Raw genomic sequence first — 93,496 nt, 5'->3', positions numbered from 1 at the left:
TTCCCTTCGGTGTTTCCGACTCTATCAGATCTTTTCTCGACCCGATTTCCTCGGTGCTTTCCAGGTTCCCGCTCTCGCGTTTCCCTTTCCGGCGGATCCGACTTTATCAGTGTTTTTCCGTCTCCATGACCACTGTTCTGCGGACATGCAGAACGGCCCTGAGATCAGGAACTGGCAAGTTGGATGCTGCCGAGCCAGGACGCTTAACCGCGTCACTCAGCCCCAGGCAGGGGTACGACTATACACGGGCCCTGGAGCACACGCAAATCACTTGGGCTGCCGCTACAGGGCCATCAACCCCTACGTCTCATGCGGAACCGGCACTTCATATGACATACGCTGCTTCACAGTGCGCCGTCCGGGACAGGTAGTGACGGCGCGTTTGAATCTCCACCCCTGGGAGGCTTCCCATGACCACCGTGACGTCCCCTATCGCAGGACGTGCGATCGGACTGGCCGCAGTGCCCGACCCCGTCTTCTCTGGAGCGATGGTCGGGCCCGGTATGGCGGTCGACCCCGTGCGTGAGCTCTCGGAGGCCGTCTCTCCCGTGGACGGGGTCATCGTCTCGCTCCATCCGCACGCCTTTGTCGTTGTGGACGCCGAAGGTCACGGTGTGCTGACCCACCTGGGCATCGACACGGTGCAGCTCAACGGTGAGGGCTTCGAAGTACTGGTCAACAAGGGCGACACCGTCACGCGTGGTCAGGCGGTCGTGCGCTGGAACCCGGCGGCCGTCGAACAGGCCGGGAAGTCTCCGGTGTGCCCGGTGGTGGCACTCGAGGCCACGGCCGACTCCCTTTCCGGTCTCCGTGAGGACGGCGATGTGAAGGCCGGCGACGAACTCTTCACCTGGCAGTGACGCCGACGCCGTGCTGAACGGCAGTACAGAGGCAACGATCGCGGTGGCGGGGCCCACCGCATGATTCGGAGACGGGTGAGATGGAAACAACGCTGCGAGGCGTCGGTGTGAGCCACGGCGTGGCGATCGGCGAAGTTCGGCACATGGGGACGGCGGTGCTCGAACCGCCGGCCAAGCAGATTCCGACGGAGGACGCGGAGCGCGAACAGGGGCGCGCACGCCAGGCCGTGGACGCTGTGGCCGCCGACCTCATTGCGCGCGGCAACCTGGCGGGCGGCGAGGCCCAGGCGGTACTGGAGGCCCAGGCCCTGATGGCCCAGGACCCCGAGCTGCTGGCGGACGTGGAGCGTCGCATCGCCGTCGGCAGCACCGCGGAGCGTGCGGTGTACGACGCCTTCGCCGCGTACCGCGAGCTGCTGGCCGCCGCCGGTGAGTACCTCGCCGGTCGCGTGGCCGACCTCGACGATGTGCGGAATCGTATCGTCGCCCGTCTGCTCGGGGTACCGATGCCGGGTGTCCCGGACAGTGACGAGCCGTACGTCCTCGTCGCCCGTGATCTCGCGCCTGCCGACACGGCCCTCCTGGACCCCACCCTGGTCCTCGGCTTCGTCACCGAGGAAGGCGGGCCGACCAGCCACAGCGCGATCCTGGCCCGGGCGCTCGGTGTTCCTGCCGTGGTGGCGCTGCCGGGTGCCGGTGAGCTCACCGAGGGCACGGTGATCGCCGTGGACGGCAGCACCGGCGAGATCTTCGTGAATCCCAGCGCCGAGAAGAAGGCACAACTGGAGGCGGCGGCCGCCGAGCGCAAGGCCGCCCTGGCTGCTTCGACGGGTCCGGGTGCCACGGCTGATGGTCACAAGGTGCCGCTGCTGGCGAACGTGGGTGGCCCCGCGGATGTGCCGGCCGCAGTCGAGGCCGGGGCCGAGGGCGTCGGCCTGTTCCGTACGGAGTTCCTCTTCCTGGACGACAACAAGAAGGCGCCGTCGCAGGAGAAGCAGGTCGAGGCGTACCGGCAGGTACTCGAGGCCTTCCCGGAGGGCCGTGTCGTCGTGCGGGTGCTGGATGCCGGCGCGGACAAGCCGCTGGACTTCCTGACTCCGGCGGACGAGCCGAACCCGGCGCTGGGCGTGCGCGGCCTGCGAACGCTGCTCGACCACCCCGAGGTGCTGCGTACGCAACTGACCGCGCTCGCGACGGCCGCGGAGGGGCTGCCGGTCTACCTCGAGGTCATGGCGCCGATGGTCGCCGACCGCACCGATGCGAAAGCTTTCGCGGACGCGTGCCGTGAGGCCGGGCTGCACGCGAAGTTCGGTGCCATGGTGGAGATCCCGTCGGCCGCGCTGCGGGCGCGCTCGATTCTTCAGGAGGTCGAGTTCCTGTCACTGGGGACCAACGATCTCGCGCAGTACACGTTCGCCGCTGACCGTCAGGTGGGTGCGCTCTCCCGCCTGCAGGATCCGTGGCAACCCGCGCTGCTCGACCTGGTCGCGGTGTCCGCGGAGGCGGCGAAGGCCGAGGGCAAGAGCTGCGGTGTCTGCGGTGAGGCCGCGTCGGACCCGCTGTTGGCCTGCGTGCTGACGGGCCTGGGTGTCACGTCCCTGTCCATGGGTGCGGCGTCGCTTCCGTATGTTCGAGCGACGCTGGCGAAGTACACGCTGGCGCAGTGCGAGCGTGCCGCGGCCGCCGCGCGGGCCGCCGACACGGCCGAGGAGGCGCGACGAGCGGCGCAGGCGGTGCTGTCCGGCGAGTAGCCGGAACGTCGCTTCCGTCATCGGGCAGCCAGGGGCGCTTCACCCGCGGGTGGAGCGCCCCTCACTTACTCGGGCGCCTGTCGGTTGCTCAGCGTGTCCGGATCATGCGTGCAGTGGTGGCTCCGGCTCGTCCGTGCCATGGGTATGGCCCATCGGTCCGCTGTCCCCGAGATCGGGTGGTGCGCAGTAGTCGACGCCGGACTCCGGGGAGACGAGGTCGCCGGATTCGATGTCGGTGCAGTAGGCGTCGAAGACCTCTCCCGCGGTGAGGGGTACCAGGCGTTCCCCGCGCAGGCGCCAGCCATAGACGCGGTCCGCCGTGTCCGGTGCGATGGTGCGCATGACGAGTCCGCCCACGCGGTGGGTGGCGAGGCCCAGGGCGAGGACGGAGGTGAATTCAAGGACCTCGGTCTCGTCGATGCTGATCGTGCCGTCGGCGTCCTCGTCGGCGTGCAGCACCGCGACGAGCGTCTCGGGCGCCGTCGAGACGCTGCACACGAGATGGTGGTGGCCGGGGCTCGCGGTTTCGAGGATGCGGGTGAGGAGCCGGGAGGCATGCGCGAAGGTGGCGTGCCCGATGTTCTCGCCGCAGGAGGCGCAGGGGCCGAGGTGGGCCAGCACGGTGGTCGCGTACTGCCAGGTGGCCTGTCGTACGGCCTCGTCGACCAGGTCCGGGACGAGTTCGTCCAGTGGCTGTCCCTCGTACGGGATGGTCGGCCCCATGGTGGCCAGTTCCGCCGTGAAGCGGGTGCGGCTGGAGGGGGCGTCGGGTTCCAGGCCGCTGTCGGCGCAGAACTCCGCGTACTCCTGCGGGTCGAAGAGGGCGACCGTGGTGTGGCTGCCCTGGTCGGCGAGACTCCTGAGCAGGGCTTCCACCTGCTGGAGGTAGGTCGTGTGGTCGTCGAAGGCGAAGGTGCGGTAGCGCCGCATCGCGGTGAAGTCGTCCTCATCGGCCAACAAGCCGATGGTGCCCACGATTTCGCGGCGCAGCGCACGTCGCATGGAGTGTTGTTCGGTGTACGGCACGCTTCCCCCTACTTACGGTCGATCAGTGCTCACTCACAGTAATGAGTGGCACTGACAACGCGTACCGACCGCGGTGGCCGCGGCAATGGCGAGGGAGTTGACCGGGTGTGCTGCGGCGAGCGTCAGCCCCGTTTGTGAGCCAGGTCGACGTAGAACTGCAGCAGGTCGAGCTTGTCGATGGAGCCCGGGTTCACGGCCTTCTCCAAGGGGGTGCCCTGAAGGAGGCGTTTGACCGGGACTTCGATGCGCTTGCCTGTGAGGGTGTGCGGGATGCCCGGGACCTCGATGACCTCGTCGGGGACGTGGCGCGGTGAGAGCTGTTCGCGGATGACCTGTTTGATGCGGTTCCGGAGGGTGTCGTCGAGTACGGCCCCGGGTGCCAGGTGGACGAAGAGAGGCATCCAGTAGCCACCGTCGGGCTGTTCGACACCGATGACGAGGGACTCTTTGATCTCGGGGAGTCGTTCGACGGCCTCGTAGATGTCGGCCGAACCCATGCGGACGCCCTGGCGGTTGAGCGTGGAGTCCGAGCGGCCATGGATGATCACGGAGTCACGGGAGGTGAGGGTGATCCAGTCTCCGTGGCGCCACACTCCTGGATACATGTCGAAGTAGCTGTCGTGGTAGCGGCTTCCGTCGGGGTCGTTCCAGAAGCGGATCGGCATGGAGGGCATCGGGTTGGTGACGACCAGCTCGCCGACCTCGTCGATCAGGGGTTTGCCGCTGGGGTCCCAGGACTGCAGGTCGGTGCCCAGGCAAGGTGCCTGGAGTTCGCCGATGTACACCGGGAGGGTCGGGACGGCACCCGCGAAGCAGGAGCACACGTCGGTGCCGCCGCTGACGGAGGCGATCCACAGGTCGTCACTGACCTCGTCGTGCAGCCAGCCGAAGCCGTCGGGCGGCAGCGGCGAGCCGGTCGTCGCCACACACCGCACGCGCGCGAGGTCGTGGTCGCGCGCCGGGTGCACCCCGGACTTGCGGCAGGCCATGACGTACGCGGCGGACGTGCCGTAGAGGGTGGCGCCGGTGCGTGCGGCGATGCGCCACTGGGCGCCCGTGTCGGGGTAGCCGGGGCTGCCGTCGTACAGGACGATCGTGGTGCCGGTCAGCAGGCCGGAGACGAGGAAGTTCCACATCATCCAGCCGGTGGACGTGTACCAGAAGAAGCGGTCCTCCGGACCGAGGTCGCAGTGCAGGCCGAGCTGCTTGAGGTGTTCGACCAGGATGCCGCCCTGGGACTGGACGATGGCCTTGGGCAGGCCGGTCGTACCCGAGGAGTACAGCACCCACAGGGGGTGGTCGAACGGGACCTGCTCGAAGACCGGCTCCACGTCCGCCGAGGTCAGGGCCGCCCATTCCAAAGCGCCTTCGGGGGCGTCGGTGCCGAGCAGCGGGATGTGGACGACGGCACGCAGGGTGGGCAGTTCGCGGCGCAGCTCGGCGACGACGTCGCGGCGGTCGTGCTCCTTGCCGCCGTAGCGGTAGCCGTCGACCGTGAACAGCACGACGGGCTCGACCTGCTGGAAGCGGTCCAGGACACTGCGGGCGCCGAAGTCGGGGGCGCAGGAGGTCCACACCCCACCGACGGCGGCCGTGGCGAGGAGGGCGACGACGGCCTGCGGGATGTTGGGGAGGTAGCCGCTGACGCGGTCTCCGGGACGGACGCCGAGGGCGCGCAGCTCGGCGGCGAGGGAGCCGACCTGGCGGCGCAGCTCGGACCAGGTGACCGGGCGGAGGTCGTGGGTCTCGTCGACGGCCAGGATGGCGGGTTCGTCGGCGCGGGTGCCGGCCGCGCGCAGGGCGTGTTCGGCGTAGTTCAGGGTCGCCTCGGGGAACCATGTGGCCCCGGGCATGGAGCGGCTGCCGAGCACGCGCGCGTAGGGGGTGGTGAACCGTACGTCGAACCACTCCGTGACGGCCTTCCAGAAGGTCTCCAGCTCGTCCACGGACCAGCGGTGCAGGGCGGCGTAGCCGCCCTCGGAGGGGGCGCCGTGGTGTTCGGCCGCCCAGGCCTGGAACCTGGTGATCTGTGCCCGAGTGATGCGGTCGGCGTCGGGCTGCCAGAGCGGCATGGGGTTCGCTGAGGTCATGGGGCGGCTCCCGGACTGTGCGCGTGGTGTGCGTGGTCCGCGCACGGGCTGAGGTGTGCGCGTCACGCGGCTGACACGGACGATGCCATGTGATCGACTTCTGCACCAGGGTGCGCCGCACATAGTTGGCATCGTGAAGATGTGCTCTTGCCCTGGGTGAACGACAGTTGAACGGCGCCTCCGTAGGGGGATGTCAATGGCAGGGTGAGCAGCATGGACGGTCGTGACCTGGTGCGTTCGGTGAAGACGGTCGGTTCGGGAGGTGTGGCGCAGGGCCTGCGCATGGTACGGGCCGCGTGGCGCAGGAGGCGTGCCGACGCAGCCGGATTGCCGCGGCGCGGAGCGGAGCGGGCACGGGTGCCCGGCACCTTGCAGGAGGTGCGGCCCGAGCCCGGCGGCGGTGTCGTCCGGTTCGCCCGCTCCGAGCTGCGGATCACGGTCGCCGTGAACGGGGCGGTGTTCTGGGGCTGGGACGGGGCCGGCGCGGAGCCGTCGTACGCGCTCGCGGGCAACAGTCCCGAGCCGGATCGGCGGGCGGTACTGGAGCCGGACAAGGACGGGGGCTGGCGCGTCGTGGCGAAACGCGTCACGGTCGTGGTGTCGCGGCACGGCGCGATCGAGGTGCGCACGCCGGGCGGGGTGACCCTGCGCCGGGATCTGCCGCCCCGCTGGTGGGAGCCGGTTGACGGGGGTGACGGGCGGTGGATGCAGCGGTCCGAAGTGGCACCGGACGCGCGGTTCTTCGGGCTCGGCGGGCGGGCCACCGGACCACGGCTGGTCGATGGAACCTACCGGCTGTGGAACACGGACCCCGGCCGGCCTTTCGGGCCCGGCGACGACCCGCTGTACCTCACCATGCCGGTGCAGATGGTGGTCGCCGACGCGGGCACGCACCTGGTGTTCCACGACACGTCGTGGGACGGCACAGTGACGCTGCGTGAGGGCGGGGAGGGTGCGGGGTCGGGTCACGACCGGGCGGGAAGCTGCGAGCTGCGGGTGGACGGTGGGCCGCTGCGGTGCTGGGTGACGGTGGGCACCCCCGCGCGCGTGCTTCGTGTCTGGGCGTCGTTGACCGGTGCACCCGCCCTGCCGCCGGCCTGGGCGCTGGGCCACCACCACGCACGGTGGGGCTTCGGCAGCGAGCGGGAGGTGCGGCGGATCGTGGCGGGCTACCAGGCACGCGGTCTTCCCCTGGACGCCGTCCATCTGGACATCGACCACTACGACGGTCACCGGGTGTTCACGGTCGACCGGGACCGCTTCCCGAAACTGCCGGTGCTCGCCGAAGAGCTGCGCCGGGACGGGATCCGCCTGGTGTCGATCGTCGACCCCGCGGTGAAGGCCGAACCGGGCAACTCCGTGTACGACAGCGGCAGTGGCGAGGACGCGTTCGTACGTGACGCGTCGGGTCGGGTGGTCGAAGGCGTCGTATGGCCCGGTGAGTCCGTCTATCCGGACTTCACGCATGCGCGCGTGAGGCAGTGGTGGGGCCGGCGCTACGAGGAGCGCCTCGCTCAGGGCTTCGCGGGTTTCTGGCACGACATGAACGAGCCGGTGTCGTTCACGGCCTTCGGGGAGAACACACTCCCCCGCTCGGCCCGGCACGCGTTGGAGGGGCGTGGCGGTGACCATCGCGAGGCCCACAACGTGTACGGGCTGTGCATGGCCCGGGCCGCGTACGAGGGCCTGCGCGCTCTCGCCCCCCGGGAAAGGCCGTTTCTCTTCTCGCGTTCCGGTTGGGTGGGAATGCAACGCTATGGGGGGACCTGGTCCGGGGATGTGGCCACGGGGTGGCCCGGGCTGCGCGCCTCGCTGTCGCTGGTGATGGGGCTCGGACTGTGCGGGGTGCCGTACTCCGGGCCGGACGTGGGCGGCTTCGACGGGAGTCCGTCTCCGGAGCTTTACCTGCGCTGGTTCCAACTCGCCTCCTACCTGCCGCTGTTCCGTACCCACGCGAGCGTGCGGGCCGGGCGCCGGGAGCCCTGGGAGTTCGGCGACGACGTTCTCAAGTACGCGCGCGTGGCGCTCACCGAACGGCGGCGCCTGCTGCCGTACTTCGTCACGCTGTCGCATCTGGCGCGCCGCACGGGTGCGCCCTATGTGCGGCCTTTGTGGTGGGGCGCGCCGGAAGACCGGGCGCTGAGGGACTGCGGGGACGCGTTTCTGCTCGGAGACGGTCTCCTGGTGGCGCCGGTGCTGGAGCCCGGGGTGGACCGGCGGACGGTGCCGCTGCCGCCGGGGCGGTGGTACGACACGGTGACCGGGAAGGCGTTCCAGGGGCCCGGCACGGTGGTGGTCGACGCCCCGTTGTCACGGATTCCGGTGCTCGTGCGCGCGGGTGCCGTCCTACCCGTGCGGGGTGAGGACGGCGGTCTGGAGCTGGAGGCCTGGGCGCCGGCCCGGGGGCTGTCCGGGGGCGGCCTGGTGGTGCGGGACGCGGGCGACGGCTGGGACGAGCCGGAGATCGAGCGGTATGTGAGCCGGTGGTCGGGCCGGCGGGTGGTCGTCCGGCGGGACGGGGACGAAGACCGGGGAGAGACCGTGCATCCGATACGGGTACGCGGCCTCGCCCAGGGGTGACGAGGTGGGGCGGCCCGCGGGTACGTCGGGCGGAGGCCGCGGGGGCCCTGGACATGACGAGGGCGGGACGAGCGCAAGCACCGTCCCGCCCGAAGGCTCACCCGTACCGGCCCTCGAACCAGCCCCGCACCGCCAGTGTGTGCAGCGGGAAGGCGAGTTCGGCCGGCCGGCGCAGCAGGTGCCAGCCCTCCGTCTCGTCCGTGCCGACGGACGGCAGCAGGTCGGCGGCCGCACGTTCGGGCAGGAGTCCGAACAGCAGCAGATAGCCGTCGGGTGAGCTCATCGCATCGACGAGCCGCACATCGCGCCCGGCCGCGTCGATGCCGGTCTCCTCCTTCAGCTCACGGACGACGGCATGCCGCCAGTCCTCCCGCTGTTCGATGAACCCTCCTGGCAGGGCGATGCCCCCGCGTGCGGGATGGATGGTGCGGGTGATGACGAGCAGGGCCGTGCCCTCGAGGTCGTGCACGGGCTGGAGGGCCACTGCTACGGGCAGCGGATTGCGGTAGGCGATCGTGCCGCAGTCAGCGCAGGTGCGTGGCCAGCCGGAGACGCCCTCTCCGTAGAGTGCCCCACAGCTCGAACAGTGGGAGTCCGGCACGGAGCCGGTGGACGGGAACCGGGATTCGGACACGTGGCGGACTGTATCCGATCGCGTCGAGGGCGTCTTCCGGGACGACTCAGTCAGAAGAGGCGAGCGACGCCCGGGACACCGGGAAGTCGAAATAGGTGTTCGGGTACGGCTCCGGCTTGTAGGTGAAGTGCCACCACTCCTCAGCGAGGTTGACGAATCCGAGGCCCTCCAGAGTGCTCTTCAGCAGTTGCCGGTTGGCACGCCGCTCGCCGGTGATCCGGGGGTCGTCGGTGTGGGCCAGGGTGTCGAAGCAGTCGAAGCCCGTCCCCATGTCGATGGAGTTGTCCGGGAAGCGCTGGTCCCGGGAGGTGTAGCACGGCACGAGCGGCTGGCCCGGAACGTACGGCCGGGTCGGCCTGGCCGGAAGCCGTACGATCGTCAGGTCCATGGTGGAGCCGCGGCTGTGCCCGGACTTCTCCGCGATGTAACCGTCCGCGAACAGGCGGGTCTTGTCGACCTGCGGGTAGAACTCGGCCTTCATCTTCTGGTCGTCGAGGTCCTTCGCCCAGCGCACGAAATGGTCGACTGCGCGCTGCGGCCGGTAGCAGTCGTACACCTTGAGCGAGTAGCCCTGGCTCAGCAGCTTCACCTGTGCCTTGTGGAGGGCCTCGGCGGCCGGGCGGGTGAGGATGCACAGGGGCTGCCGGTAGCCGTCTATGCGCTCGCCGACGAAGTTGTGCGGGGTGAAGTACCGGATCTCCTCGAGGATGGTCCGGTCCACCGATCTCAGCGCCACGAAGTCCGCGGGCGCCTTGGGCGCCATGGCGGCGTGGGCGGTGGCGGAGGCGGGCGCGACGGACAGCAGGGCGGCGAGCGCGGTGACGATTCCTCGTACCGCGGCGGAGAGTCGTGTCATGTCCCTTGCATTTATCAGGCATGGGTCGGTCGGGGGAAGCGAGTGGCGCGATCCGCGTTCGCCCGGTGGGACGACTGCGGGCGCTGCTCACGGTTCCGACGGTCGATCTCGGGCTCTACGGGCATGCCCTGCACGTCGACCGGCCGGCCGTGAAAGCCGCGGAGCCGGAGGTGCGACGTCCGCCTTCAACCGTTGCTGTCGGCATCCTTGACGCTCTGTGGGTGCCGGTGAAAACTTCCGGGTGTCAGTCGGCATCGCCGCCATTCGGGCGTCTTCAAGTGCTGCGCCCCGGGCCCACGCCAGTACGACCGGGCCGTTCCCCCCACGGGCGATTCCGCCGGACGAGCACGCTCGTCACGGACGCCGGGCGGGGACGGGGAACCTCCCCTCCCTGCCTTCGGCTGAAGTCGCCAAGGGAAACGCACCCTGCACCAAGGACGGACACGGGGCGGAACCGCCCCGGGCGAGGGCCTAGGAGCCGCCATGACCCATGGAAGCATCTTCGTCGGCGAGTTGATCGGTACGGCCATCCTGATCCTGTTCGGCGCCGGTGTCTGCGCCGCCGTCACCCTCAACCATTCCAAAGCCAAGGGCGCGGGCTGGGTCGTCATCGCCTTCGGCTGGGGCTTCGGTGTCCTGGCGGGTGCGTACACCGCCGCCCCGAAGTCCGGCGGACACCTCAACCCGGCGGTGACCCTCGGCCTCGCCATCGCCGACCTCACCAAGTGGGGGGACGTCCCGTACTATCTGCTGGGTCAGATGGCGGGCGCGATCCTCGGCGCCGTCCTGACCTGGCTTCTCTACTTCGCGCAGTTCCAGGCCAACGCCGACGAGGACACAGCCCTGCCCACGCTCGGGATCTTCTCCACAGCCCCGGAGATCCGCCGTCCGGTCGCCAACCTGATCACCGAGATCATCGCGACCGTCGGTCTGGTGCTGCCCATCCTGTTCTTCGGCAAGAACCCCGGCACGGGCATCGGTCCCGTCCCCGGCATGCAGGCGGCCTACGGTTCGGGCATCGGGCCCCTGCTCGTCGCCCTGCTCGTCGTCGGCATCGGTCTGTCCCTGGGCGGGCCCACCGGCTATGCGATCAACCCCGCCCGTGACCTCGGCCCGCGCATCACGCACTCCCTGCTCCCGATCCCCAACAAGGGCGGCTCGGACTGGGGTTACGCATGGATACCGGTGGCGGGACCGCTGATCGGCGGGGCGCTGTCGGCCCTCGTGTTCAAAGCAGCCTTCTGACCCTCGGACGAAGGGGACGTCATGACGGACAACGCCCAGAAGTACGTCGCCGCGATCGATCAGGGCACCACGTCGAGCCGCTGCATCATCTTCGACCAGGGCGGTGCGATCGTCGCTGTCGACCAGCGCGAACACCGCCAGATCTTCCCCAAGCCGGGTTGGGTGGAGCACGACGCCATGGAGATCTGGTCCAAAGTTCAGGCGGTGGTCGCGGGAGCGATCGCCAAGGCCGGGCTGCGGGCCGACCGGATCAGCGCGCTCGGCATCACCAACCAGCGCGAGACGACGGTGCTGTGGGACCGCGCCACCGGCAAGCCCGTACACAACGCGATCGTCTGGCAGGACACCCGGACGGCCGCACTGTGCAACGAACTCGGCGGCACCGACGGGCAGGACCGTTTCCGCGAGCAGACGGGACTCCCGCTCGCGAGTTACTTCTCCGGTCCCAAGGCGGCCTGGCTGCTCGACCACGTGCCCGGTCTCAGGGCCCGCGCCGAGCGCGGCGAGATCGCCTTCGGCACCATCGACTCCTGGCTGATCTGGAACCTGACCGGTGGCACGGACGGCGGGCGGCACGTCACCGACGTCACCAACGCCGGGCGCACCATGCTGATGAATCTGGAGACGCTCCAGTGGGACTCCTCCATCTTGTCCGCCATGAACGTCCCGGAGGCCGTCCTGCCGGAGATCAGGTCCTCCTCCGAGGTGTACGGAACGGCCGTGGGCCAACTCGCCGGCGTCCCCGTCGCCTCGGCGCTGGGCGACCAGCAGGCGGCCGTGTTCGGGCAGGCCTGCTACGACGTGGGCACAGCGAAGAACACCTACGGCACAGGCAGCTTCCTGCTGCTCAACACGGGGAACCGGCCGGTGCCGTCGAAGAGCGGGCTGCTGACGACCATGGGCTACAAGATCGGCGGTGAGGCACCGGTCTACTGCCTGGAGGGGTCGATCGCGATCACGGGTGCCCTGGTGCAGTGGTTCCGTGACCAGCTCGGCATCATCCGTACCGCGGACGAGATCGAGACCCTGGCGGCGGGGGTCGAGGACAACGGCGGGGCGTACATCGTGCCGGCGTTCTCGGGACTCTTCGCCCCCTACTGGCGCTCCGACGCCCGCGGCGTGATCACCGGCCTGACACGGTACGTCACCAAGGCACACCTCGCGCGGGCGGTGCTGGAGGCGACGAGCTGGCAGACGCGTGAGGTCGTGGACGCCATGTACCAGGACTCCGGGGTGCGGATCACCACCCTGAAGGTCGACGGGGGCATGACGAAGAACAACCTGCTGATGCAGCACCAGGCCGACGTGCTGGGTGTGCCCGTGATCCGTCCGAAGGTCTCCGAGACGACCTGTCTGGGCGCCGCGTACGCGGCCGGCCTCGCGACCGGAGTGTGGAGCGACCTCGACGAGCTCAAGTCCCACTGGCAGAAGGACGTCGAGTGGGCGCCCGCCATGGAGGCGACGACACGCGAGCGCGAGTACGACAACTGGCGCAAGGCAGTGGAGAAGAGCTTCGGCTGGCAGGAGGACGGGGTGGACTGAGGATCACCCTTCACGCACGCGTGCGTCTCGAGTGAACCACGCGCGCATGCACGACTGCGGTCCGTAACCCCGGTCGGCGGGGGTACGGGCCGTATGTGCTCGGCCACCGGGTCAGGTGGTGGCGCTCCGGCGGCGGTCGGCCCGGGGTGCCCCGGCGTGCCGGACGGCCTCGATCAGGACCTCCTTGGCCGACTCGCGCTCCCGGGCGTCGCAGAGGACGACCGGCACGTCGTCGTCGAGAGCGAGGGCTTGCCGTACGTTCTCGACGGGGTGACGGACGGCGCCCTCGAAGCAGTTGACGCCGACGACGAAGGGGACGGAGCGGCGCTCGAAGTAGTCGACCGCGGCGAAGCAGTCCTCCAGGCGGCGGGTGTCGGCGAGGACGACGGCGCCCAGGGCTCCAGCGGCCAGATCGTCCCACAGGAACCAGAACCGGTCCTGGCCCGGCGTGCCGAACAGGTAGAGCACCAGGTCCTCGCGGAGGGTGATGCGGCCGAAGTCCATGGCCACGGTGGTGGTGTGCTTGCCCTCCACGCCGCTGGTGTCGTCGACCGGGCGGCCGGCCTCGGTGAGCGCTTCCTCGGTGCGCAGCGGTCTGATTTCGCTGACCGTGCCGACGAGAGTGGTCTTGCCCACGCCGAGACCGCCGGCCACGAGGATCTTGAGTGTGACGGGCTCGACCGGAGGCCTGCCGCGCTCACCGCGCCCGAAGATCATCGTTTTCCTCTCCTGCTTGCCGGGAGTCGGGCGACGGCGGTCCGTACCCTCCGCCGCCGGGGGTCTCGACCACCAGCACGTCGCCGGGGCCGACGTCCGCCGTATCGCTGCCCTTGAGGCGCACCACGGTCCCGTCCGCGCGCTCCACCCGGTTGGCGCCGAGTGCGCCGGGCTCGCCTCCCGCCATGCCGTAGGGCGGGACCCTGCGGTGCTGGGAGAGCGTGGAGACGGTCATGGGCTCCTGGAAGCGGATGCGGCGCACGGCACCGTCCCCGCCGCGCCAGCGGCCGGCGCCACCGCTGCCGTGCCGTACGGCGAACTCGTCGAGCAGGACCGGCAGCCTCCATTCGAGGACTTCGGGATCGGTCAGACGCGAGTTGGTCATATGGGTCTGCACGACGGGGGCGCCCGGGAAGCCGTCGCCCGCGCCGGAACCGGAGGCCACGGTCTCGTAGTACTGGTACCGGTCATTGCCGAAGGTGACGTTGTTCATGGTGCCGGAGCCTTCGGCCTGCACACCGAGGGCGGCGTACAGGGCACCGGTGATGGCCTGGGACGTTTCGACATTGCCGGCGACGACGGCGGCCGGCGGCTCCGGCGCGAGCATCGAGCCGCGCGGCACGATGATGTCGAGGGGCCGCAGACAACCGTCGTTGAGCGGGATGTCGTCGGCGACGAGAGTGCGGAAGACGTACAGAACGGCCGCGTTGACGACGGAGAAGGGCGCGTTGAAGTTCGTCGCCGACTGAGGGGACGTGCCGGTGAAGTCGACGGTCGCGGAACGGTCGGCGCGGTCCACGCGCACACGGACACGGATGACGGCGCCGGAGTCGGTCTCGTAGGCGTACTCGCCGTCGTCCAGGGCCTCGATGACGCGGCGGACGGCTTCCTCCGCATTGTCCTGGACGTGCTTCATGTAGGCCTGGACGACGTCGAGTCCGAAGTCGTCGATCATGCGACCGACCTCGTCGACGCCTTTCTGGTTGGCCGCGATCTGGGCGCGCAGGTCGGCGAGGTTGGTCTGCGGGTTGCGTGAGGGGTGGCGCGCCCCGGTGAGCAGGCGAAGCGTCTCCTCCTCACGGAGGCTGCCCTGCTCGGCGAGCAGCCAGTTGTCGAAGAGGACGCCCTCCTCCTCGATGGTGCGGCTGCGCGCGGGCATGGACCCGGGCGCGATGCCGCCGATCTCGGCGTGGTGGCCGCGCGAGGCGACGTGGAACAGGACCCGCTCACCCTCCGTGTCGAAGACCGGGGTGATGACAGTGACATCGGGCAGATGGGTGCCGCCGTGGTACGGGTCGTTGACCGCATAGGTGTCGCCGGGGCGCATGCCACCCGCGCGCCGGCGAACGACCTCCTTGACGCTGGTGCCCATCGAGCCCAGGTGCACGGGAATGTGCGGGGCGTTGGCGACCAGGTTGCCCTCGGGGTCGAAGAGGGCGCAGGAGAAGTCCAGGCGCTCCTTGATGTTGACGGACTGGGCGGTGGACTCCAGGCGAGCACCCATCTGTTCGGCGATGGACATGAAGAGGTTGTTGAAGACCTCGAGCAGAACCGGATCGACTTTCGTATCGAGATCGGAACTCTCCGTAATCGCCACCCGTTCCATGACCAGATGGCCCTCGTCGATCGCCGTGGCCCGCCAGCCGTCGTCGACGACGGTCGTCGCACTGGCCTCGGTGATGATCGCGGGGCCGGTGACGGCTTCGCCGGGAGGCAGGTGCTCCCGGCGGTGAAGGGGTACGTCGCGCCAGGCGCCGCCGGTGTGAAGGCGGACGGTCTCGGGGGCGGCGGAGTGGCCTTCGTACGGGGCGAGGGCGGAGAGATCGGGGGGTTCGGTGAGGCCGGTGGCTTCCACGGAGAGGGCTTCGACGACGATCGGGCGGTCGAGCGTGAAGGAGTACGTGGCTCGATGACGTGCTTCGAAGGCGTGCCTCATCGTGTCGGGCTCGGTCAGCTCGACGACGAGGACGGTGTCCGTGCCGTCGTAGCGCAGTTGGGCCCGTCGGGTGACCCGGATGCGGTCCTCGGGCACGTTCTCCGCGAGGAGTTCGGCGCGGGCGGCGCCCTCCAGGTCCTCGGCGGTCCTGAGGACGGCGGGCATCGAGGTGGGCGTCAGGGGTGCCTCGACGGACTGCTCGCGCATGGCCGTGGTGTCGGCGAGCCCGATGCCGAGCGCGGAGAGCACCCCGGCCATGGGGGGTACGAGGACGGTGCGGATGCCCAGGGAGTCCGCGACCATGCACGCGTGCTGGCCGCCGGCTCCTCCGAAGGTGGTGAGCGCGTAGCGGGTGACGTCGTGGCCCTTCTGGACGGAGATCCGCTTGACGGCGCCCGCGATGTTGGCGACGGCGATCTGCAGGTAGCCCTCGGCGACCTGTTCGGGGGTGCGCCGGTCGCCGGTGCGCTCACGGATCTCGTGCGCCAGCTCTGCGAAGCGTTCACGCACGAGCTCGTCGTCGAGGGGCTGGTCGCCGTCCGGGCCGAACACCCGGGGGAAGTGGGCGGGCTGGATGCGGCCGAGCATGACGTTGGCGTCGGTGACGGTGAGCGGGCCGCCGCCCCGGTAGCAGGCGGGTCCCGGATCCGCGCCTGCCGAGTCCGGCCCCACCCGGTAGCGGGAGCCGTCGAAGTGGAGGATCGAGCCGCCGCCCGCCGCGACCGTGTGGATGTCGAGCATGGGCGCCCGCAGCCGCACGCCGGCGATCCGGGTGGTGAAGACGCGTTCGTACTCGCCGGCGAAGTGCGAGACATCGGTGGACGTGCCGCCCATGTCGAAGCCGATCACACGGTCGAAGCCGGCGAGCTGCGACATCCTGGCCATACCGACGATGCCGCCCGCGGGTCCGGACAGGACGGCGTCCTTGCCGCGGAACTGTCCGGCCTCGGCAAGGCCGCCGTTGGACTGCATGAACATCAGTCGCACGCCTTCGAGTTCGTCGGCCACGCGCTGGACGTAGCGGCGCAGTCCGGGCGAGAGATAGGCGTCGACGACCGCCGTGTCACCGCGCGGGACCAGCTTCATCAGGGGGCTGACCTCGCTGGAGAGCGAGATCTGCGGGAAGCCGGTGCGGGCGGCGAGCTCGCCTACGGCCCGCTCGTGGGCGGGGTGCAGATGGCTGTGCATGCAGACCACGGCGACGGCGCGGATCCCGTCGTCGTACGCCTCCTGAAGCGGTCCGGCGAGGGCGTCCAGGTCGGGGGCGCGCAGTACGGTGCCGTCGGCGGCGAGGCGTTCGTCGACCTCGACGACCCGCTCGTACAGCAGCTCGGGCAGGTCGATCGCGCGGGCGAAGATGCTGGGGCGGTTCTGGTAGGCGATGCGCAGGGCGTCACGGAAGCCACGGGTGACGACGAGGAGGGTGCGTTCGCCCTCGCGTTCCAGGAGGGCGTTGGTGGCGACGGTGGTGCCCATCCGGACCGCGTCGATGGGACCCTCGTCATCCAGGAGCGCCCGCACGCCCGCGACGGCGGCGTCGGAGTAGCGGCGGGGGTTGTCCGAGAGCAGCTTGTGGGTGAGGACCCGGCCGTCCGGGCGGCGCGCGACGATGTCGGTGAAGGTGCCGCCGCGGTCGACCCAGAACTGCCAGCCCGTGGTCACGTCCGTCTCTCCGATCGCACTGCTCGGAACGGTGGCCGCAGCTGGGCGGGGACGCGCTGCGGCTGGTTGACGCTCGATCGGATCATAACGGCCGAGTGGTCCCGGCGTCCGTTCGTGCCTGGCGGGTTCGTCGGGGGGTCGGTACCCGCCCACGCTCGGCAATGCGCCAGGCCGCCGCTCCGGCTCCTCGGTGTGCGCCCCAGGACGCTCGCGGGGGCCGCCTTGGCGGGCGGGGAGGCGGCCGAACTGTGGCTCACAGTGCTCGCAGGCCGTTGATGACGTCACGCAGGATGTTTTCGTCCACCATCTCGGCGGGCGGCACGGGACGCGTCACATGCACCAGTTCCCCGTCCACGAGGTCGCCGACGAGGACGCGCACCACGCCGACCGGTAGATCGAGTTCGGCGGCGAGTTCGGCGACCGACTGCGGGGTGTCACGGCACAGCTCGACGATGTCCACGTGTTCCGGGGACAGCGACGGGTCCGTCTCGGAGCCATCCAGGTGCGACTCCGAGACGACCACCGCGATCAGGTCGAGGCGGTGCTGGGCCGCGTGGCTGGTGCGGCCGCGCGTCATGGCGTACGGACGGACCACCGGTCCGGCCTCGTCGTCGAACCAGTGGCTGCTTCCCTGGCGGTCTCCGCTCATGCCATCCCACTACCCGCCGGAGGGCAGATCGGTACGCGGAGCAGACCCCAGATGTACTCCGACCCGCTTGACCAGCAAGGTCATTTCGTAGGCCACCTGCCCGACGTCGGAGTCGGCGTCCGACAGGACCGCGAGGCAGCCGCCGTCGCCGGCGGCTGTCACGAAGAGGAAGGCCTCGTCGAGTTCGACGACGGTCTGACGGACGCCGCCGGCGTCGAAGTGCCGGCCGACTCCCTTGGCGAGGCTGTGGAATCCGGAGGCGACCGCGGCGAGGTGCTCGCTGTCCTCCCGGCTCAGTTCCCCGGAGACCCCTGTGGGCAGGCCGTCGCTGGAGAGCACGAGCGCCTTGCGAATGCTGGCGACCCGCTCCACCAGGTCGTCGAGCAGCCAGTTCAGCTCTCCCGGCGGCGTGCTGGTCGCGGTGGGCCCTGCGGCCTTCGGTGCGGTCATCGACCGTCTCCCTTTGTCGTTCCTGGTGCTGAGTCGTCCCGGGTGTCGTCACCCGCGGCCTTCTCCTCGCGGCCGCGCTGCCAGCCCCGCTGGAGCGAGGCGAAACGGCTGCGGACCTCGTCGGCGTCGCGTTCGGCGGGTCCCGCACCGGGCGCGGTGCGGGACTGCTCGGGCTCGTCGCGCGCGATGGGGTCTTGCTTCAACTGCGGGGCAAGGCTGGCCTGCCGTACTCGGCGGGGCAACGCGCCCGTGCCCGCTTCTGCTGATTCTGCCTGCGGATCCTGGCGCTGGTCGGTTCGATCCGAACCGGCCGGTGGCCGGGTGCGGCGCCGCTGGGGCAGGGCGGGAATCCGCGGACGGTCACCGTGGGCGCGCGTGTCGCCGCCGGTGGCCTCCTCCGAGCCGCCAGAGTGCCGTTCGGCCTCCTGAAGCTCCGTCGTGTCCCGCTCGGGCCGCTCCGGTTCCCCGCCGTCCCCCGGTCCCGCTTCCTTCACGGGGCGGCCGTGGGAGCTGACCAGCTTGGGGGTCCGGCGGCGCGGCAGCGGGACGGGGGTGCCCGGATGGCCGAAGTCGCCGGGGCGAGCCGCCTCACCCCGCCTGTCGCGCGCCTGCTGGTGCTGCTCGCTCGGGGCCTTGGCGAGGGAGGGGCGGGGCCGGAACAAGCCGCCGCGGTCACTGTCCCCTTCATCGAGGTCGTCCGGGAAGCCGTCGAGCGCGTCCAGGTCGACCGGTGCCTCCAGCTCTACCGGCCCGTCCAGGATCGACGCCGGAATACCGGGGAGCTTGACGGGGCTCTGGGGCAGCGCCGTCGGGCGGTCCTCCTCGGCCCCGGCCTTCTTGTCGGGCCGAGCGCGGTCGAGGCGGAAGCCGTGGCCGTTGGTGTCCGGGACGTCGTCGGTGAGCAGCGCGTCGGGAATGAAGACGACGGCCGTGATGCCGCCGTACGGGGAGGGCTGGAGGGAGACGCGGATGTTCTGCCGCTGGGCGAGCCGGCTGACCACGAAAAGGCCGAGCCGGTCGGTGTCGGAGAGTTCGAACTCGGGGGTCTCGGCGAGCCGCAGGTTGGCGTCCAAAAGCGCCTCGGCCGACATACCGAGGCCGCGGTCGTGGATCTCCAGGGTGAAGCCGTTGGCGACGCGCTCGCCGACGACCTGCACGGCGGTGTGCGGCGGGGAGAACACTGTGGCGTTCTCCAGGAGTTCCGCCACCAGGTGGGTGAGGTCGGCGACCGCGGGTCCGGTGACGGCCACCCGGGGCAGTCGGCGCACCTCGATGCGCTCGTAGTCCTCGACCTCGGCTACGGCGGCGCGCACCACGTCCATGAGCTGGATGGGTTTGCGCCACTGCCGGGAGGGGGCCGCGCCGGAGAGGATGACGAGGCCCTCGGCATGGCGGCGCATGCGTGTGGTGAGGTGGTCGAGGCGGAACAGCTCGGCGAGTTCGTCGGTGTCCTCGGTCCTGCGCTCCATGGTGTCGAGCAAGGTGAGCTGCTTGTGCAACAGGACCTGGCTGCGGCGGGCGAGGTTGACGAAGACCTCGGAGACCCCGGCACGCAACTCGGCCTGTTTGACGGCGGCCTCGACGGCGGCGCGCTGGAGGGTGTTGAGGGCCTTTCCGACCTCGCCTATCTCGTTCTTGTCGTACTGCAGGCGTGGCACCTCGGTCTCGACGTCGACCTGTTCGCCCGCCGAGAGGCGGCGCATCACGCTGGGCAGCCGCACTCCGGAGGCCTCATGCGCCTCCAGGCGCAGCCTGCGCAGATCACGGATGAGGCCACGGCCGATGCGGACGGACATGATCAGTGAGATCAGCAGTGCGACGAGGCCCAGGACGCCGGCGACCGCCGCCTTGACGATGACGTGGACGGCGCGCGGACGGACCCGGTCCTGGTAACTGTCGCCCGCCTGCGCGCTCATGGTGTCGAGCCGGTCGAGGACCTGGCCCGCGGCCGCGTCCCAGCTCTTCGCCGTCACGCCCTGCGGAGTGCCGGGGGTGGCGTCGATGACGGCCCGTTCGGCCACGCGCAGTGGTGCTGTGCCGGCGTTCTTCCAGTAACGCTGGAAGCGTGCGCTCTCCGAGCCCGGCAGCATCGGCAGGCCGATGTCGTACATCACGGCGCGCTGGGCGACGAGGTCGGAGACGCCGTGGATGTCGTCACGGGTGAGCCGGCCGGAGACGAGTGCGGAGCCCAGGAGAGCATCCTCACGGGAGAGCAGTTCGCGGGCACGGGAGACGTTGACGAGCGCACGGCCCTGCTTGTCCATCTCCACGTTGTCCAGGACGCGCAGGTCGGTCAGGAGCGCGAAGCAGGGGTCGACCAGGCGGTTGTAGAGGTCGAGGGTCTGGGGCCGGTCGACGGTGCCGTCCTCGACGCCGCGGCGCAGCGAACCGATGCCGTCGAGGGCGTCCAGGAGCGAGGTGAGGCGCTCGGTGGTGCCCTGTCCCATGCCGTCGTGCAGGTCCTCGTCCTTGCTGTTGACGCGGAGCTTCGTCACGACCTCGTCGGTGGCGGCGCGGCTGCGGCGGAGCGCGGCGAGGGCGTCCGAGGCGCGCGGGTCCGCGAGGTAGACCAGGGACTGGCGGCGTTCCTGCTGAAGCACCCGGACGGTGTCCTCGGTGGGGTAGCCGACCTTTTCGACGACGTACGAGACGTTGAACAGCGACTGCGCCGCACGGCCGGTGAGCAGCGTCGCGAAGGCCCAGATGGCGGTCAGGGACAGCAGTGGCACGAGAAGCAGCGCCACGATCTTCCGGCGGATCGACTTCCCGCGAAAGCGCATGGCCTCCCCCAGCTCGCCCCCCTCCGGCCCGGGGGTACACATGTGCGACAACAAACGGCGTGAGCCTACTACCGACTCACAGGGATCTCGAAGGGCCGACCTGGCGCGTCATCCCCTGAACGCTCAACGGAACATGGGCAGTTGTCCCGTCATTACGGGAGATTGCCGCTCCGGAACCGGCAAAGTGCGCGAGAGCGATTCCGGCCGGGAGGTGGGGCGGGTTTGGCTGGAATTCTTCCTCCGGTGGGAATCTTCACGGAACGCCGATCGTCTTCCTGTACAGGAATGGGGGCAGAATCAGCCCCAGGCGCCTCATGCCGCACTCAGGCGGCGTAAAGCAGCGCAAGCCGGGCAACCACTGGGAGCCGGGGTCGGTTGACACCGGGACGGGCGGTCTGCGGGCGGTGGGGAGTGACGAGTTGATGGGCACGGCGGAGCGGCGCGAGACGCCCGCGAGGGGCAGCGCGAGGCCCGCGGCGGCGCGACGGGACGCGCAGGGACCGGATCTCGCCGTTCTGGCAGGCGAGCGGGCCACCACCACGGGTGAGGAGCGGTACGAAGCGACGTACCGCCGTCCGCTGTGGGTCGAGGAGCCCGCGCGCAGACGGCGGTTGCCGGATCCGGTGCGTACGGCGGCGGTGCGGGCGGTGCTCATCATCGCGGTGACACTGATCCAGGCGGTGATCGCCTTCCTGTGCACACTGGCCGAGTCCTGGCTGGCCTTCCCCATGGTGCTGAGCAGCGTGGTCAGCACGGTGGTGGCGACATGGGGTGTGCTCGACGTCTGGGTGACGCGCCAGGTGTGGAACCAGCGCCATGGGGTGGTGTCGGTTCCGAGCAGCACGGCCCGGGCGCTGCGCCGTGAGCGCCGCACGGCCCGTCGGCAGGCGCGGGCCGTGGAGCGGAAGCAGAAACGGATACGCGGGCAGAGCGGGGCGGGTCGGCTGTCGCACCCGTGAGGCCAGGCCATCGGGTGCGTGCGCGTACCCCGTGCCCCCGTGGATGCGGGGGCACCCGCGCCCTGGCCAAGTGACCGTGGGGCAGGGCGCGGAGCCGCGCTGGCGCGGCGACGGATCGTGGAGAACCGCGGGTGGTCCATGACTGGTCAGACCCACCCGGCGGAGCCGCATGATGCGGCAGCCCCGCGCCCCTTACGGTCGCTTGAACATCCGTGTCGCCGTGATCTCGCTGTGCACCGCCTCCTCGGCCTGGGGCTGCTGCGGCAGCCCGGGCCTCAGATGTTCCTCCACACGGATGTACTTCAGTCCGGCCCGCAGGTCCGCGTCGTTGCGCAGCCGGATGACCAGCGGGAACTCCGCGAGCGCGGTGGTGTCGAACAGGCCGGTGGTGTACAGGAGCTGGACGCCGAGCGCGTCCGAGACGGCCCGCTGGAGTTCCAGCAGATAGGTCGCGTTGGCGCGCCCGATGGGGTTGTCCAGGAACAGCGTGCCCGCGTGACGGTGCTTGTCGCGGCCCCGGTCGTTGGAGCGCAGCGCGGCCATCGTGCAGTACAACGCGATCGCCGCGGTGAGCAGTTGACCGCCCGAGAACACGTCCCCCATCTGCCCGACCGGCACGCGCTCGGCGCGCAGCACGGCGTCCGGCTTGAGGATCTCCACGGCGACGCCCTTGGGCTGGAGCGCCGCGCCAACCCCCCTCAGCAGGAGGGACATGCCGTCGCGCCTCAGGTCGGAGTTCTTCTTCACGGCCGCGCGGGTCGCCTCGTCGATGACCTCGCCGAGCCGTTCGGTGAGCGTGGCCTGGTCGGGTTCCTCGAAGCGGATGCGCAGGAACTCCTGCCCTGACCATTCGCCCAGCCCCTCGGGAAGGCGGGAGAGCCGCTGGGCCGACCGCAGGGTGGTCAGGGCCGACTCGACCAGCCCCCGCAGCCGGTCCACGATCGAGTCCCGGTTGCGCTCCAGTTGCGCCAGTTCGTCGGTGAGGACCCGGAGCCGGGGTGCGAAGGCCGCCGCCCACCGTCCCGCGTGCTCCGGCAGCGCGGACGCCGGCAGTTCGCGGATCTGCTGCCGGGCGGGCGTACGAACCTGCTCGTACCGAGTGGAGTTGGCGTGTCGTACGAGCACGTCGCTCGCCTCACGCACGGCCGCCTCGGCGGCGGACAGGTCAGCGGCGCAGCCGCGCAGCGACCGGCGGGCCTCCGCGGCGGAACGCCGGGCCTCCTCGAGCGTGCCCGGGTACGGCTCCGGCTCCTCCTGCTCATCGTCCGCGGCGTTCTCACGCAGCAGATCGCGGAGCATCGCGGCGATCTCGTCGAAGCCGCTCGCCGCGTCCTCGGCAGCCCGGTGGGCGTCGAGGAGTTCGGTGTGGGCCTCGCGGGCCTGGCCAAGTGCCTCGGTGCGGGTGGCCAGTTCACCGGTGGTCCGGCGCAGTAGGGCCTGGGCGTGCTCGGTGTCCCCCGGGACCAGTTCCTCAGGCAGCTCGGTGTGCGCCTCGCCGTTCTCGGGCGCGTGCCGCTCGGCCTCGCCGCGAAGCCGGCCGAGTTGCTCGCTCGCCGTGGACATACGGGTCTCCAGAAGCTGCACCAGCTCCTCGGCGCGCGCGGCGGCGGCCTGTCGGGAGGGGCCGTCGGAGCCGTCCGGGGACTGCAGGAGCTGCTCGGCGCGCGTGCGTACCTTGTTGCTGAGCCGGTCCAGCTCGGCGAGCGCGGCGGACTCGTCGCTCTCCGCCCGCGCCTGTTCGGCCCGCAGATCGGCACCGACGCCGACCTTCTCGTACACCTGGGAAGCGGCCCGGTAGGCCTCACGGAGGGCGGGCAGGGACGCCTTCGGCGCGTTTTCGTCGTCCTCGGGCACGTCGTCCGGGGCGCCCGCGATCTCGGCGCGTTCGGCGCGCAGGGAGCGGGCCGTGCGGCGGGCGTCGTCGGCGGCGCGCTGAGCGGCACGCCGGTCCTCGTCGGCGGCGCGGGCGCGATCCAGACAGGACTGGGCACGGGCCTCCGCCTCGACCGCCTCGTCGGCGAGCTCACGCAACGTGACCTGCCAGCCGGCGCGTTCACGCAACCGGAAGGCGAGTCCGGCGAGCGCGTCGGCGGCGCGCCGGGCCTTCTGGGCGGCCTCCTGCCGCTCGTCGCGGATCTGCGCGGTCTCGGCAGCGGCTTCCTCGGCCTCGGCTCGGACACTTCGCGCCTCGGCCAGTTCGGCCTCGGTCTCCTCGGCGAACGCACGCGCCTCCTGGGCGGCCGCGGCGAGTTCGGTGAGCCGGCCGGCCGGGCAGCCGGCGCGCCAGGACGCCAGCCGGGCCGCCAGCTCGCGGTCCTTCCCCAGCCGGGACGCGAGCGCGCGGATCTCCTCGTCCCGATCGGTGGCTCGCGCGCGCAGCGCCTGCCGTTCCTCGTCGGCGGCGTGCTCGTCGTGCATGGCCGGGTTCGGCGGTACCAGGAAGACACCGCCGGTGTCCTCGCTCGGGGCCGGGGCGAGCAACGCGGCGGCTGTGCCGACGGCGACGGCGGAGCGCGGCAGGAGCGCGGCGTCGCCGAGCGCCTCGCGGGCCCTGGTGTGCGAGTCCGGGTCCGTGATGATCACGCCGTCGACCAGTTCGGGCCGGGTGGACAGCACACGCGCGTGGTCGGCGGGGTCGACGGCCTGCGCGAGGTAGCGCCAGCCTGGCAGTGCCGGAATGCCGTGCTCACCGAGGAATTCGACGGTCGCCAGCACGTCCGGCCCGGGCGGCAGCAGTCCGCCGTCACCGAGGGCGCCGAGGATGCGTGCGTCGTCGGCGGCAGCGGTCCGCAGCTCGAAGAGCTGCCGTTCGGCGGAGGAGACGGAGGTGTCGAGCAGTTCGCGCAGCTCGTCGGCGAAGCCGTCCAGTTCCTCGGGGGCGAGCGGGCCTTCTCCCGTTGCCGGGGCCTCGGCCGCGCTCGGGTCTTCCGCACGGCGGGGTCCGGAAACGCGGGTGCGTACGCCGGTGCCGGACATGCCCAGCAGTTCCGCCAGCCGTTCCTCCGTCGCCAGCGCCTGCGCCGTCCGGCGCTCCGCCTCGTACGCCCGCTCGGCGGCCGTGGCCGCGTCCGCCGAGCGGGCCGCCGTCAGTTCCGCGCGGGACTCGGCGGACGCCGCCTCGCGCGCGTGCTCGGACGCCCGGCGGGCGGCCTCGCGTGCGGTGTCCCAGGCCGCGACTGCCGTCTTCTCGGCGTCACTCGCGGCAAGCGCGGCCCGCGCCGGGTCGGCGTCGGGCGCGCTGTCGTCCAGCCAGCCGGCCCGTACGGCTTCGGCGGTCTCCTGCTCGACCTCGCTCAGACGCTGGCGCAGATGCCCGGCCTCACTGCGCGCGCGCTGCGCCTGGGTGGCGGCGGCGGTCGAGTCCCGGTACGCGCCGTCACCGGCCTGCTGGAGCGTGGCGGAGCGCTCCTCCTCCTCGTTGGCGAGCGTCTCGGCGCTTTCGGCGGCCGCGTGCAACGCCCGTACGAGATCGACGGCGGCCTTGGCGCGGGCGGCGAGCGCCGGCGCGGCGTCCCGCTCCGCCTCGCGGATCGCGACGGCCACGCGTGCGGAGCGGTCGGCCGCGGCACGGTGGCGCAGCACGGCCTCCGCGGCCTGCCACGCGCTGTACAGCTGGCGCGCGTCGGCCAGCTCGCGCTTCTGCGCGGCGGCGGACTTCTCCGCCCCGGTCAGCGCCAAGGAGGCGTGCCGGTAAGCGAGTTCGGCGGCGATCAGGGCACTGCGCGCCCGAGCGCCCTCGGCATGCGTGACGGCGTACGCGGCCGCGGTCACCCGCTGAGCAAGGTCGGCGGCCCGCACCCGCTCCTGCACCCCGCGCGCGGACAGCCGTCGGGCCAGTGTGCGCGTCCGCCGCTCGGCACCCGTGTGGACGTCCCGGGCCCGCGACCGCGCCTCGGCCGCCTCGACGATACGCCCGAGCAAGTCCACGGAACCGGCGGTGAAGTCGCGTTCGGCGATCAGCTCGGCGCGCCGCCCCAGCTTGTTGCCGAACCCGCTGACCAGGTCGGCGAGTCCGTCGGTGTCCCGGGTATCGGTGACGGCACGCAGCAGCAGGTCGGTGAAGTCGGAGTCCTTCTTGACCGCGAAGAGGCCGGCGGCCTCACCCTCGTCGGCGTTCATCTCCCGCTGGTAGCGGAAGAGTTCGGGGTCGAGACCGAGGTCCGTCAGGTGCTCGTTCCAGCGGTCGTGGATCTCCTCCCAGTGCACCTCCAGATGCGGGTACGCCTTGCCCGACTCCGTGAGGGCGTCCCGGAAGCCCTTCATCGTGCGGCGCCGCCCCTGCGCCCCGGACGCGCCCTCGGCAGGGGGTCGTACCGCGGTGGACTCGGCGACCGGGAGGCTGTCGAGGCTGAGCCCGGGGCCCGGCCGGAAGGAGTACCAGGCCTCGGCGAACTTCCGCGGGTCATTGGAGACCTGGCGTCCGCGCCACTCGCTCACCTTGCCGACCACGACGCACTCGCCGGTCAGAGTGTGCTGCCACTCCAGCGCCACGTGCCCGCAGTCGTCGGCGAGCAGGAACTTGCGCAGCACACCTGAACTCGCGCCGCCGAGCGTGTTGCGGTGGCCCGGCAGCATCACCGAGAAGATCAGCTTGAGCAGGACGGACTTGCCGCCGCCGTTCTCCAGGAAGAGCACGCCGGCGGGCGCGGGGCGACGGGGCGGCCCCGCGGCCTCCTCCTCGAAGAACTCCGCCTGGATGGGCGCGGGGTCGGGTACCGGATCACCCACACCCCGCAGGTTCAGCACGGTGTCGGCATAGCGCGCACCGGCCGGACCGATGGAGTAGAGGCGGACCCGGGACAGCTCGTACATGGCGGCGGACTCTCGTCGTAATTCGTGCTAAGTCTTCGGAAACGTGCGGAAGTTCGGGGGCCTTGACGGCTTGCGGAACTTCAGGAGTGGAACGGCAGTCCGGCGTCGGCCACCAGTTCCAGGTCGTCGGTGTCCTCGGCGGGCAGCAGGGTCGCCGTACCGTCGGTGACCGGGACGACGCCCAGTTCGAGCAACTCGGTCATGGCGGCTCCGGCCGCCATGTCGCGTACCTGGAGCTGGTAGCGGGCCGTCGTACGGAATGTGCCGCCGTGGTCGTCGCCCGTGCGCTGCAGGAACCCGGAGTCGGTGAGGAAGGCGACGGCCTTGGCGATGATGCCCGTGGTCGAACCTGCCAGTCTGCGCGCGTCCTTGGTGGCCCCGGCCGCGCTGCGCCTGGCCCAGATCCGCCAGGCCGCCTCCAGTCCTGGCGCGTCCGTCGCGGGGTCGGTGTTCTCGCCCTGTTCTTCGGCCCGCTCTTCCAGCCGACGGCAGGCCTGGCGTACGAAGGCGTCGACTCCGTTGACCGTGACGCGCCCGATGTAGCCGTCGTCGGCGAGGTCCTCGGGGCGTGGGAAGGCCAGGGCGGCGACGGCGAGATGGGCGAGCCCGTGCAGGAAGCGGTCCCCGGAGTCGGCCGACGTGCGACGCGCGTAGTCGCCCATCCGGACGGCGAACACGGAGTCCTCGGCCGCGGTCACAGCCATGCCGGCGCGCGGGGACACCTCCAGAACGACCAGCCCGAGCCCGGTGGCGACGGCGTCGGCGAGCCGCGCGAACGGCGGGTCCTCACGGTAGCGACGCAGCAGTTCCGCGTACTCCTGGTCACGCGCGGGCTGCAGCTTGGGTTGCAGCCCGAAGGCGACGAGCCGCGCCGCGTCGGCGGCGTCGGCGGGGGTGACGGCGGCACTCACCGGCGCGGCGGCCTCCGGCTCGCTCGGGTCGACGTGCTCGGTCACGGTCGGTGCTCCTTGTTGCGCTGGTACTCGTTCTTACTCATGCCGCTTCCGTCCGGTCCGCCGCCATGCCGGCCGCGTCCAGCAGGGCCGTCCCGACGATGAGGTCTGCGCCTCCGAACTCGGGGTCGTCCAGCTCCGTACCGTCGTCCACGGCGAACAGCAGCTTCTCCTCGCCCTGCCGGTACGCCGTGCCGACCGGCGGGCTGGCCGCGTGCACGGCCAGCAGCGCCACCAGATACGGCAGATCCGGATCCTGGCGGCGGGCCTCGGCCAGCAGCCCGGACAGCCGCCTGGGCGCGTCCGCCGGAAGGTCGAGCAACTGCGTCGCGGCGGCCAACTGCTCCTCGCTGAAACGGCTGTCGTCCGGCGTGGCGATCAGATCCGGTTCCGGCATCTCGGCCCCGAGGTGCTCGCGCTCCACGGGAGGCGTCAGCAGCAGGTCGACGAGGTCCCCGACCCGCACGGAAGCGGGCGTGCGCAGACCCGTCCCGTGCGCGAAGAAGGCGTCCGTGACGCGTATCGCCTGTTCCAGCGGCAGCGGCAGCACCGGCGCGAGGAGATGTCCGTAGAGGTCCGTGCCCGAGGTCGACATCGGCGTGGCGAACGCCTGCCGGTCCTGTTCGGCACGGAACAGCGGGCCCGCTTCCAGGAGCCGCGACTGCAGCTGTGTGTGCCTGCGGATGCAGTCCTTGACGATGTCGACGAGCTCGGCGGCGCGCCGCTTCTGCTCGGGATCCTCCGACTCGTCGCGGGCTTTGCGGATGTTGGTGAGGATCGCGTTCTCGTGGCGGTAGCGGTCGGCGACGTGGTCGAGCGCCTCGGCGATCATGTCCGGTACCGCGTTCAGCCAGTCCACCGCGCGGACGTTGCGCCGGGTCGCCTCCAGTGCCCTGCGCAGCGACTCGGAGTACTGCACGGTCCGGTAGCGCGCCTGCTCGGCGGCGAGCTGGGCGTCGGCGAGGCGGCCACGGCTGATCAGCACCTCAAGCTTGACCTCGGCGGCGATCTGGGCGCTGGTGACGTCGGTGTCGAGGGCGCCGACGAGGACGTTGACCGCCTCGTCCGTCGTCCGGAGGTAGACAATGCCACCGGATCCCGGCACTTCTTCGATCAGCTTGAAGTCGTAGTCACGGCGGACGTACGTGCCGTCAGGGGCGAAGGTGCCGTACACGGCCCGGAAGCCGCGGTCGACGCTGCCGACGTTGATCAGGTTCTCCAGCACCCAGCGGGCCACCCGCTCGTGCTCGGCAGCCGGGCGCCGGGCGGCCTGGGCGGCGACGCGCGGGACGAGCCGGGCCACTATCTGCTCGTGGTCCGCGCCGGTGTCGAAGTCCATGTTCAGCGTGACGAGGTCGATGGCGGCGAGGGCGATCTCCGCCATCCCGTACACCGAGTACTCACCCGCGAGGTTCGCCTTGCGCGCGTCCAGGTCGTGGATCGGCGCGGTGCAGGCGAGCGCGCGCAACCGCCGCGCCAGCCCCTCGTCGGCGGCCGGACCCTGAGCGGGGCGCGGCCCCGCGCTGAGCTGGGGCGGAACACTGTCCGTCGGTGCAGGCGAAGTCACGGTGCACAGATTAGGTCCTCGGTCCGACAACGACCCAAACGGCGCAGACGCGCCCAGGTGTCTGCGATGTCACAACCGGTTCCGGATCGCCTGCCCCCCGGCCGGAGAACGCCCCCATGAGCGGGTGCTGCCCGGCAGAGCACGTCAGCCCGTATCCGTGCGCTCATGCGTCCCCGGCCGCCGAACGTTCATGCGGCCGGCCTGTCTGGCCCGATCCGGCTGCGTACGGCCGTCTGGACCTCGGCCTCCTCGGCCGGGTCCGCGGCGAGCCGGCGCAACTGCTCCACGACGCGCGTGTCCCCGGTCTCGGCGTGCCGCGCGGCGATCTCACGGGTGGACTCCTCGCAGTCCCAGAGGCATTCGACGGCGAATCCGGCGGCGAAGGAGGGGTCGGTGGCGGCCAGGGCGCGGGCGGCACGGCCACGGAGATGGGACGAGGCGGTCTCTCGGTAGACATGGCGCAGAACGGGAGCCGCGCAGGCGATGCCGAGCCGTCCGGCGCCGTCGACGAGGGTCCACAGGGTCGGCGCGTCGGGGCCCTCGCCGCGTACCGCCTCCCGTAGCGCCGCGAGCACCAGGTCGCTGTCCTGGGCGCCGCCCCGGCAGGCGAGCACGCGCCCGGCGGCGGCCCCCAGGACGTCCGGCCGGTGGACCCAGCCGCGTGCCCGGTCGACGGCGGCGACGCTGCGCATGCGCTCGAAGGCGTCCACGGCCGCGTCGACGACCAGCGCGGAGCCGGCGGACACGGCGGCCTCGACCAGGTCGAGGGCGTCAGGATCGTTGCTGTCGGCGAGGTAGCGCAGGGCGGTGCAACGCGCCCCGTCACCACCCGAGCGGGCGGCCTCGACGATCTCGTCCCGGTCCTCGGGGCCCGCGACGGCGGTGAGACAGCGGGCGGCCGGCACATGGAGCGCCGCTCCGCGTTCGATGCCCTGCTGGGCCCAGTCGAAGACGGCCTGGACGCTCCACCCGGGCCGGGGCCCGTTCGGCCGCAACTGCCGCTGCCACCGGTCGAAGCAGCCCGCTTCCTGGGCGGCACGCACGCGCGTGGCGATGGATGCGCGGGGGTCCTCCGCCCACAGTCGCCAGGGTCGCGGCTCGAAGGCGTCCCGGACCGCGACGGCGAGTTCCGCCTCGCCCTCGGCGTCGGCCGGGAAGCGCGCCAGGACGGGTCCGGCGAGGGCACGCAGGCCCGCGTCGTCGTCACGCAGCGCCAGTTCGTCCAGGGCCCAGGCCCAGTTGCTGCCCGAGGCCGCGTATCTGCGCAGCAGTGCCAGCGCGTCACGTCTGCCGTACGAGGCGAGATGCCCGAGGACCGCCAGGGCCAGCCCGGTGCGGCACTCGTCGGTGTCCAGGACATCCTCGGCGCCGAACAGGTGCGCCTCGATCTCGTCCAGCTCGCCGTGCAGATCGAGGTAGAGCCGGGCGTAGTACAGGGAGCGGTTCTCCACCTGCCAGTCGTGGCGGGGGTCGCGCAGCACACAGTGGTTGAGAGCAGCGAGGGCCTCGGCCCGCGGTGCGGTGAGCGCGTGCAGCGTCCCGTCGCCGCGGCCCCTCTGGAGGAGGCCGAGCAGGGTTCCGCTGGGCGCTATGACCGGTTCGAACATGGGAAACAGCCTCACATCAAGCGTCGACGCGACCGGGGACCACCACTACCTGGCCACGTGACAACACGTCGGGGCGCCCGCCGTCTCTTGCTTGCTGTAGACCATTTTCCTCTGCCTCTCGTCGGTGGCCCATGCGGACCGCATCACGGTCCACGCGGTGCGGCAACACGTGCCCAGCCATCGCGTCCGTGAATCACGACGTCATGATGACCCGGCGTCTCTTCCTGCCGCGACCTTATTTCGGGCGGCCCCGCACCGCCTCCCCCGTTGTCCTCGTTTTCGCTGGTCAGGGCATTCGGATCAGTGTGCGCCGAACAGTTCGAGCAGCTCCGTCTTGCCGAACATCCGCGCGGTGTCGACGGCCGAGGGAGTACCCGCGGCGGGGTCGGCTCCGCCGTCCAGCAAGGCCCGGACGACCGCCACCTCACCCTTGAAAACCGCACCGGCGAGCGGGGTCTGGCCTCGGTCGTTGACCCGGTCGACCTCGGCGCCGCGCTCCAGCAGGGCACGGACGGCGTCGGCGTGACCGTGGTAGGCGGCGAGCATCAGGAGGGAGTCGCCGCGGTCGTTGGTGAGGTTGGCCGGAACGCCCGCGTCGACGTATGCCACGAGTGTCCGGGTCTCACCTCGGCGCGCCAGATCGAAGATCTTGGTCGCCAGCTCCACGACCTCGGGGTCGGGGGCTTCACTCATCGCCGGACCGCCTCTCACTACGACTGCTGGGGACTGCGGGAGCGTACGGCAGCGAGCGGAGCGGCCGTACACGGGCTCGTACAGCGCCGAGCGGTGACGCCATACAGGTGAATCGCCAGCGTACTGGCTTCCGTGACACATGACCGGCCCCGTGCTCGGCAATGACCGCTGTGGCACCGAGCGGGCGCGACAGCCCTGCCCGGGACCGTCGATGGCTCCACCAGTCGGATTAATTCAGAGGGATTCCACCCAGTTGCACCTTTTGTCGTATGGATACATTCTGTGAGCCTGGAAGTACTCATGGTGACTTCACCCCATGAATCAGGAGAGCGCAATGATTCTGAACATGTCAGGCGTCGTACTGCTCGGCGTCATCGTCTTCCTCTTCTGCCGCAAGGACGGACTCAAGGGCTCGCACGCGACGGTCTGCGGGCTCTTCGGGTTCTACCTCTCGAGCACCGCCATCGCCCCGAGCATCAAGGCCGGTGGTTCGAGCCTCGCGAGCCTCATCGGCGGGATCAACTTCTGACCCCGCCCCCGTCCACCCGCACTTCCAGGAGAACGACGTGGCCCGGCGCCCACTCCCCCCCATCCTGAGGAACGGCAGCGCACAGATCGCCCGCAGCCGGGAGCTGGCCCGGACGGCGGCCGACAGCGCCACCGACGTCCTCCACCCACTGATCACCATCACGCGTGGACTGCGCCGGCTGGCCGGAGCCGGGCGCCGCAAGTGGGCGGACACTCCGAAAGACCGGCGAGGGCCGCTCCTCTTCCTGGCCGCGACGGCGATCCTGATCGTGGCCCTGGTGCCGTACGGGCCGGTGCTCGCCGCCATCACCCTGATGGCGGCGGCCGGCTGGACGGGCCGCGAACGCCGGTCGTCACAGCCGACGGGCCCGGACCTGTCACAGACCAAGCGCCTGCGGTCGCTGTACGAGGCGCTGGTGCCGTACTTCTCGACGGCCGAGGATCCTGCGCCCCTGTACGCGCACGGCGGGGACTGGACCCGGGCGTTCCCCTCATACGACTTCGAGGAGAGCGGGCGCGTCTCCCGCCTGCTCATCCGTTACCCCGCCTACTTCACGGACGGCGAGGCCGACTCCCGGGCCCGGATCGAGCACCTCCTGCACGCCAAGGCGGGACGAGGCCGCGAGTACCACTTCGCGTGGGACGAGGAGGGCAACGAGCTGACCGTGACCGTGCTGCCGCCGCTGCCCACCGACATCACGGCGCAGCGTTTCGTGACCGCTCCGGGCGAGGTGGTCCTCGGCTTCACCGACCCGACCGCAGTCCAGCGCACTCTTCCCCTCACCCACGGCGAGCAGCAGCGCGACGTACCTCCGGTGGTGTGGCGCACGGGCACGCGCTCCACCGAGCCGCACCTCCTGATCATCGGCGGACCAGGCAGCGGTACGACGACACTGGTGCGCTCCGTCGCCCTCCAGGCACTGCAGCGCGGCGACGTCCTGGTCGTCGAGGGCGGCGGCACCGGCGAGTACGCGTGCCTGACAGGCCGGGACGGTGTGCTGGCCGTGGAGTCCGGGCTCGCCGGGGCGTTGGCGAGCCTGGAGTGGGCGACCCACGAGACGGAGCGAAGGCTGATCGCAGCGAACCGTGCCCGGCAGGCCGGACATCCCCCGCCGGAGGACGTCAAGCGACCGCTGTGGATCCTCCTGGACCGGCCGAGCGTACTGGGACACCTCGCCGCGGCCGAGGGGCACCGAGATCCCCAGGCGCTGCTGGAGGTACCACTCCGCCACGGTCGCGCGGCGAACGTCACTGTCGTGGTCGCCGAGCAGTTCGACGGTCTGGACGGCCTCTCCGACGCGGTCCGGCAGCACACCCGCGCGCGCGTGGTGCTCGGACCCGCGGCCCCCGACGAGCTGGAGGCGGTCCTCGGCGCGCCGCCGCGTACCACGCCGGTCAAGGACGTTCCGCCCGGCCGCGGCTACGCCCGCCTGGGCTCGGGCCCGGTCCACCGTCTCCAGGTACCGGCCACCCCGGACCCGTACGACGACGCGACGAGCGAGAACCACCGGCAGGCGGTCATGGAGCTGCTGCCGCGACGGAGCGAACCCGCGGAGGCGGTGGCGGTGCCGGCGGTGGCCATGGAAGCCGTACCGGTGGAGGCACTGGCCGCGGAGGGGTGAGTGAACGGGTGCCCGCTGCTCAGTGGGGCAACACCGCGTTCGGCGCCGGTCGCGGACGTCCGGTCAGGCGACGAAGGTGCGCGGGGCCTCCGCCGGCCCCGACGCGCCTGTCTCCACCAGGCGCGCCGCGGCCGCCAGGCGCACCGCCGCCTCCTCGGCCACCGCCCCGCCCACCGTGAACGGCAGCCGCACATACCCCTCGAAGGCGCCGTCCACGCCGAAGCGCGGCCCCGACGGCACCCGGACGCCGACCCGCTCGCCGACCTCGGCGAGACGGGACCCCGACAGACCGCCCGTGCGTACCCACAGCGTCAGACCACCCTGCGGCACCGAGAACTCCCACGACGGCAGCTCCCTGCGCACGGCGGCGACCAGTGCGTCCCGGTTCTCCCGGGCCTGCTCGCGGCGCAGGCCCACCGCCTGCTCCCAGCCCCCGGCGCTGAGCAGCCAGTTCACGGCCAACTGCTCCAGTACCGGCGTCCCCAGGTCCGCGTACGCGCGAGCAGCGACCAGGCTGCGGATCACATCGGGAGCCGCCCGCACCCAGCCGATGCGCATGCCCGCCCAGAACGCCTTGCTCGCCGAGCCGACCGTGATGACCGTGGAGCCGGCGGGGTCGAACCCGCACACCCGGCGCGGCATCTCCAGACCGTCCTCCAGATACAGCTCGCTCATCGTCTCGTCGACGACCAGCACCGTCCCGGCCGAGCGGGCGGCGTCCACCAGCCGCCGCCGCTGGTCCTCGTCGGCCAGCGCGCCGGTCGGGTTGTGGAAGTCCGCGACCACGTAGGCGAGTCGCGGCGCGGCTTCCCGCAGCACCTGACGCCAGCGGTCCAGGTCCCAGCCGCCGAGCCCCTCGGACATGGCGACGGGGACCAGGCGGGCTCCCGCCTCCCGCATCAACTGGAGGATGTTGGCGTAGGACGGCGACTCCACCGCGATGCGTTCGCCGCGCCCGGCGAAGAGGTGGCAGATCGCGTCCATCGCGCCCATGGCGCCCGTGGTCACCATGATCTGCTCGGGCATGGTCGGGATGCCACGGGCCGTATAGCGGTCGGCGAGCATGGAGCGCAGGGCGGGCAGGCCCGCCGGGTAGTCGCCGTGCGTGTGCGCGTACGGCGTCAACTCCTCGAGGGCGCCCTGCACGGCGCGGGTGAGCCAGGGCTCCGGCGCGGGAAGCGCGGCACAGCCGAGGTCGATCATCGAGCCGAGCGCCTCCGGCGGCAGCGGCTCCAGACCGCGCGCGGGCAGTGGATTGCCGGCGGGTACCGCCGTCCAGCTGCCCGCGCCTCGGCGCGACTCCAGGAAGCCCTCGGTGCGCAGTGCCTCGTACGCGGCGGCGACCGTCGTACGGCTCACGGACAACGAGAGTGCCAGTTCCCGCTCGGCGGGCAGCCGGGCCGCGACCGGCACACGACCCTCCAGGACGAGCAGCCGGATGCCGTCGGCGAGCGCGCGGTAGGCGGGCGGACGGCGGCTGCCGGGGCCCGCGGGACGGTTCTGCTGGGATTTGAGCAGCCGGGCAAGCTGTGCTGCCCCCACCGCCGAGGTCCACTGCGCCACGATCCCCAGTCCACCTTCCCTGAATTGGCCATGGATGGCTTTGCTTTCCAAGCCACAGAGTGACATGCATCGGTCCACAACCACCACAGGGGGGTACGTCTTGTTCGCTGACTCGTCCACGAGGAGCCGCCTCGGGCGGCGATTGATCCAGCTGTACGCAGGGCTCACGCTGTACGGCGCGAGTGCCGCCCTCCTCGTGAAGGCGGGTCTCGGCCTGGAACCCTGGAATGTCCTGCACCAAGGCCTCGCGGCACTCACCGGACTCAGCATGGGCGTGGTGCTGACGATCGTGGGCGCTGCCGTCCTGCTGCTGTGGGTCCCGCTGCGTCAACGCCCCGGTCTCGGCACCGTGTCCAACGTCCTCGTGATCGGTTTCGCCATGGACGCCACCCTGTCCGCCTTCCCCGACGCGCACTCCCTCGCCGTACGGGTGCCCCTCCTTGTCGCAGGTGTCGTGCTCAACGGCGCGGCGACCGGCCTCTACATATCCGCGAACTTCGGCCCAGGCCCGCGCGACGGCCTGATGACCGGGCTGCACCAGCGCACGGGCCGCTCGGTCCGACTGATCCGCACCGCCGTGGAACTCGCCGTCGTGGCGACCGGCTTCGCCCTCGGCGGCACCGTCGGGATCGGCACCGTCCTGTACGCGCTGTCCATCGGCCCGCTCGCCCAGTTCTTCCTGCGCGTGTTCGCTCTCCCCTCGGCACCGGGTCACGACACGGTCGTTGTCACCGGGCAACCCGAGGGAGCGATACTGCCCCGGTGACCACCCTCGTACGCCACCCCTACCTCGACCACCCCGGCCCGATCGCCTTCGCCCACCGGGGCGGGGCGGCGGACGGCCTGGAGAACACCGCGGCCCAGTTCCGGCGCGCGGTGGCAGCGGGTTACCGCTACATCGAGACGGACGTGCACGCCACCGCCGACGGGAAACTGGTGGCGTTCCACGACGCGACGCTGGACCGGGTGACGGACGGGGCGGGCCGTATCGCCGACCTGCCCTGGGAGGACGTACGGCACGCGCGCGTGGCGGGCAGCGAACCGGTGCCCCTCTTCGAGGATCTGCTGGCGGAGTTCCCCGGGGTCCGCTGGAACGTGGACGTCAAGGCGGAGCCCGCGCTGCACCCCCTGCTCGACCTGATCGAGCGCACGGATTCCTGGGGCCGCATCTGCGTGGGCTCGTTCTCCGAGGCACGCGTGGCCCGGGCCCAGCGTCTGGCCGGGCCACGTCTGGCGACCTCGTACGGCACCCGCGGCGTACTGGGCCTGCGACTGCGCTCCTGGGGTATACCGGCGACGCTGCGCCGCTCGGCGGTCGCCGCCCAGGTCCCGGAGTCCCAGTCCGGCATCCCCGTCGTCGACCACCGCTTCGTGCGCACCGCGCACGCGCGCGGTTTGCAGGTCCATGTGTGGACGGTCAACGAACCCGATCGCATGCACCGGCTCCTGGATCTCGGAGTGGATGGCATCATGACCGATCACATCGACACACTGCGCAAGGTTCTCGAGGACCGGGGCACCTGGGCCTGAACGCCCGCGCACGATCACCTTCCACGGGGAAGCGAGGGCACGCGTGGGCAACGACACCGTGTTGGCGGCGGTGGCCGACGAGGCCAGTGAGCGGCGGCGGGAACAGAGTGGCTGGTACTTCTACGACTGGGCGATCGCCGTCTACTCCTCGAGCGTACTGACCGTGTTCCTCGGCCCCTATCTCACCTCGGTGGCCAAGTCGGCGGCGGACGCCAACGGTTATGTGCACCCGCTGGGCCTCGCGGTGCGCGCGGGCTCCTTCTTCGCGTACTGCGTCTCCATCTCCGTCGTTCTGGCGATCCTCGTGATGCCGATCGCGGGCGCGGCCGCCGACCGCAGCGGCCGCAAGAAGCCCTTGCTCGCCTGCTGCGCGTACGTGGGCGCCGCGGCCACCACCGGCATGTTCTTCCTGGAGGGCGACCGCTATCTGCTCGGCGGGTTCCTGCTGATCGTCGCGAACGCGGCGGTGGCCGTCTCGATGGTCGTCTACAACTCCTACCTGCCGCAGATCGCTCCGCCCGAGGAACGCGACGCGGTCTCCTCACGCGGCTGGGCCTTCGGCTACGGGGCCGGCGCGCTGGTCCTGATCGCGAACCTGATCCTCTTCACGGCACACGACTCCTTCGGCCTCTCCGAGGCCACGGCCGTCCGCATCTGCCTGGCCTCGGCGGGTATCTGGTGGGGCGCCTTCACACTCGTGCCGCTCAGACGGCTGCGCGACCGCCGTACGACGCCCACGGCACCCGCGGTGCACGGCTGGCGACAGTTGGCGGCCACGGTCCGGGACATGCGCGCCAAGCCGCTCACCCTCGCCTTCCTGCTGGCCTACCTCGTCTACAACGACGGCATCCAGACGGTGATCTCACAGGCATCGGTGTACGGCTCCGAGGAGTTGCACCTGAGCCAGTCCACGCTGATCGTCTCCGTGCTCCTGGTGCAGTTGCTGGCGGTGGGCGGCGCCCTGGGCATGGGGCGGCTGGCCCGTTCGTACGGCGCCAAGCGCACGATCCTCGGGGCACTCGTCGCATGGACGGTGACACTGGGCGCCGGCTACTTCCTGCCGGCGAACGCGCCGGTGGGGTTCTTCGCGCTGGCGGTCTGCATCGGACTGGTCCTCGGCGGCAGCCAGGCCCTGTCCCGGTCGCTGTTCTCACATCTGGTCCCACCCGGCAAGGAGGCCGAGTACTTCTCGGCGTACCAGATGACCGACCGCGGGATGAGCTGGCTGGGCCCGCTTCTGTTCGGAATCACCTACCAACTGACCGGAAGCTATCGAGACGCGATCATCTCGCTGGTGGCCTTCTTCGCCATCGGTTTCGTGCTGCTCGCACGGGTTCCTGTGCGCCAGGCCGTGCGCGACGCGGGCAATCCGGTTCCCGCGAAGATTTAGCACCTGGCCTGAAAGGCCTGTAATGTACGCGGTTGGCCTGCCAGGCGTACCGTTACTGCGCGTCAACGGCGACGAAACGCTGGGTGACATCTGTTAGCAGATGTGACAAACCGGGCGCTGGTGGGTACAACAAGGGGCGGCTACGACGGCGACGCATGACCCAGAACGGGAATCTTTACCGCCGACCGGACGTTGACCGGATGACGACGACAGCGACACCTGTCCTGTGGGCGACAAGCCCGGGAGGCACGATTCATGAGTGAGCGAGCTCTTCGCGGCACGCGCCTCGTGGTGACCAGCTACGAGACGGACCGCGGCATCGACCTGGCCCCGCGCCAGGCCGTGGAGTACGCATGTGAGAAGGGGCACCGGTTCGAGATGCCCTTCTCGGTCGAGGCGGAGATCCCGCCGGAGTGGGAGTGCAAGGTCTGCGGGGCCCAGGCACTCCTGGTGGACGGCGATGGCCCGGAAGAGAAGAAGGCCAAGCCCGCGCGTACGCATTGGGACATGCTGATGGAGCGGCGCACCCGAGAGGAGCTCGAAGAGGTCCTCGAGGAGCGCCTTGCCGTTCTCCGCTCCGGCGCGATGAACATCGCGGTCCATCCGCGAGACAGCCGCAAGTCCGCGTAGTCCCTGCGGGGGTTGAGCGGGGTACAGCACGCCATGAACAGCGGGCGCCATACGTCGGTGTGACGTATGGCGCCCGCTGTTCGGTGTGCTCGACCTTCGGTGTGCTCAGCGGCTGAGCCGGGGGTGCGGGCCCTGCGGCGCCTCGTCCTTCCCGTACTCGTCGTCCCTGATGACCTCACCCTGGACGATCTTTCCGTCGTAACGGTGAATACGAGCCTTCTGGAAGGCGTCGCCGAGGCTGCCGGTGGGCGCCTCGCCGAGCTTGCGATTGATGACGCGCTCCGCCGAGCGGCTCACCAGCTTCTGGACCGGCGGGATCAGGAGCAGCAGACCCATCGCGTCGGAGATCATGCCCGGCAGCATCAGGAGCAGGCCGCCGAGCATCATCAGCCCGTTGCCGCCCCCGCCCGTCAGAGCCGCACCGGTCTGCCGGACATGCAGCGTCTCTCCGAGGTTACGGAAGGCACGGCGCCCGGCCCTCTTGATGATCACGGTTCCCAGCACGAAACCGGCGACCAGCAGCAGGAGCACGGTGAACCCGCCGGCCGCGCCCGCCACCAGCGTGAGCAGCCAGATCTCCAGTACCAGCCACGCGGCGATACCCAGCGGCAGGAACGTGCGGAGCCGGGAACGCCGCGGCCGAGCGGTGGGGTGAGAGGAGGTCGGTGCGCCAGTCGTCATGCCCCCAGTGTGCATCGACCCGGCTCAGCACGGGATAAGGGGCTGATCAACAGCCCGGTCGAGCCCGTGTCGGCGAGCGCGGCGCCCTACCGCACCTCTCACCGGCCACTCAGGAGGACTTGTCGCGGCCCGTGACCTTGGCGACACGTTCCCCCACACCCCACGCCGTGACGCGCCACAGCGCCTCGACGAGGATGTCGCGGCTCATCTTGGAGTCACCCAGCTCCCGCTCGACGAAGGTGATGGGCACCTCGATCACGTGGTAGCCGGCCTTCACCGCGCGGCGGGCCAGGTCGACCTGGAAGCAGTACCCCTGCGACGCGACCTCGTCGAGACCGAGGCCCTCCAGGGTCTCGCGCCGGAAGGCGCGGTAGCCGCCTGTGATGTCACGCAACGGCAGGCCGAGGGCGAGACGCGAGTAGAGGCTGCCGCCACGGGAGATGAACTGCCGGGACTTGGGCCAGTTCACGGTCCGGCCACCCGGCACCCAGCGGGAGCCGAGCACAAGGTCGGCACCCGTGAGCGCGGTCAGCAGACGCGGCAGTTCCTCGGGCTGGTGCGAGCCGTCGGCGTCCATCTCGATCAGGACGCCGTAGTCGCGCTCCAGGCCCCAGCGGAAGCCGGCGATGTAGGCGGCGCCGAGCCCCTCCTTGCCCTTGCGGTGCATGACATGAACGTGATCGTCCTCGGCCGCCAGCTCGTCCGCGAGCTTGCCCGTGCCGTCGGGGCTGTGGTCGTCGGCCACGAGGACATGCGCCTCGGGCACGGCCGACCGCACCCGGCCGACGATCGCCTTGATGTTCTCCGCCTCGTTGTAGGTCGGGATGATCACCAAGGCGGTGCCGAGCGGACCGAACTGCCTCCCCTGGGCTCCCGCCCCGCGGGTCCCGTCGCCGTCGTTCACTACTGCCCCTTCATGTCCGTACGCAGGGGACCACCATAGTGGCCTCCGACATGCGCCGAAGTGGCGGCAGGTTCGTACGGGGGTGTCGATTCCACAAGAGTCGGGTAAGACCTTGATTTTGCCCGCGTACGCGTAGGGATCGGGGCCCGGCGTCCTTCGGGCCGACCTGGGACCCGCTGGCTGCGGGTCGACCGAAAGCCGTTGTCTACTGAACGTCCGGGCCCCCACCCGGGTCACACCCTGCCGACCGGCCGGAACGTTCCTCGCCGTGGCACGGGCGCTGAGCCTGGCTCCCAGTGGTGATGCGCCGGTGCGGCACACCCCTGACCCAGCGGCGCTCCGGCGACTGCGCGGAGGTTCCCCGATCGGACGTCCGGTGGTGGACCCGGCAGAACCTACCGGCCCCCCGCGCCCGGCTGTCAACAGCCATTCGACCTGCGGATCTTCCATCAAACCCCTGGTCAGTGAGGAGGATGCGCAGGTCGCGCGACGGGGCCCCGGCGGACGAATCCCGTCGCGGCGCCCCGTGAGATCACTCGCCCGGCCGTACGAACACCGTCCAACCGCCCACAACGGTGCGCAGGCAGACGGGCAGGTCGGCGCCCGGGGTCAGATCGGGCAGTCCGGGGGTGCCCGAACGGGGGTCCGTGGACCAGCGGGCCACCCGGTCGTCGGGGGCCTGGACCACCAGTGCGTCGGTGCGCCACACCGCGTAGTCCGCGGGCGCGCCCGGCATCAGAACGCCCGCGTCGTCCCGTCCGACCGCCCGCCAGCCGCCGCGCGTGTGCGCGGTGAACGCGGCCCGCACGGAGACCCGGTGCTCGGCGGTGTGGTGGAAGGCCGCGGCGCGGACCGTGCCCCACGGGTCGAGCGGGGTGACGGGGCTGTCGGAACCGAAGGCGAGCGGGACACCGGTGCGCAGCAGGGCCGCGAACGGGTTCAGGGTGCGGGCCCGCTCGACGCCCAGGCGCTGGGCGTACATGCCGTTCTCGCCGCCCCACAGCGCGTCGAAGGCGGGCTGGACGGACGCGGTCAGGCCGAGTTCGGCGAAGGCCGCGATGGTGTCGGGGGTGAGCATCTCGGCGTGCTCGACGCGGTGGCGGGCGGCGCGCACACGGGCGAGGCCGACCTTCTCGGCGGCGGCGCGCACGCCCTCGACGACCGCGCTCACGGCGGCGTCCCCGATCGCGTGGAAGCCCGCCTGGAGCCCTGCCTCGGTGCAGGCGACAACGTGGGCGGCGACGGCGGCAGAATCGAGGTAGGCGGTGCCGGTGTGGGCTTCGTCGGCGTACGGCTCGTGCAGGCAGGCGGAGTGCGAGCCGATGGAACCGTCGACGAACAGGTCTCCGGCCGCCCCGATCGCGCCCAGCTCCCGTGCCTTGTCGACATCCTGCTCGGCCCAGTAGCCGACGACCCGGGGACCCGCTTCCTCGGCGGCCAGGCGCAGCAGTCCGGTGAAGTCGTCCTCGGAGGAGATCTCCGGGCCCGCGCACTCGTGGACCGAACCGATGCCGAGGGAGGCGGCGTGTGCGAGGGCGGCGCGCTGGGCCTCGGTGCGCTGGGCGGGGGTGACCGCCGCGAACGCGGCGGCGCGCACCGCGTGGTGGGCGTCGCGGGTGAGCGGTTCCCCGTCCATGAAGCCGTCCTTGTCCCGTACGCCCGGTGTCAGCTCCAGCAGGGCGGTGGTGACGACGGCCGAGTGGACGTCGATGCGGCTCAGATAGAGCGGACGGCCACCGGTAGCCTCGTCGAGTTCGTCCCGCCGGGGCGCCCGGCGTTCGGGCCAGCGGGCCGCGTCCCAGCCGTGGCCGAGCAGCACCCGGTCGTCCGGGCGGGCCGCGACGAAGTCACGAATGCGGGCGAGGGCGTCCGCCAGGGAGGGCGCGGTGGACAGGTCGAGGCCGGTGAGCGCGAGGCCGGTGGAGGTGGTGTGCACGTGCGCGTCGGTGAACGCCGGAGTGACGAGAGCGCCGTCCAGGTCGACGACCTCGTCCACACCTTCCGCGAAGGCGTCGGCGGCGCCCTCGGAGCCGACCCAGGCGATCTGTCCACGCTCGACGACCATGGCGGTCGCGAAGGGGTCGGCGGGGCTGTGGACTTCTCCTCGGCGCAGCAGAACAGTCCGCGGCGGGATGGTGCGCTCATTCATGGGACCAGTCTCGCGCCTCACGCGAGCCGTCCGGCACGCAGGTCCCTCAGATCTGGGGCGGCCTCGCCTCGTACGGCGTCGACAGCACCACCGTCGTGCGCGTCGACACCCCCGCGAGCGTCCGCAGGCGCGCCAGCAGTTCCTCCAGCTCATGGGGCGTGGCCACCCGGACCTTGAGGATGTAGTTCTCGTCTCCCGCGACGCTGTGGCACGCCTCGATCTCCGGGACGCCGGCGAGGCGTTCGGCGATGTCGTCGGGGGCGCTGGGGTCGAACGGCTTCACCGAGATGAAGGCGGTCATCGGGAGCCCGACCGCCTCCGGGTCGACGACCGCGGCGTAACCGCGGATGACGCCGCGCTGTTCCAGCCGGCGCACCCGCTGGTGCACGGCCGACGTGGACAGGCCCGTGGCCTTGCCCAGGTCGGTGTAGCTCATCCGCCCGTCCATGACGAGCAGCCGCACGATCTGTCGGTCCAGCTCCTCCATGGCGCCAGAACCTACAGTGCACCTGATCCCCGCGGATACCGAGGGGTACAGGTCATGCCCGATTTGCGGGGCGGCCGAGAGCGGCTCCGGGGGCCGTGTCTGGGACAAAAACACCGCGCCGGACACTCACAAACAGCATGTGACGAACGACACAGCATCCGAACGGGCTTCGTGATGGTCTCGTGATTACCGCCGAGACGGGACGGGAAGTGCTTGCTGTGGTCGAGGCCGCAGCGCCTTGTCGGCCCAGCCCGAGGGGGAGAATCCCATGCAGAGTCTGAAGCGCCCTGGTCGTGGCGCGTCCAAGCGACACCAGCCGTCCGTCGAACCCGAACCGGAGGGCGTCGAAGCCGACGACGAGCTCGGCACTTACGACACCTTTGAGATGTACCGGGTGATCTGCCCGGACTGCGCACAGCCCATCGCGCTCCTGGCGGGCGAGGAGGTCCTGCCCGAGCACGCGCTGTGCGTCTCGCCGTGGAACCCGTTCGGCCTCACGGTCTGCGCCGGTACGGGCCGCGTGGCGGCCGACGCCCAGCCCGCGGACGAGTCCGCGGAGCCCCAGGAGCAGGACGCGGCCCTGCTGTTGACGCTCCCTCAGGGGCTCGACTGGCGGATGCAGCCGTTCTCGCACGTCGGCGGGCCGGGCTCGCGCCCGATCCGGATGCCGGTGATGCGGCGCCAGGCCGCCTGACGCCAGCCCCGCGCATCGGGTACACCCCGCCCCCGCGACGTCATGCCCCGTACGACCCCACGGGGAACTCACGCCCGATTAGCCGGGGCGGTGACCTGTGCGCACGCCCCGGCGTTCCCCATGCATGACCGCCACAGACACCGGACGTCGGCGACGGGTGTTCGTTCCGGCACCGGCAGCATCGCTTCCGCCACCTCAGTACCAGGACCCGCCCATCTACCGCGCGCTGATGCGGGCCTGGGCCGATCGCGGGCGCACGCTGCCAGGGCGCCACGACCCGGAGTGGGTACGGCTCGCAGCGCCCCCGGTCGGCCGGCTCACGGCGGGCCTGGGTCCGTTCAGCGCGACTCGGGACCAGCGAGGTGACGGGCGATGACCATGCGCTGGATCTGATTCGTACCCTCGACGATCTGCAGGGCCTTGGCCTCGCGCATATAGCGCTCGACCGGGAAGTCCGCGGTGTAGCCGTATCCGCCGAGCACCTGGACGGCGTCGGTGGTGACCTTCATCACCGTGTCGGTGCAGTGCAGCTTGGCCATGGCCGCCAACTTGGAGAACGGTCGGCCGGCGTCGCGCAGCCGTGCCGCCGCCAGGTACAGCGCCCGTCCCGCCTCGATCTGGGTCGCCATGTCGGCGAGCAGGAACCGCAGCCCCTCGAAGTCGGAGATCGGCCGCCCGAACTGCTGTCGCCCCGAGGCGTAGGCGACCGCCTCGTCGAGCGCCGCCTGGGCCACGCCGATGGCACACGCGGCGATGCCGAGCCGCCCGGAATCGAGTGCGGACAGGGCGATCCCGAAGCCCTGCCCCTCCTCGCCGAGACGGCGCTCGTCACCGACGCGTACGCCGTCGAAGTGGACCTGCGCGGTGGGCGAGCCCTTCATGCCCATCTTCTTCTCCGGTACCGCGCTGCTGAGCCCCTCGGCGTCGCCGGGCACCAGGAAGGCGGTGATCCCTCGCGGACCCTCCTCACCGGTACGCGCCATCACGGTGTAGAAGTCCGCGATCCCGCCATGAGTGATCCACGATTTGGTGCCGTTGATCGTCCAGCTTCCGCCGTCGTCCCGGACGGCTTTCGTCCGCAGGGACGCCGCGTCCGACCCGGACGACGCCTCCGACAGGCAGTACGCGCCCAGCAGGCCGCCGCCGAGCATCGCGGGCAGGTGCTCGGCCCGCTGCTCCTTGGTGCCGTAGTGCGCGAGGGCATGACAGGCCAGGGTGTGGACGCTGACACCGAGGCCGACGGTGAGGCGGGTGGCGGCCAACTCCTCGAGGACCTGGAGGTAGACCTCGTAGGGCTGGTCCCCGCCGCCGTACTCGGGGTCGTACGGCAGGCCGAGCAGGCCGGACTCGGAGAGCAGTCGGAAGACCTCACGCGGGAAGATTCCGGCGTCCTCCTCCTCGGCCGCCTTCGGGGCGATCTCGTGCCGCGCGATGTCGCGGACGAGCGAGATCAGTTCCCGGGCCTCGTCCGTGGGCAGTTGACGGTCCACCGGCTGCGGGGCGCGGTCGGGCATGGCGACGCTCTCCTCCCTCTCGGGCACATCGGCGGATGTGCGCCTTGGTGGGGCGGCTCCGCCGGGTCTCACTGGGCCCAGCCGATGCTCGCCGCTCCGGGTCTCGGAAGCGGCTGACCAGCGGCTGTGGCGCTTGGAGTATGCCCGATCAGGGGCACTGAGTCACCAGTTAACGACCGCTTACTTCAAGAAAAGTCCAGCCCGTCGAAATGGTCCGAACCATTAGCCCTGTTGGTCCAGTGGGCACGCCCGGGAGCGATCGGATCCGCGCGACCCGCTCGAGGGGCACCGTTCGACCTCGGTACGCACCGCGGCCCCCGGTCTCCCGGGGGCCGCGGTGCGTACCAGGTCCGAGGCGTCAGCGGATGCCGACCGCCGCCAGCGCCTTGCGCTGCGGCGCGGTGAGCTTGGCCGGGAAGTACAGGTAGCAGACGCCGCCGGTGCCGGAGACGACCTTGCCGGAGGCGTTGTGCCGCTTGGTGCGCAGCCAGATGTTCTCCCACTCGTGCCGCTTGTAGACGCGGCGCACCGCCTCGTCGCTCGGCGAGGCGGGATCGTTGGCGACCACGTCACCGTCGGCGGTGAAGCCGATCACGGTCATCAGATGGCCCGAGGTGCCGTACCCGGCCCCTGTCAGCTCCTCCTTCAGGAACGACTGGGACGTTATGGCCGGGATGCCCGCCGCGATCAGTGTCTCCAGGTCGCTGAGCGAGGACAGCCGCGTGACCACGCCCTGGAGGTCCTTGAAGGTCGCCGCGTAGGCCGCGTTGAAGGGCCAGTTGCCGCAGCCCTGGTACTGGTAGTCGTAGGTGGAGCGGGCCGCGTGGCAGACCTGCGGGTCGGCGTACGAGGAGTCGACCCAGGACAGCTGCTCCGGGGTGAGCTTCCGGCCCCAGTACTCGATGATCATCTGCGAGGAGGTGGGGCTGCACCAGGCCTCGCCGCCGTTGTCGTACTCGGGGTACTGGCCCTTGTGGATCTCCTGTGAGTAGCGCGGGACGGTCAGCTCCCGGGCGAGGCCGGGGGTGGAGGCCGGGACGGTGAAGCGGTCGGGGATGTCGGAGCCCATGGCGCCGAGTCGCCACACGGTCGGAGTGATCTTGGTGCCGGGCGTGCGGTAGAGGGTCAGGCGCAGCCGGTACGAGACCAGGCGCAGACCCGAGGCGGCGTCGGCGATGGCAAAGGTGTCGGTCCAGATGTTGCTCTTGCCGTCGCTCTGGTCGTCGACCGAGGTCCGCCTGATGTCCTGGTCGCCGGCCGCCCAGCGACCCATCACGTACCAGGGCGTGTCCGTGCCGTCGGAGTAGGTGCCCTTCAGTTCGACCTGGATCCAGGTGCCGGCCGGGGTGTGCGCGTTCCAGGAGGCGATGGCTTCGGTGGAGGGGACGGCGAGCCGGTGCACAGGGGAGGTCCAGGTGGCGTACTCCCAGGCGGCGGACTTGCCGGTGTGCGGGTCGGTGTAGTCGACACGGCCGGCGGGGGCGGCGATCACCACACCGGGGCGGGCTCCGGACACGGCGCGGACACCCTGCGCGGCGCCGGAGCGCCAGTCGGTGTACGAGGTCCAGGCGCGGTTGTCCACGAGGCTCGGGGCTGGTTTCGTCGGCTGGGCGGCCGGGGTGGCCGCGGCCGCCGGGCTCGCGGCGCCGGCCAGGGTGGCCACGGCGACCGCCGCGGCGAGGACGGTTCTGCGGGACGGCTCAGAAGCTCTGGTCATCGGTGGTGACCCCCAGGTATCCGGAATCGGCGGCTCAGACGCACAGTGTGCGCCAACTATGGCCGCCACACCGGGACTTCTGCCAGCACTTCGTCACTCGGCGCGTCCACCAATATTGGTCCCGACCACTGGTATGACCCGAGGTGTCGGGAAAGCCGGGGAGACCCCGCCGTTCCGGTGAACCGGGGCGCCGGCGCGGCGCTGCCCTCGGCTTCAGCAAGATCGGCCCTGCGGGGTCGGGCAGGCGGGAATGGCTCCCGCGTAAAATTCACCCGACATCCAAACCCGTGCACGCTCACCCCAGGACTTCACCATTCACTCCCTCGCGTCCCGCCTTCGGCAACGGCCCCCGTCCTGCGGCCCGGTCCGCCTCATCGGCGTCGACGGGCACGCGGGCTCCGGGAAGTCCACCTTCACCGGGCAGTTGGCGACGGCGCTCGGCGGTGCGCCCGTGCTGCACCTGGACGACATCGCCACCCACGAGGAGTTGTTCGCCTGGACGGAGCGGCTGCTGCATGAGGTGATCGAGCCACTCGGCCGCGACGAGGCCGCGCGATACCACCCCTATGACTGGCGTGCACGGCGCTTCGGCCCCACCCGCACGCTCGCACCTGCCCCCGTGATCCTGATCGAGGGGGTCGGCGCCGGACGCCGGGCTCTGCGTCCGTATCTGGCGCGGCTGCTGTGGATGGAAGTGCCGCAGGAGGAGGCCTGGAGGCGCGGCCGGGCCCGCGACGGCGAGGCGCAACACGCGTTTTGGGCCGGATGGGTCGAGGCGGAGCGCCGACACTTCACCGAGGACCCGTCCCGGCCCTTCGCCGATCTTCTGGTGCGACAGGGGCTCAAGGGCTACGAGGTGCTGTCAGGACCCAACGGGACGCCTGAATCGAATCAGAATTTCACCGACAGTAATGGGCCATCGCCAGTGTGCTGAACTTGTGAAGGCCCTTGCGGGACAAGTTTCTTGAGTACTTCAACTCGGCTTGACCCGGGAGCCGTACAGGACTTACGTTCTCAATATGCGGTTTTCGAAGCCGCCCATAGTCACGAAGCCCCCGGTTGTTCCCCCGTGATCGGGGGCTTCGTTCTGCGCCGGACACCTTTCGCAGGCGCCGACCGACCCGATTTGCTCACCCTTGGTCACCATGCATGGCGCACGCCGTCTGCTCTACTTCCCCGAACAGCCCGTGCGGCACCCTACGGCCCGCCGCTCTCCCGCAGGTACGATGCCTCTCGGTGCGACCTTGGGACGACTGCTCTGCGCACCGTAGCAACTCCGTTCCACAGCACGGCGGTTCGAAAAATCCGGCCGACGGGTGAGGACCTGGCGGTGAACCAACGGGGGCACGGTTTGTGGGGGACGTGATGGACTTCGGCACGCAGGGCCCCGAGGCCCCGGCCGACCTTGCCTGGCTGCGAGGGGTCGACGCCTACACGATGGGTGCCTATCCACAGGCGGAGGAGGAGTTCCGCGCGGCGGTCCGGATAGACCCGGGGATGGCCGACGGCTGGCTCGGGCTGCACGCGCTGCGCGTCGACACGACGACCGCGCTACTGCGGATGTTCCGCCACCGGGACCGCTTCGGGGAACAGCGGGCCCGCCATCGGCGCACCTTCAACTCCTGGTACTGGCTGGGCTGGTGGGTACAGCCGGTGCTGGAGAACCCGCGCGATCTGCTGCTCGCACACGCCTCGCACTGGCTGGACGGCCGCCACGTCCCCGAACTGGACCGGGCGCTCGCCGGGCTGCCGCCCGTGGACACCGACTCCCAGGTCCGTTTTCTGCACGCCTGCCGGGCCTACCTGGTCAAGGACTGGGAGCAGTTGGTCCGGCACACCGATCCGCTGATCGACGACCCCATGCTGGGCATCGAGGTCGGGCTCTTCGGGGGCATGGCCCGAGTGCGCCTGGAGATGTACGGGCAGGCCGAGCCGCTGCTCTCCGCCGCCCTGATGCGCTGTCGCAGCGAGCAGCCGCAACGCAAGGAGCTGCGGTACTGGCTGGCACGGGCCCACGAGGGCACGGGCCGCTCGGCCGCCGCCCTCCCCCTCTACCGTGCGGTGCACCGCATCGACCCGGCGTTCATGGACACCTCCGCACGGCTCGCGGCGATCGCCGAGGGCGACGGGTACGACGAGTCGGCCGACCTCACGGCGATGGCGTTCGCCGGCGGCGGGGACGTACTGGACGGGCCCGACGGTCTCGACCCGCTCTTCGGCATCGAGGGGCGGGAGGTGAAGCTCTCCGAGCCCGAGCCACCGCCGCCTCCGGGCACGCTGCCGGCACAGAGCGACGCCGTGCGTGAGAAGGCCTCGCCGCCGGCGCAACCGCTGCCGGCCGGACCGACCGATCCGGCTCTGCTGAAGGAGGCGCTGGCGGAGCTGGAGCGCATGGTCGGCCTGGAGCCGGTGAAGCGTCAGGTCAGGGCGCTGTCGGCACAGCTGAACATGGCCCGGTTGCGCGCGGACCAGGGGTTGCCCGTACAGCCGCCCAAGCGCCATTTCGTCTTCTCCGGTCCCTCGGGTACCGGCAAGACCACGGTGGCACGCATTCTGGGCCGGGTCTTCTACGCGCTCGGCCTGCTCGGCGGCGACCACCTCGTGGAGGCCCAGCGGGCCGACCTGGTCGGCGAGTACCTGGGCCAGACCGCGGTGAAGGCGAACGAACTGATCGACTCGGCGATCGGTGGCGTGCTGTTCGTGGACGAGGCCTACTCGCTGTCCAACTCCGGCTATGGCAAGGGAGACGCGTACGGCGACGAGGCACTGCAGGTGCTGCTGAAGCGTGCGGAGGACAACCGCGACCATCTGGTGGTGATCCTCGCGGGCTATCCCGAGGGAATGGACCGGCTGCTGGCTGCCAACCCCGGGCTGTCCTCACGCTTCACCACCAGGGTGGACTTCCCCTCGTACCGTCCTTTGGAACTGACCGCGATCGGCGAGGTGCTGGCCGCGGAGAACGGGGACGTCTGGGACGAGGAAGCCCTGGAGGAGCTCCGCTCGATCGCCGGTCATGTGGTGGACCAGGGCTGGATCGACGAGCTGGGCAACGGGCGATTCCTGCGGACGCTGTACGAGAAGAGCTGCGCGTACCGGGATCTGCGGCTCACCGGCTATCCCAGGACTCCGTCCCGGGACGACTTGTCGACTCTGAGGCTGCCAGATCTGATGCAGGCCTATGGCGAGGTGCTTTCCGGGCGAGGGCCACAGGATCCCTCGGGGTGGTGAGCGCGCCCACGAACTCGGGCGGATACCCGCGTCACTCGGTCGACGGTTCCTGACTGCTCGTCGCACCCACGTGCCGGGCCGCGTACAGGGGTCCGCATACGCGCTGGAGGGTCCTCCCGCCCCGCATGGGGGGCGGGAGGACCCTCGTCGGTCAGCCCAGTACCGCTTCCTTCTGTTCCGGCATGCGCGGCTGCGGCGGGGCATCCCGGTGTGCCGGATCCCTGACCTCGCCCACCAGGAGTTCCAGAACGTCCTCCAGGGCGACCAGGCCGAGCACCCGCCCGGAGGAGTCCGCGACCTGCGCCAGGTGCGTGGCCGCCCGGCGCATCACGGTCAGCGCGTCGTCCAGCGGCAACTCCGCGGCGAGCGTCGTCATCGGCCGCCAGAGCTGCTGCGGCACCGCCCGCTCGGAGTCCTCCATGTCGAGGACGTCCTTCACGTGGAGGTAGCCCATGAAGGCTCCGTTCTGGGCGACCACGGGGAAACGCGAGTACCCGGTGCGCGCGGTGAGCGCCACCACCTGGCCCGGCGTCACCGTGGGCTCCACCGTCACCAGCAGGTCCGGGTCCAGGAGGACGTCCGTCACCGGGTGCGATCCCAGCTCCAGCGCGTCCTCCAGCCGTTCCTGCTCCTCGGGGTCGAGCAGCCCCGCCTGGCCGGAGTCCTCCACCAGTTGGTTGAGCTGTTCGCTGGTGAAGACCGCCTCGACCTCGTCCCTCAGCTCCACCCGGAACAGTTTGAGAATCACCTGGGCACAGGCGCTCAGCGCGACCGTCACAGGCCGGCACAGCCGCGCGAACGCCACCAGCCCCGGGCTCAGCCACAGGGCGACCTTCTCCGGCGCCGCCATCGCCAGGTTCTTCGGCATCATCTCGCCGATCACCAGATGGAGGAACACGACCACGGCGAGCGCGATCACATACCCGAGCGGGTGAACCATCTTGTCAGGGATGTGCGCCGCCGCGAAGACCGGCTCCAGCAGATGCGCCACCGTCGGCTCGGCGACCGCACCCAGCGTCAGCGAACACAAGGTGATGCCGAACTGGGCCGCGGCCATCATCTGGGGCAGCCGCTCCAGGCCGTACAGCACCTGCCGCGCCCGTGCGGTGCCGAGCGGCTCGATCTGGCTGCGCCGTACGGACACCAGCGCGAACTCGGCGCCGACGAAGAACCCGTTGACGAGGACCAGCAGCGCGGCGAACAGAAGTTGCAGCAGGCTCATCGCGCCGCCTCCGCGGCCGGCACGGCGACATCCGCGGCCTTCACGAGCCTCACCCGTTCGGCGCGATAGTGCCCGACCTCGCGCACCGTGAGGCGCCAGCCCGGCAGTTCGGCGCGGTCCCCGAGTGCGGGGATCCGGCCGAGCAGATCGGCCACGAGTCCGGCCACGGTCTCGTACGGCCCCTCCGGCACGTCCAGGCCTATCCGTTGCAGGACGTCGACCCGGCAGCTGCCGTCGGCGTCCCACACGGGCCGCCCGTCCTCGGGCGGCCCGGCGACGAGTTCGGGCAGGTCCAGTCCGTCGTGCTCGTCGCGTACCTCGCCCACCAGTTCCTCGACGATGTCCTCCAGGGTGACGACGCCCGCCGTGCCGCCGTACTCGTCGACCACGACCGCGATGGGCTGCTCGCTGCGCAGCCGCTCCAGCAGGGGCTGCACAGGCAGCGTCTCCGGGACGAGCAGCGGCGTCTGGGCGATACGGACGACAGGCGTGCGCAGCCGTTCGTGCGAGGGCACGGCGAGGGCGTTCTTCAGGTGCACCATGCCGATGACCTCGTCGATCTTCTCCCGGTAGACGGGGAAACGGGACAGGCCGGTGGCCCTGGTGAGATTGACCACGTCCTCCGCGGTGGCGGAGGACTGCAGCGCGCTCACCTTCACCCGCGGGGTCATCACATGCTGGGCGGTGAGCTCACCCAGGGACATCGTCCGGACGAACAGGTCGGCCGTGTCCTGTTCCAATGTGCCGGCCCGCGCCGAGTGCCGGGCGAGCGAGACGAGCTCGCCGGGGGTGCGGGCGGAAGCCAGCTCCTCGGCGGGCTCCACGCCCAGGGCGCGCACCAGCCGGTTGGCGACCGCGTTGAGTGCCGCGATCACCGGCCGGAACAGCCGCGAGAACAGGCGCTGCGGACCCGCGACGAAGCGCGCGACCTGCAGTGGACGGGACACCGCCCAGTTCTTGGGTACGAGTTCGCCGATCACCATCTGCGCGGCCGACGCGAGCAGCATGCCGACGACCACGGCGACACCCGAGACGGCACCCTCGGGGATGCCTATCGCGGTGAACGGGCCGTGCAGCAACTGCTCGAGCGCCGGTTCGGCGAGCATGCCGACGACCAGCGAGGTGATGGTGATGCCGAGCTGGGTGCCGGAGAGCTGAAAGGACAGTTCCTTGAGTGACGCGACGACCGTACGGGCCCGTCGGTCGCCCTCGGCCGCGGCCTTCTCGGCGTCTGGCCGCTCGACCGTGACGAGTCCGAATTCGGCTGCGACGAAGAAGCCATTGGCCAGGATCAGCAGGAACGCTGCCCCAAGGAGCAGCAGGGGGGTAGTCATGATGCCGCCGCCTCCGCGTGGCCGCGGACCAGGTCCGCGGTATGTCGGCAGGGGGCGGCGCAGGTACTACAGGACGATCCGTCCATCGCCGGAGGGAGTCACTCCTCGGGTAGCAGGAGCCCCTGAGCACCGGGCGGAGCATCAGGGGCGGAGGCCGATGAACGTGCCTCCTTCTCCAGATTAATCAAGAAATCGTCATGTGCGGCAGGGTGGAGGGCCCTGAGTCAACCCTGATGCCGCTCGGGTTCGGCCACGGAGCGGGCCTCGGCGAGTGCCCGGAGGGTGCGTGCGTCCTCGATCGCGCGCTGTTTGGCGATGCCCGGCTGGATGCCCAGGACGGGCAGGCTGGTGCCGTCGCTGAGGTTGAGGAACACCCAGGGGTCACCCGGACGCAGGTTCACCTGGACGATTTCCGCCCAGTCCAGGCGGCGACTGCTGGCGAAGTTGACGACGGTGACCCCGGTCTCATCGGCAACGACCTTGGGCCGGGACAGCAGGAGCAGCACTCCGAAGAAAAGGGCAGCCGTGAAGACGAAGCTGAGGCGCTCCCCGGTGGTGAGGTCCTCCAACAGCATCCCGACTGTGGTTATGGCCACAAAGGTCGCCGCGCCGACGGTGAACAGCACGGCACGGGTACGTCCCGGCCGGAAGGTGACCGGGAGGCTGGGCAGATCGGACATCGGTACGGGTCCCTCAGAGGCGGCAGGCGTGGATGGCAGTGGTCAGGATGGCCCGAGCGCCGATCTCGTACAGATCGTCCATGATCCGCTGGGCCTCCTTGGCCGGGACCATCGCCCGGACGGCCACCCAGCCCTCGTTGTGCAGCGGCGAGACGGTCGGGGACTCCAGGCCCGGGGTGAGCGCGACGGCCTTCTCCAACTGCTCGACGCGGCAGTCGTAGTCCATCATCACGTACGTCCGGGCCACCAGGACGCCCTGGAGACGGCGCAGGAACTGCTGCACCTTGGGGTCCTCGGTGTCGGCGCCGGTGCGGCGGACGACGATCGCCTCGGACTTCATGATCGGCTCGCCGATGACCTCCAGGCCCGCGTTTCGCAGCGAGGTGCCGGTCTGGACAACGTCCGCGATGACCTCGGCGACGCCCAGCTCGATGGCCGTCTCCACGGCGCCGTCGAGGTGGACGACGGAGGCGTCGATGCCCTTGTCGGCGAGGTGCTTGGCGACGATGCCCTCGTAGGAGGTCGCGACCGTCTTGCCGACGAGGTCGTCGGCACTCCGCGCCGTCCCGGGCTTGGTGGCGAAGCGGAAGGTGGAGCGGGCGAAGCCGAGCGCGAGGATCTCCTCGGCGCTCGCGCCGGAGTCGATCAGCAGGTCACGGCCGGTGATACCGATGTCGAGGCGGCCGGAGGAGACGTAGATCGCGATGTCACGGGGGCGAAGGTAGAAGAACTCGACCTCGTTCTCGGGGTCGACGATCCTCAGTTCCTTGGACTCCCGGCGCTGCTGGTAGCCCGCCTCATGCAGCATCTCCGCCGCAGGGCCGGACAGTGAACCCTTGTTGGGGACGGCGATGCGCAGCATGAGGGGGGCTTCCTTCGTTCGATTCGTGCTGTCTGCGGTGTGCGTGGGGTGTCTCAGAGGTGGGCGTAGACGTCGTCGAGGGAGATACCACGGGCGACCATCATCACCTGAACGTGGTACAGCAGCTGCGAGATCTCCTCAGCGGCGGCTTCCTTGCCCTCGTGCTCGGCAGCCATCCAGACCTCGGCGGCTTCCTCGACGATCTTCTTGCCGATGGCATGGACGCCCTTGCCCACCAGCTCTGCGGTGCGGGAGGTGGCGGGGTCGCCATGGTCGGCCTTGTGCTGGAGCTCGGTGAACAGCTCCTCGAACGTCTTATTCGACATGGTGGTGCTAACCCTACGCGCTCCGGGCTCTGCCTCAGTGCCAGGGTTCGGCTACCGAGCGGAGCGTGACGGCGGTCGCCACCGCCGCGGTCACCGCCTCGTGTCCCTTGTCCTCGTTGGATCCTTCCAGGCCCGCTCGGTCGAGGGCCTGCTCCTCCGTGTCGCAGGTCAGCACCCCGAAGCCGACGGGAACGCCGGTCTCGACGGACACCTGGGTCAGGCCCTGGGTGACGCCCTGGCACACGTAATCGAAGTGGGGGGTGCCGCCGCGGATGACGACCCCGAGGGCGACGATCGCGTCGTAGCCACGACCCGCGAGGGCCTTGGCGGCGACCGGGAGCTCGAAGCTGCCGGGGACTCGCAGCAGAGTCGGCTCGTCGATCCCCAGCTCGCCCAGGGCGCGCAGCGCGCCGTTCACCAGACCGTCCATCACCTTGTCGTGCCACTGTGCCGCGATGACGGCGACCCGCAGGTCGCTCGCGTTGCGTACGGACAGCTCCGGTGCGCCCTTGCCGCTCACGTCTCTCCTCCGTGTTCTCTTACTGGTTGCCGCAGGCGGACACGGCGGTCGTGTCCAGCCAGGGCAGGTCATGCCCCATCCGGTCCCGCTTGGTACGCAGGTAGCGGAGGTTGTGTTCGCCCGCCTGCACGGGCATCGACTCCCGGCCGGTGATCTTGAGGCCGTACCGGCGCAGGGCGTCGGTCTTGTCGGGGTTGTTGGTCATCAGGCGCACGCCGCGCACGCCGAGGTCCTGAAGGATCCGGGCACCGGCGACGTAGTCGCGGGCGTCGGCGGGCAGGCCGAGTTCCAGGTTGGCGTCCAGCGTGTCGTGGCCTCGCTCCTGGAGTTCGTACGCGCGCAGCTTGGACAACAGCCCGATGCCGCGTCCCTCGTGGCCGCGCAGGTAGACGACCACACCCCGGCCCTCGACCTGGATGCGCTTCAGGGAGGTCTCCAACTGGGGGCCGCAGTCACAGCGCAGGGAGTGGAGGACGTCGCCCGTGAGGCATTCGGAGTGGACGCGGACGAGGACGTCCTCGCCGTCGCCGATCTCGCCGTGCACGAGGGCGACGTGCTCGATGCCGTCGAGGGTGGAGCGGTAGCCGTACGCCGTGAACTCGCCGAAGGCGGTGGGCAGATGGACCGCGGCCTCACGGCGGACGGTGGGCTCGGAGGTCCGGCGGTAGGCGATCAGGTCCTCGATGGAGATGATCGTCAGGCCGTGCTTGCGGGCGAACGGGATCAGGTCGGGCAGGCGCAGCATGCGGCCGTCCTCGCCGGCGATCTCCACGATCGCGCCGGCCGGGTGCAGTCCCGCAAGCCGGGCGAGGTCGACGGCGGCCTCGGTGTGGCCGTCGCGCACGAGTACGCCGCCTGGCCTGGCGCGCAGCGGGAAGACATGGCCGGGGCGGACGAAGTCGCCGGGGCCCGCCTCACCCTGCGCCAACAGCCGCAGCGTGGTGGCGCGGTCAGCGGCGGAGATACCGGTGCTCACGCCGTGTGCGGCGGTCGCGTCGACGGACACGGTGAACGCGGTACGCATCGACTCGGTGTTGTGGTCGACCATCTGCGGGAGTTGGAGGCGGTCGAGTTCGTCGCCCTCCATCGGGGCGCAGATCAGGCCGCGGCACTCGCGCATCATGAAGGCGACGATCTCGGGGGTCGCCTTCTCGGCGGCGATGACCAGGTCGCCCTCGTTCTCCCGGCCCTCGTCGTCGACGACCACGACCGGACGGCCGGCCGCGATGTCGGCGATGGCCTGCTCGACCGGGTCGAGCGTGAAGTCCTCGATGGTGTCCGTGCGGTACAGGATCGGCGCCGATGTCATGCCGGGACTCCTTCCAGGGCGGGCCGCTCCGTCTTGCGGGAGCGCAGCCACCAGTCGCGCATGCCCCACAGGACGAGTGCGCCGTAGAGGACGTAGACGAAGCCGGAGAAGGCGAAGCCGTTGGCGAAGTTGAGCGGGACGCCGACGGCGTCGACCAGTAGCCAGGCGAACCAGAACTCGACCATGCCGCGCGCCTGGGCGTACATGGCGACGATCGTGCCGACGAAGATGTACGCGTCGGGCCACGGGTCCCAGGACAGCGTGGGGAAGGCGGTGAACAGGCCTGCCACGGCGAGTGTGCCCAGGGCCGCGATGCCCGCCAGGATCCCGCGCTCGCGCCAGGTGGCGAACCGTACGGCGATGTGGCCGTCCTCGGCCTGCCCCCTGCCGCGGTTCCACTGCCACCAGCCGTAGACGGCGACGCCCATGACGACCACCTGCTTTCCGGCGCTGCCCGCGAGGTGGGCCGACGAGAAGGCGGTGAACAGGACGACTCCGGACAGGAACTGCACGGGCCAGCTCCACACGGAGCGGCGCCAACCGAACGCGAGGCCGGCCAGGCCGATCACGTTGCCGAGCATGTCCGACCACTTGATGTGCTGGCCGAAGAGCGTGAACGCCTCGGAGTTGAGCCAGGTCACTTGGTGGCTCCCTGACCGGTCAGCAGTCGCTCGACGTACTTGGCGATGATGTCGACCTCGAGGTTGACGGGGTCCCCGGGCTGCTTGATGCCGAGCGTGGTCAGCGCGAGGGTCGTGGGGATGAGGCTGATGGTGAAGCGGTCGGCTCCGGCCTCGACGACGGTGAGGCTGATGCCGTCGACGGCGATGGAGCCCTTGTCGACCACGTAGTGCGAGAGGTCCGCCGGGAGCGAGACGGTGACGACATCCCAGTTGTCGGAGGGCTTGCGCTCCAGGACCGTGCCGGTGCCGTCGACATGGCCCTGCACGATGTGCCCGCCGAGACGCGCGCCGACGGCGGTGGGACGCTCGAGGTTGACCCGGGAGCCGATAGTGAGGGCGCCGAGGCTGGAGCGTTTCAGGGTCTCCGCCATGACGTCGGCGGTGAACTCGTCGCCCTCGTGTTCCACGACCGTGAGACAGACACCGTTGACGGCGATGGAATCACCATGCCGGGCGCCTTCGGTGACGACGGGGCCACGGAGCCGGAAACGGCAGGAGTCGCCGAGGTTCTCGACGGCGGTGACCTCACCCAGCTCTTCAACGATTCCGGTGAACACTTCCCGGGTCCTCCTGCCTCTTCGGGCACGGACTCCGGGGCCTGTCGATGACGACAACAGAACGAGCGAGGGCACCGGGGCAACGCCGAACGAAACCCGTCCGACCGGACGGGTTGGTACGGCGGCGCGCACGAATGCCCGCCCGCCGCGCACTGCCTCCCATCCGGACTTTAACCGTCGGTCCAGGAATTTCACCTGGTCAACCGGCCGCTGGAGGCGACCGGGTCGCGGACTGTAACCGCCGGTTCGGAATTTCACCGACCCCGGAGTGCGCTGCTTCTGGTACAGGGTCAGTGTGCCACGCCCGTGCGACGACCATGCGAGTGAACCACTGTGTGGTACCTCACGTTTCACATAGTGGGCACCCGGCCGGCCCCGCCGGTCGCTGTCCCCGTCAACGCGCACAACACTCGCTCCTTGCGCGGTTTGTGACAGCTGATCTGCCCTGGAGTTCGTGGAGCACCGATTCGTCCGCTGCCGGGCGTGTCACGTTTCAGCGAGCCTTCTCCGTCCTAGCGGGCGATGGTCGCTCCATGAGGGGGGCGCCCGGCGTTCGAAGGGGCTGAACAGCATGACCACGATCCTGGTGACCGGCGGCACCGGCACCCTCGGCAGGCTCGTCGCCGGACGGCTGCGGGCGGACGGGCACGAGGTGCGCGTCCTGTCCCGGCACACGCAGCCGTACGCCGTCGACCTGATCCAGGGCGGCAACGGCCTGGATGCGGCCGTGGCGGGCGTGGACACGGTCGTGCACTGCGCGAGCACACCGCGCGGGGGTGACGAGAAGGCCGCGTCCCATCTGATCGCGGCCGCGCGCAGGGCGGGCGTGCCCCATCTCGTCTACATCTCGATCGTCGGCGTGGACGTGGTGCCGTTGGGCTACTACAAGACCAAGCACGCGGTCGAGAAGCTGATCGAGGAGTCGGGGCTCGGCTGGACGATCCTGCGGACGACCCAGTTCCACGATCTGCTCGCGCAGATCTTCGCGGCCATGGCGAAGCTACCGGTGCTGCCACTCCCGGCGGGAGTGGACGACCAGCCGATCGACGGCGGCGAGGTCGCGACCCGGCTGGCCGAGTTGGCCGTCGGTCGCCCCGCGGGGCGGGTCGAGGACATGGGCGGGCCCGAGGTCCGGACGCTCCCGGACCTCGCCCGGGCCTGGCTGCGGGCGACGGGTCGCAGGCAGCCGGTGGTGACCCTGCCGTTCCCCGGCAGGGTGGTGCGCGGGCTGCGGGCGGGCGGACATCTGACACCCGCCAACGCGATGGGCAAGGGCACGTTCGAGGAGTACATGGTGGCGCGGCCCGACGGCGGGGCCGCCGCGCGCTGAGACGGCTCGGGTGGGCGATGCGGACACTCATGCTGAGCGCCCTTCCGCGCGGTCACCGGCAGCGCGCCGAACGGTCCGCGCGCCGCAGGGCCCTCCGGCCTCCCCCGAGGCCACCGACCGTCCCGGCCTCCGCGTCAGGGGGCGTAGCCTCCCCGCATCACGCGTGCAGCGGGGCGGACACCAAGGGGGAGGAGCCCGAGAATGAGCGAGATGGGCACAGGGAGCTGTCGACTACGCGAGGTCAGGCGCGCCCGGTACGCCGTGGCCGCGGTGTTCGCCGTACACGGTGCCGTCACCGGCTCGTTCGCGACGCGTGTCCCGTGGATCCAGGACCATGCGCAGGTCAGCGCGGGGCAGTTGGGTATCGCCCTCGCGTTCCCCGCGCTCGGCGCGTCCGCCGCCATGCCGCTCGCCGGCCGGATCAGCCATCGCCTCGGCACCCGGACGGCGCTGCGGGGCCTGCTCTCGCTGTGGACGCTGTCACTGATCCTGCCGTCCCTCGCCCCGAACCTGCCGACGCTGTGCCTGGCCCTGTTCACGTACGGCGCCTCGGCCGGCATGGCGGACGTGGCGATGAACGCGCTGGGCGTGGAGATCGAGAACCGTCTCGGCAGGTCGATCATGTCCGGTCTGCACGGTCTGTGGAGCACGGGTGCCCTGGTGGGCTCGGCGGCCGGCACGCTCGCCGCCCATCTGGGCTCGGACGCCCGGCTGCACCATGGGCTGGCGGCCGCGATCCTGACCCTGCTGGGTCTCGTGGCCTGCGCCTGGGTCCTGGACCTGCAGCCCGCCGAAGACGAGGAACCGCCGCCTCGGTTCGCGCTGCCACCCAGGTCGGCGCTGCTCATCGGCGCCGTCGGCTTCTGTGCGGTGTTCGCGGAGGGCGCGAGCCTGGACTGGTCGGCGGTCTATCTGCGCGATCGGCTGGACAGTTCGGCCGGTCTCGCCGCCGCCTGCACCACGGGCTTCACACTCACCATGGCGATCGCGCGGATCGCGGGAGACAGGGTGGTCGACCGGTACGGCGCGGTCCGCACCGTGCGCCTGGGCGGGGTTCTCGCCGTGCTCGGTGGACTGCTCGTCGTCGTAGCAGGCGCTCCAGCGGTGGCTATGGGGGGATTCGCCCTGATGGGGCTCGGTATCGCCGTTGTCGTACCGCTGTGCTTCGCGGCGGCGGGCCGCAGCGGCCCGAATCCCAGCCAGGCCATCGCGGGCGTCGCGACGATCACTTACACCTCGGGGCTGGTCGCGCCTGGCGCGATCGGCGGGCTGGCCCAGGTGACCAGCCTGGTGGTGTCGTTCGGCCTGGTGACGGTGCTGGCGTGCGGACTGGCAGGGTTCGCAGGCGTCCTGCGTGCGGGTGACCGAGATCGCCCCACGGTGAGCCCGCGGAGTGCAGCGGTTCCTGACCAGCGGCCCTGAGTCGCTCCGATGGGCGTGAATATGGTCACAGTCACGAGCGGATGTCCGGGCATGGGCGTGCACCCATCAAGTTTTGTTCATATGTATGAACTCCGTTCATGAATGAGGCCCGGTGTGCATAGGAATGCCTGATGACCGTGACAATGGTTCGGACAGTTCTTCATGTACAGAGAAAGCGAAGCCTCACATGGACCTCGGCGTGCGCTGGAAGCTGCACGGTGACGGGCGCACGCCCGCGCCGGGGGCGGTCGTCCGCCCCGACGAACGGCTCTCCTGGCCCCGCACGGTAGGACTCGGCGCCCAGCACGTGGTGGCCATGTTCGGGGCGAGCTTCGTGGCGCCCGTACTGATGGGGCTCGACCCCAACCTCGCGATCATGATGTCCGGCGTCGCGACCGTGATCTTCCTGCTGGCGACCCGTGGCCGCGTCCCCAGCTACCTCGGCTGCTCGCTCTCCTTCGTGGGCGTCGCCGCGGTGATCCGGGCGCAGGGCGGCACCAGCGCGACCGTGACCGGCGCCGTGTTCGTCGTGGGCGTGGCGCTGTTCCTCGTCGGCGTCGCGGTCCAGCGTTTCGGGGCACGGATCATCCACGCGGCGATGCCACCGATCGTGACGGGCGCGGTCGTCATGCTGATCGGGTTCAACCTCGCCCCCGTGACCGCGTCGACCTACTGGCCGCAGGATCAGTGGACCGCGCTGCTGGTGATGCTCTTCACGGGTCTGGCCGTGGTGGGCCTGCGCGGCTTCTGGTCACGTGTCGCGATCTTCCTGGGCCTGGTCTTCGGCTACGGGATCTCCTGGGCGTTCGACCGGATCTTCGGGAAGATCCACTCGGTGGACGCGAGCGGCAAGCTCACCGACCACTGGCGTCTGGACCTGTCGGGCGTCGGCCAGGCGGACTGGATAGGCCTGCCCTCCTTCCACGGCCCGTCCTTCCAGTGGTCCGCGATCCTGGTCGCCCTGCCCGTGGTGATCGCGCTGGTCGCGGAGAACGCCGGGCACGTCAAGGCCGTCGGCGAGATGACCGGCGACCCGCTGGACGACAAGCTGGGCACGGCGATCTCCGCGGACGGTGTCGCCTCCATGCTCTCGACCGCGGTCGGCGGCCCGCCCAACACGACCTACTCCGAGAACATCGGCGTGATGGCCGCCACCCGTGTCTACTCGACCGCCGCCTACTGGGCAGCGGCCGGCTTCGCCCTCCTCTTCGGTCTCTGCCCGAAGTTCGGCGCGGTCGTGGCCGCGATCCCCGGTGGTGTGCTCGGCGGCATCACCGTCATCCTCTACGGCATGATCGGCCTGCTCGGCGCGCAGATCTGGACCAAGTCCAAGGTGGACCTGCGTAATCCGCTGAACCTCGTGCCCGCCGCCGCGGGCATCATCATCGGCGTCGGCAACGTCACGATGAAGTTCACCGACACCTTCACCCTCAGCGGCATCGCGCTGGGCACGCTGGTCGTCATCACCGGCTACCACGCGCTGCGGGCGCTGGCCCCCGCGCACCTCAAGACGCAGGAGCCGCTGCTGGACTCGGGTACGTCCTCGTACAACGACCAGGCCGAGGCCGACCGTGACGGGGACCGGCGCGCCGACTCATAGCCGCACCCCGCGGCTTCAGCGCGCCAACTCGTACGCGCGCTTCGCGGAGACCCCCCGGCGCTCCCTTGACAGGCCGTCCGACTCACCCGGCAGCTCCACCCAGAGGTAGGCGTCGATCCCCGCTCCCCCGTACGCAGGGGTTGGGGACGGCCCTATCCAGCGGCCGGGTGGGTCGCACCACCCGCCGTCGGCCGGGGCGCCGTTTCCGTTGCGGCTGGTGTCGATGACGACCCCCAGGTTCACCGGGCCGCCGAGGTCGGCCAGCACGTGACGGGCGTACACGATCTCGTCGCCGGTGCGCTCGAAGTCGGACACCTTGCTCCCCCGTCCGGCCCATCGACGGGTTCCCCCGTTCCGGGGAAGCCCGCGGGCCGCTGCTACGCCGATCGGCCCAGGGCTGCAACCCTGCCCCCATGGTGCGGTTGGAGCAGTTCACCACCGGAGTCGGCACGGTCGTCCCACGGATGCGCGCGCTCGACGAGGCCTGGCCGCCCGGCGACGGTGTCGCGGTCTTCAACCGCGTCTACCTCGCCGTCACCGAGGAGGTCGGCGCTCGGCAGGTCGCCGAGGGCTTCGCGGACCGGCGGACCACGAAGACGCTGGACGTGGGATGCGCGGAGCGCTATCTGACGGTGGCCGAGGAGGGGAACCCGCCCGCGTGCTGGCGACCGTTGTTCCAGTTCCGTTGCCATCCTGGCGTGCGGCCTCTGCAGTTCGCGCTCGCCGGCATCAATGCGCACCTCGGGCACGACCTCGCGCTCGCCGTCGTGGATGCCTGTCGTACGCAGGGCTGTGAACCGGCCGATCTGGAAGCTGAGTTCGACGACGTGGGCGACCTTCTCGTGTCGCTGGAGGAACGTATCCGCGACGATCTGACGCCCCCGCCCGATCTGCTCCTGGTCACCGACCCGCTCACCCATCTGCTCGGCTCATGGAGCCTGGAGCGGGCGCGAGAGGGCGCCTGGGCGGCGGCGCGTGCGCTGTGGGCGCTGCGGGAACATCCGGAGGTCGCCGAGGAGTTCGCGCGGCACCTGGACGCCACGGTGGGCCTCGCGAGCCGGATGCTGCTCACGCCCCTGCAAGGCTGACCCGGTTCGCCCGGGAATCGCCATGGCCACCCGGAATCACCAACACCTCCGTGTGGCGACAGTACGTTGGCCGACGGGAACTCACGATCACGAAGGAGTACCGCATGGCGACCCGTCTGGGACTCGGCCTCCCGCAGATGCGACAGTACGACCTCGGCAAGGATGTGCCCGACCTGGCACGTGCCGCGGAGCACATCGGGTACGACAGCCTGTGGGTGTTCGAGCGGGCCCTGTTCCCGGAGCCGGCCACCCAGGGGCTGTACGGCATCGAGGGCTTGCCCTGGCCGGACAGTTACCGCGGGGTGGCCGAGCCCTTGGTGACGCTCGCGCTCGCCGCCGCGGCCACGCATCGCGCCAGGCTCGGCACGAGTGTGCTGGTGGCGCCCCTGCATGTGCCCTTCCAGCTCGCCAGGTCGTTGGCCTCGCTGGATGCGGCAAGCGGTGGGCGGGTCGTGGCCGGCCTGGGCACCGGCTGGTCGCTCGACGAGTACGCGGCGGCCTCGGTCCGTCCGTTCGAGGAGCGCGGCCGGGTCCTGGACGAGGTGATCGAGGTGTGCCGGGCGGTCTGGGGTCCGGATCCGGTCAGCTACGAGGGCAGGCTGACGAAGATCGCCTCGGCCGTGGTCGCTCCCAAGCCGGCCAGGCCGATCCCGATCCTGCTGGCCGCGAGCAACAAGAAGGCCCAGCGGCGGCTGGTCGACAAGGCCGACGGCTGGATTCCGGTGAGCATGGGGGCCGACGCACTGGCCGCGCAGTGGCGCGAACTGCGGGAGCTGGCCGCCGAACGGGGGCGCACCCAGCCCCTCCAGAGTGTGCTGCGCGCCAACGCCGCGTACACGTCCAAGGCGTACGACGGCCCGGACCGCCGGCCCTTCCAGGGGAACGTCGATCAGATCGTGGAGGACCTGGCGGCACACTCCGAGGTCGGACTCGACGAGATCCTCATCGAGCTGCAGAGCTCCGCGCGGGACGTGCAGGAGCTGAAGGACATCGCCGCGGAGGTGTACGAGAAGGCGCGGGCGGCCGGTATCTGACCGGCCGCCATCGGCACCCGGCCCGGCTCAGCCCTCCGGCAGCTCCACCGGCGCGATCTCGTCGTAGACGTCGCCGGGACCGGGGTTGGCCGGGTCGGTCGCACCGCCGAGGTGGTGCATGACGCCCCACACGGCGTTGAGCGCGGTCTGCACGGCGCCCTCGGCCCAGCCGGCCGTCCAGGAGATGTCGTCACCGGCGAGGAAGATGCCCCGCTTTTCGGCGGGCAGCCGGTCCTGCATGAAGTGCGTGAACAGGCGCCGCTGGTAGCGGTAGTGGCCGGGCAGGTTCGCCTTGAACGCGCCCATGAAGTACGGCTCGTTCTCCCAGGAGACCGTCACCGGGCTGCCGATGATGTGCTTCCTGATGTCGACGTGGGGATAGATCTCGCCGAGCGACTTCAGCATGACCTCCATCCGCTCGTTCGCGGACAGCGGCAGCCACTTCAGGCTGTCGTCACACCACGTGTACGACAGACAGATGACGGCGGGCTTGTCCGGACCGTCGTCCAGGAGGTAGGTGCCGCGGGTCATGCGGTCGGTGAGTGTCATCGACATGACGTCGCGACCGGTCGGGTTTCCCCTGTCGTCGACGGCCTTGTCCAGCCAGAACGGCCGGTCGACCGGGACGAAGAGCTTGCTCGACTCCATGTAGTGCGTGCGCTCGATCGCCGTCCAGTGGTCGATCGGGAAGAGCGAGTCGTCGCAGTCGATCTTGGAGAGCAGCATCCAGGACTGGGCGGTGAAGACGGCAGTGCGGTACGTCCGGATGTCGCCGTTCGCGTCGGTGACGGTGATCCGGTTGCCCGCGGTGCGATGCAGCCTAGTCACCGCGGGACGGGGCTCGCCGTTCTCGTGCAGGGACTTCAGGGAGGTTCCGTACGCCCAGTGCACGATCTTCTCCGGCTCCCGCTCCCACAGCCGAAGGGGCAGTTGCTGGGAGCCGCCCACGATGCCACGGTGATGGTCGTCGGCCTCGGTGTAGACGACGCGCAGGATCTCCAGGATGGAGTTCGGGAAGTCGGTGTCCCAGCCGCCGGTGCCGAAGCCGACCTGGCCGAAGATCTCGCGGTGCCGGAAGGACCTGAAGGCCTCGGAATCGCAGAGGAAGCCGTAGAACGTCTGGTTGTCGAGCTTCTCCACGAGCCTCGACCAGATCTCGCGGATGCGCTTGACGTCCCGCTCGCGCAGGGCGCGGTTCATGTCGGAGAAGTCGGCGCCCTCCTCCAGGCAGGCGTTCCACGCGTTCGCCACGTCGCGGTAGACCTGCGGCAGATCGTCGAGGGTCTCGGCGTAGTGGCTCTCGCCCTTGAGATCGACGACGGTCGACGGGGTCGCCTCGGCCAGCGGGTTGGGGAACGGCCTGGTCTCAAGGCCCACCAGGTCGATGTAGTGCTGCAGCGCCGTCGAGGACGGCGGGAAGCGCATGGCGCCCATCTCGGCGGTCAGCGAGGGGTCGCAGCCCTCGAAGCCCACCGTACGCAGCCGGCCGCCGATCCGGTCGGCCTCGTAGACCACGGGTTTGAGGCCCATCTTCATCAGCTCGTAGGCGGCCACGATGCCGGACAGACCGCCGCCGATGACCGCGACCTCGGTGCCGAGCGCGGTCGCGGGGACCTGCCCGAGGCCTGCCGGGTGGGCGAGGAAGTCGTCGTACGCGTAAGGGAAGTCCGGCCCGAACATGGTGATCGGCGGCAGTTGCCCGTCGGTGTGCTGGACGGCGTTGGGCACCGTGGACGTCATGGGGTGCGGGCTCCTTGCGGGAAAAGAACTCTGGGGAAGGCTGAGGGTTCAGACGAGGGACCCGTAGAGGCCGGGTCGACGGTCCATCAGATACGGGTTCGCCGCGCGGGAGGCAGCGAGGTGGGCGGGGTCGACGTCGGCGAGGACGAGTTCCTCGACGCGGCCCGCCCGGGCCCTCGCGATCCCGTCAGGCCCCGCGAGGGTGGAGAGCCCGACGAACTCGAACTCCCCTTCTCGGCCTACGCGGTTGACGTACGCGACGTACATCTGGTTCTCGAAGGCGCGCACCGGGACGAGGGACTCGGCGACGAACTGGAAGGGGTGCATCTGGGCCGTCGGGACCACGAGGAGGTCGGTGCCGGCCAGGGCGTGGGCGCGGACGTTCTCCGGGAACTCGACGTCGTAACAGATCATCACTCCGACCCGCAGACCGTTCAACTCGGCCAGGACGACGGGCTGGTCGCCCGGGGCGAAGTGGTCGCGTTCGAAGCCGCCGAAGAGGTGGGTCTTGCGGTAGTTCGCGAGGCGGGTGCCGTCGGCGGAGATCAACTGGGCGGAGTTGAAAACGCTTTCGCCGTCCCGCTCCGGGTAGCCGTAGACGATCGCGAGCCCCTGTCGCGAGGCGATCTCGGCGACCGCGTCGGCCCGTTCGCCGTCGACCGGGTCGGCGAGCCGGCCGATGTCGTCGCCGATCGCGTACCCGGTGAGGAACATCTCCGGCGCGGCCAGCAGCCCGGCGCCGGCAGCGGCGGCACGGCCGGCGGCCTCGTCGAGCACCTTGAGGTTCTCGGCGACGGAGCCGGGGCGGCCTGAGCTCTGGAGCAGGGCGGTGCGCAGCGACGGCATGACTGTCCTCGGGAAGGTACGGGCGGGGGGCGGCGTGTGAGGGCCGGAACGACGGTACGTTTCCGCAGGACACGGCGACAAGGCGGGACTGTTGCGTCTGTGCGTGTGATCCGTTGCGCGGTGACCGACCGGAACGGCGATTCGTTGCGCCCCGCGTGACGCCCGAGTCGTACCGCGTACCCGTTTTCCTCCCCCGTGCGACGGAGGCGGGTGCCGACCGTGGCCCGACGCGCTGAAGGCCCCGTCACGGAAGTCTGGACGCGCTGCCCGGAAGGACCGGGCAGCAGGTGACGGAGGGGGATCTCCCATGGCGCGCATGCGCATCCTGGCGGCGACGGCGGCGGCGCTGGTGGTGACCGCGGCCGGCACGGCTGTCGCCACGGCCGGGGACGGCCACCGGGGACAGCGGGAGGCGGCGGCGCTGACCGGCACGGCCAAGCTGTATCGGCCGCTCGGCGACGACATCACGTTCAGTTTCGACGCCCACTTGGCGGCGAAGGACAACATGGACCCGTACAAGGCGTACGGCACCTTCGCCTTCAGTCACTACCTGAACGGCAAGGGCGGCTGGGCCAGAGGCAAGGTCGACTGTCTGATGACGGGCGGGAACACGGCCGTGATGACGGGGGTCGTGACCGACTCGGACACCCCGCACAAGGGGCGCCGGGTCGGAATCACGGTCACCGACGACGGCAAGCACGACCGGCTCGGCTACAGCTGGCTGAGCCCGGAGACGGAACGACTCGAGGTGCCCCGGTGTCTGAGCACCGGGGCCTTCGAAACGGTCAAGAAGGGCAGCGGGGACTTCAAGGTGCTGCCATGGCACCCGGTCTTCCCCACCTCGTAGGAACCGTCGTGGAAGGCGGGCTCAGGCGGGTGAGCCCGAGGAGAAGCGGCGCAGCAGCGGGGACAGGACCAGGACGGACTTCGTCCGTTCCACGAACGGCTCGCCCGCGATGCGTTCCAGGACCCGTTCAAAGTGGCGCATGTCAGAGGCGAAGACCTGGACGATCGCGTCCGCGTCCCCGGTGACGGTGGACGCGGACACGACCTCCTGGTAGCGCTCCAGGCCCCGCTGGATGGTCTCCGGCGAGGTGTTGCGTCGGCAGTAGATCTCGACGAACCCCTCGGTCTGCCAGCCGAGCGCTCCCGGGTCCACCCGGACGGTGAACCCGGTGATGGCGCCGGTGGAGCGCAGCCGGTCCACGCGCCGCTTCACTGCGGGTGCGGACAGGCCGACCAGTTGCCCGATGTCCGCGTAGGAGCGGCGGGCGTCCTCGGCAAGGGCGTGCACGATGCGTTCGTCGAGATCGTTCAGCAAGGCGGGTGGTTCACTTCTCTGCGGATGGCTGCGGGTGCCGCACGATCCGAGTCGGCGGATACGCGACGGCGGCCGACCGGGAGCGCCGGTGGCCCTACAGGAAGTAGAACACCTGCTCACCGGCCGTCCCCCTCCGCCCACCGTCCTGCGGCATGGACGGCCCCCTCTCGTCGGTGACGAGAGGGGGCCGCCGTACGAGAGGGGAGCCCGGCTCAGCTCCAGCTGGCGTGCAGCGGCTTGCCCTCCGCGTAGCCCGCGGCGCTCTGGATGCCCACGATGGCCCGCTCGGCGAACTCCTCCAGCGACTCGGCGCCCGCGTAGGTGCAGGACGAGCGGACGCCCGCGATGATCGAGTCGATCAGGTCCTCGACGCCCGGACGAGCCGCGTCCAGGAACATGCGGGAGGTCGAGATGCCCTCCTCGAACAGGGCCTTGCGGGCGCGGTCGTACGACGACTCCTCCGCCGTGCGGTTGCGGACCGCACGCGCCGACGCCATGCCGAACGACTCCTTGTAGAGGCGGCCGTCCGCGTCCTGCTGGAGGTCACCCGGGGACTCGTAGGTGCCCGCGAACCACGAGCCGACCATCACGTTGGAGGCACCGGCCGCCAGCGCCATGGCGACATCACGCGGGTGACGGATACCGCCGTCGGCCCACACGTGCTTGCCGTACTTCTTCGCCTCGGCCGCGCACTCCAGCACCGCCGAGAACTGCGGGCGGCCGACGCCCGTCATCATGCGCGTGGTGCACATGGCGCCGGGACCCACACCGACCTTGACGATGTCCGCGCCGGCCTCGATCAGGTCGCGCACACCCTCGGCGGCGACGATGTTGCCGGCCACGAGCGGCACCTGGGGGTCGAGCGCGCGCACGGTCCGGACGGCGCTGATCACCGACTCCTGGTGGCCGTGCGCGGTGTCGATGACGAGGGTGTCGACGCCCGCGTCGAGCAGCTGCTTCGCCTTGCCCGCGATGTCGCCGTTGATGCCGATGGCGGCGGCGATGCGCAGCCTGCCGTTGGCGTCGGTGGCCGGCGTGTAGAGCGTGGCGCGCAGAGCGCCCTTGCGGGTGAGGATGCCGGCGAGCTTGCCGTCCTTGTCGACGGCCGGGGCGTAGCGGCGGTTGGCAGCGTCGAGGGTGTTGAAGGCCTCGCGCGGGTCGATGTCGGCGTCGAGCAGCAGCAGGTCCTTGGACATCACCACTTCGAGCTGCGTGAAGCGGTCCACGCCCGAGAGGTCGGCCTCGGTGACCACGCCGATCGGCCGGTGCTCCGCATCGACGACCACGCCGGCGTTGTGGGCGCGCTTCGGCAGCAGCGCGAGCGCGTCGGCGACCGTCTGGTGCGGGGCGAGCACGATCGGGGTGTCGAGCACCAGGTGACGGCCCTTGACCCAGGAGATGACCTCGGTGACCACGTCGATCGGGATGTCCTGCGGGATGACGACCAGGCCGCCACGGCGGGCCACCGTCTCCGCCATGCGACGGCCGGCGATCGCGGTCATGTTGGCGACGACCAACGGAATGGTGGTACCCGTGCCGTCCGGAGAGGCGAGGTCCACGCCATGGCGAGAGCCCACCGCGGAGCGGCTCGGCACCATGAACACGTCATCGTACGTGAGGTCGTACGCGGGCTGGATGTCGTTGAGGAAACGCACGTGCTGCACATCCCAGTCGTTCAGAGGTGGCCCCCGGACTGGTCAGCCAGGGGGAAGAGCACGTACTTCATTGTCCCATGACAAGGGGTACGCGATCCCCGGACGGATCATCCAGGCAGGTCAACGGCCTCTTCGTGGGATCCTCCAAGGGCGAGCAGCACGGAGAGGCCCGGGGTCCGGTCCACCGCCTCGGAGAACACCTCCTGGGCGATCTCCCACTCCCCGGGCCGCGCCTTCGCATACGGCTGCCAGCCCCGCACGACGAGCAGCAGGCCCTTCTCGGCGGCGCCGGCGGGCCACACCGTGGGGTCGGCGAGCGAGTCGGCGAGCGCGTCCCAGTTGCGGCCGAACCAGTCCGGCAGCTCGAGGGCGTGCACGATCCGCTCCATGAACGCGGCCTTGTCGCAGGCCCCGCCGAGGTCCAGCGTGACCTCGCGCCGACCCGCCGGATCGTCGGTCATCTCAGCACCGCCCTGAACGAGTTGTAGTGATCGTCGGTGTAGAAGATCTCCTCGCCCTGCCCGGTGACAAGGCGCCGGGCCCCGCGGTCGCGCGAGCCCGGCGTCTTCACCGTGTATTCGTGGTAGTAGCCGCGTGGGTGCCGGGGCAGCAGGCGCTCGAAATTGCCGAAGACGACACCGTCCCTGGCGTACGGGAAGGGGCCGCCCTGGTCGATGAGAGCGAGGGTGTGCCGGGCCTCGGCGGGAAGGCGGGACTCCGTGACGGTGGCCATGTGTCCGGCCCACGAGGGGGCCGGCGCCGAGGTGCCGGTGTCCCTCGTGGAACACCCGCTGAGCAGAACGGACAGGCAGAGGAAGAGCCCCGCGAAAAGGCGGGGGACGGACCGCGACAGCATGCACCGATGCTGCCACAGCCGTCCCCGCCAGTGATCAGGACCCGTCCGGATCCGCCCGGTTCAGGGCCGGCTTCGGCGTCTGCCCCGCCGTCATCAGGTAGTCGGCTGCCGCCGTGTCCGTCACCAGGCTGGTGACGAGCCCGGACCGAAGCACCGCGTCGATGGCGGCCGCCTTCCGCTGCCCGCCGGCGATCGCCACGACCTCGGGGATACGACGCAGCTGGTCCGCCTTGACGGTGATGCAACGTTCCCCCAGGTCCCGCCCGATCCGGCGGCCCTCGGCGTCGAAGAGGTGCGCGGACATCTCGGCGGCGACACCGAGGGAGGCGTAGTGAGCGCGCTCCTCCTCCGTGAGCATGTCGTGCACCGTCGAGATGCCCGGCGCCCACGAGCCGATGGAGACGCAGGCCACCGTCACCTTGTCGAAGTACTCGAAGGCGCGGGCGATCCCCGTCTGGTTGCGCAGCGCCGCCGCGGTCGCCTCGTCCGGCAGCAGCATCGGCGCGTAGATGGGGTGGGCGTCCCCACCCGAGACCTGCGCGGCACGACGGACGGCCTCCACCGAGCCGCGCTCGGCGGTCCCGGCGTCGTACACACCCGTCAGCTGCACCACCGTGCACGGGGGCAGGCGGTTCAGGGAAGCCGCCATGTTGATGGTGGACCGGCCCCAGGCCAGTCCCAGCACATCGCCCTCGGTCACCAGTTCGCCGAGCAGGTCGGCGGCCACCTCCCCGAGGTTCTCGGGGTCGGGCGACTCCTCGGCCTCGGCCGGGGATTCGACCACCACGGCGTGCCTGAGGCCGTAGCGGGCGCGCAGCGCGTCGGAGCGCTCGGCGTCCAGCTCGGCCGGCACACGGATCTCGATCCGTACGAGATCTCGTTCGAGGGCGGTCTCCAGGACCCGGGCCACCTTGAAGCGGCTTACGCCGAACTCCTCAGCGATCTGGATCTTGGATTTGCCCTCGAGGTAGAAGCGGCGGGCCATCGCCGCCGCCTGCACCAGCTCAGCGGGTCCCATCCGCATGGCTGACCGGCCCGCCGACATACCCGACACGGTCATCTCCTCACTGCTCTTCACACTCTGCATACGCTGTTCATCCTTGCAGATCCGGCGAAGTCGATCTGCCCGGACGGTCGGCGATCAAGTTCTGTCGGCTCAGTCGTCGCAGGCCCACGAGGCTTGGGCCGTCGCCCGCTCCGCTTGATTGCGCAGTGCACGTACCGCCGCGGAGGGGTCGGCCGCCCCGTACACCGCCGAGCCCGCCACGAACACATCCGCTCCCGCCTCCGCGCACCGCTCGATGGTGGAGGCCGAGACACCGCCGTCGACCTGCAGCCAGAGTTCGAGGCCGTGCTTGCTGATCAGCTCACGGGTGCGGCGGATCTTGGGGAGCATGATGTCCAGGAACGCCTGCCCACCGAAGCCGGGCTCAACCGTCATGATGAGCAGCATGTCCAGCTCGGGCAGCAGATCCTCGTACGGCTCGATGGGCGTGGCGGGCTTGAGGGCCATGGAGGCGCGGGCGCCCTTGGCACGGATCTCGCGGGCGAGCCGCACGGGCGCGGCGGCCGCCTCGGCGTGGAAGGTGACGGATCCGGCGCCTGCCTCGACGTACTGCGGCGCCCACCGATCGGCGTCCTCGATCATCAGATGGCAGTCCAGCGGGGTGTCCGTCGCGCGGACCAGGGACTCCACGACCGGCACGCCGAGCGTGAGGTTCGGGACGAAATGGTTGTCCATGACGTCGACGTGGAGCCAGTCGGCTCCGTCCACGGCTTTCGCCTCCTCGGCGAGGCGGGAGAAGTCCGCGGACAGGATGCTGGGGTTGATCTGCACGGCCATGACCCAAGCCTGCCATGCCCAGGGCCGGTTACTCGCGCCGGTCCGGCCGGAACCGGTCGGTCCGGATCTGGGCCGACGGCTGCCGCGCCCCCGGCGCGCTCCCGGGGCCGCCCTCGCGGAGGAGGAGCACGCCGCGAGCGCCACGCCACCGGCCCGGCGGGCGCACCCGGGGGAGGCGAGGCTTCAGCCCGTACGCCGGATGATCGCCAGGTACATCGCGTCCGTCCCGTGCAGATGCGGCCACAGCTGAACGTCTGGGCCGTCCCCGAGGGCCGGCACGCCGGGCAGCAGCGGCCGGGCGTCGACCAGCTCGGTGTCCCGGTACTGCTTGAGCACGTCATCGACCACGGCACGGGTCTCGGCAAGATGAGGGGAACAGGTGGCGTAGCCGACAACTCCCCCGACGCGTACGGACTCCAGCGCCGTGCGCAGCAGGGCGCGCTGCAGCGGCGCGAACCCGTCGAGGTCCTCCGGCCGACGCCGCCAGCGGGCCTCGGGGCGGCGGCGCAGCGCGCCGAGCCCCGTGCACGGCACGTCCATCAGAACACGGTCGAAGGAGCCGAGCCGCCACGGCGGCCGGGTCCCGTCGGCGGCGATGACCTGGTACGGCCCGGGGTTGCCGGCGAGCGCCTTCGCCACCAGTCCGGCCCGGTGCGGCTGCTTCTCGGAGGCCAGCAGCACGGCTCCGCGCTCGGCGGCCAGGGCGGCGAGCAGGGCGGCCTTGCCACCCGGCCCGGCACAGCCGTCCAGCCAGGTGCTGTCGGGCCCTTCGAGGGGCGCGTTGGCGAGGGCGAGCGCGACGAGCTGGCTGCCCTCGTCCTGCACGCCCGCGCGGCCGTCCCGGATCGCCTCGACAGCGCCGGGCTCGCCGCCCTCGGTGAGCCGGACGGCGTACGGCGACCAGCGGCCCGGCACCGCGGCCTCCTCGCGCAGCAGCTCCTCGGTGGTGGAGCGCCCCGGACGGGCGACGAGCGTGACCTCGGGCCGCTCGTTGTCGGCCTCGAGAAGGTCCTCGATCCCGGCACGTGGGCCGCCGAGGGAGTCCCACAGGGCGGAGACGACCCAGCGGGGGTGCGAGTGCACGACGGCGAGGTGGTCCTCGGGGTCCTCGTCGTACGGCGGTGCGACCCGCTCCAGCCAGCCGTCGAGGTCGTTCTGTGCGACCTTGCGCAGCACGGCGTTGACGAACTTGGCCCGCCCGTCGCCGAGCACGACCCGGGCGAGCTCGACCGTGGCGGACACGGCGGCATGGCTGGGTATCCGCGTCCCCAGCAGTTGGTGGGCGCCGAGGCTCAGCACGTCGAGCACGGGCGGGTCGACCTCACGCAGCGGCCGGTCGACACACTCCGCGATGACGGCGTCGTACGTTCCCTGCCGACGCAGCGTCCCGTACACCAGCTCGGTGGCCAGTGCGGCGTCCCGCGCGTCGAAGTCGCCCTGCTCGCGCGCCCTGCGCAGCAGCGGAGGCAGCACGAGGTTCGCGTACGCGTCCCGTTCGTCGACGGCCCTGAGCGCGTCGAAGGCGAGGATGCGGACAGGGTCCTTCTTGGGCCGCCGGTAGGGCTTGCCTGGCTTGCGGGGACGACGGGACTGGTCGCTCACGAAAAGGTGCTCCGGGTGTGGGATGACGTGCGCTTTCCAGCGTACGTCCGTGGGGTGGCGGGAAGGCCGGGAGGGTCCGGTGGGAGGTCAGCTCCCGAGCGTCTCCGCGGCACCGATCCGCACCCCGCGTGCCCAGTCCGCGGCCCGCATCGGCTTCTTGCCCTGGGCCTGCACCCACACCAGCTCGACGGCGTACGAACCGGTGCCGACGTACACGTTGTTCTTGCCGACGGACAGGTGCCCGGGGGCGAGGTCCGTCCGCTCGGGCACGGGCGTCACCTGGATGAGCTTGAGCCGCTCCCCGCGGAACGTGGTCCAGGCGCCGGGCGCGGGAGTGCAGGCGCGCACCACGCGGTCGGCACGGAGCGCGGGGGCGGACCAGTCGACGCGTGCGTCCTCGACGGTGATCTTCGGCGCGAGCGTGACACCCTCCGCGGGCTGCGGCACGGCCTTGAGGGTGCCGTCCTCGATCCCGTCCATGGTGGCGGTGAGCAGGCCGGAGCCGGCGAAGGCGAGACGGGTGAGCAGGTCGCCGCTGGTGTCGGTGGGCCGGACTCGCTCGGTGACGGTGCCGTAGACGGGCCCGGAGTCGAGCCCTTCCTCGATGAGGAAGGTGGAGGCCCCGGTGATCTCGTCGCCTGCCAGGAGGGAGTGCTGCACGGGGGCGGCGCCGCGCCAGGCGGGAAGCAGGGAGAAGTGCAGGTTGACCCAGCCGTGGGTGGGAATGTCGAGGGCGACGCGCGGCAGGAGCGCACCGTAGGCGACGACGGGGCAGCAGTCCGGCGCGATCTCCCTCAGCCGCGCGAGGAAGTCCTCGTCGCGGGGCCGTTCCGGCTTGAGGATCTCGATCCCGGCCTCCTCGGCCCGCTCGGCGACGGGACTGGCGACGAGCCTGCGCCCACGCCCCGCCGGTGCGTCAGGCCGAGTGACGACGGCCACCACCTCGTGCCGCCCGGACGCGATCAGAGCGTCCAGCGCGGGAACAGCGACCTCGGGGGTACCTGCGAAGACAAGCCTCATGGGTGAGTGACGGCCTCTCGGGCGGGAGTTCTGACGGGCTCTCACGCCTCCGGCTGCGCGAAGGGGTGCGGGCACAGCTCACCAGTCTATGGGGGCCGGGGCGTCGGCAGCGCGGCGGCCGCCATGGCCCGGCGGTACATGCTCCTCGCGGCGCACATCGCCCCTCGGGGGCGTACGCATATGCCCTTACGCCCCCGCACCGTGACCAGAGACCCGGAAACGCGTTGGTCAAGAAAGAGTTGACCCCAACGGGCCGTGACCACGGCCCGGTCCCTAGCAACGCCGGTTCGAGAGGCTTGTTTCATGGCCGACCACGCAACCCACGACGCCCAGGCTCGGGCCAGCCTGCACTTGCTGGTGCGGGACATCGAGCGGGTCCGCCGGCAGGTGGACGCACTGCGCACCCTCACCGCCCAGTTGGGCAACGTCTACCGTCCGCGCCGCTCCGGCCCGTCGACGGGCTTCGTCGTCTATGGGCGTGCCCCCGCCCCGACCGTCCGTCTCGCCCAGGAACTGCGGGACAGCGTCGAGACCCTGGTGACGGCGGCCGTGGACTTCGACCGCTCGCTCGGCTTCTCGTGGGACGCCGTCGGCTCCGCGCTCGGAGTCACCAAGCAGGCGGTCCACCGCCGCTACGGCGCCCGTCGTGCCGCCACCCAGGCGGCCGCCGAGGCCGAGCGCGCACCGGAGCCGTCCGGCACCCGCACGCTCAACATGGGCGCGGGCATCTCCGCGGTCCCCACGGCCCGCTCGATGCCGACGCAGCCGACGGCGGGCAGCCCCACCCTGCGCGACGAGGTGAGGCAGACGGCCTTTCCGGGTCCGCGCAACGGCTGAACCGCTCCTCTGTCCGCCTCCCGAGCGTGAGACCGGGAGGCGGCCGTGTGTCCGACCCAACGACCTCCTGCGCTCCTGAACGCGCCCTGAACGGCCTTCTTCCGCCCGCCCCTCCTCCGGGGTCCGCGGAGGCGATCGGATCCGTCCTGCCTCGACGGTGTGCCGCGGATCGACCCGACCCGACCCGTCACCCGATGTCCGGCGGATCGATCCGGATCCGCACCGCCTCGCCGCCCCCGGTTCCGCCACGCGCCATCCGGGCCGCGAGCGCGGTCTTCAGCGCGAAGGCCAGTGCCGCCCCGCTGCCGGGCGGTACCCGGATGAGCGCCCGCATCCAGTGCTCCCCCGGCGGCGGCCCCCCGGCCCGCCGCGGGCGCCCGGCTTCGCTCGACGGTACTGGAATCGGCCCCAACACCTGTGCGTCCGGCGGCAGTTCGGCCCCATCCAGAAAGCCCGCCACCGCCTCGGCCGTCCCCGTCACGGCGGCCATCCGCGACACCGGTGGAAACCCGAGCTCGGCACGCTCAGCGAGTTCCCGCACAGCGTGCCCGACAGGGTCCCACCGTACGAGCGCCTGCACGGGCCGCAGCGTGGGTTCGGCCACGACCACGACGGTCCCGCCCGCCGACTGCGGCCGTACGAGCGCACCCGCGCCGATCCACCGCCGCAGCGCCTCCTCGCCTGCCCGCAGGTCGGGCCGCCCGAGCATGGCCCACCCGTCGAGGAGCAGCGCGGCGGCGTACCCGCCCTCGGCGACGGGCTCCGCGCCCGGGGTGCTCACCACGAGCGCGGGCGCCGACGGCACCGTGTCCAGCACCTGCTCGCGCCCCGAGGTGCGCACCGGAACGGCCGGGAACGCGCGCCCCAGTTCCTCGGCGGTGCGCCGCGCCCCCACGACCTGCGCCCGCAGCCGGAACCCGCCGCACTCCGGACAGTGCCAAGAGGTCTCCTCCCGCCCGCACCATCCGCATCGCAGCTCCCCGGTGTCCTGCGCGGCCAGCGGCCCGGCGCAGTGCCGACACCGCGCGGGCGCCCGGCAGTGCGCGCAGGCCATCCGGGGCACATAGCCGCGGCGAGGCACCTGCACCAGTACAGGGCCGTGCCGCAGCCCGTCCCGTACGACCTGCCAGGCGAGCGTCGGCAGGCGCGCCGCCCTGGCCGCCTCGTCCCGTGCGAGGTCTTCGTCCCCCACGGTCCGCACGAGGGGCGCTGCGGCCCGTACCTGCTCGCGGTCGGCGACGATCGGCGCGGCCCAGCCGCTCTCGACGAGTTGGGCCGCCTCCACGGTGCAGCTACGGCTCCCCAGCAGAAAGGCGCACTTGTCGCGCGCGGCGCGGAGCTCCAGTACCTCGCGGACATGGGGGTACGGAGCGTTGTCGTCGCTGTGACTGGCGTCCCCGTCGTCCCAGACGACGACGAGCCCCAGATTCCGCACGGGCGCGAACATGGCGGCCCGCGTACCGACAACGGCCCGCACGGCTCCACGCCGTACGGCGAGCCACTCCCGGTAGCGCCGCTCCTGGCCGGCGTCGGCGGTCAGGAGTGCGTGCTGCCCGTCACCGATCAGCTCCCGGAGCGCGGCATCGACCCGGGCGGCGGGCCGCCCCGCGGGCACAACGACCAACGCCCCCCGCCCGGAGGCGAGCGTGGCCTGCACGGCCCGGGCTATCTCGTCCGCCCACCGGGGTCCGGGCAGGGCGGTCCACACGGCCCGTGGCGCACCGCCCTGCGCCAGTGATCGGAGGAAGTCGGCCCCACGTCCGTACCGGAGCCAGGGCCCGGGGTCGGGCGCGGCGGGCGGTGCGGGCGGTGGCCCCATCTCCGCGGCCTCGGCGCGGGCGTGCCGCGGCGGCACGGCGAGTTGCAGCACATCGGCGAGGCTGCCCGCGTACCGGTCGGCCACCGCCCGGGCGAGTCCCAGCAGTTCGGGCGAGAGGACCGGCTCGGGCGACACGACCTGCGCGAGCGCGGCCAGGGGGCCCGCGTAATCGGATTCGGCCACTCGCTCGACGAGAAACCCGTCGATGAGTCCGCCCCCCTCACGCCGCCCTTCGCGCACAGTGCGCCCGCCGGCCCCGAACCGCACACGGACCCGGACCCCAGGCCGGGCGACAGCGTCGAGTTCCTCGGGCACGGCATAGTCGAAGTACCGGTCCAGGTGCAGGACGCCCTTGTCCACCACCACGCGCGCGACGGGCAGCTCCTTGGCCAACGCGGCCCCCCGCCACGTCCGTGGCTTGGCCTTGGGCGTCTTGGCCTTCTGTACGGCCTCACGGATGAGCGCAAGCTGCTCGGGCGGCGCGGCATCCTCCCCGCCCGCCCGCTCCTGCCCGTTCCCGCTGCTCACGCTTGCATTCTTACCAAACACCACTGACACCGCCGCTCGCCCGGAAACCCCGGCCGTGGACCACACGCCCGAAGGACACCTGCGCAGAGGCCTACGCGCCGAAGCCCGGCGCCCCGAGCGGGCGCCGGGCCTCGGGCCGGCAGTGCAGGAGGGACTACAGCCCCGCGGCCTTCCGCAGTTCCTCCACGCGGTCAGCGCGCTCCCAGGTGAAGTCGGGCAGCTCGCGGCCGAAGTGGCCGTAGGCCGCCGTCTGGGCGTAGATCGGGCGGAGCAGGTCGAGGTCGCGGATGATCGCGGCCGGGCGCAGGTCGAAGACCTCGCTGATCGCGGACTCGATCTTCTCGGCGTCGACCTTGGCCGTGCCGAAGGTCTCGACGAACAGGCCGACCGGTTCGGCCTTGCCGATCGCGTAGGCGACCTGGACCTCGCAGCGGGAGGCAAGGCCCGCGGCGACCACGTTCTTGGCGACCCAGCGCATCGCGTACGCGGCCGAACGGTCCACCTTGGACGGGTCCTTGCCGGAGAAGGCGCCGCCGCCGTGGCGGGCCATGCCGCCGTAGGTGTCGATGATGATCTTCCGACCGGTCAGGCCCGCGTCACCCATCGGGCCGCCGATCTCGAAGCGGCCGGTGGGGTTGACCAGCAGACGGTAGTCCTCGGTCTCCAGCTTGATGCCCTCGTCCAGGAGCGCCTTCAGCTCGGGCTCCACGACGAACTCACGGATGTCGGGGGCCAGGAGGGACTCCAGGTCGATGTCGCTCGCGTGCTGCGAGGAGATGACCACCGTGTCCAGACGGACGGCCTTGTCGCCGTCGTACTCGATGGTGACCTGCGTCTTGCCGTCCGGGCGCAGGTAGGGGATGGTGCCGTTCTTGCGGACCTCGGACAGGCGCTTGGACAGCCGGTGCGCCAGGAAGATCGGCAGCGGCATCAGCGTCGGGGTCTCGTCCGTCGCGTAGCCGAACATCAGACCCTGGTCGCCCGCGCCCTGCCGGTCCAGCTCGTCTTCGTCGCCCTCGACCCGGGACTCGTACGCCGTGTCCACACCCTGCGCGATGTCCGGGGACTGCGCGCCGATCGATACCGAGACACCACAGGACGCGCCGTCGAAGCCCTTCTTCGACGAGTCGTAGCCGATCCCCAGGATCGTGTTGCGGACCAGCGTCGCGATGTCCGCGTAGGCCTTGGTGGTGACCTCGCCGGCCACATGCACGAGGCCGGTCGTGATCAGCGTCTCCACGGCGACCCGGGAGGTCGGGTCCTCGCGCAGAAGCGCATCGAGAATGGCGTCGCTGATCTGGTCAGCGATCTTGTCGGGGTGGCCCTCGGTCACGGACTCCGAGGTGAAAAGGCGACGGGACACAACGCTCCCTGTGGTTGCAGCGGCTGCTGGCTGATCATTGACGGACGGGACGGAGGCTGCGCCCGGCGTCGTCCGAGGAACAGTTTATCGGTCGGGCTCGGCCACCGGCCCACCCGTCTCGCCTCTCGGGACCTCTGTGACCTGCGGCACCGGCATTCTGCCCAATGCCGCGTGCTCTTTTCCAGGCTCGCCACGCGCGAATGTCCAAGGCGTGGTGGAGCCGCGAAGTGAAAAGAAACATTCAAGCCAGGCGATGCACCACGAGATCCCACACCGTCTCGGCCAGCGCTTCCTTGGGCCCGTACGGCACCGAGGTCTCACTGCCGTCGGCGCCCAGCACGACCGCCTCGTTCTCCTCGGAGCCGAAGGTCTTGCGCTCCCCCACCTCGTTCACCACGAGCAGGTCACAGCCCTTGCGCTCCAGCTTCGCGCGGCCGTTCGCCAGCACATCGTCCGTCTCCGCGGCGAAGCCGACGACCACCTGGCCGGGGCGGGCACGGTCGGCCGAAAGCTCCGCGAGAATGTCCGGATTCCTGACCAGAGCGATCGGCTCCGGTTCCTGACCGTCCTTCTTCTTGATCTTCCCCGATGCGTACACCGCAGGCCGGAAGTCCGCCACGGCGGCCGCCATCACCACGGCGTCCGCGTCGGCGGCCGCCTTCAGCACCGCTTCGCGCAACTGCACCGCCGTGCCCACCGGTATGACGTCCACTCCGGCCGGATCCGGCAGGCCCGTGTTGGCGGCGATCAGCGTGACCCGGGCACCCCGGGCCGCCGCCGCGCGCGCGAGGGCGTAGCCCTGTTTGCCGGAGGAGCGGTTGCCGAGGAAGCGGACGGGGTCGAGGGGTTCGCGGGTGCCGCCGGCGCTGACGACGACATGCCGGCCGGCGAGGTCCGGCTCGCTCGCACCCCGCGCCAGCACCCGTCGGCAGACCTCGAAGATCTCGGCGGGCTCGGGCAGTCGGCCCTTGCCCGTGTCGACTCCGGTCAGCCTGCCCACCGCGGGCTCGATCACCACGGCACCGCGGCGCCGCAGTGTCGCCACGTTCTCCTGTGTGGCCGGGTGCTCCCACATCTCCGTGTGCATGGCCGGAGCGAAGACGACCGGACAACGGGCCGTGAGAAGCGTGTTCGTCAGGAGGTCGTCGGCGAGGCCGTGGGCCGCCTTCGCCAGGACGTCGGCCGTCGCCGGGGCGACGACCACCAGGTCGGCGTGCTGCCCGATACGGACGTGGGGCACCTCGTGCACGTCGTCCCAGACCTCGGTCGAGACCGGGTTGCCGGAGAGCGCGGACCAGGTCGCGGCCCCGACGAAGTGCAAGGCGGAGGCGGTGGGAACGACGCGCACGTCGTGACCCGACTCCGTCAGTCGGCGCAGCAGCTCGCACGCCTTGTACGCGGCGATGCCGCCACTGACCCCCAGAACGACCTTCGGCTTGCCCACCGGGCCTCCCCGCACTCGAATCCGTACACCGCGACTCAACAGGCGTACGCGTCTATGACACACCACAGGCCCGGCAGTCGCTCCTCCCGGCTACTGCCGGGAGGTCCCCTGCCGGGCCCGTGGAGAAACCTGCCGCAAGCCGCGGAAATGACATGTCGCTCGCCGCGTGCTGTCGCGTGCGCGCGTTGTTACTGCGCCGGGCCCTCGATGGCCTCGGACGTGAGCAGACCCGCGTTGATCTCACGCAGAGCAATCGACAGCGGCTTCTCGTGGACATGGGTGTCGACGAGCGGACCGACGTACTCGAGGAGACCCTCACCGAGCTGCGAGTAGTACGCGTTGATCTGGCGGGCCCGCTTGGCCGCGTAGATCACGAGGCTGTACTTCGAGTCGGTAGCCTCGAGGAGCTCGTCGATCGGCGGGTTGATGATGCCCTCGGGCGCGGTGATGGAAGAGGACACGCTCTACCTTCCGAAGATGGGAAAAGATCAGACCTGATCACACAACCCTGATCACACAACGTTCATCAAGGCTAGCAGCTCGCGGGCCACGTCCTCGACGGAGGTGTTGACCAGGGTGACATCGAACTCCGGCTCGGCCGCCAGCTCGATCTTGGCCGCCTTCAGGCGGCGCTCGATCACCTCGGGCGACTCAGTGCCGCGTCCGGTGAGCCTGCGCACCAGCTCCTCCCACGAGGGGGGAGCCAGGAACACCAGCTGGGCCTCCGGCATCGACTCACGAACCTGCCGGGCGCCCTGGAGGTCGATCTCCAGCAGGACCGGCACGCCGGCCTCCAGGTGCTCCAGCACCGCGGCCCGCGGTGTGCCGTAGCGGTTGCCGGCGAACTCGGCCCACTCCAGCAGCTCGCCATTGGCGATCAGCTTGTCCATCTCCTCGTCGGTGACGAAGAAGTAGTGGACTCCGTTCTGCTCCCCGGGGCGGGGCTGGCGGGTCGTCGCCGACACCGAGAGCCATGCCTCGGGGTATTCCTTGCGCATATGGGCGACGACCGTGCTCTTGCCGACCCCGGAGGGGCCGGAGAGCACGGTCAGCCGCGGACGTTCACTCATGCAGCGATTATTCCAGTAAATCCGGGATGCCCCGGACTCAGCTGGCGGCGCTGCCGAACTCGCGCTCCAGGGAGGCGATCTGGTTGGAGCCGAGGCCACGCACGCGGCGGCTCTCGGAGATCCCGAGTCGCTCCATGATCTGCTTGGCGCGGACCTTGCCCACGCCGGGCAGGGACTCGAGCAGGGCGGAGACCTTCATCTTGCCGATGACGTCGTTCTCCTGGCCCTGCTTGATGACCTCGTGAAGAGAGGCGCCGGAGTGCTTCAGTCGATTCTTGACCTCGGCCCGCTCCCGGCGAGCCGCGGCGGCCTTTTCGAGCGCGGCTGCGCGCTGTTCGGGGGTAAGGGGCGGAAGAGCCACGCCTACGTCACCTCGGATGTTGAACTGTCGGATACGGACCGGTGAGGAACCTAGTCGCCCCACACCTAGGGAGCCACGAGCAACACGCTTGCCCGGTGCCTCTCGTCGGAGACTAGCGGGCGAGACCGCCGGAGTCAGCGAGAACAGCGGAAAAGTCCTGGTCAGCCTCTACCGAGGCGGGCCTATCGGACATATTGTCCCGGTTTTGAGGATGTATTCAGACTCAAGCCGTCCGGGAGTCGCTCGGCGCAGGACTCCGGCGAACCTCCACCGAGGGTCTAGGCGGCCGCCACCGCGGCCCGGATCTCCTCCGCGAAACGGTCCGCCGCCTCACGCAGCGCGACTACGTCGGGGCCGTACCGCAGCACCCCCCGGCTCACGTTCGGCACCACGTTGCGCACCGCCGCCCCGAAGACACCGGGAAGATCGGCCGGGGTGGCGCCCTGGGCGCCGATGCCGGGTGCGAGGAGCGGTCCGTTGATGTCGAGGTCGTACGACGACAGGTCGCCGAGCGTGGCACCGACGACCGCGCCGAAGGAGCCGAGGGGCTCCTCGCCCGCGTTCTCGTCGGCGAGGTGGGCGAGCATCGTCGCCGCGACGTTCCGGCCGTCGGTCCGCATGGCGTGCTGCACCTCGCCGCCCTCCGGGTTGGAGGTCAGCGCGAGCACGAAGAGCCCGGCGCCGTTCTCGCGCGCCAGTTCCACGGCCGGCTTGAGCGACCCGTAGCCGAGGTAGGGCGAAACGGTCAGCGCGTCCGAGAACAGCGGGGCGTCCTTGTGGAGGAAGGACTCGGCGTACGCGGCCATGGTCGAGCCGATGTCACCGCGCTTGGCGTCCATGACGACCAGCGCCCCCGCCGCCCGTGCCTCCTGCACCGACTTCTCCAGGACGGCGAGGCCGCGCGAGCCGAAGCGCTCGAAGAACGCGCTCTGCGGCTTGAGGACGGCGACCCGTTCGGCCATGGCCTCGACCACCGTGCGGCTGAACCGCTCCAGGCCCGCGACGTCGTCGTTCAGACCCCACTCGGTGAGCAGCGAAGCGTGCGGATCGATGCCCACGCACAGCGGGCCGCGCTCGTCCATGGCCCGGCGGAGGCGCGCACCGAAGAGTTCTTCAGAGGGCCGCTGCGGCCCGGAGGGCCTCGTGGAGGGGTGGTGGTCGGGAGACGGGCGGGCGGTCATGCGGGCTTCCTCACATCGGCGCCGACCGCGTCGGCGAGCGTGGCGTACGGGCTCGTACGCAGACGCGCGGCGAGCCCCTTGTGGATGGCGCGGGCCCAGAATGGCCCCTCGTAGATGAACGCGCTGTAGCCCTGCACCAGCGTGGCACCGGCCAGGATGCGCTGCCAGGCGTCCTCGGCGTTCTGCACGCCACCGACCCCCACGAGCGTGATGCGGTCCCCCACGCGCGCGTAGAGGCGGCGCAGCACCTCCAGGGAGCGTTCCCTCAGGGGCGCGCCCGACAGGCCGCCGGTCTCCTTCACCAGGGAGGCGGCGGACTTCAGACCGAGTCCTTCGCGCGCGATGGTGGTGTTCGTGGCGATGATTCCGTCCAGGCCCAGCTCCACGGCGAGGTCGGCGACGGCGTCGATGTCCTCGTCGGCCAGGTCCGGGGCGATCTTCACCAGGAGCGGAACGCGCCGCCCCGTGACCGTGCGGTCGGCGGCTTCCCGGACGGCGCTCAGCAACGGCCGCAGCGCCTCGGTTGCCTGAAGATTGCGCAGGCCGGGGGTGTTCGGGGACGAGACGTTGACGACCAGGTAGTCGGCGTAGGGCGCGAGCCGTTCGGTGGACTTCACGTAGTCCCCGACGGCCTCGGCCTCCGGGACGACCTTGGTTTTTCCGATGTTGACGCCGACGACGGTCCTGAAGACGGGCGTGCGCGAGGCCAGGCGCGCGGCGACGGACAGCGAGCCGTCGTTGTTGAAGCCCATCCGGTTGATCAGCGCCCGGTCCTGAACGAGACGGAACAACCGCTTCTTCGGGTTGCCCGGCTGCGACTCCCCCGTCACCGTGCCGATCTCGACGTGGTCGAAACCCAGCATCGACATCCCGTCGATCGCCACCGCGTTCTTGTCGAAGCCGGCCGCGAGCCCGAAGGGGCCGTGCATCCGCAGCCCGAACGCCTCGGTGCGCAGTTCCTTGTGGCGGGGTGCCAGGACGGCCGCGACGAAGGTACGCAGGACCGGGACGCGGGCGGCCAGACGGATCCATCGGAAAGCCAGGTGGTGGGCTGCTTCCGGGTCCATCCGGGTGAAAACCAGACGGAAGAAAATCTTGTACATGTAGGTGTCCTCATGAAGAGGGGGACACCGTTTCCGATGTCCCCCTCTTCGGCTGCTAGTCGCGGGCCGCGGTCAGGTGTTCCGCGTGTTCCTGGAGCGAGCAGACGCCCACGTCGCCGTGGGTGAGGGCGTCGATGCCCTGCACCGCCGCGGCGAGCGCCTGGACCGTCGTCAGGCACGGCACGGAACGTGCCACGGCCGCCGTACGGATCTCGTAGCCGTCGAGACGGCCGCCGGTGCCGTACGGGGTGTTGACGATGAGGTCGACCCCGCCGTCGTGGATGAGCTGGACGATGGTCTTCTCGCCGTTCGGGCCGGTGCCCTCGGACTGCTTGCGCACGATCGTCGCGTTGATGCCGTTGCGCTTGAGCACCTCGGCCGTGCCGGAGGTGGCGAGCAGCTCGAAGCCGTGGGCGACCAGCTCCCGCGCCGGGAAGATCATCGACCGCTTGTCGCGGTTCGCGACCGAGATGAAGGCGCGGCCCTTGGTCGGCAGCGGACCGTAGGCGCCCGCCTGCGACTTGGCGTATGCCGTGCCGAAGACGGTGTCGATGCCCATGACCTCGCCGGTGGAGCGCATCTCCGGGCCGAGCACCGTGTCGACGCCCCGTCCGTGGATGTCACGGAAGCGCGACCACGGCATGACGGCCTCCTTGACGGAGATCGGCGCGTCCAGCGGCAGCTCGCCGCCGTCGCCGTTCTTCGGCAGCAGGCCCTCCGCGCGCAGCTCGGCGACGGTCGCGCCCAGCGAGATCCGGGCGGCGGCCTTCGCCAGCGGCACCGCGGTCGCCTTCGAGGTGAAGGGGACCGTACGGGACGCACGCGGGTTGGCCTCCAGGACGTACAGGATGTCGCCGGCCATCGCGAACTGGATGTTGATCAGGCCACGGACGCCGACGCCGCGGGCGATGGCCTCCGTGGAGGCGCGCAGCCGCTTGATGTCGAAGCCGCCCAGCGTGATCGGCGGCAGTGCGCACGCCGAGTCGCCGGAGTGGATGCCGGCCTCCTCGATGTGCTCCATGACGCCGCCGAGGTACAGCTCCTCGCCGTCGTACAGGGCGTCGACGTCGATCTCGATCGCGTCGTCGAGGAAGCGGTCGACGAGTACCGGGCGGGAGGGGCTGATCTCCGTCGACTCGGCGATGTAGGAGGCGAGGCGGGTCTCGTCGTAGACGATCTCCATGCCGCGTCCGCCGAGCACGTAGGAGGGCCTCACGAGGACCGGGTATCCGATCTCGTCCGCGATGGCCTTGGCCTCCTGGAACGTGGTGGCGGTCCCGTGCTTGGGGGCCGGCAGCCCCGCTTCCGCCAGCACCCGGCCGAACGCGCCGCGGTCCTCGGCGGCGTGGATCGCCTCGGGCGGGGTGCCGACGATCGGTACGCCGTTGTCCTTGAGGGCCTGGGAGAGGCCGAGCGGGGTCTGCCCGCCCAGCTGCACGATCACACCCGCGACCGGGCCGGCCTGCTGCTCCGCGTGGACGATCTCCAGCACGTCTTCCAGCGTCAGCGGCTCGAAGTACAGGCGGTCGGAGGTGTCGTAGTCCGTGGAGACCGTCTCCGGGTTGCAGTTGACCATCACGGTCTCGTACCCGGCGTCGGACAGCGCGAAGGAGGCGTGGACGCAGGAGTAGTCGAACTCGATGCCCTGGCCGATGCGGTTGGGGCCGGAGCCCAGGATGATGACCGCGGGCTTCTCGCGGGCCGCGACCTCGCTCTCCTCGTCGTAGGAGGAGTAGAAGTACGGCGTCTTCGCCGCGAACTCGGCGGCACAGGTGTCGACCGTCTTGTAGACCGGGCGTACGCCCAGCGCGTGCCGCACCTCGCGCACGACGTCCTCGCGCAGCCCGCGGATCTCGCCGATCTGCTGGTCGGAGAAGCCGTGGCGCTTGGCCTCGGCCAGGAGTTCGGGGGTGAGTTCGGGCGCCTCGGCCAGCTCGTCCGCGATCTCCTTGATGAGGAAGAGCTGGTCGACGAACCACGGGTCGATCTTCGTGGCCTCGAAGACCTCTTCCTGCGTGGCGCCCGCGCGGATGGCCCCCATGACCGTGTTGATCCGGCCGTCGGTGGGGCGCGCGGCCGCCTCCAGCAGCTCCGCCTTGTCCCCCGCCTCGCCCACGAACGTGAACTGGCTGCCCTTCTTCTCCAGCGAGCGCAGCGCCTTCTGGAACGCCTCGGTGAAGTTGCGGCCGATCGCCATGGCCTCGCCGACCGACTTCATGGTCGTGGTCAGCGTGCTGTCGGCGCTCGGGAACTTCTCGAAGGCGAACCGCGGCGCCTTGACGACCACGTAGTCGAGGGTCGGCTCGAAGGAGGCCGGGGTCTCCTGCGTGATGTCGTTCGGGATCTCGTCGAGCGTGTAGCCGACCGCGAGCTTGGCCGCGATCTTGGCGATCGGGAAGCCGGTCGCCTTGGAGGCGAGGGCGGACGAGCGCGACACACGCGGGTTCATCTCGATGACGATCACGCGACCGTCCTCGGGGTTCACCGCGAACTGGATGTTGCAGCCGCCGGTGTCGACGCCGACCTCGCGGATGACGGCGATGCCGATGTCCCGCAGGATCTGGTACTCACGGTCGGTCAGCGTCATCGCCGGGGCGACGGTGATCGAGTCACCGGTGTGCACGCCCATGGGATCGAAGTTCTCGATGGAGCAGACGACCACGACGTTGTCGTGCTTGTCGCGCATCAGCTCCAGCTCGTACTCCTTCCAGCCGAGGATGGACTCCTCCAGGAGCACCTCGGTGGTGGGCGAGAGGGTGAGGCCCTGGCCGGCGATGCGGCGCAGCTCGCCCTCGTCGTATGCGAAGCCGGAGCCGGCGCCGCCCATGGTGAAGGAGGGGCGGACGACGACCGGATAGCCGCCGAGATGCTCGACGCCCGCCAGCACCTCGTCCATGGAGTGGCAGATCACCGACCGGGCGGACTCACCGTGCCCGATCTTCTGTCGGACGGCCTCCACGACCTCCTTGAACAGGTCGCGGTCCTCGCCCTTGTGGATCGCCTCGACGTTCGCGCCGATCAGCTCGACGCCGTACTTCTCCAGGGCGCCGTTCTTGTGCAGCGAGATCGCGGTGTTGAGCGCCGTCTGGCCGCCCAGGGTGGGCAGCAGCGCGTCCGGCCGCTCCTTGGCGATGATCTTCTCTACGAACTCCGGGGTGATCGGCTCGACGTACGTGGCGTCGGCGATCTCCGGGTCGGTCATGATCGTCGCCGGGTTGGAGTTCACCAGGACGACCCTGAGGCCCTCGGACTTCAGGACCCGGCACGCCTGGGTGCCGGAGTAGTCGAACTCTGCGGCCTGGCCGATGACGATCGGGCCGGAGCCGATGACCAGGACGGACTGGATATCGGTGCGCTTAGGCACGCTGGCCCTCCATCAGGGATACGAAGCGGTCGAACAGGTAGGCGGCGTCGTGCGGACCCGCTGCCGCTTCGGGGTGGTACTGGACGCTGAAGGCCGGCCGGTCAAGCAGGTGGAGGCCCTCCACCACGTTGTCGTTGAGGCAGACGTGGGAGACCTCGGCGCGGCCGTAGGGGGTGTCGGACACCTTGTCGAGGGGGGCGTCGACGGCGAATCCGTGGTTGTGTGCGGTGACCTCGACCTTGCCGGTCGTACGGTCCTGCACCGGCTGGTTGATGCCGCGGTGGCCGTACTTCAGCTTGTAGGTGCCGAAGCCGAGCGCGCGGCCCAGGATCTGGTTGCCGAAGCAGATACCGAACAGGGGCGTCCCGCGCTCCAGGACGGACCGCATGACGGCGACGGGGTGGTCGGCGGTGGCCGGGTCGCCTGGGCCGTTGGAGAAGAACACACCGTCCGGGTTCACGGCGTACACGTCCTCGGCGGTCGCGGTCGCGGGCAGCACGTGCACCTCGATGCCGCGCTCGGCCATGCGGTGCGGGGTCATGCCCTTGATGCCGAGGTCGACGGCGGCGACGGTGAACTTCTTCTCACCGATCGCGGGGACGACGTACGGCTCCGTGGTGGCGACCTCGGCGGAGAGGTCCGCGCCCGTCATCTCGGGGGCCTGGCGCACCTCGGCGAGCATGGTGCCCTCGTCGGGCAGCGCGTTGCCGGAGAAGATGCCGACGCGCATGGCGCCGCGCTCGCGCAGGTGGCGGGTGAGCGCCCGGGTGTCGATGCCGCTGATGCCGACGACGCCCTGGTGGCGCAGTTCCTCGTCCAGCGAGCGCTTGGCGCGCCAGTTGGAGGGCACACGTGCGGGGTCGCGCACCACGTAGCCCGCGACCCAGATCCGCTTCGACTCCGGGTCCTCGTCGTTGACGCCGGTGTTGCCGACGTGCGGGGCGGTCATCACGACCACCTGGCGGTGGTACGACGGGTCGGTGAGCGTCTCCTGGTAGCCGGTCATTCCGGTGGAGAACACGGCTTCGCCGAAGGTCACCCCCACGGCCCCGTAGGCGCGGCCGCGGAAGATCCGGCCGTCCTCCAGGACGAGTACTGCGGGAACCTTGCCGGTTCCCCTGGTGGAGGTCGTCATCGTGAGCCTTCCATCTTGTTGATCATTTGGTTCAGGGTGTCGACCCATGCGTTGTGCTCGTCCGCGCGGTCGGAGCGGAATCCGGAGTCGATCAGCTTGTCGCCGTGCGACCAGGTCACGACCAGCAGGCCGCCCTCGGTGAGGACCTTGCCCGCGATGCCCTTGTCGAGGCGGGCCTCACGCAGCCGGTCGGCCGGGATGAAGAAGTCGGTCGCCCCGGGGCGTACCACGTCCAGGCCCGCGTCCGTCAGCGTGAGCTCGACCCGGCTGCGGGTGCCCAGGCCATGGGCCACGATGCGGTCCAGCCACTGGCCGGCCGTGGTCGAGCCGTGGTAGCGACCGCTCATCGTCAGTCTGGCCTCGCCGGGGCCCTCGGGCGCGCTGGGCAGCTCCGGCAGGTCGCTCTGGAGGGTGCCGCGCCACTTCCAGCCCTCGCGCATCAGCCAGTAGACGAGGGCGATGAACAGGGCGAGGCCGACGAGCCAGCCGATGCGGGCGGCCCAGTTGGTCACTTCAGCCGATGTCTTCTCTGCGGCCAGCAGGTAGAGAGATGTCACGCGAGCTTCCCGTCAACGAGTGTGGCCTTGCCCCGGAGCCAGGTGTGCGTGACACGGCCCGGCAGCTCACGGCCCTCGTACGGAGTGTTGCGGCTGCGCGAGGCGAAGCCCACGGGGTCCACGAGCCCACGGTATGCCGTGTCGACGAGCGTGAGGTTGGCGGGCTCGCCTGCCGAGACGGGCCGACCGTGCCCCGTGGCCCGGCCGATCCGCGCGGGCGTGAAGGACATACGGTCGGCGACGCCCGCCCAGTCGAGCATCCCGGTGTCGACCATCGTCTCCTGGACCACGGACAGCGCGGTCTCCAGGCCGACCATGCCCATGGCGGCCGCGGCCCACTCGCAGTCCTTGTCCTCGTGCGGGTGCGGGGCGTGGTCGGTGGCGACGATGTCGATCGTGCCGTCGGCGAGCGCCTCGCGCAGCGCCCGCACGTCACGCTCGGTGCGCAGCGGCGGGTTGACCTTGTAGACCGGGTTGTAGGTGCGCACCAGTTCGTCGGTGAGGAGCAGGTGGTGCGGCGTGACCTCGGCGGTGACGTCGATGCCCCGGGACTTGGCCCAGCGCACGATCTCGACCGACCCGGCGGTCGACAGGTGGCAGATGTGCACACGGGAGCCGACGTGCTCGGCGAGCAGGACGTCCCGGGCGATGATCGACTCCTCCGCGACCGCCGGCCAGCCCCCGAGACCCAGTTCGGCGGAGACGACGCCCTCGTTCATCTCGGCGCCCTCGGTCAGTCGCGGCTCCTGGGCGTGCTGGGCGACGACACCGCCGAAGGCCTTCACGTACTCCAGCGCGCGGCGCATGATCACCGCGTCGTGCACGCACTTGCCGTCGTCGGAGAAGACCGTGACGCCCGCCGCGGACTCGTGCATGGCGCCCAGCTCGGCGAGCTTCTTGCCCTCCAGGCCCACGGTGACGGCGCCGATGGGTCGCACGTCGCAGTAGCCGTGCTCCCGGCCGAGGCGCCAGACCTGCTCGACGACACCGGCGGTGTCGGCGACGGGGAAGGTGTTGGCCATGGCGAACACGGCCGTGAAGCCGCCGGAGGCCGCCGCGCGGGTACCGGTGAGGACCGTCTCGGAGTCCTCGCGGCCGGGCTCGCGCAGATGGGTGTGCAGGTCGACCAGGCCCGGCAGGAGCACCTTGCCGTCGGCCTCGACGATCTCCGCGCCCTCGGCCGGAAGACCGCTGCCGACGGCCTCGATGGTCTCACCGTCGATCAGTACGTCCTGCGGCTCGCCGCCGAGCACCTTCGCACCACGGATCAGGGTCTTGCTCATGGGTGTTACTTCTCCTCGGTACGGGTGTGGGTGACGGCGGGCACGATGTCGGCGTCGGGCACAGGCTTCGTGTCGAACACGGCTCCCCCGAGCAGCAGGTACAGAACCGCCATGCGGATGGAGACTCCGTTCGCCACCTGCTCGACGACGGTGCAGCGCCCGGAGTCGGCGACCTCGGCGGTGATCTCCATGCCGCGGACCATCGGGCCGGGGTGCATCACGATGGCGTGCTCGGGCATCTTCGCCATGCGGTCGCCGTCCAGGCCGTAGCGCCGCGAGTACTCGCGCTCGGTCGGGAAGAACGCCGCGTTCATGCGCTCGCGCTGGACGCGCAGCATCATCACCGCGTCCGACTTGGGCAGGGTGGAGTCGAGGTCGTACGAGATCTCGCAGGGCCAGGACTGCGCGCCGACCGGCAGCAGGGTGGGTGGGGCGACGAGGGTGACGTCGGCGCCGAGGGTGTGCAGCAGGTCCACGTTGGAGCGGGCGACCCGGCTGTGCAGCACGTCGCCGACTATCGTGATCCGCTTGCCGGCCAGGTCGCGGCCGAGCCCCGTGTCCCGGCCTACCAGGCGGCGGCGCATGGTGAAGGCGTCGAGCAGGGCCTGCGTGGGGTGCTGGTGGGTGCCGTCGCCCGCGTTGACGACGGCGGCGTCGATCCAGCCGGAGGTGGCCAGGCGGAAGGGGGCTCCGGAGGCACCGTGCCGGATGACCACGGCGTCGACGCCCATGGCCTCCAGGGTCTGGGCGGTGTCCTTGAGGGACTCGCCCTTGGACACGCTGGAGCCCTTCGCGGAGAAGTTGATCACGTCCGCGGAGAGGCGCTTCTCGGCGGCCTCGAAGGAGATCCGGGTGCGGGTGGAGTCCTCGAAGAAGAGGTTGACGACGGTGCGGCCGCGCAGGGTCGGCAGCTTCTTGATCGGCCGGTCGGCGACCCGGGCCATCTCCTCGGCGGTGTCGAGGATCAGGACGGCGTCGTCGCGGGTGAGATCGGCGGCCGAGATGAGATGACGCTGCATCTTTCAGGCTCCGTAAAACAGTTCATTCGGGAAGCGGGGTGCCAAAACGTCCCCGGGAAGGCACAACTGGGCAGACAGGCGCGCCTTGGCGCATGCGCGGGCGTGGGGCGGCGGCCTACGCCGGTACTACCGCTGTGCGCCCGGGACGGTGTCCTTCACACCGAGCAGCACGGTGTCGCGACCGTCCTCCTCGGCGAGCTGGACCTTGACCGCCTCCCGCAGCGACGTGGGGAGGTTCTTGCCGACGTAGTCGGCGCGGATCGGGAGTTCGCGGTGGCCGCGGTCGACGAGGACCGCGAGCTGGACCGCGCGTGGGCGCCCGATGTCGTTCAGGGCGTCGAGGGCGGCGCGGATGGTACGGCCCGAGAAGAGCACGTCGTCGACGAGGACGACGAGACGGCCGTCGATGCCGTGACCGGGGATCTCGGTGCGGGCCAGCGCACGCGGGGGCTGCATGCGCAGGTCGTCGCGGTACATGGTGATGTCGAGGGAGCCGACCGGGACCGTGCGGCCGGTGATCTGCTCGAGCTTGACGGCGAGCCGCCGGGCGAGGAAGACGCCTCGGGTCGGGATGCCGAGGAGCACCACGTCGTCGGCGCCCTTGGCGCGCTCGACGATCTCATGGGCGATACGGGTCAACACCCGTGCGATGTCGGGGCCTTCGAGAACGGGCCGTGCATCGGAATGCTGCGTGTCCATACGAAACGGACCTCCTTCTCCGCCTCACGGGACGGACCTTAAAGGACGTCGGATTTGCGCCATCTACGCTACCAGCCCGCCGACGGCGGCCGACCACCCCCCTGGCCCTTGACGTCACCCGTTCGGCCGCACGGCACGCCATCTCCCTCGGAAAGGTCGGTCCGGACCATTCGGCTTGACGGGGCAGAGTCACGCTGCGTAACCTCACAGTGAGTTACCAGCCGCGCGGCGGAGCCGCACGTCGACACCGTGTCCGGGGAGCTATATGTCCAGCGAATACGCCAAGCAGCTCGGGGCCAAGCTCCGGGCCATCCGCACCCAGCAGGGCCTTTCTCTCCACGGTGTGGAGGAGAAGTCCCAGGGACGCTGGAAGGCGGTCGTGGTCGGTTCGTACGAGCGTGGGGACCGCGCCGTGACCGTGCAGCGCCTCGCCGAGCTGGCCGATTTCTACGGGGTTCCGGTACAGGAACTGCTGCCCGGCACCACTCCGGGCGGTGCCGCCGAGCCGCCGCCGAAGCTCGTCCTCGACCTGGAGCGCCTGGCGGGCGTGCCGGCCGAGAAGGCGGGCCCGCTCCAGCGGTACGCGGCGACGATCCAGTCGCAGCGCGGTGACTACAACGGCAAGGTGCTGTCGATCCGCCAGGACGATCTGCGCACGCTCGCGGTCATCTACGACCAGTCGCCCTCCGTCCTGACCGAGCAGCTGATCAGCTGGGGAGTCCTGGACGCGGACGCGCGCCGCGCCGTCTCCCACGAGGAGAGCTGACTCTCCAGCCTCAGCACCCGGGGACCCGTCGTGGGACGTGTACCTCACGGGGTCGGTCTTCCTCGACATCATCTTCACCGGGCTCGACTCCGCCCCGGTGCGCGGGACCGA

The 93,496-nt window shown here is 70.7% G+C and carries 78 protein-coding genes and 1 riboswitch; of the genes, 23 read left to right on the top strand and 55 right to left on the bottom strand.

Annotated elements, in window-relative coordinates; genetic code table 11:
* Positions 1-410 precede the first annotated feature (410 nt).
* Positions 411-860, top strand: coding sequence for a PTS sugar transporter subunit IIA (locus ACWDEX_RS27500; RefSeq protein WP_450466846.1), 450 nt, complete (start codon positions 411-413; stop codon positions 858-860).
* 80 nt (positions 861-940) lie between these two features.
* The gene (gene ptsP / locus ACWDEX_RS27495; RefSeq protein WP_450466845.1) at positions 941-2,611 is read left to right on the top strand and encodes a phosphoenolpyruvate--protein phosphotransferase; all 1,671 of its coding nucleotides are present in this window, start codon (positions 941-943) and stop codon (positions 2,609-2,611) included.
* 102 nt (positions 2,612-2,713) lie between these two features.
* Here ptsP and ACWDEX_RS27490 read toward each other — a convergent pair whose 3' ends face one another.
* Both ACWDEX_RS27490 and ACWDEX_RS27485 read right to left on the bottom strand, forming a co-directional pair.
* Positions 2,714-3,613 carry a hypothetical protein gene (locus ACWDEX_RS27490; RefSeq protein ID WP_450466844.1) on the bottom strand — a complete coding sequence of 300 codons (900 nt, stop codon included), beginning with the start codon at positions 3,611-3,613 and terminating at the stop codon, positions 2,714-2,716.
* 146 nt (positions 3,614-3,759) lie between these two features.
* Entirely contained in the window at positions 3,760-5,727 is a 1,968-nt protein-coding gene (locus ACWDEX_RS27485; RefSeq protein WP_450466843.1) for an acetoacetate--CoA ligase, read from the bottom strand.
* Between the two features lie 213 nt (positions 5,728-5,940).
* On the opposite strand from ACWDEX_RS27485, the gene ACWDEX_RS27480 reads away from it, so the two are divergent.
* Entirely contained in the window at positions 5,941-8,307 is a 2,367-nt protein-coding gene (locus ACWDEX_RS27480; RefSeq protein WP_450466842.1) for a glycoside hydrolase family 31 protein, read from the top strand.
* A gap of 97 nt (positions 8,308-8,404) precedes the next feature.
* Here the strand turns inward: ACWDEX_RS27480 and ACWDEX_RS27475 are convergent, their stop codons facing one another.
* Together ACWDEX_RS27475 and ACWDEX_RS27470 are read right to left on the bottom strand one after the other, a co-directional pair.
* Complete coding sequence (locus ACWDEX_RS27475) at positions 8,405-8,941, bottom strand: NUDIX domain-containing protein (protein WP_450466841.1); 537 nt, start codon at positions 8,939-8,941, stop codon at positions 8,405-8,407.
* A gap of 46 nt (positions 8,942-8,987) precedes the next feature.
* On the bottom strand, positions 8,988-9,797 hold the full coding sequence (locus ACWDEX_RS27470; RefSeq protein ID WP_450466840.1) for a M15 family metallopeptidase: 810 nt from the start codon (positions 9,795-9,797) through the stop codon (positions 8,988-8,990).
* A gap of 483 nt (positions 9,798-10,280) precedes the next feature.
* Between ACWDEX_RS27470 and ACWDEX_RS27465 the strand changes: the two genes are divergently transcribed.
* Both ACWDEX_RS27465 and glpK read left to right on the top strand, forming a co-directional pair.
* Entirely contained in the window at positions 10,281-11,042 is a 762-nt protein-coding gene (locus ACWDEX_RS27465) for an MIP/aquaporin family protein (protein ID WP_450466839.1), read from the top strand.
* 21 nt (positions 11,043-11,063) lie between these two features.
* A complete protein-coding gene (glpK, locus tag ACWDEX_RS27460) occupies positions 11,064-12,584 on the top strand; it encodes a glycerol kinase GlpK (protein ID WP_450466838.1) in 1,521 nt (506 codons plus the stop codon).
* Positions 12,585-12,695: 111 nt separating this feature from the next.
* Here the strand turns inward: glpK and ACWDEX_RS27455 are convergent, their stop codons facing one another.
* The 5 genes from ACWDEX_RS27455 to ACWDEX_RS27435 all read right to left on the bottom strand — a co-directional run bounded on the left by ACWDEX_RS27455 (position 12,696) and on the right by ACWDEX_RS27435 (position 20,778).
* Entirely contained in the window at positions 12,696-13,301 is a 606-nt protein-coding gene (locus tag ACWDEX_RS27455) for a GTP-binding protein (RefSeq protein ID WP_450466837.1), read from the bottom strand.
* The gene (locus tag ACWDEX_RS27450) at positions 13,282-16,899 is read right to left on the bottom strand and encodes a hydantoinase B/oxoprolinase family protein (RefSeq protein WP_450466835.1); all 3,618 of its coding nucleotides are present in this window, start codon (positions 16,897-16,899) and stop codon (positions 13,282-13,284) included. The genes ACWDEX_RS27455 and ACWDEX_RS27450 overlap by 20 nt, the downstream gene beginning before the upstream one ends.
* A 253-nt stretch (positions 16,900-17,152) precedes the next feature.
* Positions 17,153-17,548 carry a DUF742 domain-containing protein gene (locus tag ACWDEX_RS27445; protein ID WP_450466833.1) on the bottom strand — a complete coding sequence of 132 codons (396 nt, stop codon included), beginning with the start codon at positions 17,546-17,548 and terminating at the stop codon, positions 17,153-17,155.
* Between the two features lie 9 nt (positions 17,549-17,557).
* Positions 17,558-17,998, bottom strand: coding sequence for a roadblock/LC7 domain-containing protein (locus ACWDEX_RS27440; RefSeq protein WP_450466832.1), 441 nt, complete (start codon positions 17,996-17,998; stop codon positions 17,558-17,560).
* Positions 17,995-20,778 (bottom strand): nitrate- and nitrite sensing domain-containing protein, encoded by a 2,784-nt coding sequence (locus ACWDEX_RS27435; protein ID WP_450466831.1) that lies wholly within the window; start codon positions 20,776-20,778, stop codon positions 17,995-17,997. The genes ACWDEX_RS27440 and ACWDEX_RS27435 overlap by 4 nt, the downstream gene beginning before the upstream one ends.
* A 422-nt stretch (positions 20,779-21,200) precedes the next feature.
* On the opposite strand from ACWDEX_RS27435, the gene ACWDEX_RS27430 reads away from it, so the two are divergent.
* The gene (locus ACWDEX_RS27430) at positions 21,201-21,737 is read left to right on the top strand and encodes a hypothetical protein (protein ID WP_450466853.1); all 537 of its coding nucleotides are present in this window, start codon (positions 21,201-21,203) and stop codon (positions 21,735-21,737) included.
* A gap of 192 nt (positions 21,738-21,929) precedes the next feature.
* Here the strand turns inward: ACWDEX_RS27430 and ACWDEX_RS27425 are convergent, their stop codons facing one another.
* From ACWDEX_RS27425 to ACWDEX_RS27405, 5 genes are all read right to left on the bottom strand, one after another.
* On the bottom strand, positions 21,930-26,549 hold the full coding sequence (locus ACWDEX_RS27425; RefSeq protein WP_450466830.1) for a hypothetical protein: 4,620 nt from the start codon (positions 26,547-26,549) through the stop codon (positions 21,930-21,932).
* A gap of 80 nt (positions 26,550-26,629) precedes the next feature.
* Positions 26,630-27,505 (bottom strand): hypothetical protein, encoded by an 876-nt coding sequence (locus ACWDEX_RS27420; protein ID WP_450466828.1) that lies wholly within the window; start codon positions 27,503-27,505, stop codon positions 26,630-26,632.
* A 37-nt stretch (positions 27,506-27,542) separates the two neighbouring features.
* Complete coding sequence (locus ACWDEX_RS27415) at positions 27,543-29,069, bottom strand: hypothetical protein (protein ID WP_450466827.1); 1,527 nt, start codon at positions 29,067-29,069, stop codon at positions 27,543-27,545.
* 188 nt (positions 29,070-29,257) lie between these two features.
* Positions 29,258-30,676 (bottom strand): HEAT repeat domain-containing protein, encoded by a 1,419-nt coding sequence (locus ACWDEX_RS27410; RefSeq protein ID WP_450466826.1) that lies wholly within the window; start codon positions 30,674-30,676, stop codon positions 29,258-29,260.
* Positions 30,677-30,976: 300 nt separating this feature from the next.
* The gene (locus ACWDEX_RS27405) at positions 30,977-31,369 is read right to left on the bottom strand and encodes an ankyrin repeat domain-containing protein (RefSeq protein WP_450466825.1); all 393 of its coding nucleotides are present in this window, start codon (positions 31,367-31,369) and stop codon (positions 30,977-30,979) included.
* Between the two features lie 334 nt (positions 31,370-31,703).
* On the opposite strand from ACWDEX_RS27405, the gene ACWDEX_RS27400 reads away from it, so the two are divergent.
* Positions 31,704-31,898, top strand: coding sequence for a hypothetical protein (locus ACWDEX_RS27400; RefSeq protein ID WP_450466824.1), 195 nt, complete (start codon positions 31,704-31,706; stop codon positions 31,896-31,898).
* Positions 31,899-31,935: 37 nt separating this feature from the next.
* Entirely contained in the window at positions 31,936-33,519 is a 1,584-nt protein-coding gene (locus ACWDEX_RS27395; RefSeq protein ID WP_450466823.1) for a hypothetical protein, read from the top strand.
* Between the two features lie 63 nt (positions 33,520-33,582).
* On the opposite strand, the gene ACWDEX_RS27390 is transcribed toward ACWDEX_RS27395, so the two are convergent.
* Positions 33,583-35,082 carry an SCO1417 family MocR-like transcription factor gene (locus ACWDEX_RS27390; RefSeq protein WP_450466822.1) on the bottom strand — a complete coding sequence of 500 codons (1,500 nt, stop codon included), beginning with the start codon at positions 35,080-35,082 and terminating at the stop codon, positions 33,583-33,585.
* A 64-nt stretch (positions 35,083-35,146) separates the two neighbouring features.
* Here ACWDEX_RS27390 and yczE point away from each other — a divergent pair, with 64 nt between their 5' ends.
* The 4 genes from yczE to ACWDEX_RS27370 all read left to right on the top strand — a co-directional run bounded on the left by yczE (position 35,147) and on the right by ACWDEX_RS27370 (position 38,632).
* Positions 35,147-35,848, top strand: a complete 702-nt coding sequence (gene yczE, locus ACWDEX_RS27385; RefSeq protein ID WP_450466820.1) for a membrane protein YczE — start codon at positions 35,147-35,149, stop codon at positions 35,846-35,848.
* Positions 35,845-36,612 (top strand): glycerophosphodiester phosphodiesterase, encoded by a 768-nt coding sequence (locus tag ACWDEX_RS27380; protein ID WP_450466818.1) that lies wholly within the window; start codon positions 35,845-35,847, stop codon positions 36,610-36,612. Before yczE ends, ACWDEX_RS27380 begins: the two co-directional genes overlap by 4 nt.
* A gap of 43 nt (positions 36,613-36,655) precedes the next feature.
* Positions 36,656-38,002 (top strand): MFS transporter, encoded by a 1,347-nt coding sequence (locus ACWDEX_RS27375; RefSeq protein ID WP_450466817.1) that lies wholly within the window; start codon positions 36,656-36,658, stop codon positions 38,000-38,002.
* Between the two features lie 255 nt (positions 38,003-38,257).
* Positions 38,258-38,632 carry an RNA polymerase-binding protein RbpA gene (locus ACWDEX_RS27370; protein ID WP_003977404.1) on the top strand — a complete coding sequence of 125 codons (375 nt, stop codon included), beginning with the start codon at positions 38,258-38,260 and terminating at the stop codon, positions 38,630-38,632.
* Between the two features lie 105 nt (positions 38,633-38,737).
* Here ACWDEX_RS27370 and fxsA read toward each other — a convergent pair whose 3' ends face one another.
* The 4 genes from fxsA to ACWDEX_RS27350 all read right to left on the bottom strand — a co-directional run bounded on the left by fxsA (position 38,738) and on the right by ACWDEX_RS27350 (position 42,853).
* Positions 38,738-39,313, bottom strand: coding sequence for an FxsA family membrane protein (fxsA, locus tag ACWDEX_RS27365; RefSeq protein WP_450466816.1), 576 nt, complete (start codon positions 39,311-39,313; stop codon positions 38,738-38,740).
* 109 nt (positions 39,314-39,422) lie between these two features.
* Positions 39,423-40,217, bottom strand: a complete 795-nt coding sequence (locus tag ACWDEX_RS27360; protein WP_450466814.1) for a polyprenol monophosphomannose synthase — start codon at positions 40,215-40,217, stop codon at positions 39,423-39,425.
* 532 nt (positions 40,218-40,749) lie between these two features.
* Positions 40,750-42,366 carry an amidohydrolase gene (locus ACWDEX_RS27355; RefSeq protein ID WP_450466813.1) on the bottom strand — a complete coding sequence of 539 codons (1,617 nt, stop codon included), beginning with the start codon at positions 42,364-42,366 and terminating at the stop codon, positions 40,750-40,752.
* A gap of 46 nt (positions 42,367-42,412) precedes the next feature.
* Positions 42,413-42,853 (bottom strand): Lrp/AsnC family transcriptional regulator, encoded by a 441-nt coding sequence (locus ACWDEX_RS27350; RefSeq protein WP_450466811.1) that lies wholly within the window; start codon positions 42,851-42,853, stop codon positions 42,413-42,415.
* 268 nt (positions 42,854-43,121) lie between these two features.
* On the opposite strand from ACWDEX_RS27350, the gene ACWDEX_RS27345 reads away from it, so the two are divergent.
* On the top strand, positions 43,122-43,547 hold the full coding sequence (locus ACWDEX_RS27345; protein WP_450466810.1) for a hypothetical protein: 426 nt from the start codon (positions 43,122-43,124) through the stop codon (positions 43,545-43,547).
* Positions 43,548-43,885: 338 nt separating this feature from the next.
* On the opposite strand, the gene ACWDEX_RS27340 is transcribed toward ACWDEX_RS27345, so the two are convergent.
* Positions 43,886-45,061, bottom strand: a complete 1,176-nt coding sequence (locus ACWDEX_RS27340) for an acyl-CoA dehydrogenase family protein (protein ID WP_450466809.1) — start codon at positions 45,059-45,061, stop codon at positions 43,886-43,888.
* A 358-nt stretch (positions 45,062-45,419) separates the two neighbouring features.
* Positions 45,420-46,778 carry a peptidase C39 family protein gene (locus ACWDEX_RS27335; protein ID WP_450466808.1) on the bottom strand — a complete coding sequence of 453 codons (1,359 nt, stop codon included), beginning with the start codon at positions 46,776-46,778 and terminating at the stop codon, positions 45,420-45,422.
* 313 nt (positions 46,779-47,091) lie between these two features.
* On the opposite strand from ACWDEX_RS27335, the gene ACWDEX_RS27330 reads away from it, so the two are divergent.
* Together ACWDEX_RS27330 and ACWDEX_RS27325 are read left to right on the top strand one after the other, a co-directional pair.
* Positions 47,092-47,712: a uridine kinase family protein gene (locus ACWDEX_RS27330; protein WP_450466851.1), complete on the top strand. Its 621-nt coding sequence runs from the start codon at positions 47,092-47,094 to the stop codon at positions 47,710-47,712.
* A gap of 431 nt (positions 47,713-48,143) precedes the next feature.
* On the top strand, positions 48,144-50,006 hold the full coding sequence (locus ACWDEX_RS27325) for an AAA family ATPase (protein WP_450466806.1): 1,863 nt from the start codon (positions 48,144-48,146) through the stop codon (positions 50,004-50,006).
* Positions 50,007-50,157: 151 nt separating this feature from the next.
* Here the strand turns inward: ACWDEX_RS27325 and ACWDEX_RS27320 are convergent, their stop codons facing one another.
* The 9 genes from ACWDEX_RS27320 to ACWDEX_RS27280 form a co-directional block, all read right to left on the bottom strand.
* On the bottom strand, positions 50,158-51,228 hold the full coding sequence (locus tag ACWDEX_RS27320; protein WP_450466804.1) for a hemolysin family protein: 1,071 nt from the start codon (positions 51,226-51,228) through the stop codon (positions 50,158-50,160).
* The gene (locus ACWDEX_RS27315) at positions 51,225-52,562 is read right to left on the bottom strand and encodes a hemolysin family protein (protein ID WP_450466803.1); all 1,338 of its coding nucleotides are present in this window, start codon (positions 52,560-52,562) and stop codon (positions 51,225-51,227) included. The genes ACWDEX_RS27320 and ACWDEX_RS27315 overlap by 4 nt, the downstream gene beginning before the upstream one ends.
* Positions 52,563-52,786: 224 nt before the next feature.
* Positions 52,787-53,242 (bottom strand): PH domain-containing protein, encoded by a 456-nt coding sequence (locus ACWDEX_RS27310; RefSeq protein WP_450466802.1) that lies wholly within the window; start codon positions 53,240-53,242, stop codon positions 52,787-52,789.
* A 13-nt stretch (positions 53,243-53,255) separates the two neighbouring features.
* Positions 53,256-54,104: an ATP phosphoribosyltransferase gene (hisG, locus tag ACWDEX_RS27305; RefSeq protein ID WP_450466801.1), complete on the bottom strand. Its 849-nt coding sequence runs from the start codon at positions 54,102-54,104 to the stop codon at positions 53,256-53,258.
* Positions 54,105-54,157: 53 nt separating this feature from the next.
* On the bottom strand, positions 54,158-54,430 hold the full coding sequence (locus tag ACWDEX_RS27300) for a phosphoribosyl-ATP diphosphatase (protein WP_450466800.1): 273 nt from the start codon (positions 54,428-54,430) through the stop codon (positions 54,158-54,160).
* Between the two features lie 34 nt (positions 54,431-54,464).
* Complete coding sequence (ribH, locus tag ACWDEX_RS27295; RefSeq protein WP_450466798.1) at positions 54,465-54,950, bottom strand: 6,7-dimethyl-8-ribityllumazine synthase; 486 nt, start codon at positions 54,948-54,950, stop codon at positions 54,465-54,467.
* A 19-nt stretch (positions 54,951-54,969) separates the two neighbouring features.
* Complete coding sequence (locus tag ACWDEX_RS27290) at positions 54,970-56,259, bottom strand: bifunctional 3,4-dihydroxy-2-butanone-4-phosphate synthase/GTP cyclohydrolase II (RefSeq protein WP_450466797.1); 1,290 nt, start codon at positions 56,257-56,259, stop codon at positions 54,970-54,972.
* On the bottom strand, positions 56,256-56,900 hold the full coding sequence (locus ACWDEX_RS27285; protein WP_450466796.1) for a nicotinamide mononucleotide transporter family protein: 645 nt from the start codon (positions 56,898-56,900) through the stop codon (positions 56,256-56,258). Before ACWDEX_RS27285 ends, ACWDEX_RS27290 begins: the two co-directional genes overlap by 4 nt.
* Positions 56,897-57,499: a riboflavin synthase gene (locus tag ACWDEX_RS27280; protein ID WP_450466795.1), complete on the bottom strand. Its 603-nt coding sequence runs from the start codon at positions 57,497-57,499 to the stop codon at positions 56,897-56,899. The genes ACWDEX_RS27285 and ACWDEX_RS27280 overlap by 4 nt, the downstream gene beginning before the upstream one ends.
* A gap of 145 nt (positions 57,500-57,644) precedes the next feature.
* Positions 57,645-57,775, bottom strand: a riboswitch (FMN riboswitch).
* A 295-nt stretch (positions 57,776-58,070) separates the two neighbouring features.
* Between ACWDEX_RS27280 and ACWDEX_RS27275 the strand changes: the two genes are divergently transcribed.
* The 3 genes from ACWDEX_RS27275 (at position 58,071) to ACWDEX_RS27265 (ending at position 61,851) form a co-directional block, all read left to right on the top strand.
* The gene (locus ACWDEX_RS27275) at positions 58,071-58,829 is read left to right on the top strand and encodes an SDR family oxidoreductase (protein WP_450466794.1); all 759 of its coding nucleotides are present in this window, start codon (positions 58,071-58,073) and stop codon (positions 58,827-58,829) included.
* A 210-nt stretch (positions 58,830-59,039) separates the two neighbouring features.
* On the top strand, positions 59,040-60,251 hold the full coding sequence (locus ACWDEX_RS27270) for an MFS transporter (protein ID WP_450466850.1): 1,212 nt from the start codon (positions 59,040-59,042) through the stop codon (positions 60,249-60,251).
* Positions 60,252-60,438: 187 nt separating this feature from the next.
* Positions 60,439-61,851 carry a uracil-xanthine permease family protein gene (locus tag ACWDEX_RS27265; protein ID WP_450466792.1) on the top strand — a complete coding sequence of 471 codons (1,413 nt, stop codon included), beginning with the start codon at positions 60,439-60,441 and terminating at the stop codon, positions 61,849-61,851.
* 15 nt (positions 61,852-61,866) lie between these two features.
* Here the strand turns inward: ACWDEX_RS27265 and ACWDEX_RS27260 are convergent, their stop codons facing one another.
* The gene (locus ACWDEX_RS27260; protein WP_450466790.1) at positions 61,867-62,166 is read right to left on the bottom strand and encodes a glycoside hydrolase family 6 protein; all 300 of its coding nucleotides are present in this window, start codon (positions 62,164-62,166) and stop codon (positions 61,867-61,869) included.
* Between the two features lie 98 nt (positions 62,167-62,264).
* On the opposite strand from ACWDEX_RS27260, the gene ACWDEX_RS27255 reads away from it, so the two are divergent.
* Entirely contained in the window at positions 62,265-62,939 is a 675-nt protein-coding gene (locus ACWDEX_RS27255) for a DUF5995 family protein (protein WP_450466789.1), read from the top strand.
* A gap of 104 nt (positions 62,940-63,043) precedes the next feature.
* Complete coding sequence (locus ACWDEX_RS27250; protein ID WP_450466787.1) at positions 63,044-63,973, top strand: LLM class F420-dependent oxidoreductase; 930 nt, start codon at positions 63,044-63,046, stop codon at positions 63,971-63,973.
* Between the two features lie 27 nt (positions 63,974-64,000).
* Here ACWDEX_RS27250 and ACWDEX_RS27245 read toward each other — a convergent pair whose 3' ends face one another.
* On the bottom strand, positions 64,001-65,713 hold the full coding sequence (locus ACWDEX_RS27245; RefSeq protein ID WP_450466786.1) for a flavin monoamine oxidase family protein: 1,713 nt from the start codon (positions 65,711-65,713) through the stop codon (positions 64,001-64,003).
* Between the two features lie 48 nt (positions 65,714-65,761).
* Positions 65,762-66,550 (bottom strand): carbon-nitrogen hydrolase family protein, encoded by a 789-nt coding sequence (locus ACWDEX_RS27240; protein ID WP_450466849.1) that lies wholly within the window; start codon positions 66,548-66,550, stop codon positions 65,762-65,764.
* Between the two features lie 316 nt (positions 66,551-66,866).
* Between ACWDEX_RS27240 and ACWDEX_RS27235 the strand changes: the two genes are divergently transcribed.
* Positions 66,867-67,406: a Repetin gene (locus ACWDEX_RS27235; protein ID WP_450466785.1), complete on the top strand. Its 540-nt coding sequence runs from the start codon at positions 66,867-66,869 to the stop codon at positions 67,404-67,406.
* A gap of 21 nt (positions 67,407-67,427) precedes the next feature.
* Here ACWDEX_RS27235 and ACWDEX_RS27230 read toward each other — a convergent pair whose 3' ends face one another.
* The 8 genes from ACWDEX_RS27230 to fmt form a co-directional block, all read right to left on the bottom strand.
* Positions 67,428-67,880, bottom strand: a complete 453-nt coding sequence (locus ACWDEX_RS27230; RefSeq protein ID WP_450466784.1) for an Lrp/AsnC family transcriptional regulator — start codon at positions 67,878-67,880, stop codon at positions 67,428-67,430.
* A gap of 212 nt (positions 67,881-68,092) precedes the next feature.
* Complete coding sequence (locus ACWDEX_RS27225) at positions 68,093-69,535, bottom strand: GuaB1 family IMP dehydrogenase-related protein (protein ID WP_450466848.1); 1,443 nt, start codon at positions 69,533-69,535, stop codon at positions 68,093-68,095.
* Between the two features lie 107 nt (positions 69,536-69,642).
* Positions 69,643-69,996: a barstar family protein gene (locus ACWDEX_RS27220; protein WP_450466783.1), complete on the bottom strand. Its 354-nt coding sequence runs from the start codon at positions 69,994-69,996 to the stop codon at positions 69,643-69,645.
* Positions 69,993-70,391: a ribonuclease domain-containing protein gene (locus ACWDEX_RS27215; protein WP_450466781.1), complete on the bottom strand. Its 399-nt coding sequence runs from the start codon at positions 70,389-70,391 to the stop codon at positions 69,993-69,995. Before ACWDEX_RS27215 ends, ACWDEX_RS27220 begins: the two co-directional genes overlap by 4 nt.
* 34 nt (positions 70,392-70,425) lie before the next feature.
* A complete protein-coding gene (locus tag ACWDEX_RS27210) occupies positions 70,426-71,469 on the bottom strand; it encodes a sugar-binding transcriptional regulator (protein ID WP_450466847.1) in 1,044 nt (347 codons plus the stop codon).
* Positions 71,470-71,547: 78 nt separating this feature from the next.
* Entirely contained in the window at positions 71,548-72,234 is a 687-nt protein-coding gene (gene rpe, locus ACWDEX_RS27205) for a ribulose-phosphate 3-epimerase (protein WP_450466780.1), read from the bottom strand.
* Positions 72,235-72,417: 183 nt separating this feature from the next.
* Positions 72,418-73,836, bottom strand: coding sequence for an RsmB/NOP family class I SAM-dependent RNA methyltransferase (locus ACWDEX_RS27200; RefSeq protein ID WP_450466779.1), 1,419 nt, complete (start codon positions 73,834-73,836; stop codon positions 72,418-72,420).
* Positions 73,837-73,923: 87 nt separating this feature from the next.
* On the bottom strand, positions 73,924-74,856 hold the full coding sequence (fmt, locus tag ACWDEX_RS27195) for a methionyl-tRNA formyltransferase (protein WP_450466778.1): 933 nt from the start codon (positions 74,854-74,856) through the stop codon (positions 73,924-73,926).
* A 303-nt stretch (positions 74,857-75,159) separates the two neighbouring features.
* On the opposite strand from fmt, the gene ACWDEX_RS27190 reads away from it, so the two are divergent.
* Positions 75,160-75,693 carry a hypothetical protein gene (locus tag ACWDEX_RS27190; protein WP_450466777.1) on the top strand — a complete coding sequence of 178 codons (534 nt, stop codon included), beginning with the start codon at positions 75,160-75,162 and terminating at the stop codon, positions 75,691-75,693.
* A gap of 187 nt (positions 75,694-75,880) precedes the next feature.
* Here the strand turns inward: ACWDEX_RS27190 and ACWDEX_RS27185 are convergent, their stop codons facing one another.
* The 14 genes from ACWDEX_RS27185 to pyrR form a co-directional block, all read right to left on the bottom strand.
* Positions 75,881-78,040 carry a primosomal protein N' gene (locus ACWDEX_RS27185; protein ID WP_450466776.1) on the bottom strand — a complete coding sequence of 720 codons (2,160 nt, stop codon included), beginning with the start codon at positions 78,038-78,040 and terminating at the stop codon, positions 75,881-75,883.
* Between the two features lie 154 nt (positions 78,041-78,194).
* The gene (metK, locus tag ACWDEX_RS27180; protein ID WP_450466774.1) at positions 78,195-79,403 is read right to left on the bottom strand and encodes a methionine adenosyltransferase; all 1,209 of its coding nucleotides are present in this window, start codon (positions 79,401-79,403) and stop codon (positions 78,195-78,197) included.
* A gap of 241 nt (positions 79,404-79,644) precedes the next feature.
* The gene (gene coaBC, locus ACWDEX_RS27175; RefSeq protein ID WP_450466773.1) at positions 79,645-80,847 is read right to left on the bottom strand and encodes a bifunctional phosphopantothenoylcysteine decarboxylase/phosphopantothenate--cysteine ligase CoaBC; all 1,203 of its coding nucleotides are present in this window, start codon (positions 80,845-80,847) and stop codon (positions 79,645-79,647) included.
* Between the two features lie 188 nt (positions 80,848-81,035).
* Positions 81,036-81,308, bottom strand: coding sequence for a DNA-directed RNA polymerase subunit omega (gene rpoZ / locus ACWDEX_RS27170; protein WP_005319902.1), 273 nt, complete (start codon positions 81,306-81,308; stop codon positions 81,036-81,038).
* A 51-nt stretch (positions 81,309-81,359) separates the two neighbouring features.
* A complete protein-coding gene (gene gmk / locus ACWDEX_RS27165) occupies positions 81,360-81,917 on the bottom strand; it encodes a guanylate kinase (protein WP_450466772.1) in 558 nt (185 codons plus the stop codon).
* Between the two features lie 37 nt (positions 81,918-81,954).
* Complete coding sequence (locus ACWDEX_RS27160) at positions 81,955-82,278, bottom strand: integration host factor (RefSeq protein ID WP_450466771.1); 324 nt, start codon at positions 82,276-82,278, stop codon at positions 81,955-81,957.
* A gap of 278 nt (positions 82,279-82,556) precedes the next feature.
* Entirely contained in the window at positions 82,557-83,459 is a 903-nt protein-coding gene (gene pyrF, locus ACWDEX_RS27155) for an orotidine-5'-phosphate decarboxylase (RefSeq protein ID WP_450466770.1), read from the bottom strand.
* The gene (locus ACWDEX_RS27150; RefSeq protein ID WP_450466769.1) at positions 83,456-84,562 is read right to left on the bottom strand and encodes a quinone-dependent dihydroorotate dehydrogenase; all 1,107 of its coding nucleotides are present in this window, start codon (positions 84,560-84,562) and stop codon (positions 83,456-83,458) included. Before ACWDEX_RS27150 ends, pyrF begins: the two co-directional genes overlap by 4 nt.
* 55 nt (positions 84,563-84,617) lie before the next feature.
* Entirely contained in the window at positions 84,618-87,926 is a 3,309-nt protein-coding gene (carB, locus tag ACWDEX_RS27145) for a carbamoyl-phosphate synthase large subunit (RefSeq protein ID WP_450466768.1), read from the bottom strand.
* Positions 87,919-89,061 (bottom strand): glutamine-hydrolyzing carbamoyl-phosphate synthase small subunit, encoded by a 1,143-nt coding sequence (gene carA, locus ACWDEX_RS27140; protein WP_450466767.1) that lies wholly within the window; start codon positions 89,059-89,061, stop codon positions 87,919-87,921. Before carA ends, carB begins: the two co-directional genes overlap by 8 nt.
* On the bottom strand, positions 89,058-89,618 hold the full coding sequence (locus ACWDEX_RS27135) for a PH-like domain-containing protein (RefSeq protein ID WP_450466765.1): 561 nt from the start codon (positions 89,616-89,618) through the stop codon (positions 89,058-89,060). Before ACWDEX_RS27135 ends, carA begins: the two co-directional genes overlap by 4 nt.
* Positions 89,615-90,901, bottom strand: coding sequence for a dihydroorotase (locus tag ACWDEX_RS27130; protein ID WP_450466764.1), 1,287 nt, complete (start codon positions 90,899-90,901; stop codon positions 89,615-89,617). Before ACWDEX_RS27130 ends, ACWDEX_RS27135 begins: the two co-directional genes overlap by 4 nt.
* Positions 90,902-90,906: 5 nt before the next feature.
* A complete protein-coding gene (locus ACWDEX_RS27125; protein ID WP_450466762.1) occupies positions 90,907-91,920 on the bottom strand; it encodes an aspartate carbamoyltransferase catalytic subunit in 1,014 nt (337 codons plus the stop codon).
* Between the two features lie 126 nt (positions 91,921-92,046).
* Positions 92,047-92,619, bottom strand: coding sequence for a bifunctional pyr operon transcriptional regulator/uracil phosphoribosyltransferase PyrR (gene pyrR, locus ACWDEX_RS27120; RefSeq protein ID WP_450466761.1), 573 nt, complete (start codon positions 92,617-92,619; stop codon positions 92,047-92,049).
* Positions 92,620-92,884: 265 nt separating this feature from the next.
* Here pyrR and bldD point away from each other — a divergent pair, with 265 nt between their 5' ends.
* Positions 92,885-93,385: a transcriptional regulator BldD gene (gene bldD, locus ACWDEX_RS27115; protein WP_043438502.1), complete on the top strand. Its 501-nt coding sequence runs from the start codon at positions 92,885-92,887 to the stop codon at positions 93,383-93,385.
* Positions 93,386-93,496: the final 111 nt, after the last annotated feature.

Source organism: Streptomyces sp. NPDC001020 (assembly GCF_053599115.1).
Note: the sequence above shows the minus strand (reverse complement) of the source record. Positions and strands in the feature narration are given on the sequence as shown.

What these genes read in the sequence shown, in the direction of transcription:
- ACWDEX_RS27335 (WP_450466808.1), bottom strand. Translation starts at nt 46,778, where the DNA reads ATGACCAGAGCTTCTGAGCCGTCCCGCAGAACCGTCCTCGCCGCGGCG.
- ACWDEX_RS27265 (WP_450466792.1), top strand. Translation starts at nt 60,439, where the DNA reads ATGGACCTCGGCGTGCGCTGGAAGCTGCACGGTGACGGGCGCACGCCC.
- ACWDEX_RS27470 (WP_450466840.1), bottom strand. Translation starts at nt 9,797, where the DNA reads ATGACACGACTCTCCGCCGCGGTACGAGGAATCGTCACCGCGCTCGCC.
- ACWDEX_RS27425 (WP_450466830.1), bottom strand. Translation starts at nt 26,549, where the DNA reads ATGTACGAGCTGTCCCGGGTCCGCCTCTACTCCATCGGTCCGGCCGGT.
- fmt (WP_450466778.1), bottom strand. Translation starts at nt 74,856, where the DNA reads ATGAGGCTTGTCTTCGCAGGTACCCCCGAGGTCGCTGTTCCCGCGCTG.
- ACWDEX_RS27250 (WP_450466787.1), top strand. Translation starts at nt 63,044, where the DNA reads ATGGCGACCCGTCTGGGACTCGGCCTCCCGCAGATGCGACAGTACGAC.
- ACWDEX_RS27355 (WP_450466813.1), bottom strand. Translation starts at nt 42,366, where the DNA reads ATGAATGAGCGCACCATCCCGCCGCGGACTGTTCTGCTGCGCCGAGGA.
- ACWDEX_RS27455 (WP_450466837.1), bottom strand. Translation starts at nt 13,301, where the DNA reads ATGATCTTCGGGCGCGGTGAGCGCGGCAGGCCTCCGGTCGAGCCCGTC.
- ACWDEX_RS27125 (WP_450466762.1), bottom strand. Translation starts at nt 91,920, where the DNA reads ATGCAGCGTCATCTCATCTCGGCCGCCGATCTCACCCGCGACGACGCC.
- ACWDEX_RS27490 (WP_450466844.1), bottom strand. Translation starts at nt 3,613, where the DNA reads ATGCGACGTGCGCTGCGCCGCGAAATCGTGGGCACCATCGGCTTGTTG.
- bldD (WP_043438502.1), top strand. Translation starts at nt 92,885, where the DNA reads ATGTCCAGCGAATACGCCAAGCAGCTCGGGGCCAAGCTCCGGGCCATC.
- ACWDEX_RS27430 (WP_450466853.1), top strand. Translation starts at nt 21,201, where the DNA reads ATGGGCACGGCGGAGCGGCGCGAGACGCCCGCGAGGGGCAGCGCGAGG.
- ACWDEX_RS27405 (WP_450466825.1), bottom strand. Translation starts at nt 31,369, where the DNA reads ATGAGTGAAGCCCCCGACCCCGAGGTCGTGGAGCTGGCGACCAAGATC.
- ACWDEX_RS27480 (WP_450466842.1), top strand. Translation starts at nt 5,941, where the DNA reads ATGGACGGTCGTGACCTGGTGCGTTCGGTGAAGACGGTCGGTTCGGGA.
- ACWDEX_RS27245 (WP_450466786.1), bottom strand. Translation starts at nt 65,713, where the DNA reads ATGACGTCCACGGTGCCCAACGCCGTCCAGCACACCGACGGGCAACTG.
- ACWDEX_RS27300 (WP_450466800.1), bottom strand. Translation starts at nt 54,430, where the DNA reads ATGTCGAATAAGACGTTCGAGGAGCTGTTCACCGAGCTCCAGCACAAG.
- ACWDEX_RS27320 (WP_450466804.1), bottom strand. Translation starts at nt 51,228, where the DNA reads ATGAGCCTGCTGCAACTTCTGTTCGCCGCGCTGCTGGTCCTCGTCAAC.
- ACWDEX_RS27315 (WP_450466803.1), bottom strand. Translation starts at nt 52,562, where the DNA reads ATGACTACCCCCCTGCTGCTCCTTGGGGCAGCGTTCCTGCTGATCCTG.
- ACWDEX_RS27235 (WP_450466785.1), top strand. Translation starts at nt 66,867, where the DNA reads ATGGCGCGCATGCGCATCCTGGCGGCGACGGCGGCGGCGCTGGTGGTG.
- ACWDEX_RS27370 (WP_003977404.1), top strand. Translation starts at nt 38,258, where the DNA reads ATGAGTGAGCGAGCTCTTCGCGGCACGCGCCTCGTGGTGACCAGCTAC.
- yczE (WP_450466820.1), top strand. Translation starts at nt 35,147, where the DNA reads ATGCATCGGTCCACAACCACCACAGGGGGGTACGTCTTGTTCGCTGAC.
- ACWDEX_RS27340 (WP_450466809.1), bottom strand. Translation starts at nt 45,061, where the DNA reads ATGCCCGACCGCGCCCCGCAGCCGGTGGACCGTCAACTGCCCACGGAC.
- ACWDEX_RS27150 (WP_450466769.1), bottom strand. Translation starts at nt 84,562, where the DNA reads ATGTACAAGATTTTCTTCCGTCTGGTTTTCACCCGGATGGACCCGGAA.
- pyrR (WP_450466761.1), bottom strand. Translation starts at nt 92,619, where the DNA reads ATGGACACGCAGCATTCCGATGCACGGCCCGTTCTCGAAGGCCCCGAC.
- ACWDEX_RS27410 (WP_450466826.1), bottom strand. Translation starts at nt 30,676, where the DNA reads ATGTTCGAACCGGTCATAGCGCCCAGCGGAACCCTGCTCGGCCTCCTC.
- ACWDEX_RS27215 (WP_450466781.1), bottom strand. Translation starts at nt 70,391, where the DNA reads ATGCTGTCGCGGTCCGTCCCCCGCCTTTTCGCGGGGCTCTTCCTCTGC.
- gmk (WP_450466772.1), bottom strand. Translation starts at nt 81,917, where the DNA reads ATGAGTGAACGTCCGCGGCTGACCGTGCTCTCCGGCCCCTCCGGGGTC.
- ACWDEX_RS27310 (WP_450466802.1), bottom strand. Translation starts at nt 53,242, where the DNA reads ATGTCCGATCTGCCCAGCCTCCCGGTCACCTTCCGGCCGGGACGTACC.
- ACWDEX_RS27255 (WP_450466789.1), top strand. Translation starts at nt 62,265, where the DNA reads ATGGTGCGGTTGGAGCAGTTCACCACCGGAGTCGGCACGGTCGTCCCA.
- ACWDEX_RS27345 (WP_450466810.1), top strand. Translation starts at nt 43,122, where the DNA reads ATGCAGAGTCTGAAGCGCCCTGGTCGTGGCGCGTCCAAGCGACACCAG.
- ACWDEX_RS27130 (WP_450466764.1), bottom strand. Translation starts at nt 90,901, where the DNA reads ATGAGCAAGACCCTGATCCGTGGTGCGAAGGTGCTCGGCGGCGAGCCG.
- glpK (WP_450466838.1), top strand. Translation starts at nt 11,064, where the DNA reads ATGACGGACAACGCCCAGAAGTACGTCGCCGCGATCGATCAGGGCACC.
- ACWDEX_RS27275 (WP_450466794.1), top strand. Translation starts at nt 58,071, where the DNA reads ATGACCACGATCCTGGTGACCGGCGGCACCGGCACCCTCGGCAGGCTC.
- fxsA (WP_450466816.1), bottom strand. Translation starts at nt 39,313, where the DNA reads ATGACGACTGGCGCACCGACCTCCTCTCACCCCACCGCTCGGCCGCGG.
- ACWDEX_RS27290 (WP_450466797.1), bottom strand. Translation starts at nt 56,259, where the DNA reads ATGACATCGGCGCCGATCCTGTACCGCACGGACACCATCGAGGACTTC.
- ACWDEX_RS27500 (WP_450466846.1), top strand. Translation starts at nt 411, where the DNA reads ATGACCACCGTGACGTCCCCTATCGCAGGACGTGCGATCGGACTGGCC.
- ptsP (WP_450466845.1), top strand. Translation starts at nt 941, where the DNA reads ATGGAAACAACGCTGCGAGGCGTCGGTGTGAGCCACGGCGTGGCGATC.
- ACWDEX_RS27270 (WP_450466850.1), top strand. Translation starts at nt 59,040, where the DNA reads ATGGGCACAGGGAGCTGTCGACTACGCGAGGTCAGGCGCGCCCGGTAC.
- ACWDEX_RS27350 (WP_450466811.1), bottom strand. Translation starts at nt 42,853, where the DNA reads ATGGAGGAGCTGGACCGACAGATCGTGCGGCTGCTCGTCATGGACGGG.
- ACWDEX_RS27220 (WP_450466783.1), bottom strand. Translation starts at nt 69,996, where the DNA reads ATGACCGACGATCCGGCGGGTCGGCGCGAGGTCACGCTGGACCTCGGC.
- ACWDEX_RS27435 (WP_450466831.1), bottom strand. Translation starts at nt 20,778, where the DNA reads ATGCGCTTTCGCGGGAAGTCGATCCGCCGGAAGATCGTGGCGCTGCTT.
- ACWDEX_RS27445 (WP_450466833.1), bottom strand. Translation starts at nt 17,548, where the DNA reads ATGAGCGGAGACCGCCAGGGAAGCAGCCACTGGTTCGACGACGAGGCC.
- rpe (WP_450466780.1), bottom strand. Translation starts at nt 72,234, where the DNA reads ATGGCCGTGCAGATCAACCCCAGCATCCTGTCCGCGGACTTCTCCCGC.
- pyrF (WP_450466770.1), bottom strand. Translation starts at nt 83,459, where the DNA reads ATGACCGCCCGCCCGTCTCCCGACCACCACCCCTCCACGAGGCCCTCC.
- ACWDEX_RS27465 (WP_450466839.1), top strand. Translation starts at nt 10,281, where the DNA reads ATGACCCATGGAAGCATCTTCGTCGGCGAGTTGATCGGTACGGCCATC.
- ACWDEX_RS27190 (WP_450466777.1), top strand. Translation starts at nt 75,160, where the DNA reads ATGGCCGACCACGCAACCCACGACGCCCAGGCTCGGGCCAGCCTGCAC.
- hisG (WP_450466801.1), bottom strand. Translation starts at nt 54,104, where the DNA reads ATGCTGCGCATCGCCGTCCCCAACAAGGGTTCACTGTCCGGCCCTGCG.
- ACWDEX_RS27485 (WP_450466843.1), bottom strand. Translation starts at nt 5,727, where the DNA reads ATGACCTCAGCGAACCCCATGCCGCTCTGGCAGCCCGACGCCGACCGC.
- ACWDEX_RS27400 (WP_450466824.1), top strand. Translation starts at nt 31,704, where the DNA reads ATGATTCTGAACATGTCAGGCGTCGTACTGCTCGGCGTCATCGTCTTC.
- ACWDEX_RS27440 (WP_450466832.1), bottom strand. Translation starts at nt 17,998, where the DNA reads ATGACCGCACCGAAGGCCGCAGGGCCCACCGCGACCAGCACGCCGCCG.
- ACWDEX_RS27325 (WP_450466806.1), top strand. Translation starts at nt 48,144, where the DNA reads ATGGACTTCGGCACGCAGGGCCCCGAGGCCCCGGCCGACCTTGCCTGG.
- carA (WP_450466767.1), bottom strand. Translation starts at nt 89,061, where the DNA reads ATGACGACCTCCACCAGGGGAACCGGCAAGGTTCCCGCAGTACTCGTC.